Source organism: Leifsonia sp. KNZ13-11D, from assembly GCF_056754895.1.
On sequence record NZ_JBPGWU010000001.1, the window covers coordinates 2013302 to 2126128 of the forward strand.

At 70.2% G+C, this 112827-nt stretch carries 110 protein-coding genes, 1 tRNA gene and 3 pseudogenes (2 of these 114 only partly in view); 46 read left to right on the forward strand and 68 right to left on the reverse strand.

The genetic code is table 11. The features are described from left to right. Positions 1–120: the start of a DUF7882 family protein gene (locus ACR9Y5_RS10065; RefSeq protein ID WP_481297831.1), read on the reverse strand. It extends 252 nt beyond the left edge of the window; the window shows 120 of its 372 coding nt (coding positions 1–120); the start codon lies at positions 118–120; its stop codon lies beyond the left edge, outside the window. 27 nt (positions 121–147) lie between these two features. Next, positions 148–564 (reverse strand): hypothetical protein, encoded by a 417-nt coding sequence (locus ACR9Y5_RS10070; protein WP_481297832.1) that lies wholly within the window; start codon positions 562–564, stop codon positions 148–150. 153 nt (positions 565–717) lie between these two features. Between ACR9Y5_RS10070 and ACR9Y5_RS10075 the strand changes: the two genes are divergently transcribed. Beyond that, a complete protein-coding gene (locus tag ACR9Y5_RS10075; RefSeq protein WP_481297833.1) occupies positions 718–1047 on the forward strand; it encodes a YciI family protein in 330 nt (109 codons plus the stop codon). Continuing rightward, entirely contained in the window at positions 1044–2255 is a 1212-nt protein-coding gene (locus ACR9Y5_RS10080; protein ID WP_481297834.1) for an RNA polymerase sigma factor, read from the forward strand. Before ACR9Y5_RS10075 ends, ACR9Y5_RS10080 begins: the two co-directional genes overlap by 4 nt. Before the next feature lie 6 nt (positions 2256–2261). On the opposite strand, the gene ACR9Y5_RS10085 is transcribed toward ACR9Y5_RS10080, so the two are convergent. Together ACR9Y5_RS10085 and ACR9Y5_RS10090 are read right to left on the reverse strand one after the other, a co-directional pair. Next, positions 2262–2630, reverse strand: coding sequence for an META domain-containing protein (locus tag ACR9Y5_RS10085; protein WP_481297835.1), 369 nt, complete (start codon positions 2628–2630; stop codon positions 2262–2264). 54 nt (positions 2631–2684) lie between these two features. Continuing rightward, positions 2685–3113, reverse strand: a complete 429-nt coding sequence (locus ACR9Y5_RS10090; RefSeq protein WP_481297836.1) for a nucleotidyltransferase domain-containing protein — start codon at positions 3111–3113, stop codon at positions 2685–2687. Positions 3114–3371: 258 nt separating this feature from the next. Here ACR9Y5_RS10090 and ACR9Y5_RS10095 point away from each other — a divergent pair, with 258 nt between their 5' ends. The 3 genes from ACR9Y5_RS10095 to ACR9Y5_RS10105 all read left to right on the forward strand — a co-directional run bounded on the left by ACR9Y5_RS10095 (position 3372) and on the right by ACR9Y5_RS10105 (position 4852). Next, a complete protein-coding gene (locus ACR9Y5_RS10095; protein WP_481297837.1) occupies positions 3372–3719 on the forward strand; it encodes a VOC family protein in 348 nt (115 codons plus the stop codon). Further along, entirely contained in the window at positions 3716–4195 is a 480-nt protein-coding gene (locus ACR9Y5_RS10100; protein ID WP_481297838.1) for a MarR family winged helix-turn-helix transcriptional regulator, read from the forward strand. The genes ACR9Y5_RS10095 and ACR9Y5_RS10100 overlap by 4 nt, the downstream gene beginning before the upstream one ends. Before the next feature lie 213 nt (positions 4196–4408). Then, positions 4409–4852: a VOC family protein gene (locus tag ACR9Y5_RS10105; protein WP_481297839.1), complete on the forward strand. Its 444-nt coding sequence runs from the start codon at positions 4409–4411 to the stop codon at positions 4850–4852. Between the two features lie 8 nt (positions 4853–4860). Here the strand turns inward: ACR9Y5_RS10105 and ACR9Y5_RS10110 are convergent, their stop codons facing one another. The 3 genes from ACR9Y5_RS10110 to ACR9Y5_RS10120 all read right to left on the reverse strand — a co-directional run bounded on the left by ACR9Y5_RS10110 (position 4861) and on the right by ACR9Y5_RS10120 (position 6912). Further along, positions 4861–5271, reverse strand: a complete 411-nt coding sequence (locus tag ACR9Y5_RS10110) for a DUF6855 family protein (protein ID WP_481299551.1) — start codon at positions 5269–5271, stop codon at positions 4861–4863. 49 nt (positions 5272–5320) lie between these two features. Continuing rightward, the gene (locus ACR9Y5_RS10115; protein ID WP_481297840.1) at positions 5321–6139 is read right to left on the reverse strand and encodes a G1 family glutamic endopeptidase; all 819 of its coding nucleotides are present in this window, start codon (positions 6137–6139) and stop codon (positions 5321–5323) included. A gap of 104 nt (positions 6140–6243) precedes the next feature. Beyond that, complete coding sequence (locus ACR9Y5_RS10120) at positions 6244–6912, reverse strand: GAP family protein (RefSeq protein ID WP_481297841.1); 669 nt, start codon at positions 6910–6912, stop codon at positions 6244–6246. A 158-nt stretch (positions 6913–7070) separates the two neighbouring features. Between ACR9Y5_RS10120 and ACR9Y5_RS10125 the strand changes: the two genes are divergently transcribed. Continuing rightward, positions 7071–7706, forward strand: a complete 636-nt coding sequence (locus tag ACR9Y5_RS10125) for an MBL fold metallo-hydrolase (protein WP_481297842.1) — start codon at positions 7071–7073, stop codon at positions 7704–7706. 30 nt (positions 7707–7736) lie between these two features. On the opposite strand, the gene ACR9Y5_RS10130 is transcribed toward ACR9Y5_RS10125, so the two are convergent. Beyond that, a complete protein-coding gene (locus ACR9Y5_RS10130) occupies positions 7737–8672 on the reverse strand; it encodes a S1C family serine protease (protein ID WP_481297843.1) in 936 nt (311 codons plus the stop codon). A 127-nt stretch (positions 8673–8799) separates the two neighbouring features. Here ACR9Y5_RS10130 and ACR9Y5_RS10135 point away from each other — a divergent pair, with 127 nt between their 5' ends. The 5 genes from ACR9Y5_RS10135 (at position 8800) to ACR9Y5_RS10155 (ending at position 12065) form a co-directional block, all read left to right on the forward strand. Beyond that, positions 8800–9531 carry a flavodoxin family protein gene (locus ACR9Y5_RS10135; RefSeq protein ID WP_481297844.1) on the forward strand — a complete coding sequence of 244 codons (732 nt, stop codon included), beginning with the start codon at positions 8800–8802 and terminating at the stop codon, positions 9529–9531. Positions 9532–9665: 134 nt separating this feature from the next. Continuing rightward, entirely contained in the window at positions 9666–9977 is a 312-nt protein-coding gene (locus tag ACR9Y5_RS10140; RefSeq protein WP_481297845.1) for a putative quinol monooxygenase, read from the forward strand. 51 nt (positions 9978–10028) lie between these two features. After that, complete coding sequence (locus ACR9Y5_RS10145; RefSeq protein ID WP_481297846.1) at positions 10029–10562, forward strand: P-loop nucleotide/nucleoside kinase family protein; 534 nt, start codon at positions 10029–10031, stop codon at positions 10560–10562. A 261-nt stretch (positions 10563–10823) separates the two neighbouring features. After that, complete coding sequence (locus tag ACR9Y5_RS10150) at positions 10824–11732, forward strand: alpha/beta fold hydrolase (protein WP_481297847.1); 909 nt, start codon at positions 10824–10826, stop codon at positions 11730–11732. A gap of 63 nt (positions 11733–11795) precedes the next feature. Further along, positions 11796–12065 (forward strand): hypothetical protein, encoded by a 270-nt coding sequence (locus ACR9Y5_RS10155; protein WP_481297848.1) that lies wholly within the window; start codon positions 11796–11798, stop codon positions 12063–12065. Positions 12066–12134: 69 nt separating this feature from the next. On the opposite strand, the gene ACR9Y5_RS10160 is transcribed toward ACR9Y5_RS10155, so the two are convergent. The 3 genes from ACR9Y5_RS10160 to ACR9Y5_RS10170 all read right to left on the reverse strand — a co-directional run bounded on the left by ACR9Y5_RS10160 (position 12135) and on the right by ACR9Y5_RS10170 (position 14965). After that, a complete protein-coding gene (locus tag ACR9Y5_RS10160) occupies positions 12135–13028 on the reverse strand; it encodes an alpha/beta hydrolase family protein (protein WP_481297849.1) in 894 nt (297 codons plus the stop codon). A 253-nt stretch (positions 13029–13281) separates the two neighbouring features. Next, positions 13282–14094 (reverse strand): aldo/keto reductase, encoded by an 813-nt coding sequence (locus ACR9Y5_RS10165; protein WP_481297850.1) that lies wholly within the window; start codon positions 14092–14094, stop codon positions 13282–13284. A gap of 133 nt (positions 14095–14227) precedes the next feature. Further along, the gene (locus ACR9Y5_RS10170; RefSeq protein WP_481297851.1) at positions 14228–14965 is read right to left on the reverse strand and encodes an MBL fold metallo-hydrolase; all 738 of its coding nucleotides are present in this window, start codon (positions 14963–14965) and stop codon (positions 14228–14230) included. 39 nt (positions 14966–15004) lie between these two features. On the opposite strand from ACR9Y5_RS10170, the gene ACR9Y5_RS10175 reads away from it, so the two are divergent. Next, the gene (locus ACR9Y5_RS10175; RefSeq protein WP_481297852.1) at positions 15005–15559 is read left to right on the forward strand and encodes a TetR/AcrR family transcriptional regulator; all 555 of its coding nucleotides are present in this window, start codon (positions 15005–15007) and stop codon (positions 15557–15559) included. A 1-nt stretch (position 15560) separates the two neighbouring features. On the opposite strand, the gene ACR9Y5_RS10180 is transcribed toward ACR9Y5_RS10175, so the two are convergent. After that, positions 15561–15746 carry a hypothetical protein gene (locus ACR9Y5_RS10180; protein ID WP_481297853.1) on the reverse strand — a complete coding sequence of 62 codons (186 nt, stop codon included), beginning with the start codon at positions 15744–15746 and terminating at the stop codon, positions 15561–15563. Between the two features lie 165 nt (positions 15747–15911). On the opposite strand from ACR9Y5_RS10180, the gene ACR9Y5_RS10185 reads away from it, so the two are divergent. Next, complete coding sequence (locus tag ACR9Y5_RS10185; protein WP_481297854.1) at positions 15912–16553, forward strand: HdeD family acid-resistance protein; 642 nt, start codon at positions 15912–15914, stop codon at positions 16551–16553. 68 nt (positions 16554–16621) lie between these two features. Here the strand turns inward: ACR9Y5_RS10185 and ACR9Y5_RS10190 are convergent, their stop codons facing one another. After that, the gene (locus tag ACR9Y5_RS10190; protein ID WP_481297855.1) at positions 16622–18616 is read right to left on the reverse strand and encodes a S9 family peptidase; all 1995 of its coding nucleotides are present in this window, start codon (positions 18614–18616) and stop codon (positions 16622–16624) included. Then, positions 18613–19383: an SDR family oxidoreductase gene (locus ACR9Y5_RS10195; protein WP_481297856.1), complete on the reverse strand. Its 771-nt coding sequence runs from the start codon at positions 19381–19383 to the stop codon at positions 18613–18615. The genes ACR9Y5_RS10190 and ACR9Y5_RS10195 overlap by 4 nt, the downstream gene beginning before the upstream one ends. A 106-nt stretch (positions 19384–19489) precedes the next feature. Between ACR9Y5_RS10195 and ACR9Y5_RS10200 the strand changes: the two genes are divergently transcribed. From ACR9Y5_RS10200 to ACR9Y5_RS10215, 4 genes are all read left to right on the forward strand, one after another. Next, entirely contained in the window at positions 19490–19990 is a 501-nt protein-coding gene (locus tag ACR9Y5_RS10200) for an NfeD family protein (protein WP_481297857.1), read from the forward strand. Continuing rightward, positions 19987–20979: an SPFH domain-containing protein gene (locus tag ACR9Y5_RS10205; RefSeq protein WP_481297858.1), complete on the forward strand. Its 993-nt coding sequence runs from the start codon at positions 19987–19989 to the stop codon at positions 20977–20979. The genes ACR9Y5_RS10200 and ACR9Y5_RS10205 overlap by 4 nt, the downstream gene beginning before the upstream one ends. Further along, on the forward strand, positions 20976–21725 hold the full coding sequence (locus tag ACR9Y5_RS10210) for a glycerophosphodiester phosphodiesterase family protein (protein WP_481297859.1): 750 nt from the start codon (positions 20976–20978) through the stop codon (positions 21723–21725). The genes ACR9Y5_RS10205 and ACR9Y5_RS10210 overlap by 4 nt, the downstream gene beginning before the upstream one ends. Before the next feature lie 122 nt (positions 21726–21847). Continuing rightward, on the forward strand, positions 21848–22219 hold the full coding sequence (locus tag ACR9Y5_RS10215; protein ID WP_310129385.1) for an RNA polymerase-binding protein RbpA: 372 nt from the start codon (positions 21848–21850) through the stop codon (positions 22217–22219). Positions 22220–22241: 22 nt separating this feature from the next. On the opposite strand, the gene lnt is transcribed toward ACR9Y5_RS10215, so the two are convergent. The 11 genes and pseudogenes from lnt to ACR9Y5_RS10270 all read right to left on the reverse strand — a co-directional run bounded on the left by lnt (position 22242) and on the right by ACR9Y5_RS10270 (position 32705). Continuing rightward, the gene (lnt, locus tag ACR9Y5_RS10220) at positions 22242–23270 is read right to left on the reverse strand and encodes an apolipoprotein N-acyltransferase (RefSeq protein WP_481297860.1); all 1029 of its coding nucleotides are present in this window, start codon (positions 23268–23270) and stop codon (positions 22242–22244) included. 85 nt (positions 23271–23355) lie between these two features. After that, a pseudogene (locus ACR9Y5_RS10225) lies at positions 23356–23841 on the reverse strand (apolipoprotein N-acyltransferase); the annotation flags it as partial. A gap of 67 nt (positions 23842–23908) precedes the next feature. Further along, positions 23909–26341 (reverse strand): DEAD/DEAH box helicase, encoded by a 2433-nt coding sequence (locus ACR9Y5_RS10230; RefSeq protein ID WP_481297861.1) that lies wholly within the window; start codon positions 26339–26341, stop codon positions 23909–23911. 21 nt (positions 26342–26362) lie between these two features. Next, positions 26363–27115: a twin-arginine translocase subunit TatC gene (gene tatC, locus ACR9Y5_RS10235; RefSeq protein WP_481297862.1), complete on the reverse strand. Its 753-nt coding sequence runs from the start codon at positions 27113–27115 to the stop codon at positions 26363–26365. Between the two features lie 43 nt (positions 27116–27158). Next, complete coding sequence (gene tatA / locus ACR9Y5_RS10240; protein ID WP_481297863.1) at positions 27159–27482, reverse strand: Sec-independent protein translocase subunit TatA; 324 nt, start codon at positions 27480–27482, stop codon at positions 27159–27161. A 4-nt stretch (positions 27483–27486) separates the two neighbouring features. Further along, entirely contained in the window at positions 27487–27846 is a 360-nt protein-coding gene (locus ACR9Y5_RS10245; RefSeq protein WP_481297864.1) for a hypothetical protein, read from the reverse strand. Positions 27847–27855: 9 nt separating this feature from the next. After that, positions 27856–28851, reverse strand: coding sequence for a helix-turn-helix transcriptional regulator (locus ACR9Y5_RS10250; RefSeq protein WP_481297865.1), 996 nt, complete (start codon positions 28849–28851; stop codon positions 27856–27858). Beyond that, positions 28844–29948: pseudogene (locus tag ACR9Y5_RS10255) on the reverse strand (helix-turn-helix transcriptional regulator). Before ACR9Y5_RS10255 ends, ACR9Y5_RS10250 begins: the two are co-directional and overlap by 8 nt. Positions 29949–29969: 21 nt before the next feature. Then, positions 29970–30887 carry an FKBP-type peptidyl-prolyl cis-trans isomerase gene (locus ACR9Y5_RS10260; protein WP_481297866.1) on the reverse strand — a complete coding sequence of 306 codons (918 nt, stop codon included), beginning with the start codon at positions 30885–30887 and terminating at the stop codon, positions 29970–29972. A 40-nt stretch (positions 30888–30927) separates the two neighbouring features. Beyond that, entirely contained in the window at positions 30928–31968 is a 1041-nt protein-coding gene (locus ACR9Y5_RS10265) for a tRNA (adenine-N1)-methyltransferase (protein ID WP_481297867.1), read from the reverse strand. After that, positions 31965–32705, reverse strand: coding sequence for an HAD family hydrolase (locus ACR9Y5_RS10270; protein WP_481297868.1), 741 nt, complete (start codon positions 32703–32705; stop codon positions 31965–31967). Before ACR9Y5_RS10270 ends, ACR9Y5_RS10265 begins: the two co-directional genes overlap by 4 nt. Positions 32706–32792: 87 nt before the next feature. Here ACR9Y5_RS10270 and ACR9Y5_RS10275 point away from each other — a divergent pair, with 87 nt between their 5' ends. Continuing rightward, entirely contained in the window at positions 32793–33740 is a 948-nt protein-coding gene (locus ACR9Y5_RS10275) for a proteasome assembly chaperone family protein (RefSeq protein ID WP_310129402.1), read from the forward strand. A 60-nt stretch (positions 33741–33800) separates the two neighbouring features. Here the strand turns inward: ACR9Y5_RS10275 and ACR9Y5_RS10280 are convergent, their stop codons facing one another. Beyond that, positions 33801–34664 carry an undecaprenyl-diphosphate phosphatase gene (locus tag ACR9Y5_RS10280; RefSeq protein ID WP_481297869.1) on the reverse strand — a complete coding sequence of 288 codons (864 nt, stop codon included), beginning with the start codon at positions 34662–34664 and terminating at the stop codon, positions 33801–33803. A gap of 45 nt (positions 34665–34709) precedes the next feature. Next, positions 34710–36029 (reverse strand): M20/M25/M40 family metallo-hydrolase, encoded by a 1320-nt coding sequence (locus ACR9Y5_RS10285; protein WP_481297870.1) that lies wholly within the window; start codon positions 36027–36029, stop codon positions 34710–34712. Between the two features lie 131 nt (positions 36030–36160). Here ACR9Y5_RS10285 and ACR9Y5_RS10290 point away from each other — a divergent pair. From ACR9Y5_RS10290 to ACR9Y5_RS10320, 7 genes are all read left to right on the forward strand, one after another. Next, a tRNA-Leu gene (locus ACR9Y5_RS10290) sits at positions 36161–36245 on the forward strand. 92 nt (positions 36246–36337) lie between these two features. Next, entirely contained in the window at positions 36338–37303 is a 966-nt protein-coding gene (locus ACR9Y5_RS10295) for a cation diffusion facilitator family transporter (RefSeq protein ID WP_481297871.1), read from the forward strand. 57 nt (positions 37304–37360) lie between these two features. After that, entirely contained in the window at positions 37361–38362 is a 1002-nt protein-coding gene (locus tag ACR9Y5_RS10300) for a helix-turn-helix transcriptional regulator (RefSeq protein WP_481297872.1), read from the forward strand. A gap of 10 nt (positions 38363–38372) precedes the next feature. After that, positions 38373–39458 carry a VIT1/CCC1 transporter family protein gene (locus tag ACR9Y5_RS10305; RefSeq protein ID WP_481297873.1) on the forward strand — a complete coding sequence of 362 codons (1086 nt, stop codon included), beginning with the start codon at positions 38373–38375 and terminating at the stop codon, positions 39456–39458. A 127-nt stretch (positions 39459–39585) separates the two neighbouring features. After that, positions 39586–42570, forward strand: coding sequence for a DUF7927 domain-containing protein (locus tag ACR9Y5_RS10310; RefSeq protein WP_481297874.1), 2985 nt, complete (start codon positions 39586–39588; stop codon positions 42568–42570). Between the two features lie 96 nt (positions 42571–42666). Continuing rightward, positions 42667–42957, forward strand: coding sequence for a DUF6504 family protein (locus ACR9Y5_RS10315; protein WP_481297875.1), 291 nt, complete (start codon positions 42667–42669; stop codon positions 42955–42957). Between the two features lie 54 nt (positions 42958–43011). Further along, entirely contained in the window at positions 43012–43845 is an 834-nt protein-coding gene (locus ACR9Y5_RS10320) for a DUF3097 domain-containing protein (RefSeq protein ID WP_481299552.1), read from the forward strand. A 9-nt stretch (positions 43846–43854) separates the two neighbouring features. On the opposite strand, the gene ACR9Y5_RS10325 is transcribed toward ACR9Y5_RS10320, so the two are convergent. Beyond that, positions 43855–44286, reverse strand: coding sequence for an NUDIX hydrolase (locus tag ACR9Y5_RS10325; protein WP_481297876.1), 432 nt, complete (start codon positions 44284–44286; stop codon positions 43855–43857). Positions 44287–44435: 149 nt separating this feature from the next. Here ACR9Y5_RS10325 and ACR9Y5_RS10330 point away from each other — a divergent pair, with 149 nt between their 5' ends. Genes ACR9Y5_RS10330 through ACR9Y5_RS10340 form a run of 3 tightly spaced genes read left to right on the forward strand, consistent with a single transcriptional unit; the run spans position 44436 to position 50126 of the window. After that, positions 44436–45128, forward strand: a complete 693-nt coding sequence (locus ACR9Y5_RS10330) for a hypothetical protein (protein WP_481297877.1) — start codon at positions 44436–44438, stop codon at positions 45126–45128. Next, on the forward strand, positions 45128–46705 hold the full coding sequence (locus ACR9Y5_RS10335; protein WP_481297878.1) for a DNA polymerase Y family protein: 1578 nt from the start codon (positions 45128–45130) through the stop codon (positions 46703–46705). Before ACR9Y5_RS10330 ends, ACR9Y5_RS10335 begins: the two co-directional genes overlap by 1 nt. 34 nt (positions 46706–46739) lie before the next feature. Then, positions 46740–50126: an error-prone DNA polymerase gene (locus ACR9Y5_RS10340; protein ID WP_481297879.1), complete on the forward strand. Its 3387-nt coding sequence runs from the start codon at positions 46740–46742 to the stop codon at positions 50124–50126. A gap of 194 nt (positions 50127–50320) precedes the next feature. Here ACR9Y5_RS10340 and ACR9Y5_RS10345 read toward each other — a convergent pair whose 3' ends face one another. The 3 genes from ACR9Y5_RS10345 to ACR9Y5_RS10355 form a co-directional block, all read right to left on the reverse strand. Next, positions 50321–51157 (reverse strand): AMP nucleosidase, encoded by an 837-nt coding sequence (locus ACR9Y5_RS10345; RefSeq protein WP_481297880.1) that lies wholly within the window; start codon positions 51155–51157, stop codon positions 50321–50323. A gap of 45 nt (positions 51158–51202) precedes the next feature. Continuing rightward, the gene (locus tag ACR9Y5_RS10350) at positions 51203–51943 is read right to left on the reverse strand and encodes a VIT1/CCC1 transporter family protein (RefSeq protein WP_481297881.1); all 741 of its coding nucleotides are present in this window, start codon (positions 51941–51943) and stop codon (positions 51203–51205) included. A gap of 89 nt (positions 51944–52032) precedes the next feature. Continuing rightward, complete coding sequence (locus ACR9Y5_RS10355) at positions 52033–53808, reverse strand: DEAD/DEAH box helicase (protein ID WP_481299553.1); 1776 nt, start codon at positions 53806–53808, stop codon at positions 52033–52035. A gap of 190 nt (positions 53809–53998) precedes the next feature. Here ACR9Y5_RS10355 and ACR9Y5_RS10360 point away from each other — a divergent pair, with 190 nt between their 5' ends. Then, positions 53999–54787: an SGNH/GDSL hydrolase family protein gene (locus tag ACR9Y5_RS10360; RefSeq protein WP_481297882.1), complete on the forward strand. Its 789-nt coding sequence runs from the start codon at positions 53999–54001 to the stop codon at positions 54785–54787. A 49-nt stretch (positions 54788–54836) separates the two neighbouring features. On the opposite strand, the gene ACR9Y5_RS10365 is transcribed toward ACR9Y5_RS10360, so the two are convergent. Together ACR9Y5_RS10365 and ACR9Y5_RS10370 are read right to left on the reverse strand one after the other, a co-directional pair. Continuing rightward, positions 54837–56093, reverse strand: coding sequence for a D-alanyl-D-alanine carboxypeptidase family protein (locus ACR9Y5_RS10365; RefSeq protein WP_481297883.1), 1257 nt, complete (start codon positions 56091–56093; stop codon positions 54837–54839). A gap of 19 nt (positions 56094–56112) precedes the next feature. Next, the gene (locus ACR9Y5_RS10370) at positions 56113–56937 is read right to left on the reverse strand and encodes a TrmH family RNA methyltransferase (protein WP_481297884.1); all 825 of its coding nucleotides are present in this window, start codon (positions 56935–56937) and stop codon (positions 56113–56115) included. Between the two features lie 119 nt (positions 56938–57056). Between ACR9Y5_RS10370 and ACR9Y5_RS10375 the strand changes: the two genes are divergently transcribed. Further along, entirely contained in the window at positions 57057–57902 is an 846-nt protein-coding gene (locus tag ACR9Y5_RS10375) for a Sir2 family NAD-dependent protein deacetylase (RefSeq protein ID WP_481297885.1), read from the forward strand. Between the two features lie 75 nt (positions 57903–57977). Next, the gene (locus tag ACR9Y5_RS10380; protein WP_481297886.1) at positions 57978–58577 is read left to right on the forward strand and encodes a histidine phosphatase family protein; all 600 of its coding nucleotides are present in this window, start codon (positions 57978–57980) and stop codon (positions 58575–58577) included. A 39-nt stretch (positions 58578–58616) separates the two neighbouring features. Here ACR9Y5_RS10380 and ACR9Y5_RS10385 read toward each other — a convergent pair whose 3' ends face one another. Both ACR9Y5_RS10385 and ACR9Y5_RS10390 read right to left on the reverse strand, forming a co-directional pair. Next, positions 58617–59696: a glycosyltransferase family 4 protein gene (locus ACR9Y5_RS10385; protein ID WP_481297887.1), complete on the reverse strand. Its 1080-nt coding sequence runs from the start codon at positions 59694–59696 to the stop codon at positions 58617–58619. Beyond that, on the reverse strand, positions 59693–60619 hold the full coding sequence (locus ACR9Y5_RS10390) for an alpha/beta fold hydrolase (RefSeq protein WP_481297888.1): 927 nt from the start codon (positions 60617–60619) through the stop codon (positions 59693–59695). Before ACR9Y5_RS10390 ends, ACR9Y5_RS10385 begins: the two co-directional genes overlap by 4 nt. Before the next feature lie 165 nt (positions 60620–60784). Here ACR9Y5_RS10390 and treS point away from each other — a divergent pair, with 165 nt between their 5' ends. From treS to ACR9Y5_RS10405, 3 genes are all read left to right on the forward strand, one after another. Beyond that, positions 60785–62494: a maltose alpha-D-glucosyltransferase gene (gene treS, locus ACR9Y5_RS10395; protein WP_481297889.1), complete on the forward strand. Its 1710-nt coding sequence runs from the start codon at positions 60785–60787 to the stop codon at positions 62492–62494. A gap of 177 nt (positions 62495–62671) precedes the next feature. Then, complete coding sequence (locus ACR9Y5_RS10400; protein ID WP_481297890.1) at positions 62672–63358, forward strand: exonuclease domain-containing protein; 687 nt, start codon at positions 62672–62674, stop codon at positions 63356–63358. Positions 63359–63438: 80 nt separating this feature from the next. After that, positions 63439–63771: a DUF4190 domain-containing protein gene (locus ACR9Y5_RS10405; RefSeq protein ID WP_481297891.1), complete on the forward strand. Its 333-nt coding sequence runs from the start codon at positions 63439–63441 to the stop codon at positions 63769–63771. 637 nt (positions 63772–64408) lie between these two features. On the opposite strand, the gene ACR9Y5_RS10410 is transcribed toward ACR9Y5_RS10405, so the two are convergent. From ACR9Y5_RS10410 to glgA, 3 genes are all read right to left on the reverse strand, one after another. Beyond that, positions 64409–64660, reverse strand: a complete 252-nt coding sequence (locus ACR9Y5_RS10410; protein WP_115696813.1) for a type B 50S ribosomal protein L31 — start codon at positions 64658–64660, stop codon at positions 64409–64411. A 153-nt stretch (positions 64661–64813) separates the two neighbouring features. Further along, positions 64814–65614 carry an ABC transporter ATP-binding protein gene (locus tag ACR9Y5_RS10415; protein WP_481297892.1) on the reverse strand — a complete coding sequence of 267 codons (801 nt, stop codon included), beginning with the start codon at positions 65612–65614 and terminating at the stop codon, positions 64814–64816. 30 nt (positions 65615–65644) lie between these two features. Next, positions 65645–66835, reverse strand: coding sequence for a glycogen synthase (glgA, locus tag ACR9Y5_RS10420; RefSeq protein WP_481297893.1), 1191 nt, complete (start codon positions 66833–66835; stop codon positions 65645–65647). A gap of 47 nt (positions 66836–66882) precedes the next feature. Between glgA and ACR9Y5_RS10425 the strand changes: the two genes are divergently transcribed. Beyond that, a complete protein-coding gene (locus tag ACR9Y5_RS10425; RefSeq protein ID WP_481297894.1) occupies positions 66883–68127 on the forward strand; it encodes a glucose-1-phosphate adenylyltransferase in 1245 nt (414 codons plus the stop codon). Beyond that, positions 68124–68804 carry a phosphoserine phosphatase SerB gene (gene serB / locus ACR9Y5_RS10430; RefSeq protein WP_481297895.1) on the forward strand — a complete coding sequence of 227 codons (681 nt, stop codon included), beginning with the start codon at positions 68124–68126 and terminating at the stop codon, positions 68802–68804. The genes ACR9Y5_RS10425 and serB overlap by 4 nt, the downstream gene beginning before the upstream one ends. Before the next feature lie 44 nt (positions 68805–68848). On the opposite strand, the gene fabG is transcribed toward serB, so the two are convergent. Beyond that, on the reverse strand, positions 68849–69559 hold the full coding sequence (gene fabG / locus ACR9Y5_RS10435) for a 3-oxoacyl-ACP reductase FabG (protein ID WP_481297896.1): 711 nt from the start codon (positions 69557–69559) through the stop codon (positions 68849–68851). Between the two features lie 90 nt (positions 69560–69649). Here fabG and ACR9Y5_RS10440 point away from each other — a divergent pair, with 90 nt between their 5' ends. Genes ACR9Y5_RS10440 through ACR9Y5_RS10450 form a run of 3 tightly spaced genes read left to right on the forward strand, consistent with a single transcriptional unit; the run spans position 69650 to position 71042 of the window. Further along, complete coding sequence (locus ACR9Y5_RS10440; protein WP_481297897.1) at positions 69650–69961, forward strand: DUF3099 domain-containing protein; 312 nt, start codon at positions 69650–69652, stop codon at positions 69959–69961. Continuing rightward, positions 69958–70182, forward strand: a complete 225-nt coding sequence (locus ACR9Y5_RS10445) for a hypothetical protein (protein WP_481297898.1) — start codon at positions 69958–69960, stop codon at positions 70180–70182. The genes ACR9Y5_RS10440 and ACR9Y5_RS10445 overlap by 4 nt, the downstream gene beginning before the upstream one ends. Next, complete coding sequence (locus tag ACR9Y5_RS10450; RefSeq protein ID WP_481297899.1) at positions 70179–71042, forward strand: SURF1 family cytochrome oxidase biogenesis protein; 864 nt, start codon at positions 70179–70181, stop codon at positions 71040–71042. The genes ACR9Y5_RS10445 and ACR9Y5_RS10450 overlap by 4 nt, the downstream gene beginning before the upstream one ends. 99 nt (positions 71043–71141) lie before the next feature. Here ACR9Y5_RS10450 and ACR9Y5_RS10455 read toward each other — a convergent pair whose 3' ends face one another. The 6 genes from ACR9Y5_RS10455 to sufB all read right to left on the reverse strand — a co-directional run bounded on the left by ACR9Y5_RS10455 (position 71142) and on the right by sufB (position 76953). Continuing rightward, positions 71142–72740 (reverse strand): ABC-F family ATP-binding cassette domain-containing protein, encoded by a 1599-nt coding sequence (locus ACR9Y5_RS10455; RefSeq protein ID WP_481297900.1) that lies wholly within the window; start codon positions 72738–72740, stop codon positions 71142–71144. Between the two features lie 98 nt (positions 72741–72838). Further along, a complete protein-coding gene (locus tag ACR9Y5_RS10460) occupies positions 72839–73168 on the reverse strand; it encodes a metal-sulfur cluster assembly factor (protein ID WP_301208424.1) in 330 nt (109 codons plus the stop codon). A 23-nt stretch (positions 73169–73191) separates the two neighbouring features. Then, a complete protein-coding gene (gene sufC / locus ACR9Y5_RS10465) occupies positions 73192–73986 on the reverse strand; it encodes a Fe-S cluster assembly ATPase SufC (RefSeq protein WP_481297901.1) in 795 nt (264 codons plus the stop codon). A gap of 2 nt (positions 73987–73988) precedes the next feature. Next, entirely contained in the window at positions 73989–74318 is a 330-nt protein-coding gene (locus tag ACR9Y5_RS10470; protein WP_481297902.1) for a non-heme iron oxygenase ferredoxin subunit, read from the reverse strand. After that, on the reverse strand, positions 74318–75538 hold the full coding sequence (gene sufD, locus ACR9Y5_RS10475) for a Fe-S cluster assembly protein SufD (RefSeq protein ID WP_481297903.1): 1221 nt from the start codon (positions 75536–75538) through the stop codon (positions 74318–74320). The genes ACR9Y5_RS10470 and sufD overlap by 1 nt, the downstream gene beginning before the upstream one ends. Further along, a complete protein-coding gene (gene sufB, locus ACR9Y5_RS10480) occupies positions 75535–76953 on the reverse strand; it encodes a Fe-S cluster assembly protein SufB (protein ID WP_310129460.1) in 1419 nt (472 codons plus the stop codon). The genes sufD and sufB overlap by 4 nt, the downstream gene beginning before the upstream one ends. Before the next feature lie 328 nt (positions 76954–77281). Between sufB and ACR9Y5_RS10485 the strand changes: the two genes are divergently transcribed. After that, a complete protein-coding gene (locus tag ACR9Y5_RS10485; RefSeq protein WP_481297904.1) occupies positions 77282–78223 on the forward strand; it encodes a COX15/CtaA family protein in 942 nt (313 codons plus the stop codon). Here ACR9Y5_RS10485 and ACR9Y5_RS10490 read toward each other — a convergent pair. Together ACR9Y5_RS10490 and ACR9Y5_RS10495 are read right to left on the reverse strand one after the other, a co-directional pair. Continuing rightward, positions 78197–78757, reverse strand: coding sequence for a GNAT family N-acetyltransferase (locus tag ACR9Y5_RS10490; RefSeq protein WP_481297905.1), 561 nt, complete (start codon positions 78755–78757; stop codon positions 78197–78199). The genes ACR9Y5_RS10485 and ACR9Y5_RS10490 overlap by 27 nt on opposite strands. 56 nt (positions 78758–78813) lie before the next feature. Then, positions 78814–79734, reverse strand: a complete 921-nt coding sequence (locus ACR9Y5_RS10495; protein WP_481297906.1) for a heme o synthase — start codon at positions 79732–79734, stop codon at positions 78814–78816. Positions 79735–80043: 309 nt separating this feature from the next. Between ACR9Y5_RS10495 and tkt the strand changes: the two genes are divergently transcribed. From tkt to pgl, 6 genes and pseudogenes are all read left to right on the forward strand, one after another. Continuing rightward, on the forward strand, positions 80044–82137 hold the full coding sequence (gene tkt, locus ACR9Y5_RS10500) for a transketolase (protein WP_481297907.1): 2094 nt from the start codon (positions 80044–80046) through the stop codon (positions 82135–82137). A 29-nt stretch (positions 82138–82166) separates the two neighbouring features. Next, positions 82167–83298, forward strand: a pseudogene (gene tal, locus ACR9Y5_RS10505) (transaldolase). Next, positions 83295–84905, forward strand: a complete 1611-nt coding sequence (locus ACR9Y5_RS10510; protein ID WP_481297908.1) for a glucose-6-phosphate isomerase — start codon at positions 83295–83297, stop codon at positions 84903–84905. The pseudogene tal and the gene ACR9Y5_RS10510 overlap by 4 nt, the downstream one beginning before the upstream one ends. 24 nt (positions 84906–84929) lie before the next feature. After that, positions 84930–86471, forward strand: coding sequence for a glucose-6-phosphate dehydrogenase (gene zwf, locus ACR9Y5_RS10515; RefSeq protein WP_481297909.1), 1542 nt, complete (start codon positions 84930–84932; stop codon positions 86469–86471). Further along, a complete protein-coding gene (locus ACR9Y5_RS10520; RefSeq protein ID WP_481297910.1) occupies positions 86468–87433 on the forward strand; it encodes a glucose-6-phosphate dehydrogenase assembly protein OpcA in 966 nt (321 codons plus the stop codon). The genes zwf and ACR9Y5_RS10520 overlap by 4 nt, the downstream gene beginning before the upstream one ends. After that, the gene (pgl, locus tag ACR9Y5_RS10525) at positions 87430–88200 is read left to right on the forward strand and encodes a 6-phosphogluconolactonase (protein ID WP_481297911.1); all 771 of its coding nucleotides are present in this window, start codon (positions 87430–87432) and stop codon (positions 88198–88200) included. Before ACR9Y5_RS10520 ends, pgl begins: the two co-directional genes overlap by 4 nt. Positions 88201–88303: 103 nt before the next feature. On the opposite strand, the gene ACR9Y5_RS10530 is transcribed toward pgl, so the two are convergent. The 21 genes from ACR9Y5_RS10530 to ACR9Y5_RS10630 all read right to left on the reverse strand — a co-directional run. Continuing rightward, the gene (locus ACR9Y5_RS10530) at positions 88304–88741 is read right to left on the reverse strand and encodes a hypothetical protein (protein ID WP_481297912.1); all 438 of its coding nucleotides are present in this window, start codon (positions 88739–88741) and stop codon (positions 88304–88306) included. A gap of 168 nt (positions 88742–88909) precedes the next feature. After that, the gene (locus tag ACR9Y5_RS10535; protein ID WP_310129478.1) at positions 88910–89275 is read right to left on the reverse strand and encodes an RNA polymerase-binding protein RbpA; all 366 of its coding nucleotides are present in this window, start codon (positions 89273–89275) and stop codon (positions 88910–88912) included. 26 nt (positions 89276–89301) lie between these two features. After that, on the reverse strand, positions 89302–89547 hold the full coding sequence (secG, locus tag ACR9Y5_RS10540; RefSeq protein ID WP_018191139.1) for a preprotein translocase subunit SecG: 246 nt from the start codon (positions 89545–89547) through the stop codon (positions 89302–89304). A 71-nt stretch (positions 89548–89618) separates the two neighbouring features. Continuing rightward, the gene (gene tpiA / locus ACR9Y5_RS10545) at positions 89619–90422 is read right to left on the reverse strand and encodes a triose-phosphate isomerase (protein WP_481297913.1); all 804 of its coding nucleotides are present in this window, start codon (positions 90420–90422) and stop codon (positions 89619–89621) included. Beyond that, on the reverse strand, positions 90410–91627 hold the full coding sequence (locus ACR9Y5_RS10550; RefSeq protein ID WP_481297914.1) for a phosphoglycerate kinase: 1218 nt from the start codon (positions 91625–91627) through the stop codon (positions 90410–90412). The genes tpiA and ACR9Y5_RS10550 overlap by 13 nt, the downstream gene beginning before the upstream one ends. A 15-nt stretch (positions 91628–91642) precedes the next feature. Then, entirely contained in the window at positions 91643–92647 is a 1005-nt protein-coding gene (gap, locus tag ACR9Y5_RS10555) for a type I glyceraldehyde-3-phosphate dehydrogenase (RefSeq protein ID WP_309859882.1), read from the reverse strand. Positions 92648–92750: 103 nt separating this feature from the next. Further along, positions 92751–93377, reverse strand: coding sequence for a superoxide dismutase (locus tag ACR9Y5_RS10560; protein WP_431221343.1), 627 nt, complete (start codon positions 93375–93377; stop codon positions 92751–92753). Between the two features lie 104 nt (positions 93378–93481). After that, positions 93482–94462, reverse strand: a complete 981-nt coding sequence (gene whiA, locus ACR9Y5_RS10565; RefSeq protein WP_481297915.1) for a DNA-binding protein WhiA — start codon at positions 94460–94462, stop codon at positions 93482–93484. Positions 94463–94517: 55 nt separating this feature from the next. Next, the gene (rapZ, locus tag ACR9Y5_RS10570; RefSeq protein ID WP_481297916.1) at positions 94518–95411 is read right to left on the reverse strand and encodes an RNase adapter RapZ; all 894 of its coding nucleotides are present in this window, start codon (positions 95409–95411) and stop codon (positions 94518–94520) included. Between the two features lie 37 nt (positions 95412–95448). After that, complete coding sequence (uvrC, locus tag ACR9Y5_RS10575) at positions 95449–97491, reverse strand: excinuclease ABC subunit UvrC (RefSeq protein ID WP_481297917.1); 2043 nt, start codon at positions 97489–97491, stop codon at positions 95449–95451. Between the two features lie 4 nt (positions 97492–97495). After that, positions 97496–100513 carry an excinuclease ABC subunit UvrA gene (gene uvrA / locus ACR9Y5_RS10580; protein WP_481297918.1) on the reverse strand — a complete coding sequence of 1006 codons (3018 nt, stop codon included), beginning with the start codon at positions 100511–100513 and terminating at the stop codon, positions 97496–97498. Between the two features lie 76 nt (positions 100514–100589). Further along, the gene (locus tag ACR9Y5_RS10585) at positions 100590–101117 is read right to left on the reverse strand and encodes a hypothetical protein (RefSeq protein ID WP_481297919.1); all 528 of its coding nucleotides are present in this window, start codon (positions 101115–101117) and stop codon (positions 100590–100592) included. Then, positions 101114–102526, reverse strand: a complete 1413-nt coding sequence (locus tag ACR9Y5_RS10590) for a DUF58 domain-containing protein (protein WP_481297920.1) — start codon at positions 102524–102526, stop codon at positions 101114–101116. Before ACR9Y5_RS10590 ends, ACR9Y5_RS10585 begins: the two co-directional genes overlap by 4 nt. 22 nt (positions 102527–102548) lie before the next feature. After that, the gene (locus ACR9Y5_RS10595; protein ID WP_481299554.1) at positions 102549–103583 is read right to left on the reverse strand and encodes an AAA family ATPase; all 1035 of its coding nucleotides are present in this window, start codon (positions 103581–103583) and stop codon (positions 102549–102551) included. A gap of 680 nt (positions 103584–104263) precedes the next feature. Further along, positions 104264–104998 carry a DUF4129 domain-containing protein gene (locus ACR9Y5_RS10600; RefSeq protein WP_481297921.1) on the reverse strand — a complete coding sequence of 245 codons (735 nt, stop codon included), beginning with the start codon at positions 104996–104998 and terminating at the stop codon, positions 104264–104266. 219 nt (positions 104999–105217) lie between these two features. Continuing rightward, positions 105218–107284, reverse strand: coding sequence for an excinuclease ABC subunit UvrB (gene uvrB, locus ACR9Y5_RS10605; RefSeq protein ID WP_481297922.1), 2067 nt, complete (start codon positions 107282–107284; stop codon positions 105218–105220). Between the two features lie 62 nt (positions 107285–107346). Next, positions 107347–107952 carry a dephospho-CoA kinase gene (gene coaE, locus ACR9Y5_RS10610; RefSeq protein WP_481297923.1) on the reverse strand — a complete coding sequence of 202 codons (606 nt, stop codon included), beginning with the start codon at positions 107950–107952 and terminating at the stop codon, positions 107347–107349. Between the two features lie 215 nt (positions 107953–108167). Then, positions 108168–109610 (reverse strand): 30S ribosomal protein S1, encoded by a 1443-nt coding sequence (gene rpsA, locus ACR9Y5_RS10615; RefSeq protein ID WP_481297924.1) that lies wholly within the window; start codon positions 109608–109610, stop codon positions 108168–108170. A 107-nt stretch (positions 109611–109717) separates the two neighbouring features. Beyond that, positions 109718–110701 carry an epimerase gene (locus tag ACR9Y5_RS10620; protein WP_481297925.1) on the reverse strand — a complete coding sequence of 328 codons (984 nt, stop codon included), beginning with the start codon at positions 110699–110701 and terminating at the stop codon, positions 109718–109720. After that, entirely contained in the window at positions 110698–111342 is a 645-nt protein-coding gene (locus ACR9Y5_RS10625) for a DUF4166 domain-containing protein (protein WP_481297926.1), read from the reverse strand. Before ACR9Y5_RS10625 ends, ACR9Y5_RS10620 begins: the two co-directional genes overlap by 4 nt. A 19-nt stretch (positions 111343–111361) precedes the next feature. Next, positions 111362–112827 carry the 3' portion of a DUF885 domain-containing protein gene (locus tag ACR9Y5_RS10630; RefSeq protein WP_481297927.1) on the reverse strand. 208 nt of this gene lie beyond the right edge of the window, so 1466 of the gene's 1674 nt are visible here — the last part of the coding sequence; the start codon falls outside the window, past its right edge; its stop codon occupies positions 111362–111364.

Below are 112827 nucleotides of genomic sequence, written 5' to 3' on the forward strand. Positions count from 1 at the left end.
CCGCCACGCCATGAAGAAGCTCTCCCCGCGCCGGATCTTCTGCGCGACGACGACCTGCAGGTGGGCGAGCAGCCGGTCTTCGAACTCGATCATGACCCCGTCATAGCGCAGCGTGCCCATGGGGTGCTCCCTTCGATCCCCTCCAGGTCAACTGTGCTCGCGCGCCGCGGGAAAGTCCATATTCAGATCGGGCCAGTCGGCGGCCAGGTCGGCCAGCGAGAACGGTTCCCCGCGGGGCATGGCGAGGAGCGCGGAGCGGGTGCGCAGGTCGTCGAGCGTGGCAGGGTCCACCGGCTCGGCGCGATCCGCCATCGGGCCGTTTCCGTCGGGTTCGGTGGTCGCCGCATCCATCAGCCAGCCCACCATGAAGGCCGCCCGGCCGATGCCGCCGCCGGGGAGCGCGACGGGGATGTCGACCACATCGACCTGACCTCGGCGGGCAAGCGCGAGAGCGTACGACTGCACCGCTTCGGCGATCGCGGTGCTGGTGTGGAAGGACGCGGAGCGCGTCGCAACGGTTTTCATGTCCCCTCCTTCGTCGTGAGACGCCAGGGTCCAGGGCATGTCCTCATCGTGCACGTAACCAGCGTTCGTCGGAGCAGTCAAGCGGGTGCGATGCGATGAAATCGGGGCCGCTGTCGAAATCGCCGGTCCGTGTTCGTAGCAGCGGTGAGGCCGGCACTGCCGTATGCAACGCGATCCGGGGAGGATGTGACCATGCAGTATCTCGTCAACGTCATCGACGACCGCAGCGAGTCGGGGACCGAGGAGGAGGCCGTCGCCATCGACGCCTTCAACGACCGTCTGCGCGCGGGCGGTCATTGGGTGTTCGCCGCGGGTCTCGCCGATCCGACCGTCTCCACCGTCATCGACGGCCGCGGCGCGGAGCCGATCTTCACCGACGGACCGTTCGTGGAGACCAAGGAGTGGGCGGCAGGCTTCTGGATCATCGAGGCTCCCGACCTCGACGTCGCACTGTCGCTCATGGCGGACGGCTCCAGGGCCTGCAACCGCCGGCTCGAGGTGCGACCCCTGCTGGGCGCGTGAGCGACGCGCGCGACGCGCTCACCCGGGCACACCGCGAGGAGTGGTCCCGGGTGGTCGCGACGCTCGCGAAGCGGTTCGGCAGCCTCGACGTCGCCGAGGAGGCGGCCGCGGAGGCCTTCGCGATCGCCGCCGGACGCTGGTCTGCCGACGGCATCCCGCCGAATCCGGGGGCCTGGCTGACCACCACCGCCACCCGCAAGGCCATCGACCGGATTCGCCGCGAGAGGGTCGGGGAGGTCAGGCAGAGGGAGGCGCTGCTCGTGTACGACCCGGATCCGGCGCCGGTCGGCGTCATCGACGACGACCGGCTGCGGCTCATCTTCACCTGCTGCCACCCGGCCCTCTCGGTCGAGGCCCGCGTCGCCCTGACGCTGCGCCTCGTCGGCGGTCTGTCCCTGCCGGAGATCGCCCGCGCGTTTCTGGTGCAGGACACGACGATGGGCGCCCGCATCACCCGCGCGAAGGCGAAGATCGCCGCTGCGCGCATCCCGTACCGCGTGCCGGCCCGCGAGGACCTGCCGCGGCGGGTGGATGCGGTGCTCACCGTCCTCTTCCTCATCTTCAACGAGGGCTATCTGGCGTCGAGCGCGGACGCCGAGCCGGTGCGTGCGGAGCTCACCGGCGAGGCCGTCCGGATGGCGCGGCTGCTGCACGCCCTGCTCCCGGACGACGGCGAGGTCGCGGGCATCCTCGCCCTGATGCTGCTGATCGAGGCCAGACGCGCCGCACGGGTGTCGCCAGCGGGGGAGCTGGTGCCGCTGGGGGAGCAGGACCGGCGGCACTGGGATGCGCAGCTCATCGCGCAGGGCCACGCCCTGGTGCGCGAGCGCCTCGCGTCCGGCGTCGCGCCCGGGCGCTATCAGTTGCTCGCGGCGATCAACGCGGTGCACACCGACGGCGAGGCGACCGACTGGCGCCAAGTCGTCGCGCTCTACGACCAGCTGGTGCGGATCGACCCGTCGCCGATCGTCCGCCTCAACCGGGCGGTCGCCCTCGGCGAGCGCGACCGCCCGGAGTCCGCTCTCGCCGAGTTCGACGCACTCGAGCCAGAGCTGTCGGGCTACCACGCCTACCACGCGGCGCGAGCGGCACTGCTGGTCCGGCTGGGTCGCCGGGCGGAGGCGCGCGCCGCGTATGACGCCGCGATCGCGACCACGGGGAACCGGGCCGAGATCGCCTACCTCACCCGGCGCCGTGACGACCTCTGACCGTCGTCACTTCTTGGCCAGCGTTCCGACCTTCTCACCGCCGTTGGCGTAGACGACCAGGCCGTCGCCCGACACTTCCGCCGTGTGTGCACGGCTCAGCCAGGGGTTGACGCCCTCGCACGCCTTCAAGGTCGAGGCGAACGGCCCGAAGGTGAAGGTGTCGCCGCTCACGGTGCCGGTGCCGGAGAGGTCGTTGCAGCCGTCCGATCCGGAGAACGACCCGTCCGCGGTGATCGTGAGGTGCGGCTGTCCGGTCGCGGTCGAACCCCACGATCCGGTGAACGCGGAACCCGTGGACGAGCATCCGCCGAGCGCGAGCGCTCCGAAGGCGCCCAGAACGGCCAGGGTCACGGTCATGCTGCGCAGGCGGATCATGGGTTCACCGTAGAGCCGGAGCGACGTCCGCAGTAGACAGCCGTGAGCAACCGGTCACGGTGCGGGCACGCCGGTCCCGTCCATCCGGCGGTCCGGGTCGTACACGACCCGGTACCCGTCGCGGAGCACGCGCTCCGTCCCGGGGTCCAGGGGAACGGCGAGCCACTCGGTCGGGGCGAGGCCGAGCTCCACCTGGAGACCCGACCGCAGGCGGTACCGGCGCTCGCGCACGGGTCCCCAGCGGCCATCGCGAAGGTGCTCGGCCCCGTGGACGACCGTCTCGTATCCGTCGCGCCGTGCAAGCCCGTCCGGGTCGGCGGTGACGATCACGACATCCACATCGCTCGCCATCCGCTCGGCCCCCCGCGCGTACGACCCGACGAGGATGACGGCCTCGACGGCGGTGTCGGTCGCGGCCCAGTCCGCCAGACGGCGGAGCAGGCGCGCGACGTCGCGCCGGCGGCCTTTCAGTCGGGCGGTCATGCCGCCATGATGCCACGGGGCGGGGTCGCCGCACTCGCGCGCCGATCGCGCACGGATCGTCGGAGATCCGAGCTCCATCGACGGAGATCCGCGCTCCATCGTCGGAGATCCGCGGCGATTCGCCCGAGAACTCCATCCAGAGAGCCTTGCGTCGGAGATTTCGGCCCCGTTCTCCGACGATAGAACCACGTCGAAAAGTGGCCGACCCGTGCGAGGCACCCTATTGACAGGTCCCTGTCAAATCGAGACGATGGACGCGTGACCACCACCTCGTTGCACCGCATCGTCCTCTCGTCCTCGTCCCTTTCCGACGCCCTCGCCCTGTACGGGGGAGTGCTCGCACTGGAGGTCGAGCGCACGACCGACGGATTCGCCTGGTTGCGCAGCGCGGACGGCGTGGAGCTGATGGTCCACGAACGCCCCGCGACCGCCTCCGACGCGGCCGTGGCCCTCACTTTCGCGGTGACCGACCTCGATGAGGTCGTCGCGCGGTGGACGCAGACCGGGGGAGCGGTGGTCGATCCTCCGGCTCAGCAACCGTGGGGCGAGCGGATGGCCGTGGTGCGCGACAGCGACGGCCACCTCGTCTGCCTGGTCGAGAAGTGACGGAGCGGGCTCCGGCGGGTGATGGTTCAGCGCGACGGCTGACGGAGCTCGTCGACGAAGTGTTCCGTCTCACCGACGAGCTGACCCGTGCGGGCGACGAGATCGTGGCCGGGGAAGGGCTCACCGCCGCCCGCTGGCTCACCCTGGGCGCCGTCGCCCACGGACCGCTCAGCGTCGCCGCGATCGCGCGCCGTCGCGGACTGCGCCGCCAGTCGGCCGCCGAGAGCGTCGCCGCCCTCGAGCGCTCGGGTCTCGTCGTCCGCGCCCCCGACCCGGCGGACGCGCGTGCTCCCGTGGTCACCCTCACGGCGGAGGGGCGAGCGGCGCTCGACCGCATCCGCCCCGTCCGCCTGGCCTGGGCCGAACGCACCGCGGCGCCCTTCGACCCGGACGAGCTCGCCGCCGCCGCCGCGCTCGCGCGCCGGCTCCGCACGAACCTCGTTCACGCCCGCGGCAGCGCGCCCGACCGTGACTGACCACGCGCATCCGTCGTCGATCATCGGAGATCCGTGACCGATCGTCGGAGATTTCAGCAATTACGCGCGCGAACTCCATCCACAGCGCGCTGCGTCGGAGATTTCGGCACCATTCTCCGACGGTAGGGTGAGCGGACATCTCCGAGCGCCGGCCACCACGAGCCACCGACACACAGCCACCGACACACCGACACCCACCACCCGAGGAGCAGGATGCCCATCCGACTCGACAACGTCGGCATCGCCGTCAGCGACATCGACGCGACCATCGCCTTCTTCACCGACCTCGGCCTCACCCTCGTCGGCCGGGACACCGTGAGCGGCGAGTGGGCGGACACGGCGGTCGGGCTCGACGGCAACCACGCCAAGATCGCCGTGCTGCAGACGCCCGACGGCCACGGCCGGATCGAGCTGTTCGAGTACCTCCACCCGGATGCGATCGTGACGCCCCCGACGCTCGCCAACGAGATCGGGATGCACCGCGTCGCCTTCTCCGTGGACGACATCGATGAGTCGCTCGCGATCGCCGCGAGGCACGGTTTCGTTCCCGTGCGCGGCGTGGCGAACTACCAGGACGTGTACAAGCTCACCTACCTGCGCGGTCCTGACGGCTTCCTGCTGATGCTCGCCCAGGCGCTCGGGCCCGCGTCGGACTGACCGAGCCCTCACGGCCGGGGCAGCGCCCGCGCCTTGTTGTTGCGGGCGTCGTGCGTGAGCTCGATGAGGCCCAGCTGCTCCAGCAGCGGCGGAAGGTACATCCCGAAGCGTCCGCGGTAGCCTTTCCGGAGCCCGTACCATCCGCCCACCGGGTTGTCGGGATCGCGACCCCACGCCTCGATGGTGCCGGGCGCGGCCGGCTTGTTCTCGTCGGCCGCGCCGAGCGCCACCCAGTCGTCCTGCTCCCGCAGCCAAGCCGCCAGGTCGTCGATCGCGCTTGCCCGGTAGGTGAGCCGGGTGGAGCCGACCTGGCAGACGAGCACGGGCGGGTCTGTGGAGTCGTCGCGCCACATCGTGTACTCGGAAGTACCCGGTGCCGTCGTGAGCCTCCACGGATTCTCGCGGCCGGCCGCATCCATGTCGCTCACTTCCCGTCCGGGTCGTTCGCCGGTGAGCCGGGACGGGATGTCATCGCCCTCTCACGACCTTGAACGCGTAATCCGTCAGCGCATACGGCGTGGCCAGCACCGTCGCGCCGTCGGTCATCGTGATCGCCTGACCGGAGAGCAGCGACTGGTGGCCCGCCGAGTTGTAGGCGCTGATCTCGTCGAAGTAGACCGTCCCGAATCCGGCGAGCGTCTGCCCGGGCCGGAGGACTCCATCCCTCGTCACCCCCGCATCCACCGTGACGGCCGGAGGGAACCCCGTGTCCACGCTGACACTCATCGTCTGGCCGGTCGTCTCGTTCGTGAGGAAGTACGCCGCCGTGCCCGCCGCGTTCGTGTTCAGGCAGAGGGATGCGCTGATCACGTCGCCCGGGCGCACCCCGAGCCCGATCGTTCCCACGCCCTGCGCCCAGAGCGAGCAGGTCACCGTCTGCGCCGCGTTCACCGTCAGCTGCGTGTGCACGTCGAGGAAGCCGAGACCCGCGAAGACGTGGAGGCTGTTGATGCCGAACGGGTCCGGGTCGAACCGCAGGTCGGGCACCGTCCAGGTGACGAAGAGGGATGTGAAGGGACCGGCGCTGCTGGTGAGCGAGTAGCCGCAGGAGTCGACCGGATCCGGTCCGAGCGCCGGGGCTGAACCCGACGGCGGGGGAGCGGGCTCGATCACCAGCGGCTTCAGGTGCTCGAAGTCGCGGTAGCTCTCGGCTTTCCGCTCCCACAGTGCGGCCAGATCGGGCTCGGACCCGCGGTCCGGCCGGCGGGGCAGTCCGTGCCGGGCCAGCTCCTGCGGTGCCGCGTCGAAGGGGTCGAAGCCCGCCGGCGCCGGGTCGTGCAGGTGCACGCGCGCGGTCCTCGGTTCGCTGTGGTCGTCCATCTCTGCCCCGCTCTCTCGAACGGCCACAAGGTACTCCCCGGTGGTCGCCGGCGGGCAGACACCAGTCGGCGTCAGAACCGGGTGAGGCCGTTCCCGATGATGACGGTGCCGATCACGGCCGCGACGACGATCGCGATGGTGGTGTCGTTGCGGAGCAGCCAGCGCTGGCTGGCTGCCAGCGCCGGACGGGCTTTGTCCGGCCGGATCAGCGCGAACAGGGCGGGCGTGGCGACGGAGCTGGCGCCGATCACCACGTACACGGCGATGGCGATGACATCCTGCGACACCGGGAGCTGCGCCGGGCCGATGACCAGTCCCGCCGCGATGGCGAGCAGGACGGACTTCGGCCGGATGTTGAGCGCGAAGCCCAGCCCCAGTGCCGGCAGCGTGCGCATCCGGCCGAGGGCCACCATCCAGCGGGGGAGCGACTCGCGTTCCGCCGCCTGCGGGTGGCGGCGCACCTCGATGATCGCGTAGACGAGCAGGGCGACGCCGACCAGGATCTCCACGACGCCGACGATCGGTTGCGGTCCGCTCGGGGTGTTCGCCGGGAGGGCGTGCAGGAAGATCGCGAAGACCGACGTGATGACGACCAGCCCGACCACGAACCCGACGACGAAGAGGGTGGGCACCAGCGGCCGCGACGACTCCAGCAGCAGCACGAGAACGGCGAGGATCGGGACGGAGCTCAGCGCGACCGCGACAGCCAGCGGCAGAAGCTGTCCGATGACGCTCAGCATGCGACCCCTCCTCGCCGCTGAGGCTACGGCAGCCGCGCCGTCCGCCGACAGGCCCCTCCATCGAGTCCTCACTTAATGCACGGCGACGCGGCGTGTCGCGTGCACTCAGTGAGGACTCGATTTCTGGAGGGGAGGGGGTGGGTGGGTACAGTGAGCGCATGACCGCGATTGTGAGCGTCAGGGCCGTCGGCGTCGGCAGCCTGCTTGTGGGAGAGGATGAGCGGCTGCCGGTGCTCGTCCACCTCATCGATCACCCCGACGGGACCATCGTGGTCGACACCGGGCTGACCGCCCTGCATCCTGCCGTCGCCGACATGGACCCTCGGCTGGAGCCTCTGAACCGGCATTCGGACGTCGATCTCGACAGCATCACCGCCGTCGTCAACACGCACCTGCACTTCGACCACTGCGGCGGGAACCACCTCTTCTCAGGCCGCCCGATCTATGTGCAGCGGGCGGAACTCGAGGACGCGCGTACCCAGGACGACTACACGATCCGGGAGTGGGTGGATGCTCCCGGCGTCGACTACGTGCCGGTCGACGGCGAACGGGAGCTGCTTCCCGGCATCCGGCTCGTGCCGGCGCCCGGGCACACCCGGGGCTCGCAGATCGTGGTGGTGGAGGCGGGGGAGCGTCCCATCGTCATCGCCGGCGACACCGCCGTGTGGGGCGGCCAGCTCGACGACCCGGAGACCGAGGGCCAGCTCCTCATCCGCTCCCTCGACCCGCAGCAGGTCTGGCTCTCGCACGCCGAAGAGCCGTGGACCCCCCAGCCGGGCACCGCCCGGCATTAGTGCGGAAGCACCAGGCGAACGCCGGACCGGTCACGCCTCCGCGAGCTCAGTGGGCTCGACGACCGCGTCGACGAGGGCGCCGTTGCGCCAGACGGTCAGCTCCAGGCGGCGGCCGATGGTGCTGGCGATCATCAGGCGTTGCAGGTCCGCCACGGAGTGGATCGGCGTCCGGTCGAGGGAGATCAGCACGTCGCCGGGCCGGACGCCGGAGAGATCCGCGGGGCTGTCGGGCACGACCGTCATGACCTGGATGCCGGTGCGGGCGCCGGCCTTGCGCGCGACCGCCTCCTGGAGCGCGATCTCCGCGCCCGCGATGCCGAGCCAGCCGCGGCGCACGCGCCCCTCGCGCATGAGGGTGGCCAGGATCTGCCTGCTCGTCGCGTTGACGGGTACGGCGAGACCCAGGCCGGTTCCGGCGACGGCGGTGTTCACGCCGATCATGCGGGCCGAGCTGTCGGCCAGCGCGCCGCCGCTGTTGCCGGGGTTGAGGGCGGCATCCGTCTGGATCACCTCGTCGACCACCCGTCCTGCGCGGGTCGGCAGCGAGCGGCCGAGCGCGGACACGATCCCGGCCGTCACGCTTCCCGCCAGCCCGAACGGATTGCCGACCGCGACGACGAGCTGACCGACCTGGAGCGCGGCGGCATCACCCAGCTCCACCGGAGGCGGCGTGGATGCGTCGGCCTTCAGGATGGCGAGATCGGAGAGCGGGTCCCTGCCGACGACCTGCGCCCGGACCCGGGTTCCGTCCCCGAACGCCAGGTCGACGCTCGTCGCACCCTCCACCACGTGCGCGCTGGTCAGGAGGTGCCCCTCGGCGGAGACGACGGTCGCACTGCCGAGGCCCACACCTCGTGCCGTGCGCGCGGTGACAGCGGCGACGGCCGGGCTGACCGCGGCGGCGACACGCACGACGACCTCGGAGTACGCGTCCAGGGCGGCGCCATCGGCATCGGAATTCGACATGAGACGAGTGTGCGCGCCTGGAGCCGACGCCGGGGGAGCGTTCGCCAGCGGCTTACTGCGTCGGGCCGCCAGCGGCCCGATAGCGATCGGCCAGCCCGTCAGCGTGCATCCCGCGTTACCGTGAGCCATGGCATCCTCAGCGACCGACTTCGGCGATCTGCGCGCACTCTTCATCAATACGACCCTCACCCGGTCCCCGGGCCGCAGTCACACGCAGTCGCTGGTCGATGCGAGCGCGTCGATCATGGCTGGGCAGGGGGTGCACGTGGATCAGTTCCGATCCGTCGACCACCCGATCGCCACCGGCGTCTACCCGGACATGCGCGAGCACGGGTGGGAGGTGGATGCGTGGCCGGAGCTCTTCTCTCGCGTACTGTCGGCGGACATCCTGGTGATCGCGGGGCCGATCTGGCTCGGAGACAACAGCAGCGAGACGAAGAAGATCATCGAGCGCCTCTACGCGCATTCCGGCGAGCTGAACGAGAAGGGCCAGTGGCTCTTCTACGGCCGGACGGGTGGCTGCCTCATCACGGGCAACGAGGACGGCATCAAGCATTGCGCGTCCAACGTGCTGTACAGCCTGCAGCACATCGGCTTCGCGGTGCCGCCGCAGGCGGACGCAGGCTGGATCGGCGAGGCCGGCCCCGGCCCCAGCTACGGGGACGACCTCGGCGACGGCCGACGTGTGGGGTTCGACAACGAATTCACCAACCGGAACACGACCTTCCTCACCTGGAACCTCCTCCACCTGGCCCGTCTTCTGAAGGACGCCGGCGGCTTCCCCGACTACGGCAACCAGCGCCGCGAGTGGGACGCCGGAACGCGGTTCGACTTCCCGAATCCCGAATACCGGTCGTAAGGCCGACGCGACCGCGCGTGCGCCCGGCCAGGTGTCAGATAGGAATGGCAGACGCGCTGGGCGAGGGGTAGCGTCCGCCCTGACGCCTTCACCATTCGGATGACGGGACGTCCCGACCCGCTAGGGAGAATGACATGGAACTCAAGCTCGGCGTTCTGGCGCTGCTCGAAGCGAAGCCCGACAAAGCGGGGGAGCTGAAGGAATTCCTGATCGGAGGCAGAACCGTGGTCGACCAGGAGCCCGGAACCCGCACCTGGTACGCCTTCCAGATCGACGCCACGCATTTCGGCATCTTCGACACGTTCGGCGACGAGGATGCGCGGCAAGCGCACCTCAACGGAGAAATTCCGAAGGCGCTCGGGGAGGTCGGCCCGGACCTGCTGGCGAAGGACCCTGAGCTGGACACCGTCGATCTGCTCGCGGTCAAGCACGAGAATGGCGACTGAGCCGCGTCCGAGGCACCGCCCGTCGTCAGGCGCGTGGAGGTGACACTCGGGATGCCGAGCCCGATCTCCGATCCGGGCGATGCGGTTCACCCGCCGGATGTGATCGTCTTGTGCGGCCTGCCCGGCTCTGGCAAGACGACCTTCGCGCGTGAGTTGGAGCAGGAGACGGGCGCAGTGCGCTTCAGCACGGACGAGTGGATGGCAGATCTCGGTCTCGACTACTTCGACGCCGTCCGCGACGGGCTGCAGGCCCGTCTCGACAGGTTGTGGCGACAGCTGGTCGAACACCGAGTCAGCGTCATCCTCGAGGACGGAAGCTGGAAGCGTGTGGAACGCGACGAGATCCGCCGCTTCGCGAAGGCGCACCGGGCCAGAGTCGAGCTCCACTACTTCGATGTCCCACTGGACGTCCTGCGGAGCCGGCTCGACGCTCGCAATGCGTCCCCAGCCCATGGCGAGGTCCCGATCAGCAGGCAGGTCCTCGAGGGGAGCGTGCACCGGTTCGAAGCGCCCGAACCTGCTGAGATGGCTGTGTTCGACGCGTGCATCGTGCACGATGCATCCGGTGCTCGCAAGAGAACGTGAGTGTCCTCTTTGGGGCGGTGTCCTGCTCCCGGCACATCCTGCATCCATTGCTCTTCTCGCGCCCGGGAGATGTCTTCGGGGACCAGCTGTTCGATCGGCACGATCAGCGGAGCGTCCGTCGTGGTTCGGGATCGACGTCGTCTCGATCAATCCGGTGCCCGGGGGCTTCTCATCCGGTCGGGGTGAGGCGGCTCCGGCTCCGGACCCGTAGTTTGCAGGTCAGTGGTGGCGGGGGGAGCGGCCAGAGGACAGGAGCAGACCATGGCGAAGAATCCGGAGAAGGCCAGCTATCGGCATCGGGGTCGCCTGACGCCGACGCATCCCGCTTCGACGCTTTCCGAGAAGTGGACGATGGTCGACGGCGTCGACGTCTTCTATCGCGAGTCCCCGAACCCGCCACCCGATGCGCCTGTGATGACGCACGTGCATGGTTTCGGTCTCTCCGGTCGCTATCTCCTCCCGACCGCTGAACGGCTGGCGGAGGAATTCCACACGTACGTCCCCGACCTGCCGGGCTTCGGGCGCAGCGCCAAGCCGAAGAAGGCACTCGACGTGCCTGGCCTCGCCCATGCGGCGGCGCGGTTCCTGGACGACCGCGGTGTCGAGCGGACCAGCCTCGTCGGCAACTCGATGGGTTGTCCGGTCATCCTCGAGTTCGCACACCACTATCCCGACCGCGTCGACCGCGCAGTCCTCGTATCGCCCGCTGGGGGTCTGAACAACCAGCCCCTCCGCCGGGCGGTGAGCCAGCTCGCGGTGGACGGCCGGCGTGAGCCACGGAGGATGATCACGGTGGCGACACCGGACTACCTCCGGTTCGGTGTGCCCAGCACCATCAAGATGTTCAAAGCGCTCACTCAGTACCCTTCGCTCGAGCGCTTGTTCGCGCTGCGGATCCCGACGTTGGTGGTCATCGGGGAGAAGGATCCGCTGCTGCCCGGCCGGGACCGGGTGCAGGAGGTGGCGGATAAGACCGATAGCCACGTTCTGGTCGTCTTCATCGAGGGTGCCGCTCACGCGATCAACTTCAGTCATCCGGGGGAGCTGGCGAACGTCATCCGTCTCTTCATGGCGGACAAGCCGATCGTCGACGACCCCGACTCGCCGGGTCTCACCCGGGCTTTCGAGGTGCACCGGGGGATCCATCATCCCCGGGCAGCCGGCGGCTAGGGGACCGCACAAACCGGGGAGACGAGCTCTCGTAGACATTCGAACGTATGTTCTAATAGGGGAGTGACGCGCCCGAAGCCGATTCGCTATGACAGGGACACCTGGCTGGTGATGCGCGACGACGCCGTCGTGCCGAAGGCCGTGATCCGACGCTACACAGATAAACGCGGCCAGGATCAGTACCTGGTGATCCGATGGGACTTGGATCCGTCGAAGAGGCGACTTATGGCAGTCTGCCAATCGCTCGAACGCGCCGACGATCTCGTCCGGTACGAGAACAACGTCTCGCACGGATACTGGGACGGGCCGCCCAACCCGCATCCGAGCGGATGAACCGCGACGCGGGTGCGTTGGGGAGGGCTGCTGGCCTTCGCTTCTTCGTTGGTCTGCCCGGGGCCCCGGTCACCCGTGAAGCTGTTCCATGCTTGGAATCTGCTGGGTCAGCCAGTTTGCGAGGGTAGCGGAGTAGACCTCAGAGATCGCGTCGGGGGAGGCGATTCCACCGTTGGTGGGGAGGTGGTCGGTGCCGGGGATTTGTGCGATCGTGACGCTGGCGGCGTCCGCGAGGGACCAGGCGGCGATGCTCTCGGAAAGTGGGATCCATTCATCGGATTCGCCATAGGTCGCAAGAGTCGGGCACGTCAGACGACTGAGCACCGGTCGCGGATCATAATCCATATCAGGCCACGTGAACGGGTCTGCGAGCGCGGGGCGCAGCGACGCCCAGGGAAACCAGCGACGGTGGGTTGCCCGCTCGAGTGCGTCTCGTGTTTCGAGCAGCCCCGTGCCGGACCTCAACCAGTTCTCGACGAGCACCCGCACAGAGAGCATCTCCTGCACCTCGGCCGCGGAGAAGTTGCGGCGCCGTAGCTGTTCGGCGCTTCCGGCCCGCATTTGCTGGGCCGGTGAAACGCCTGCTGCGGACACCGCGATCAGGAACGCCACCTTGGTCGGAAGCGATGCGGCCAGGAGCTCCGCGACCCAGGCTCCTTGGCTGTATCCCCACAAGCCGACCGGTATTCCGGGTGCGCGGCTCTCAAGCGCTTGAATGGCAGCGACGGCATCATCGCGCTGTTGGGCGAGCGTGATATCACGCCCGTCCGGTGACAGGCGGCGGTCGTACCGGAGAACGGCAATGCCCAGTGGTGGAAGCAGTCGAGCCAGATGTTCGTAGAGGAAATACTCTCGCCCGCCAGCCGCTGAACCATGAAGCACCACCAAGCCGGCGCGAGCATGGCGAGGCATCGCCAAAGTAGCAGGCAGGTCCGCACCCTCGGCGGCGATGACTAGTTCCATCTGATCGTCCTACCACCGGGGTGGGCCGTCACGTGTGATTTCAGCTCCGAGCAGCACCAAGGCCAAGCGCAAGCACAGGAGAAGTGTGTTGTCTATACGCGAAATATGCGTATACCTACGTTATTATCTGACATAATGTGCATTATCAGCGACTAAGTCTCGGGAGTTGCATGAGATGCGGAAACGCCCGCGCAGAGGACGTGAGGCCGTTCCGCCACGACGGTCGGCGACACGTCGGATCGACGGCCGTTGCTCAGAGGACTTCCAGCGGCACCTTGCGAGGCGGTCGTGGGAACAGACGGTCGAGATCAGCCAGTTCGGTGGGCGTGAACTCCACGTCCAGGGCGGCTCGGTTCTCGAGGACGTGCTCACGCGTCGACGCCTTGGCCACGGCGAAGACGTCGGGATGGCGCAGCACCCAGGCGATAGCGATCTGGGCGGCGGTGAGGCCCTTCGCCTCCGCCAGCGAGGCGAGCGACGGGGTGCGGAGGAGGCTGCCGTGGCCGATCGGCGAGTACGACATCAGTGGGATGCCCGCGTCCGCGCACCACGGGAGCACGTCGATCTCGGGACCGCGGGTTTCGAGGTTGTAGAGCACCTGGTCCGTGGCGACATGGTCGCCGCCCGGGACGGCGACGAGCTCGTCCATGTCCTCGGTGTCGAAGTTGCTGACGCCCCACGAGCGGATGAGTCCCTCTCGGAGCAGATCCTCGAATGCCTCGACCGTCTCACTCAGCGGATGGCGCCCCCGCCAGTGCAGGAGGTAGAGGTCGAGGTGGTCGGTGCCCAGCCGGCGGAGACTCGCCCGGCACGACTCCCCCGTCCGTCGTCGGTCGGCGTTGGCCGGCAGCACCTTGCTGATCAGGTAGACGGCGTCGCGGCGCCCGGCGATGGCTTCGCCGACCAGAGCCTCGGATGCGCCGTCGCCGTACATCTCAGCGGTGTCGATGGTGGTCAGGCCCGCGTCGATGCCGGTGCGCAGCGCATCCAGTTCGCTGTCGTGGCGTGACGGATGCTCGCCCAGATACCACGTGCCCTGACCGAGGCGCGATCGGGTCGTTTCCATGGGCGTGCTCAGTTCCACGAGCTTCTCCCCACCGTGTGCGGACGCCGCGACGTCCGGATTCCCGGAAGCGTCGACACGGACCGTACGCCTGCCGGGGCGGCTCCGCCATCCACCCCCTGCGCCCGCCTCTCTATCAGCGCCGCGCCTCCGCAGCCCGCCGCGCCTCCGCCTCCCGGTACGCCGCGACCAGCGCCGGCGCGCCCTGTGCCCACACCGGCCCGTGCCCCGGGATCACGAAGTCGACAACCAGCCCGGCAACCTTCTCCAGCGACGCCGACGACCCCGCCTGGTCGTCCGTGAACGGCGCCGGCTGCGGCCCGGTCTCGCCGGTGAGCACGCTGCGGGTGGTCAGCTCGTCGCCGACGAACACCGCGCGGACGGCGGGGACGTGGATGGCGACACTCCCCGGTGAATGCCCGGGCATCGCGATGATCTCGGGCGCTCCCGGCAGCGGAAGCACGTCGCCGTCGTTCACCGGCACGACCTCCTTCACCGCCGGCATCTTCACGCCGCCCTTCCGGATCGCGTAGGCGAAGAAGCCGATCACCGGGCCGAGACGACGTCGGTCCTTCGGCGGCGACGGGGGCTTCTCCCCCATGGCACGCGCCGCGTCGCCGGCGCCGACGTAGACGGGGATGCCGAGCTCGGCTCGCAGGCGCTCCGCGAATCCGGTGTGGTCGCTGTCCCCGTGGGTGAGCACGATGCCCTTGATGTCGCTGAGCGGTCGTCCGAGTGCCTCCAGCTCACGGGTCAGGTCGCCGTAGTGCCCCGGCAGGCCGGTGTCGATGAGGGTCATCCCCTCGTCGGTGACGATGAGGTGCACGGCGATGATGTCGTTTCCGATGCGTCGGAGTCCGGGTGCGAGTTCCATGATGGCTATGATACTTAGCTATGAGTAGGAGATGCAAGCATGCCGACCCCCGATAAGACGTCTCGCGACGCGATCGTCGCCGCTGGACGCGAGCTCATCGAGAGCGCCGGCCTCGACGACCTCACCATGCAGGCCGTCGCCGTGCGCGTCGGCGTACGGGCTCCGTCCCTCTACAAGAGGGTCCGCGATCGGCGCGAACTTCTCGCGCTCGTCGTCGCCGCCACCCTGGACGACCTGACCGCCCGTCTCGAAGTCACACGGGACGAGGCCGCTCCCCCGCGCCGGCTCGCGGCTCAGGCGGATGCGCTCCGGAGTTTCGCGCACGAGCGTCCCGTCGCCTTCGCTCTGGTCTTCGCCGCGCACAACGCACCGCGACCCGACGCGGACGCGGTCGCACGCAGCGCCGCCCCGCTGCTCGGCACGGTGACCGAGCTCGCGGGCGCCGAGCACGCCCTGGACGCCGCCCGACTGGTCACCGCCTGGGCCAACGGCTTCATCACCATGGAGCTCGGCGGCCTGTTCGGACTGGGCGGGGACGTCGACGAAGCCTGGCGATGGGGCCTTGAACGGATCATCGCCGCCATCACCCGCTGACTCACCGAACCGCGGACGGCTGCTTCGGATGGACGACGTGGATGTGGAGCAACCTCTCGTCGGCGGCGAAACCGTGCCGCTCGTACACGGGCACCGCCCGCGGACCGGAGTGCACCGTCACGCGCTCCAGCCCGCCGACGGCCTCCCACTCCTCCGGGTTCGCCGCGCGGATCTCGATCTCTCCCATGCCGCCGCCCTACGAAGCCGCCGCTGCGACGCTCGGCGGCGCACCGGCATCGCCGAGCGGCCGCCCGAAACCCGCCGCAGAACACCTCCTGACACCGCGCCCCCGGAGCGCTAATGTCAGCACCAACCGCCACCTCGGCGGCCGCCACTGCGAAGGGATGAAGCAATGAGCGTGAACGACCCCATCGACCCGATGCTGCACGAGTTCTCCCTGGACGCCCGTCAGATGACGCGCTCCGCCATCAACGCCGTCCGCACGGCCCTGGGCATCAGCGGCGCCATCGGCGTGATCCTCGGCATCGTGCTGCTGTTCTGGCCCGAGAAGACCATCGCCGTGCTCGCGGTCTTCCTGGGCATCTACTTCCTGGTGGCCGGCATCCTGCGCCTCGGCGTCGGGATCTTCAGCCGCGGGATGCGCGGGGGCGCGCGTGCGCTCAACATCATCCTCGGCGTGCTGCTCATCTTCGTCGGCATCGTGGCGCTCAAGAACGTCTCCGCCGCTGCGATCACCCTGGTGATCTTCACCGTCGCGTTCATCGGCGTCGGCTGGATCATCGAGGGCGTCATGGCGCTGGCCGAGGCGGGGCGCTCGGCGTCTGCCGGCTGGTCGATCACCTTCGGCATCCTGAGCATCCTCGCGGGCATCGTGGTACTCGTCCTGCCGGTCTCGTCGGCCGCGTTCCTGCTGCTGTTCGCGGCGATCGCGCTGATCGTCCTCGGCATCATCGGGATCGTCCGCGCCTTCACCTTCGGCCGCGACGTCCTCAAGGCCACCGAGGCGACCCCGGGCGCGCCGCGCGTCGCCTGACCGCCCGCACGACACGGAACGGCCCCGCTCGGGATGCGAGCGGGGCCGTTCCGTGGTTCAACCCGACGTCACCGATGGTTGCTGCGGCTGGGCAGGTGCTCCGCCCACCAGTCGAGGATGATGTCGAAGCGCTCCCGGCGGTGCCGCGGTCGCCCGCCGCGGCTCAGCTCGTGGTCCTCCCCCGGGAAGACCACGAGCTCCGTCTCGACCCCGCGCCGCTTCAGCGCCGCGTAGTAGCGCTCGGCCTGGCTGAGCGGGCAGCGCAGGTCGCTCGACGAGTGCAGCACGAGCGTCGGCGTGCGCACCCGGTCGACGACCGCCTGCGGGCTCTGCGAGCGCATCAGCTCGGGGTCGGTGCCGGTGTACTCGTCGCCGAAGAAGCTGCCGATGTCGCTCGTCCCGACGAAGGCGTCCGGGTCGAGGAACCCGCGCTCGACGATCGCCGCCGCGAAGCGGTGGTCGTGCGCGATCGTCCACGCCGTCAGGTAGCCGCCGTACGAGCCGCCCATGATGCCGACGCGCTCACGGTCGAGGCCGGGAGTCTCGGCGATCGCGCCCTCGAGGAAGTCGAGCACGTCGGCCAGGTCGACGGTGCCCATCCGCTGGCGGATGACGCGACCGTGCTCCTGCCCGTACCCTGCGGCGCCGCGCGGGTTGCACATCACGACCGCGTAGCCCGCGGCGACGTAGACCTGCGCCTCGTCGAACAGGGCGCCGGTGTAGGCCGCGTACGGGCCGCCGTGGATGTTGAGCAGCACCGGATGCGGCCCCTCGCCCTCCGGCGTGAGCACCCACCCGTGCACCGGGTAGCCGTCGCGGCCGGTCACCGTGAGCTCTGTCGGCTCGACGACACCGGTCGCGCGGAGAGGCGCCGACAGGTCGGTGAGCCGGTGGAGGCCGTCCGTGTCGACCACGGCGACATCCCCGGAGGTCCGCGCGTCGGCGAAGGAGACCACCACGGTCTCCCCCGCGACCCCGGCGCCGCCGACGACGGTCCGTTCATCGGTCAGCCGACGGACCTGCCCTGTCGCGTCCACGTCGAGAAGCACGAGGGCTCCACGACGCCGGTCCTGCACCAGGACGGCATCGTCGCGGGACGGGACGATGGACGACTCGGTCAGGTCGATCGACTCCGCATCGGTGAGCGGCCTGGACACCGCACCGTCGGCATCGATGAGGTGCAGCGCCGCGTTCTTGGCGACGAAGTCGCGGCCGCTCTCCCCCACATCCTGAGCCGTGAAGAAGAGCGCGCCACCCGGGGCGAAGCGCGCATCCACCATGCTGAAGGAGCCGTGCGGCCCGGTGAGGTCACGCGCGTCCCCTCCCTCCACCGGAACGGTGAAGACGTTGGATCGCAGGTCGATGTCCCGGCTCGCGTGCCGTGCCGAGATGAAGGCGATCCGCCGGCCGTCCGGCGAGAACGAGATGGAGCCGTCATCCCACGGACCATCGGTCAGCTGCCGCGGCTCGGCGACACCCGGCGCCGGGTCCGACGACCCGTCCGGCCGCGGGGCCGGGGCGGGCGTCGGCGCCGCCCAGACGTCGGGCACTGGCACGGTGAAGACGTGCGCGCGCCGGTCGATCGTGTAACCGATGCCGTTCGCCTGATATTTCAGTGATCGGATGCGCCGGGAGGGCTCCCCGTTCGGATCGATGCCCTCCACGGTGCCGTACCGGCCCTGTTCGGGCTCGCGGCTCACGAACGCCAGGGTGCGGCCGTCCGGCGACCAGTCGAACTCGGTCACGCCGAGCTTGCGGTCGGTGACGGCGACCGGCTCCCCGCCGGCGGCGTCGACCACGAAGAGCTGCGGGGGGCGCTTCGGTTCGGCACGCAGGAAGGCGAGCAGCCGCCCGTCCGGGGAGAACCGCGGCGCCGTGTCGCGGAACCCGCGCGTCAGCAGCTTGGGCGCCGCGTGGCCGCCGAGCGGGATCGTCCACAACTGCCCGACGGTGGCATCGGCGCTGAGCGAGGGATGCGTGACGGCGACGACCGCTCGGCCGCCTCCGGGGTGCACGGTCGGGGTGGAGACGCCGACCAGCAGCTCGAGATCTGCGGCCTTCATTCGGCGACCGGGGTGAAGCTCGACACGTCGCCGACGAGGCGGGTGTGATCGGCGGGGACCGGGTCGACGACGGCCGCGGCCACCTCGGCCGCGAACTCGCTGACGTTGTACAGGCGTCCGGCCGCCTCCTTGCGGGCGTCGATCGCGCCCGGGTTGAGCCGGTTGAGGAGCGTCGCGGTGATGGTGCCCTCGATCATGTCGCCGGAGACGACCACGAACTCCACACCCTTCTCGTCGAGCTGCGGGAGCAGCGCACGCAGGGCATCCTCGCCCGCGCGCTTGCTGAGCGCGACGGCCTCGTACTCCGGCATGGTCGGCGTGGTCTGGATGAAGTGCGCCTGGTGGCTGGTCACGAACACGACCCTGGCGCCCTCCTCGAGCAGCGGGAGGGCCGCGGTCAACGTGTTGACCTGCGCGTCGCGGTTGAGCTGCATCGCGTAATCCTCGGCCATGCCGGACTCCATGCCCCCGGAGGCGTTGAGCACGAGCACGTCGAGGCCGCCCCAGGCGTCCGCGACGGACCGGAACATGGCCGCAACCGACTCCTGATCGGTCAGGTCGGCCCCGATCGCGATCGCCGTGCCGCCGTTCGCGACGATGGAGTCGACGAGCTTGACCGCCCGCGCCTCCTTGTTGCGGTAGTTGATGACGACACTGGCCCCCGCGTCGACGAGGTACTGCGCGGTGTCGGCGCCGATACCGCGCGACGAGCCGGTGACGAGGGCGCGCTTGCCCGTCAGCGAACCAGGGGGAAGGGGGTTTGCCACGAATACTCCTCGGCGTCGATGTCTGCATCCTGAGACTACCAAGTGGGTCCGATACGCCGTCGGTGCGTCCTGGTACGGTCATAGCAAGCAGTGAAAGGGGGACGCCATGGACATCACGTCCTTCGCCTGGATCGCGTGGCTGGTCCTCATCCTCGTGTTCGTCATCATCGAGATGCTGACGCTCGATTTCGTCTTCCTGATGATGGCGATCGGCAGTCTCGGCGGCCTCCTGTCGGGCCTGTTCGGGGCGCCCTGGTGGCTCCAGCTGATCATCGCCGCCGTGCTGTCCGTCGTGCTGATCTTCTTCATCCGGCCGCCCTTGCTGCACGCGCTGAAACGCGGCGGCGACCCGGCCAAGAGCAACGTCGACCGACTGATCGGGATGGGCGGCGTCGTCGTCTCCACGGTCACCCCCAGCACCGGTCTGGTGAAGCTGCAGGTCGGCGAGACGTGGACCGCCCGGCTCGCCTCCCCCGACAATGCGCGCACCGAGCTCGTGCCGGGCGAGCACGTCGTCGTCGTCTCGATCGAGGGGGCCACCGCCGTCGTCGCCCCCGCACCGGTCTCCGCAGGAACCGACGGCCTGACCGAGAGGATCGCTCCGTGAATGATGTGAGCCAGCTCGTCGTGACCATCGTCGTGAGCGTGATCGTCCTGATCATCGCGATCTTCGTGCTGGTCACACTGTTCCGGGCGATCCGCATCATCCCCCAGGCACGCGCCGGGGTGGTGGAGCGGCTCGGCCGCTACCACAAGACGCTCATGCCGGGTCTCAACGTCGTCGTGCCGTTCATCGACAAGGTCCGTCCACTCATCGACATGCGCGAGCAGGTGGTCTCCTTCCCGCCGCAGCCGGTCATCACCGAGGACAACCTGGTCGTCTCGATCGACACTGTCGTCTACTTCCAGGTGAACGACGCGCGCGCCGCGACCTACGAGATCGCCAACTACCTCGGCGCCGTCGAGCAGCTCACCACGACCACGCTCCGCAACGTGGTCGGCGGCCTCAACCTCGAAGAGGCGCTGACCAGCCGCGACAACATCAACGGGCAGCTGCGCGTCGTGCTCGACGAGGCCACCGGCAAGTGGGGCATCCGGGTGGCGCGCGTCGAGCTCAAGGCGATCGAGCCGCCCCTCTCCATCCAGGACTCGATGGAGAAGCAGATGCGCGCGGAGCGCGACCGCCGCGCGGTGATCCTCACGGCCGAGGGCACCAAGCAGTCCGAGATCCTGAACGCGGAGGGCCTGCGGCAGGCGGCCATCCTCAAGGCGGAGGGCGACGCGAAGGCCGCGGTGCTCCGCGCCGAGGGCGAGGCGCAGGCCATCACCACCGTGTTCGGGGCCATCCACAAGGGAAACCCGGACAACCTGCTGCTCGCCTACCAGTACCTCCAGACGCTGCCGAAGCTCGCCGACGGCCCCGCGAACAAGCTGTGGATCATCCCGAGCGAGCTCACAGAGGCCCTCAAGGGCATCGGCACCGCGTTCGCGCCCGGGGGCGCCGCCGCCGGCGGCACCGCCGCAGCCGCGGCGGCCACCGCGCCCGCCGAACCCGCCGCACCGACCGGATCGCCCGCTCCCCCGCCCGCACCGTGAACTTCCTGGACGGCAGGCCGCCGCGCGTCATCGCGCATCGCGGCCTGGCGCTCGACGCGCCGGAGAACACCCTCCTCGCGTTCCTGCGAGCGCTCAACGCGAGCGCGACGCACCTCGAGACGGACATCCACGCGTCGGCGGACGGCGTCGCGGTGATCGCCCACGACCCCGACCTGTCCCGTATCGCCGGGCGCGATGTGCAGGTGGCGCAGCTGACGCTGTCCGAGCTGCGCCGGATCGACCTCGGTCACGGCCAGAGCTTCTGCTCCCTCGCCGAAGCGCTCGACGCGTTCCCGGCCGCGCGCTTCAACATCGACGTGAAGGATGTGCGTGCGGCCGCATCCGCGGTCGAAGCCATCCGCACGGCGCGCGCGACCGACCGCGTGCTCATCACCAGCTTCGCCGCGGATCGGCGGAAGGCCGTCGCCGACCAGCTGCCCGGCGTAGCCTGCTCCCCCGCCGTCTCCGAGTTCCTGCCGGTCATCGCGGGCGCCACGCTCGGCAACTCGGCCCTCGTGCGCCGCGCGCTCGCCGGCTTCGTCGCCGTCCAGGTGCCCGAGCGGCGCGGACCCCTGCAGATCGTCACCCGTCGGACAGTGAAGCGCATCCACGCCGCCGGTGCAGAGGTCCACGTCTGGACGGTCAACGAGCCCGGCGACATGATCCGCCTGCTCGACGCCGGCGTCGACGGCATCGTGACCGACCGCTGCGATGTGCTGCGCCGGGTCGTCGATGCCCGGAGCTGAGCGCGCCGCCGCGCGCCCGGTGACTCTGTGAGGGCACTGGGAGAAACGGCGCCCCGGAAAGATAATCCCCAGCTTGACGGTTTATAACTGTGAGGATTCGCGCACAGAGGAGAGACCACACAATGGCAGATCGAAGCTTGCGCGGTATGAGACTCGGCGCCCAGAGCCTACAGAGTGAAGAAGGCGTCGTTTACTCCCCGCGTTCCCGTTACACCTACCTGTGTTCTGCCTGCGGCAAGGACACCGAGGTCGTGTTCTCGGCCGAGGCTGAGGCCCCCGACACCTGGGAGTGCAAGCACTGCGGGCATGAGGCCCTCCTGCTCGTCGGTGACACCCCCGTCGAGGTGGACCACTCGGACGTCAAGACGCCGCGCAGCCACTGGGACATGCTGCTGGAGCGCCGCACCCGCGCCGAGCTGGAGGAGCTCCTGGAGGAGCGCCTGCAGTACCTGCGGGCCCGCCGGGGAACCAGCGAGCACAAGCACAGCGCCTGATATCAGCAGGCGGAGGCCGTTCTCACCGTCGCGGTGAGGACGGCCTTTTCATGTCCGCGGGCTCGCGCAGGGGAACGACCGGGAGCAGCGCCGAGTTCCGCCGGCCCACGAACGCGGCGAACAACCCGAACAGGCCGAGCCCGGCGACCAGGAACTCGATCCCCCGGCTGAGCAGGATGGCCGGGGTCGTCGTCGTGCCGAGGGGCACGTTCGCGACCATGTGACCGGGCTTGAACGGCGCGATGGAGCTGATCGTGCGCCCGTCCGGGCCGATGATCTGGCTGCTGCCGACTGTCGAGATGTTCACCAGCGACCGCCCCGACTCGATCGCCCGCAGCCGGGCGATGGCGAGCTGCTGCTGGTTCTCGTCCGTCTCGCCGAAGTCGGCGTTGTTGGTCTGCGCCAGGATGACTTGCGCTCCCCCGCGCATCATGTCGGTCAGCAGCTGGTCGTCCACGATGTCGAAGCAGATCGAGATGCCCGCACGCACACCTCCCACGTCGAACACGTTGTCCCGGGTGCCGGGCGTGTAGTCGCGGCCGATCAGGTCGATCAGCGACGGCGCGAACGGCCGCCAGAACGCCCGGTCCGGCACGTACTCCCCGAACGGCACCGGATGCTTCTTGTCGTAGTAGTCGACGGCACCGCGGCCGGCCTCCCACTGCAGGGAGGTGTTGTAGAGCTTGTCGTCGCGCTGCGTGATCGTTCCGACGATGAACGGCGCTTTGTACAGCCGTCCGAGCGCGTCCAGAGCCTCCGCCGTCTCCGGGTCACGCGTCGGGTCCGGCAGCGCCGCACCCTCCGGCCAGACCACCATGTCGACCCGGTTCGCGCCGGTACGCTCCTTCGCCGGGATCTGCAGCGTCTCCGTGACCTGCGTGTCGAAGACGGCGCCTTCCGGCGCGTTGTCGAAGTAGCCGGCCGGCCCGTTGCCCTGCACCGCCGCGATGCGCGTGGTGCCGTGCGTCGTCGCCGGCCAGGCGGGCACCGCGAAGACCAGCGCGATCGCGATCCCGGCGAGCAGAGCGCGCGAGGACGTGCGCACCTCCACGGCGAACGGGAAGCTCGACGAGCAGGGCGACCAGCCACACCATCACGAAGCTGACACCCGAGATCCCCAGCCACGCGACCAACGGCGCGAGCGGGCTGGTCGACTGCGACTCGGCGACCCGCCCCCAGGAGAATCCGCCGTACGGCCAGGTGCCGGTCACGAACTCCCGCAGCACCCAGAGGCCGCCGATCACCACGGGCAGCAAGCCGAGCCGCCCGAGCAGCGTCGGGAACGCCCGCGGCACCCAGCGGTAGGCGAGACTCAGCAGGATGCCGCCCGCGCCCCAGAACAGCGCCTCGAAGATCGACAGGGCGACCCAGGGCACCGGACCGAGGTAGAGAGCCGTCCAGGCGACGTGCACGAGATAGAACGATGCGCCGCCGATGAACCCGACCAGGAAGGCCGGACCGGCCCGGCGTCCCCGCTGGGCCAGCAGCACCATGGCGATGCCGGCGAAGGTGAGCGGCCACACATCCTTGTCCGGGAAACCGGCGTCGAGCACCGGTCCGGCGGCCGCCGCCAGCAGCACCGCGAGCCACAGCGGAAGCGGGGCTCGGGAGGGGGTGCGCACGAAGGGAGAGCCTAAAGCATCCGCATGTGGCCGCGCCTCAGGAACCGCCGGGGCGTCGTCGCGCCGCTCAGGCGACGGACGAGTAGGCCACGATTCCGCGGCGGATCGACTCGAGCGCCTGGCGGGCGACGCGGCCGACGTTCCCCTGCGCCACCAGCGACAGCTGGTCGAGGAGGTCGATCGTCTGCTTGGCCCAGCGGACGAAGTCGCCGGCGGCCATGTCCGCCTCGGTCAGCACCGTGTCCAGTCCCGAGCCGCGGGACCACATCCACATCGCGAGCGAGATCGCGGTCGACGGCGGTTCGCTGCCGGGAAGCCGGTTCTCCTGCTCCAGGTCGTCGAGGCGGCTCCACAGCGTGGTGGTCTTCTCCAGCGCCGGACGGAAGGCGCCGCGCGGCAGGGTGCGCTCGCTCGCGAGCCCCTCGTCACGGCGCGGTTCGAAGACGAGCGCGCAGGCCATCGCGGCGAGGCCGGGCGCGTCGAGGTCCTTCCAGACGTTGCGGCGCAGGCACTCCGCGACGAGCAGGTCCCGCTCGCCGTAGATGCGCTTCAGCGTGCGCCCGTGCACGGTCAGCACGGTCTCGCCGTCCTCGTCGGCCAGGTAGCCGAGCTCGAGCAGGACGTCGGAGACGCGGTCGAAGACCTTCGCCACCGCTCCGGTGCGCGACTGGATCTGCGACCGCAGGCGATCGGTGTCGCGCTTCAGCTTCCACCAGCGCTCCGCCCAGCGGGCGTGCTGCTCGCGCTCGGTGCAGCGGTGGCACGGGTGGTCCTTCATCCGCTTGCGCAGGGCCGCGAGCTGCTGCTGCCGCTGCTCCCGCTCTCGGTTCGAGGCGTTCTCGATGCGCGACCCCTTGCGCTCCAGGTCGGTGAGCTCGCGGCGGATGCTGAAGTACTCGCGGAAGTCGCCCAGGTGACAGGCCATCGCCTCCTCGTACCCGGCCAGCGACTGCTCCTGCTGCATCGCCTTGCGCGCCAGGTCGACCACGGCACGGTCGGCCTGGAACTGGGCGAACGAGGACTCCAGGATCTCGCGCGTTCGCGGGCGACCGAACTGGTCGATCAGGTTCACCGCCATGTTGTACGTCGGCCGGAAGCTGGAGTTCAGCGGGTAGCTGCGACGGGAGGCCAGGGATGCGACCGACTGGGGGTCGAGGCCGTCCTCCCACTGGATCACCGAGTGCCCCTCGACGTCGATGCCGCGACGTCCGGCCCGGCCGGTCAGCTGTGTGTACTCCCCCGGCGTGATCGGCACGCGCGCCTCGCCGTTGAACTTCTCCAGCTTCTCCAGCACCACCGTGCGGGCCGGCATGTTGATGCCGAGCGCCAGGGTCTCGGTCGCGAAGACCACCTTCACGAGCTTCCGGCGGAACAGCTCCTCGACGACCTCCTTGAAGGCCGGGAGCAGCCCGGCGTGGTGGGCGGCGACGCCGCGCTCCAGCCCCTCCAGCCACTCCCAGTAGCCGAGCACGGCGAGGTCCTCGTCGAGCAGTGTCCGGCACCGCTCCTCCACGATCTCGCGGATCTCGTCCCGTTCGTGCTTCTCGGTGAGGCGGACGCCCGCCCGCAGCACCTGCTTCACCGCAGCGTCGCAGCCGTTACGGCTGAAGATGAAGAAGATGGCGGGGAGCAGATTGCGGTCGTCGAGCAGAGCGACGAGGTCCGCCCGGTTCATCCGGAAGCTGTCGGGGCGACCGCCCTTGGAGTGGTAGCGCCCCACGTCGCGCGTCTGCCGGCTGCTCAGCACCCGCCCGCCGTAGCGGGCCATCTGCACCAGTTCCGGGTTCACCCGGTTCGTCGCTGCGAGCCCCGATGAGTCGAACAGGTCGATGAGCTTCGAGCGCATCAGGATGTGCTGCTCCAGCGGCACCGGCCGCTCCTCGGACACGACGACGTCCGTGTCGCCGCGCACTGCCTGCAGCCAGTCGCCGAACTCCTCCGCGTTCGAGACCGTGGCGCTCAGCGACACCATCCGAACCTCGGAGGGCAGGTGGATGATGACCTCCTCCCACACGGCCCCCCGGAAGCGGTCGGCCAGGTAATGCACCTCGTCCATGACCACGTAGGCGAGGTCGGTGAGCAGGTCGGAGTCGGCGTACAGCATGTTGCGCAGCACCTCGGTCGTCATCACGACGATCCGGGCGCGCGAGTTGATGTTGGTGTCGCCGGTGAGGAGGCCGACGGACTCCGGACCGTACGCCTCGACGAACTCCTGGAACTTCTGGTTGCTCAGCGCCTTCATCGGCGTGGTGTAGAAGACCTTCGCGTTCGCCTCGCGCATGGCGAGGAACACCGCGAACTCCGCGACGATCGTCTTGCCCGCCCCGGTGGGCGCCGCGACGAGCACGCTGCGACCGCGTTCGAGCGACGCGCACGCCTCGCGCTGGAACGGGTCCAGATCGAACCGGAGGCCTTCGCGGAAGGTTTCGAGCAGCGGCTGGCGGGCCCGGTCGCGCGAGGCGGCGTACCGCTCCGCCGGCGAGAGCGTCTGGTCGGTCACATGACCAGCCTATTCCTCCGGTCAGGCAGCGAGTTCGGCCTCCAGCCGCAGCTGGTTCTTGGCGGCGCGCCTGTCGTGAAGCCAGGCGACGCCGTACGCGGCGAAGTACAGCGCCACCATCGGGATCGCCAGCAGGAACATCGACAGGACGTCCGCGGCCGGAGTCGCGATGGCGGTGAACAGTGCGATCAGGATGAGCGCCCAGCGCCAGGAGGCGATGATCGACTTCGCGCTGAGCACGCCGACGAAGTTGAGCAGCACCAGGAACACCGGCAGGACGAACGCGATCCCGACGGCGATGACGAGCTTCAGGATGAAGTCGAAGTACGTCTTCGCGCCGATGATCGCCGAATCCGCCTCCGGCGCGAAGCTCGTGAGCAGGCTGACGATGTGCGGCACGAGAAGCCAGCCGCACACGCCACCGGCCACGAACAGCGGCACGGCGGTGAAGAAGAAGCCGAAGCCGTACTTCTTCTCCTTCCGCGTCATCGCGGGGACGAAGAACGCCCAGATCTGGTACAGCCAGACCGGGCTCGAGATGATGGCGCCGATCGTGATGGCGACCTGCATCTTCAGGTCGAAGGCGCCGGTGATGCTGTCGTAGTTGAGCATCGCCTCGCGGCCCTGCTGGGTCGCGATCGCGGTGATCGGGCCGCGCATCGCATTCATCACGTAGTCGCTGAGGAACCAGCCGGCGACGGAGCCGACCAGGAGGGCCAGAGCTGAGCGGAAGAGGCGTTTGCGAAGCTCGATGAAGTGCTCGGCGAGCGTCATCCGTCCTTCGCGATTCGTGCCTCGCTTCGTGGAGGCCACCGGACTAGGACTTCGGGTGGGACTCGGTCGAGGGGTCGACCGGGGTGACCGTCGGCGCCACCGGAGCCTGCGCGACCGGAGCCTGCGCGACCGGAGCCTGCGCCACAGGGTCGGGCGCGACGGTGGTCGGGGCGGCCGTGTTCTGCGCGGCGCCGTCGGCCGGCTGGCCGGACTTGCCGTCCTTCTTCAGCTCGTCGACCTCGCCCTTGAAGATGCGCATCGACTGGCCGATGCTCTTGGCGAGCGCGGGGAGCTTCGGCGCACCGAAGAGCAGCAGGATCACGGCGAGGATGATGAGCAGATGCCATCCGGTCAGTCCTGCGAACATGAGATCAGGTCCTTCTCAAAAGGTGGGCGAAGCGATCCGGAACCGTTGCCGGATCCACATCGACCAGTAGTCTACCGCGTCGCACCCGGGCGTCCCTGCGAGCTTGCCGCGCATAAGCGCGCTGCGTGAGGTGCTCCTCGCGCTCCGCGCGCAGCACGTCGACGTCGGCGAGGACGGCCGGCTCGAAGCTGTCGTGGAGCTCCTCGGCCCGCTGCGACAGCACGTCGGCCTTGTGCATCAGCGCGGCCGCCTCGTGTCCGGCGGCGACCACCTTGCGGAACAGCGACCAGGCGAAGTACGCGAGCTCGCCCAGCAGACCGAGCACGAGCACGGTCCAGATCACCAGCCACGACCACCAGGGCATGCCGACAGCCTAGCGGCCGGGTTCCGCGGCGTCGCGGTAGCGCTCGACGCCGGCCCGCGCCCACCCCGCGACGACCTGACGCGCCTCCGGCGGGTCGAGCACGGTGAGCACGCCCGACAGCCCGGCGACCAGTCGCTTGAGGCCGTGGAAGTGGGCGACCCGGAGGCTGGTGCGGATGACGCCGCCGCGCTCCAGCCGCTCCGCGCCCTCGGGGATGTAGTCCTCGATCAGCGGGATGGCGGACGCAGAGACCTCCACCGTCACCAGCTGGTCCTCCGGCGTGCCGGTGAACAGCGTCTCCGGCAGCTTCACGTCGCCCGGACGATAGGTGATCGCCTCCGTCGTGGCGACCAGGTCGTCGATCCGGTCGAGGCGGAACGTGCGGATGGCCGTCCGCAGATGGTCCCATCCGCGGAGATACCAGTCCTGGTCGACGGACTCGATCCGCAGCGGGTCGACGCGCCGGCGCTCGCGCTCACCGCGGGAGCTCAGGTAGTCGAACTCGACCTGGACGCCGGCGAGGACCGCGTCCCGGATCGTCGCCAGCGCCTCGTCCGTCTCCGACCGGGCGACGGCGAGCTGGCTCGGAGCGGCCGACGCGCCGCGCGCGAGCTTGGCCATCAGCGAGCCGATCGCATCGCGGTCGGCGTTCTCGGGGAGCGCCGTGAGGTACTGCAGCCCGGCGATCAGCGCCGCCGCCTCCCGGGCGGAGAAACGCGGGGAGTCGTCGATGGCGACCTGGTGCGTGAGGACGATCTGGTCGTTCTCCTCGAAGTCGTCCCAGGCGATGTCGAAGAGATCGCCCGGCTGGTAGGCGTTCGTCTCGCCCGGGATGCCCGAGACGGCGATCAGGCGGACCGCGTCGCGCAGCTGGTCCTGCTCCACGCCGAAGTGCTCGGCCGCCTCGGCGACGCTGACGCGGTCGCGGTCCATCAGGTACGGCACCAGGGCGAGCAGGAAGGCGAGCTTGTCCTGCGCCTGCATCGGCTTCCGTCGTTCAGCCATCGGTCCGCTCCCCCGCCGCTTCCGCCTGGTCGGCGGTCCCGGCGACGGCGCCGACGCCGGCCCCAGCGCCGGAGTGCGCGGCGACCACCGCCTCCAACCGCTGCAGCACCTGCTCCCGGAGCCCCTGCGGCGCGAGCACCAGCACCTCGGGGCCGAAGGAGGCCAGCTGGTCGGCCAGGATGTTGCTGTCCGAGAAGTTCACGGTGAGCCGAACCGGCTGGCCGTCGGCCCCGACCGGGACCGCGTCGCCGTAGCGCTTGCCGAGGCGGGTCGCCGCGTCGGTGCCCGCCGTGACCTCGATCTCGGCGACGTTCGACTCCCAGATCCGCTCCAGCTCGAGCAGGGCGCGCTCGGCGAACGCCTCGCCGTCGACGCGGTACTGCTCGGGGTCGAAGACCCGCGAGGTGAGCTTCACGGGGCCGACGATCCGCGACAGCAGGAAGGTGCGCGACCCGCGCGCATCCTGATCGATGCCCTGCAGGTGCCAGCGGCCCTGGTGCTGCACCAGCGCGAGCGGCGCGACGGTGCGCTGCCGGGAGGCGCTCTCGCCGGGCTTCAAGTACGGGAACTGCACCATCGCGTGCCGCTCCAGCGCCTGGCTGAGCGGCTCGAACGCCGCTTCCCGCACGCGCAGCCGCGGTGCATAGCCGACCACCGGGTCGTCCGCTTCGACACCGAGGGAGCGGAGCTTCATCAGGGCGCGCCGGGACTCGCCCGACAGCGAACCCTCGCGCCACACCGCCGCGGCGAGTCCGAGGAGCGTCAGCTCCTCCGGCGAGAAGCTCACGTCGGACGGGAGGTCGTATGCCCCTTTGGGAATGCGATAGCGCAGCAGCTGGTTGTTGCCCGACGCTTCCGGCGCCTCCACTGTCTCGAGCGGTACGCCGAGCTCGCGGATGTCGTCTTTGTCGCGCTCGAAACTGACGCTCCAGGCTGCTGTTGTCGCCGTGCGGCTCATACCGCTGGCGGTAGCCCTGCACGGTCGAGAGGATCTCGCTCTTGGTCAGGCCGTTCTCCGTCGCGAGCAGCGCCAGCACGAGGCTGAACAGACGCTCCTCGACGGGGACGCGCGCGGGCGAGACGGGTGAACGGGACACCCGTCCATCCTAGTCCGCGGGTCAGCGCACCCCGAGGATGTCGACCACCCAGGCGGCGGCCGGGACCTGGCCCTCCGTGGGCGCGTTGATGACGATCTGCGAGCCCACCTGCTTGCCGATCAGCTGATCCAGCACGCCCTGCGGGAGCGCCTGGTTGAGCTGGCTCTGGCCGCTCTTGATCGACACCAGGTCGGGCGAGCCCGACTGCCAGCTCGAGAAGACGACGTTCTTGTTCTCCCAGCCGACGGCCGTGTACTGGAGGATGACGATCGAGTCCTTCTTGACGGTCGCGCCGTCGCCGGACTTCAGCTCCTCGGAGCGGACCGTCTTCGGAACCCCGCCCGACGACGGGATGGTGATGCCCGGCTGCCCGGTCGGGGCGAGCACGACGGTCGGGAAGCCGTTCTGCGACGGACGGACCGCGCCGTCCGCCTTCGGGAGGTACGCCTTCAGGATGTCGACCACGATGATGCCGGAGCTGGTGGCTCCGGTGCCGCCGGCGTCCTTCGGCGAGACGACGACCGCGACGCGCGAGCCGACGGGCGCGCACTGCAGGCCCTTGCTCAGCGCCTCGTTGCCCGAGCCGAGCGCCAGCGGGTAGGTGTCGCCGCTGCCGTACGACGTCTGCTGCACCTCGCCGGTCGCTCCATCGAGGATCGTGTACTGGATCTCGACGACCTGACCGCGCTGCACCTTCTCCCCCGTGCCCTCGGTGAGGATGCTGCGCTCCGACTTCGTGGTGTCGAGCGGCGTGGGAACCGTGATCTTCGGCTTCGAGCCGATCTTCCCGGTCGCCTCGACGAGCTTCGACGCGTTGCCGGAGGGCAGTGCGGAGCCGCAGTCGGCGTTCGGGTTCGTCGAGCATCCGGTCAGCGCGACGGCCACCAGAGCGGCGGCGGCCACGATCGCGGACGTTCTTCCGATGGTCACTCTGCGCACGGGTTCTCTTTCGGTCGAGGCTGGGAGGAGCGCATTCATGCTAGCCGACGCCCGGAGCGTCCTCGTCCGCGTCTGCTGAGGGTTTCCCCACGGTCTCCCCATCGCGCGACTTCGCGAGATCCGCGCTCGCGGCCGCTTCGCGCATCCGCTTCCGCAGGCTCTTGGGGCTCGACTCCCGCTCCCCCAGCGCGCCCGGCGTCCAGGCCTCGACGTCCGCGTCCGAATAGTCGGACTTGGACGGCCGGCGCTTCAGCTCGGGCAGCACCGTTCCCGGGGCGAGGCGACGCGCCGTGATCAGGAAGCCCGTGTGCGCGATCATGCGGTGGTCCGGGCGCACAGCCAGGCCCTCCACATGCCACCCGCGGACCATCGTCTCGTTCGACTGCGGATGCGTGTAGTCGCCGGAGGCGCGGATCGCCTCGGCGACGCGCGACAGCTGGGTCACGGTCGCGACGTAGCAGATCACGACGCCGCCTGGCTTCAGCGCGTCGGTGACCGCGTCCAGGGTCTCCCACGGAGCGAGCATGTCGAGGACCACGCGGTCGACGGTTCCCGGCTCGACCGCCGCGGGGAGCGCATCCTGCAGGTCGCCGACGGTGAGCGTCCAGTTCTCCGGGTCGCCGCCCAGAAACGTCGCGGCGTTGCCGCGTGCGACGTCGGCGAACTCCTCCCGGCGCTCGAACGAGAGCAGGCGGCCCTCGGGGCCGATGGCGCGCAGCAGCCACAGCGACAGGGCGCCGGAGCCGACCCCCGCCTCCACCACGGTGGCGCCGGGGAAGATGTCCGCCAGGGCCAGGATCTGCGCAGCATCCTTCGGGTAGACGATCGCTGCGCCGCGCGGCATGGACATCACGAAGTCGGTCAGCAGAGGCCGGAGCGCCAGGTGCTCGACCCCCGCGTTGTTCGCGACGACCGAGCCGTCCGGGAGGCCGATGATGGCGTCGTGCTCCAGCACGCCGCGGTGACTGTGGAAGAGCTTCCCCGGCTCGAGGGTGATCGTGTTCATGCGGCCCTTCGGGCCGGTCAGCTGCACGCGGTCGCCCGCGCGGAACGGCCCGGAGCTCCGTCGGCTCTCGTTCATCGGGTCCCCCCCTCACGGCGCGCGCGGGCGACGGCCACGACATCGTCCGCGGTGCGTCCCTCCAGCGACTCCCACAGGGTGTGCTCGTCGGATTCGGGCAGCGGCACGATGTGCGGCACCCCGATCGTGGCGGCGCCCGACGAGACCGCCGAGGCCAGACCGACCAGCGAATCCTCGATGGCGACGGTGTCGCGCGGCGCGACGCCGAGCAGACGGGCGGCGCGGAGGTACGGCTCGGGCGCCGGCTTCGGCTCGTCCACCTCGTCGCCGCTGACGATCACGTCGAAGGCGTCGAACGGGATGTGGCCGACGATCTGCTCCGCCATCCGGCGCACGGACATGGTGACCAGCGCCGTCGGGATGCCCCGCTCGCGGAGCGACTCGAGCAGCTCACGGGCGCCGGGCCGCCACGGGACGCCCTGCTCGTCGAGCTTCTGCTGCACCCGGTCGGTCAGCCAGTGGACGATCTCGTCCGCCTCCATCGCCACACCGCGCGAGCGGAGGATCTCCGCCGAGTTCCACAGACCGAGTCCGACGAGCAGCAGTCCGTCGTCGTGCGTCCAGGTGCCCCCGAACGAGCCGACGAGCTCCTGCTCGGAGGCCATCCAGTAGGGCTCGGTGTCGACGAGGGTGCCGTCCATGTCCCACAGCACGGCGGCGGGGACGACGGCGGCGGACGAACCGGCCGTCTCGTGCTCGAGAGGGGCCTGTTCGCTGCGGGGGGAAGACGCGGTCACAACGGGCAAGTCTATCCGGAGAGGGGCGGGCCTATTCTTGAGGGATGGCGCCCCGACCGGGCGCCGGGAAGGACGAGGGACGACTTCGTGACTGACGGACAGAACATCCTCGGAGGCCGCATCCTGGTGGTGGCGTTCGAAGGCTGGAACGACGCCGGCGAGGCGGCCAGCGGCGCGGTGAAGACGCTCAAGGAGCAGCTCGACGTGGTGCCGATCGCCGAGGTCGACCCCGAGCTCTACTTCGACTTCCAGTTCAACCGGCCCGTGGTGACCGACGACGACGGGCGCAGGCGCCTCATCTGGCCGTCCGCGGTCGTGTACGGCCCGTCCCTCCCCGGGCACATCGGCGAAGACCTGGCCGGCGACGCCGAGCTGACTGTCACCGGCGACAACGCGGGCAACATCTTCCTGCTGCTCGGCACCGAGCCCTCCCGCAGCTGGCGCAGCTTCACGGCCGAGATCATGGATGTGGCGCTCGCCGCCGACATCGGAGCGGTCGTCTTCCTCGGCGCGATGCTCGCCGACGTGCCGCACACGCGCCCGATCTCCGTCTTCGCGTCCAGCGAGAACGCGGCCGTGCGGGCCGAGCTCGGCGTCGAGCGCTCCAGCTACGAGGGCCCGGTCGGCATCCTGAGCGCGCTGGCCGAAGGCGCCGAGGACGTGGGCATCCCGACCATCATGATCTGGGCGTCCGTGCCCCACTACGTCCACAACGCGCCGAGCCCGAAGGCGGTGCTCGCCCTGATCGACAAGCTCGAAGAGCTGGTCGACGTGACCATCCCCCGCGGCACCCTCGTGGACGAGGCCGCCGCCTGGGAGTCCGGGATCGACGCGCTCGCCGCGGACGACGAGGAGATGGCCTCCTACATCCAGCAGCTCGAGCAGGCGCGCGACACCGTGGACTCGCCCGAGGCGAGCGGCGAGGCGATCGCGCAGGAGTTCGAGCGCTACCTGCGCCGCCGCGGGGATGGTCGTGACGGCGGCCGCGACGGCGGCACCGCCGGGCGCGGACCGGACGACCCGCGGCGCGGTTAACGCCCCGTCGCCCTGGGACTGTCGGCCCCTGGGCCCCTAGGTCCTTAGGCCCCTGAGCCCTTAGGCCTGCAGGACGCCCGTGGCGAGCAGGACCATCAGCAGCACGCCCAGCACGATGCGGTAGATGACGAAGGGCAGGAAGCTGCGGCGCGAGATGTAGCCCATGAAGAACGCGATCACCAGGAGTCCGACCACGAACGCGACGACGGTCGCCGCCGCCGTCTCGAGCGGCCCGAACACCTCGGGGGTGCACGTGCCGGCGCTCGCGAGGGCCTGGGTGCAGGGCTCCTTGACCGCCTTGTACAGCTGGTAGAACCCGCTTCCGAAGACCGCGGGCAGTGCCAGCAGGAACGAGTACCGCGCGGCGGCGCGCCGCTGGTATCCCATGAACAGCCCCGCCGTGATCGTGCCGCCGGACCGGGAGACGCCGGGGATCAGGGCGAGTGATTGAGCCAGACCGAAGATGATGCCGTCGACCCAGGTCAGCTCGCGCAGCCGCTTGGTCTTCGCCCCCACCCAGTCGGCGATGCCGAGCAGGATGCCGAAGACGATCAACGTCGTGGCGACCAGCCACAGCGAGCGGAACACCGTCTCGATCTGGTTCTGGAACAGCAGCCCGAGGACGACGATCGGGACGCTGCCGATGATGACGAGCCACCCCATCCGCGCGTCCGGGTCGTTGCGCGGGATGCGTCCGAACAGGGCGCGGAACCACTGCGCGATGATGCGCGTGATGTCCTTCCAGAAGTACAGCAGCACGGCCGCCTCCGTGCCGAGCTGGATGATGGCGGTGAACCGGGCGCCCGGGTCGGCCCCCGTGCCGAGGAGTTCTCCCACGATGCGGATGTGCGCCGACGACGAGATCGGCAGGAACTCGGTGAGGCCCTGAACGAAGCCGAGGATGAGCGCGTTGATGAATTCCAAGATTCGGTGTCCTGTCCGGAGGGGCGTTCTGGCGGGGAGCGCTGCTCAGTAGGACCGCAGCAGGTCGCGGAGCACGGTTCTCCCGAACACTAGCGCGTCGAGCGGCACGCGCTCGTCGACACCGTGGAACATGCCGGGGAAGTCGAGCTCGGCGGGCAGACGCAGCGGCGCGAAGCCGTAGCCGGTGATGCCCAGCGTGCTGAGCGCCTTGTTGTCCGTTCCGCCGGAGAGGAGGTATGGCAGCACGGGTGCTCCGGGGTCGTGACGCTGCAGCGTACCCGTGATCGCGTCCACCAGCCCGCCGCCGAACTCGGCCTCCAGGCCGATGTCGCGGTGCATGACCTCGATCTCCACGTCGTCGCCGATCAGCTCGCGCACCCGGGCGAGCACCGCATCCTCCTCGCCCGGCAGCGTGCGGATGTCGATCAGCGCCTCCGCCGTGTCGGGGATCACGTTGTGCTTGTATCCGGCCTCGAGCAGCGTCGGGTTCGTCGTCGTGCGCAGCGTGGCCAGGATGAAGCCAGCCGCTGTACCCGTGCGCAGAACGACCTCGTCGGGGCCGACACGCTCCGGGTCGGCCTCCAGCAGCCGCCCCAGTTCGTCGATCAGACGGGTGGTCGTCGCGGTGAGCTGGACCGGCCAGTCCTCGCGCCCGAGGGCGACGACCGCCTCGGCGAGCTTCGTGATCGCGTTGTCGCGGATCAGGCGGGAGCCGTGCGCCGCCCGTCCCCGCGCGATCAGCTTGATCCAGACCAGGGACTTCTCGCCGGTCTGCAGCAGGTAGGCGCGCCGGCCGGCCAGGTCGATCGAATACCCGCCGACCTCGCTGATCGCCTCGGTCGCACCCTCGAACAGCTCGGGATGCGTGTCGACCAGGTAGTGGGAGCCGCGGCGGCCGCCGTCCTCCTCGTCGGCGAAGAAGGCGACGACCAGGTCGCGTGCCGGTCGCTCGCCGGCCGCGAGGATGTCGCCCACCGCGGTCAGGATCATCGCATCCATGTTCTTCATGTCGACCGCACCCCGCCCCCAGAGCAGGCCGTCGCGGATCTCGCCGCCGAAGGGGTCGACCGTCCAGTTGCGCGGGTCGGCCGGCACGACGTCGAGATGGCCGTGCACGACCAGAGCGGGCTTCGACGGGTCCGCACCCGCGACGCGGGCGATCACACTCGCGCGACCCGGATCGGACTCGAAGACCTGCGGCGAGAGCCCCATGCCGGCGAGCTTCGCCTCGACGTACTCCGCGGCGTCGGCCTCGCCGTTCGAGCGCCCCTCGCCGAAGTTGGTGGTGTCGAAGCGGATGAGGTCACGGGCGATGATCGCGGTCTCGTCGAGGCCGGACCCGGAGGTGCGGAGTTCGTCGGTCATCCCCCAACGCTACCGGGCGATCACGGCCCCCGCCCCGCCACGCCCGGGGTGTGTGGACAAGTGCTGCCGCTGAGGAAAACCGTGCTATCGTCTTTCTTCGGCAGCCGGACGAGTCCGGAGGCCGTCCACCTGTCCGGGTGGCGGAAATGGCAGACGCGCTAGCTTGAGGTGCTAGTGCCCGTATAGGGCGTGGGGGTTCAAGTCCCCCCTCGGACACAGAACAGGCCCCGGTCGCGAGACCGGGGCCTTCTGCTTTTCCCGGCGCCCCTCCCGGGGCGCTGCTCCCTCTCCGGGACTATGGTGTCGCTGTGTCCCGCAGGAAACGGTCCTCCTCCAGCCTGTTCACGGTGCTGCTCGCCTTCGCGGCGAACATCCTGGTCGCGATCGCGAAGACCATCGCCGCCGCGCTCACCGGCTCCGCCTCGCTCGTGGCCGAGGCGGCGCACTCGTGGGCGGACGCCGGCAACGAGATCTTCCTCATCCAGGCCGAGCGCTCGGCCGCCAAGCCGCGCGACGCCGCCCACCCGGGCGGCTACGGCCGCGACTCGTACGTATGGAGCCTGTTCGCGGCCGTCGGACTCTTCACGGCGGGCGCGGTGGTCTCCATCATGCACGGCGTGCAGGCGCTGTCGTCGCACGAGGAGGACACCGACTACCTCGTCGGCTACCTGGTGCTCGCCGCGGCGTTCGTGTTCGAAGGCATCTCGTTCATCCAGTCGTACCGGCAGGCCCACGCGAAGGCGTCGTCCAGCGGCACCGGAACGTTCGAGCACGTGCTGCGCACTTCCAACCCGACCCTGCGCGCGGTGTTCGCCGAGGACTCGGCGGCCCTCGTCGGGCTCGTCATCGCCTTCCTCGGGCTCCTGCTGCACGAGCTCACCGGCAACGCCTTCTGGGATGCGCTCGGCTCCATCCTGATCGGCGCCCTGCTGGCCGTCGTCGCCGTGGTGCTGATCGAGCGCAACCGGCGGTTCCTCCTCGGTCAGCCGGGGTCCGACCGGGCCTGGCAGATCGCCCTCGGGATGCTGCTGGAGCATCCGGAGGTCGAGAAGGTCACCTACCTGCACCTGGAGTACGTCGGGCCCGAGCAGCTCTACCTCGTCGCAGCGGTCGACCTGGTCGGCAACGACCGGGAGTCGGATGTCGCCGCCGATCTTCAGCAGGTGGAGGCGGCACTCGAGGACTCGCCCTGGGTGACGGAGGCGGTGGTGACCCTGTCGCGCCCGGGGGCGCCCGCACTGCATCCGGCAGCCGTTGCCGAATCGGCGGACTGAACCGCTATTGCGGCCATAGCGGCCAGCTTCCGACCGCTTCTCGTGGAGAATCGAGGCATGGCAAGCACCGGCACCCGAGCCCTCCAGCTCCTCTCCCTGCTCCAGACCCACCGCTATTGGCCCGGCCAGGAGCTCGCCGACAAGCTCGGGATCTCCCCGCGCACGCTCCGGCGCGACGTGGAGAGGCTGCGCGACCTCGGCTATCCCGTCGACGCGACGCGCGGTGTCGCGGGCGGCTATCAGCTGGCCGCCGGCGCCTCGCTGCCGCCCCTGGTGGTCGACGACGACGAGGCGGTGGCGCTGGCGGTGGGTCTGCGCACCGCTGCCCAGAGCGGTATCGCCGGCGTCGACGAGGCATCCGTCCGCGCACTCGCCAAAGTCGTGCAGGTCATGCCGCCCAAGCTCCGCCGCCGAGTGGATGCGCTGCGCATGACGACCCTGTCGACCGCGCTCGGCCCCGCGCCCACCGCCGACGCCGCCATCCTCACCGCGCTCGCCCAGGCGTGCCGCGACGAGGAGAGGATCGAGTTCGCGTACGTCGCCCGCGACGGGCAGGCGTCCACGCGCGCCGTGGAGCCGCACCGTCTGGTCTCCATCGAGCGGCGCTGGTACCTCGTCGCCTACGACCTGACGCGCTTCGACTGGCGCAGCTTCCGGCTCGACCGGATCGCGGAGCCCCGTCCGACGGGCACGCGCTTCCGTCCGCGGGCGCTCCCCGCCGAGGACGCGGCGGAGTACGTCCGCGAATCGCTGCACAGCGTCGTGGAGCCCCTGGTCGTGGAGGCGGTCGTCGAGGCGCCGCACGATCGCGTCGTCGAGGTGCTCGGCCGCTGGTCGAGCGTCACCGACAACGGCGACGGGACGAGCGCCGTCCGCATCACGGCCGACAGTGCCGACTGGGCGCTGTTCGGCCTGGCCGCTGTCGACGCGCCGTTCCGCATCGTCGGGCCGGAGGAGGCGCTGCTCGCCGCTGCCGACTGGGGAGAGCGCTTCACGAGGTCTGTAGCGGCGCTGGGAATCGAGGCCGTCCCCGGAAGGCCCGCCGCCGACTCCCTCTAAACTGGAGGGGATGACGACCGCAGCGCGCACCCCGAGCCCCGCCGACATCAAGAGGTGGCGACGCTACCTCGCCGACGAACGCGCGGAGGCCGCGGTGTACCGCGATCTCGCCAGCCGGCGCGACGGCGAGGAGCGCGACATCCTGCTCTCCCTGGCGGAGGCGGAACGCCGGCACGAACAGCACTGGGTCGAGCTGCTCGGCGACCAGGCCGGCCGGCCGCTGCGCGGCGACGTGCGGACACGGATGCTCGGCTGGCTGGCGCGCCGCTTCGGCTCGGTCTTCGTTCTGGCCCTGGCCCAGCGTGCCGAGGCCCGTTCCCCCTACGCCTCCGACAGCGACGCGACGCCGCAGATGGCGGCCGACGAGCAGGTTCACGAGGAGGTCGTGCGCGCTCTGGCCGCCCGGGGCCGGCAACGACTGTCGGGCACGTTCCGGGCGGCGGTCTTCGGGGCCAACGACGGTCTCGTCAGCAACCTCGCGCTGGTCCTCGGAGTCAGCGCCAGCGGTGTGCCGACGCACGTCGTGCTGCTGACCGGAATCTCGGGTCTGCTCGCAGGAGCCCTGTCGATGGGCGCCGGCGAGTACGTCTCCGTGCGATCGCAGCGCGAGCTGCTGGAGGCATCCACCCCGAACCCGGCCACCGGCTCGGCGCTCCCCCACCTCGACGTGGATGCGAACGAGCTCACCCTGGTCTACCGGGCGCGCGGTATGACTCCCGACGAGGCCGCGGCGCACGCTCGCGAGGTGCTGTCCAGCCTCCAGGCGGTCACCTCCCCGATCCCCGTCGCTCCGCCGGCCGCCGATGATCACGAGGCGATCGGCACCGGCTGGAACGCCGCGCTCTCGAGCTTCTGCTTCTTCGCGTCCGGGGCGCTCATCCCCATCCTGCCGTTCCTGTTCGGGCTCACGGGCACGGCCGCGATCGTGGTCTCCGCCCTGCTGGTCGGCATCGTGCTGCTCGGCACGGGCGCCGTCGTCGGGCTGCTCTCCGGGGCGTCACCGCTCAAGCGCGCCGTGCGTCAGCTGCTCATCGGGTACGGGGCGGCTGCCGCCACGTACCTGCTCGGGCTGCTGTTCGGTGCGACCGTCGGCTGACGGCCCCACCTTTTTGCCTGCATAGAAGCGGCTCCCGCGTTACGAACCCGTGTGCACCCTCGTCCTCATTTATGGGGACGTGCCTGTCCCCTATCAACGATCCGCAGGCAGCGGGAGGGGACCACTCATGGCGCATCCGATCAGAACCCTCGTGCGACGTCGGGGCCGCTGGCGGTCGACCGTCTTCGTCGTCGCATGCGTGGCCGTGGGAGCGTCGGCCGGCGGGCTGATACTGCCTCAGCTCTTCTCCGATGCCACGACGACGACCCTCTCCACGATCGTCAAGACGGGGAAGAACGTCAGCACCGGCTCCGTCGCGACCTCTGCGGACACAGCGGGGGGACCGTCGGTCGGAACGGCGAAACCCGGAGACACCCTCTCCTGGGTGGTCGGATACGAGAACGACTCGGGAGAGACCGCTGCCGTTTCCGTCAAGGACGCCATCGACCGGGCCGGCACCTATGTGCCCGGCTCGCTCACACTGCCGCCAGCGGAAGACCCGACGAGCCCGCCTGTGCCCCAGTACTCCCTCGACGGAGGGAAGGCCTGGACCGCGGGAGCTCCTCCCGCGAATGCCAACGGCGTGGGGTTCAGTGCGGCGGCTCTCCCCTCGGGGACGCAGCAACTCTTCCCGCCGTTCGCTGCGCAGGCCCCCACCTCGATCACCCTCGCCGGAGGCGATGCCTACAACGCCGTCGTTCGCAATGGTCTCGTGTACGCGCTCTGGCACCACAACCCGGGCCCCTTCCTCTACTGCGCCCAATTGAGCGGAGCCACCTGTCCGGGCTGGCCGCCGAACAGCAACGTTCAAAGCTGGTCCCCCTTCGTGGGAGCCGACATCGGCACGGGCATACCGTTCACCGGCACCACCCCGCAGCAGAACGGCGCCTGGATCGACGGCTCGCGCCTCTACTGGTATCTCGGTCCGTCGACCAACACGAGTGTCGGCGTCGGCTGCCTCGACCTGTCCACCCTCACGCCCAGGAGTTGCGGGTACACCGCCGTCACCGGCGCGACCACCAGCAACACCCAGCTCGCCGCGATGATCGGCGGGACGGGCCTGCCGGCTTCGGACGGCTACCGCTGGGTGGCCGCCGTCGGAGACAACACGGCCTGGATGCTGTGCATCGCGACCGGGGGTGCCCAGTGCGGCGCCTTCCCGCTGATGACGGGGGTGACGACACCCAACGTCTATACATCCGCCGTGTTCGGCGACTATGCGTTCGCGAGCGTGCAGCAGACGACGGCGAGTTCCTGGCAGACGTTCTGCCTCAACGTGCGAACGCGCAGCGCCTGCACGGGCACGTGGCCGGTCGTCACCTCGACATCCGTGTCGAAAGCGGGCGCGGTGTTCGCGCCGACCCTCAGCACGTCCGGCGCGCTCACCGGAATCTGCACGCTCACGAACGGATCGGGAACCGCGTCCAACTGTTGGAGCCTGACGGGAGCGCCGGTGACGAACAACCCGTATTCCGGAACCGGGGCTCTCGTCAACGCCGGTGGCAACGGCTCGGGCGATGCCTTCGTCATCGGAGCCCGGGTGTACGTCCCCGCGGGCAACACCGTCACCTGTCGTGACTTCGCGCGCTATCTGCAGACCGGAACCGTGCCGGCCTGCACCGGATTCACCCCTCCAGCCAACAGCAGGAACTACACCACGCGCTCGGCCGCGGACATCAGCGGGACCTGCCTGGTGGCGACCGGCGACGGTGGGCAGATCACCTTCTTCGACAAGGACTCCGGCAGTGCGTGCATCCCCTCGGTCAGCCAGACGATCACCGTGACGCCGGGGTCCTTCTACTGCGGCACCGGCGCGGCGTCGTTCGCAGGGTGGTCGGAAGTGAGCATCCAGGGCCTCCCCGCGACCGCCTACCGCTCGATGACGATCACTCTCCGCGACCAGGAAGGCAACGTGGTGACCGGCTGGAATGGTCGGACGATCACTCCACCGAGCACGTCGATCTCCCTTTCCGACGTTTCCCGGAGCGTGACATCGCTGACGGCCAGCGTGACGATCGACGGCGTCTCCGATGTCGCGGCCGTCCGTGCTGCCAAGATCGGCATCCGCTGGACCGGCGACTCTCCCCAGATGTGCTTCCAGACGATCGCGCCGTCGGTCTCGTGCGATGCGCCCTCCGGGCTCGCGCTGACGAACACGGCCACGGCCGTCACCACCACCGGCACGCGGACGGACGGGCCGAGCGGCAACACGAGCGCGCCCGTCTCCTTCACAGAGACGGCCGACGACGGGCAGTGCTCGCTGTCGATAGCCAAGACGTCGCCCGCACAGGCCGTGCATCCGGGCGACAGGGTGCCGTACGAGATCACGATCCGCAACACCGGCACGCAACCGTACGCGTCCGCGACATTCTCGGACGACCTGACGGACGTCCTCGCGGATGCCGTGTTCGGCAACGATCTGTCCTCATCGTCGGGGACGGCGAGCTATCGACCGCCCGTCCTCACCTGGACGGGGGCGCTGGCCCCGGGCGCCTCCGCGACCATCCGCTATTCGGTCGTGATCGCGAACCCCGACCACGGCGATCATCGGCTGGTGAACTCCGTCGTGTCGCAATCCCGGGGCAACAACTGTCCCGCCGACTCGTCGGATCCGGCGTGCCGGTGGGTCACGGACGTCATCGTCGCCGGAGTCTCCTGGCACAAGGTCGACGCCACGCCCGCGAGGAACATCCTGGAGGGCGCCGAATGGACGCTTACCCGACTCGACGAGAACGGCAAGCCCACGGCACCGGCCCTGGTCGTGACGGACTGTGCCACGTCGTCCGGCACGACATGCCCCGGAGCGGATGTCGACCCGTTGGGCGGGGCGTTCCAGGTGACCGATCTGGGCCCGGGAACCTACCAACTCGTGGAGACGCGGGCGCCGGTGGGCTTCCAGCTCGACCCGACACCGATCACGGTGACCATCTCGACGTCCGATAGCAGCGTCACCCTCCCCGACGTCGTGAACAGGCAACTGCCCGTTCCGGCGATCCCGTTCACCGGCGGGGTGGGCGCTGATGCCCTGGCCCTCGGTGGCACGGGAGCACTGGCCGTCGCATGCCTGCTGAGCATCTGGCTGGCCGTGCGCCGTCGGGTCACGGCACGATGATCGGGGGTTCGCGCGGCGCCGATTCCGGGATGCGCTGTCAGCGGTCGGCGGCTACACTCGTCTTCGAACGTATGTTCGAGTGGCGAGGTGAGCATCATGACCGAGATCGACGAGGCGGTCGCCGTCTGGACGACCGACGAGGGAGTCCCCACGCGCCTGATGTGGCGGTCCACCCGATACCGCGTGTCGGACACGCCCACCGTGTGGGCGGAGGTGTGCGCCTGGTGGCGCCCGTTCGGCGAGCATCGTTACACCATCGGGAGTCTGCCGCGTGAGATCGGCGGGTGGAGGTTCCAGGGCACGAGCGAAGACGGGGTCGCGCACGTCTTCGACGTGCGGCACGACGCCGTCGACCGGTCCTGGCGGCTGGTGCGCGTGTTCGACTGAAGCGGGCGTGCCTCCCGTGCGTGCGGCATCCTGTCGAATAGCCTCCATCGGGTGATGGACGACCGCTACGGAACCGATGTGCTGGCCGGCGATTGGAAGAACGCCGGCCGCAAGACCGTGCCGACCGTCGAAGCCGCCCGGGACCTGGTGATCGAGGATGCCGCGAGCGGATTCTGCGGGGCGATCACCCGTCTCGAAGCGCAGACCGTCGAGCTGGAGGACTACTTCGGCAAGAAGCGGGTGTTCCCGCTCACCGGCTCGTTCCTGATCGACGGCCGGCCCGTGCGGCTCGTCGTCCCGTCGCGCGCGCCGGCACAGCCCACCCGCACCGCCTCCGGGTCGTTCTCGGTCGGCGAGCAGAAGGCGCGCGTCGCTCGCGCCAGCCGCATCTTCGTCGAGGGCAGGCACGACGCCGAGCTCGTCGAGCGTGTCTGGGGCGACGACCTGCGCGTCGAGGGCGTCGTCGTCGAGTACCTCGAGGGCGTGGACGACCTCGACGCGATCGTGAAGGAGTTCCGCCCGGACCGGCGCCGCCGGATCGGCGTGCTGGTGGACCATCTGGTCGCAGGTTCCAAGGAGAGCCGGATCGCCGAGCAGGTGGCACGCGGGCCCTACGGAGCCCACGTCCTGGTCGTCGGGCATCCCTTCGTGGACATCTGGCAGGCGGTCAAGCCCGAGCGGGTGGGCCTCGCCGCGTGGCCGGCCATCCCCCGCTCGGTGCCGTGGAAGCACGGCATCTGCGCGGCGCTCGGGCTGCCGCACGAGTCGCAGGCCGACATCGCGCGCGCGTGGAAGCGCATCCTCGGCCGGGTTCGGTCGTTCTCCGACCTGGAACCCGAACTCCTCGGCCGGGTCGAGCACCTCATCGATTTCGTCACCGAACCGTAGCGGTCGGCGCTACCAGCCGTACTCCGTGTAGGTCTCGCCGCGCAGCAGCGCCTCGATGCCGTTCCGGATGACGGGGATCAGGTCGCCGGGCAGTGCGTCCGCACGCGCCCACACCAGCTCGGAGGCCTTGTCGGGCTCGCCGATGGCGGGCTGCGTGCCGGACGGGAGGGCGGCGACGAAGAAGAAGTCGATGTAGGCGTCGCCGTCGGCGCGCCCGTGCTGGACCAGCGCGAGCCGCACGTCGCCCGGGTCGAGCTCCACCCGGATCTCCTCGCGCGTCTCGCGCAGCACGGCGGCGGTGGCCGACTCCCCCGGCTCGATGTGGCCGGCGGGGAGGGACAGCTCGCCGTCGCGGTACCCCGTTCCCGCACGACGCTGCAGCAGCAGACGATCGTCGTCGAAGAGGCAGAGGTAGACGGCCGCGGGATAGCTGGTGCGCACGCTCCATTGTGGGCGCTGTCGGTCGCCTGGCGTACAGTGACGGCACAGCTCTGCGCGGGGTCGGCTTCGGGATGGGCATCAGGTCGATACCCGGTCCATATCGCCAGATTTCATTTGCGAGATTCGAACATGTGTTCGAAAATGGGAGGGTGTCACTCGCAGCCTCCTCACTCAGCGAACCGGTCGTCGACCGGGCGCAGGTGCACGAGCTGCAGACCCGCATCCGGCAGATGCAGGCGACCAAGCTCGAGAGCCGGACGCTGCAGACGCATCCCGCGCTCTCCCCTCTCCTCCCCGGCGGCGCGCTCAAGGCGGGGGCGGCCTACTCGGTGCAGGGGTCGACCACGCTGCTGATGGCGATGCTCGCCGGTCCGAGCGCGGCCGGCGCCTGGTGCGGCGTGGTCGGAATGCCCGATTTCGGTGCGGAGGCCGCGGGCCGGTTCGGCATCGACCTCGAACGGCTGGTGCTGGTGCCGCATCCCGGCGACGACTGGCTGACCGTCACCGCGGCCGTCGTCGACGTGCTCAGCGTGGTCGTCGTCGCCCCGCCGTCCCGCGCAACGGGCGGCGACGTTGCCCGGCTCAGCGCACGGCTGCGGCAGCGCGAGGCGACGCTCATCGTCGCGGGCGACTGGCCGCAGGTGGAGGCGACGCTGCGGGTCGCTCGGAGCGGCTGGGACGGACTGGGCGCCGGGTACGGCTACCTCTCGTCCCGCCGGGTGACGGTGGAATCCGCGCCGCGCGGCGGGTCCGGCCCGCGCCGCACCGCCGACCTGTGGCTGCCGGCGGTCGACGAGAGCTTCCGCGCCACGGCCCCCACCCGGCTGGAGGCGGTGGGCTGATGGCCGCCACCGGAGGGTTCGACCCGGCCGTCACCCGCGCCATCGTGGTGTGGTGCCCCGACTGGCCGGTGATCGCGGCTCGGCAGGCGCTCGATCTGCCGGTAGAGCTGCCACTGGCCCTGGTCGAGAAGGGCGTCGTCTTCGCGTGCTCGGAGGCGGCACGCGCCGACGGCGTGAAGCGCGGGCTGCGGATGCGCGAGGCGCAGGCCCGCTGCCCCCAGCTGGAGGTGATCCCGTACGACCCGGTGCAGGATGCGCGCGCCTTCGACCCGGTGCTCGCCCGGGTGGAGGAGATCACGCCGGGCGTCCAGCCGGTCCGTCCCGGCACGTTCGTGCTGCGGGCGCGCGGTCCGGCCCGGTACTACGGCGGAGAGGAGGAGGCGGCCGCCGAGCTGCTGCGCTGCCTCGAAGAACTGGGGCTGCCGGATGCGCGGGTCGGCATCGCCGACGGGCCGTTCGCCGCCGAGCAGGCGGCCCGCTCCACCGGCGCCACCCGCAATCGCGTGCGGGTCATCCCGGCGGGCGGCTCCCCCGCGTTCCTCGCCCCCCAGCCGGTCGCACAGCTCGGTCTCGCCGACCTCACGCCGCTGCTGCGCCGGCTCGGGCTGCACACGCTGGGCGACATCGCCGCGCTCTCCCGTGTCGACATGCGTGAGCGGTTCGGCGAGCGGGGCGAGCAGGCGCACACCCTGGCCAGCGGGCTCGACGGCACAGCCGTGGTGCCGCGCACCCCGCCGAAGCAGCTCGACCGTGCGATCGAGTTCGAGCCTCCCCTCGACCGGGTCGACCAGGTGACCTTCGCGGTGCGCGGAGCGGCGGAGCAGTTCATCGCCGGCCTCACCAAGGCGGGGCTGGTGTGCACGACGCTGCGGGTGGAGGTGACCGACGAGTCCGGACGGATCAGCGATCGCACCTGGCTGCACCCCCGGCTGTTCTCGGCGCCGGATGTGGTCGACCGGGTGCGCTGGCAGCTGCAGGGCGCAGGCGCCATCGACTCCGGCCTGGCGTCGCCGATCTCCCGTGTCGCCCTCGCACCGGAGGCGGTCGACGACATCGGCCACCACGAGGACGGCCTGTGGGGCGGCGGCGCCGACGAGCGCATCCACCACGGCCTCACCCGGGTGCAGAGCATGCTCGGGCACGAGGCGGTGGTCACCGCGACGATCGCGGGCGGCCGCGCCCCCGCGGAGCGGCAGGTACTGGTGCCGTGGGGCGACCGTCCGGTCGGGGTCGCGCGCGCGGACCGGCCGTGGCCCGGGTCGCTCCCGGCCCCGGCGCCGTCGACGGTGTTCGAGGTGCCGCGTCCCGTCGCGGTGCTGACGGAGGAGGGCGCACCGGTCGAGGTGACGGACCGCGGCGACGTGACCGCGCCGATCGCCCTGTTCTCGCCGACCGGCAAGCCGAGGGATGCGCGCCCCGTCGACTCCTGGGCGGGCCCGTGGCCGGTGCGCGAACGGTGGTGGGATGCGTCGCTCGCGCGGGCGATGCATCGGTTCCAGCTGGTCGACGCCGACGGCACGGCGTGGCTGCTCTCCCTCGCCGGCTCCGGCTGGTTCGCGGAAGCGCGGTACGACTGATGGGCGGGGCGGGACTGATGGACGGGGCGGATTGATGGGGTTCGACAACCCGCCCATCCCGTGGGCCGAGTTCGAGCGGCGGCTCTCCGGCCGGCGCACCGGTCAGCAGACCGACGAGCGGCCGTCGTCGCGCAAACGGCAGAAGTACGTCCCGCAGCCCATCCCGGAGCCGCAGGAGGAGGCCGTCCGGTATGCGGAGCTGCACACGCACAGCAACTTCAGCTTCCTCGACGGAGCCTCCTCGCCGGAGGAGCTGCTGGAGGAGGCCACGCGGCTGAACCTGCACGCGCTCGCGCTCACCGACCACGACGGGCTCTACGGCGTCGTGCACCTGGCCGAGGCCGCCGAGGCGTACGACCGGGTGAAGACCGTGTTCGGCGCCGAGCTCTCGCTCTCGCTCTCCAAGCCGCAGAACGGCGAGCCCGACCCCGAGGGCAGCCATCTCGTGGTGCTCGCCCGGCAGCAGGAGGGCTACCACCGGCTCGCCGCCGCGATCACCGCCGGTCAGCTCGCCGGTGACGAGAAGGGCCGCCCGGTGTACCGCCTCGACGAGCTGGCCGAGCAGTCCGGCGGCCAGTGGATGGTGCTGACCGGCTGCCGGAAGGGCGACGTACGCCTAGCCCTCGCCGACGGGGGCGAACGCGCCGCCGAGCGCGAGGTCGCGCGCCTGACCGAGCTGTTCGGGCGCGACAACGTGCTCGTCGAGCTGATCGACCAGGGCGGCCCCCGCGACTCCACCGAGAACGACATCCTGGCGCGCATCGCCGAGCGGCTGGGCCTTCCCACGGTCGCGACCAACAACGTCCACTACGCGAGCCCCGCGCAGTACCCGCTCGCGACCGCCGTCTCCGCAGTGCGTGCCCGCCGCAGCCTCGACGAACTCGACGGCTGGCTTCCGGCCGCCGGGGCCGCGCACCTGCGCGGCGGCGCGGAGATGGCCCGCCGCTTCGCCCGCTACCCGGGCGCGGTCGAGCGGACGGTCGACATCGCCGACGACCTCGCGTTCCGCCTCCGCAGCGCCCGTCCGCGGCTGCCGAAGCAGGACGTGCCCGACGGCCACACCCCGATGAGCTGGCTGCGCGAGCTCACCTGGCGCGGGGCCGCGGAGCGCTACCCCGACCTCGACCGCGACCCGGCGAAGCGGGAGCGCATCGAGCGCGAGCTCGACGTGATCGAGGCGAAGGACTTCCCCGGCTACTTCCTCATCGTCCACGACATCGTGCGCTTCGCCCGCAGCCGTGGCATCCTCTGCCAGGGCCGGGGGTCGGCGGCGAACTCGGCCGTCGCCTACCTCCTGGGGATCACCGCCGTCGACTCGATCAAGTACGACCTCCCGTTCGAACGGTTCCTCTCCAGCATGCGGGAAGAGGAGCCCGACATCGACGTCGACTTCGACTCCGACCGGCGCGAGGAGGTCATCCAGTACGTCTACGCCAAATACGGCAGGCACAACGCGGCGCAGGTCGCCAACGTCATCACGTACCGCCCGAAGAACGCCGTCCGCGACATGGCGAAGGCGCTCGGCTACTCCACCGGCCAGCAGGACGCCTGGAGCAAGCAGATCGACGCCTGGGGAAGCGTCCAGACCAGCGACGACCACGACATCCCGGACGACGTGGTGGGGATGGCGCAGCAGGTGCTCAAGTTCCCGCGGCACCTCGGCATCCACTCGGGCGGGATGGTACTCACCGACCGTCCCGTCGGCGAGGTGTGCCCCATCGAGCACGCCCGCATGGAGGGCCGCACGGTGCTGCAGTGGGACAAGGACGACTGCGCGTGGATGGGCCTGGTCAAGTTCGACCTGCTGGGGCTCGGGATGCTCTCCGCGCTCGACTACTCGATGCGCACCATCGAGGCGTCGCTGGGCGAGAAGTGGACGCTCGAGACCATCCCCAAAGAAGAGGCGGGCGTCTACGACATGCTCTGCCGGGCCGACTCCATCGGCGTGTTCCAGGTGGAGAGCCGCGCCCAGATCGGCACGCTGCCGCGCCTCCAGCCGCGCAGCTTCTACGACCTGGTGATCGAGATCGCCCTGATCCGCCCGGGGCCCATCCAGGGCGGCGCGGTGCACCCGTACATCCGCCGCAAGCTCGGCAAGGAGCCTGTCACCTACCTGCACCCGTCGCTGGTGCCGGTGCTGGAACGGACGCTGGGGGTGCCCCTGTTCCAGGAGCAGCTGATGCAGATGGCGGTCGCGGTCGGCGACTGCACGGCGGAGGACGCCGACCAGCTGCGCCGCGCGATGGGATCGAAGCGCGGGGTCGAGAAGATCGACGCGCTCAGGGCGAAGCTGTACGCGGGGATGGCGCACAACGGCATCATCGGGGACGACGCCGACGCGATCTACGAGAAGATCGAGGCGTTCGCCAACTTCGGCTTCGCCGAGAGCCACGCGATCAGCTTCGCGCTGCTGGTCTACGTGAGCTCGTGGATGAAGCTGCACTACCCCGGCGCCTTCCTCGCCGGACTGCTGCGCGCGCAGCCGATGGGCTTCTACTCGCCGCGCACCCTCACCGCCGACGCCCGGCGCCACGGCGTGATCGTGCACCGGCCCGACATCCAGCGCTCCGGGGTGTTCCCGCTGCTCGAGCCGCTGGATGCGGTGCAGCCCGGCCCGACCGGCGCCGATCCGTGCCGGGAGCCCGACCAGCCCCCGATCGGGCGGTTCGACCCGGCCGTGCCCCTCGACTTCGCGGCCCACCGGCGGGATGCCGGTCACGCGGTCCGCCTCGGCCTCGCGGCCGTCACCTCCATCGGCGAGAAGGTCGCCGAGCGGATCGTCGCCGAGCGGGAGGCGGACGGCCCGTACCGCGACCTCGCCGACCTCGCCCGCCGCACCGGCCTCAACACCGGCCAGCTGGAGGCGCTCGCCGCGGCCGGAGCCTTCGAGGGCTTCGACCTGAGCCGGCGGCAGGCGATCTGGGAGGCCGGCAACGCCGCCCAGGAGCGTCCCGAGTTCCTGGCGGGCACCGCGATCACGGTCCAGCCGCCGCTCCTGCCGCTGCTCTCCCCCGCCGAGCAGCTCGCCAGCGACCTGTGGTCGACGGGCATCTCGACCGACGACCACCCCATCCGGTTCCTCCGCCCGGCGCTCGCTGCGCGCGGCGTGCGCCCCGCGGACACGCTCGCGTCGAGCGAGTCCGGCCGCCGCATCGAGATCGGCGGCGTGGTCACGCACCGGCAGCGCCCCGCGACCGCGGCGGGGGTGACGTTCCTCAACATCGAGGACGAGACCGGGATGATCAACGTCGTGTGCCCGGTCGGCGTGTGGAACCGCTACCGCCGCGTCGCCCGGCAGGCTCCCGCGATGATCGTCCGCGGCATCCTGGAACGCAGCGAGGAGGGCGTGGTCAACGTGGTCGCCGACCGCCTCGAGGCTCTCGACACCGGCATCCGCACCGTCTCCCGCGACTTCCGCTGACCCTCCACGTCGCACTCCGGCCGACATTCGTGCCGAATGTCGCCTTCCGTGCTCTCTATCCCGCCATTCGGCACGAATGTCCCGCGGACCACGTAGTGCAGCCAGGAGACATTCGGCACGAATGTCGACTCCCCGATGCCGCAGACCGACATTCGGCACGAATGTCGGGCAGCGCCGGCAACGGACCGCCCGCGTCAGTCGTCCTCGAAGCGGAGGTGCCGCACGCTGCGGCCGTTGCGGCGCACCAGCCGCAGCGCCTCCACGCCGATGCGGATGTGCCGCTCGACGTAGTCGCGGGTCACCCCGAGGTCGCTCTCCGCCGTCTTCACGCCCTCCGGCGTCATCGGCTGGTCGGAGACCAGCAGCAGCGCGCCGCTCGGGATGCGGTTGGCGAACCCCGCGGCGAACACCGTCGCGGTCTCCATGTCGACCGCCATGCAGCGCGTGCGCCGCAGGTACTCCTTGAATGTGTCGTCGTGCTCCCACACCCGCCGGTTCGTCGTGTAGACCGTGCCGGTCCAGTAGTCCTGCTTGACGTCGCGGATGCTCGACGAGACGGCCCGCTGCAGCTGGAACGCAGGGAGCGCCGGAACCTCCGGCGGCAGGTAGTCGTTCGAGGTGCCTTCGCCGCGGATCGCCGCGATCGGCAGCACCAGGTCGCCGACCCGGCTCTTGCTCTTCACTCCCCCGCACTTGCCGAGGAACAGCGCCGCCTTCGGGCACACCGCCGAGAGCAGGTCCATCACCGTGGCCGCGTTCGGGCTGCCCATCCCGAAGTCGATCATCGTGATGCCGTCGGCCGTGGCGTTGGGCATCGACCGGTCGCGGCCGCGGACCTCCGCGCCGTACCACTCGGCGAACCGCTCGACGTAGTCGCCGAAGTTGGTCAGCAGGACGTACTCGCCGAACTCCTCCAGCGGCGTCCCCGTGTAGCGCGGCAGCCAGTCACGGACGATGGCCGCTTTGTCCTTCATCGTCGACGCCGGCGGCACGACCGCCGCCGTGTCCACCGTGTTCTCCGCATCCACCATGTGTCGTCCCTCTCGTTCCTCGCCGCCGCACCGGAGCGGGCCGGGCTACCCGGCGACCGTCGTCCCCAGCAGCGAGCCGATCGCGAACGTCGCCGCCAGGGCGAGCGCGCCGCCGATGACCACGCGGATCATCGCACGTCCCCGCGAACTGCCGCCGATCCACGCCGCGACGTAGCCGGTCAGTGCCAGCGCGATGAGCACCGCCACGAAGGTCACCGGGATGCGCAGCTGCGGCGGGAGCAGGATGGTCAGCATCGGCAGGATCGCACCGCAGGTGAACGCGACGGCGGACGCGATCGCTGCGTGCCACGGGCTGACCACGTCGTCCTGGTCGATGCCGAGCTCCGCCGAGAGGTGCGCCGCGAGGGCGTCGTGCTCGGTGAGCTCGATCGCCACCTGCCGCGCGGTCTCGGACGAGAGCCCGCGCTGCTCGTACAGCCCGGTCAGCTCGTCGAGCTCCTCCTCGGGCATCTCCGCCAGCTCCCGCCGCTCTTTGGCGATCAGCGCGCGCTCGCTGTCGCGCTGGCTGCTGACCGACACGTACTCCCCCAGCGCCATCGAGATCGCACCTCCGACGAGCGCCGCGAGGCCGGCCGTGACGATCGCCGGGACGGACGTGGTCGCTCCCGCCACGCCGACCACCACCGCCGCCACCGAGACGATGCCGTCGTTCGCTCCGAGCACGCCCGCGCGCAGCCAGTTGAGCCGCTGCGCGAGTCCCCCGCGGTGCGGTTCGTCCGGGTGCTGCTCCGGGGCGGATGCTGCGCTTCCCATGCTGTCGGCCATGCGCCCAGCCTAGGAACCCGCGAGCACCACCGCCAGGAAGGTTCGGCGACCCTAAGGCGAGCCCGCCGCCCTGATGAGAGCCCGCCGCCCTAGTGCGAGCCGAGCCGCTTGCGCAGGTAGTCGATCCGCGCCTGCAGCTGGGTCACGCTCGCCTGCGCGACCGCCGGGCCGCCGCACACGCGCCGCAGCTCGGCGTGGATGAGCCCGTGCGCCTCGCCGGTGTTCTTCGCGTACAGGCCGACGAGGCTGTTGAGCAGTTGCCGCTGCTCCTTGAGCGTCCGGTGCAGCGGAGCCGGCGGATGCCCCTCCGCCGCGGGCGGACGCGACGAGTGCCGCCGGGCCTGCCGCTGCTGCCGCTGGAGCAGCAGCTCGTGCACGTGCTCCGGTTCGAGGATCCCGGGGAGACCGATGAAGTCGTGCTCCTCGTCGGTGCCGGGCACTGCGAAGCTGCCGAACTCCTTGCCGTCGTAGAGCACGCGGTCGAAGTTCGCCTCCGACCCCAGCGCCTCGAAGGCGAACTCCTCGGTCAGCGCCTCGGACGCCCGCTCCTCGCGGTTCGCCTCGGCGACCATGGCGTCCTCGGGGTTCCAGAGGTCGCCCTCGGAGTTCTCGTCGGTGATCTTGTCGAGCGCGTGGTCCCGCTCCAGCTCCATGGCGTTGGCCAGCGCCATGAGGGTCGGCACGTTGGGCAGGAACACCGAGGCCGTCTCGCCGCGACGGCGCGCGCGCACGAAGCGGCCGATCGCCTGCGCGAAGAACAGCGGGGTGGATGCGCTGGTCGCGTACACCCCGACCGCCAGCCGCGGCACGTCCACGCCCTCCGACACCATCCGCACGGCGACCATCCACCGCGAGTCGCCCTTCGCGAACTGCTCGATCCGGTCGCTCGCCTCCTTCTCGTCCGAGAGCACGACCGTCACCGGCTCGCCGCTGATCTGCTGCAGCAGGTCCGCGTAGGCGCGGGCGGCATAGTGGTCGGTCGCGATCACGAGCCCGCCCGCGTCCGGGATGGAGTTGCGCACCTCGGTCAGCCGGCGGTCGGCGGCCGACAGCACCGCCGGGATCCATTCGCCGCGCGGGTCGAGCGCCGTGCGCCACGCCTGCGAGGTGATGTCCTTCGTGTTGCCCTCCCCGAGCCGCGCCTCCATCTCGTCGCCGGTCTTGGTGCGCCAGCGCATGTGGCCGGCGTAGACCATGAAGATGACGGGACGGACCACGCCGTCCTCGAGCGCGCGCCCGTAGCCGTAGTTGTAGTCGGTGACGGACGTGCGGATGCCCTGGCGGTCGGGCAGGTAGGTGACGAACGGGATCGGCGCGGTGTCGGAGCGGAACGGCGTACCGGTCAGCGACAACCGCCGTGTGGCCCGCTCGAACGCATCCCGGATGCCGTCGCCCCAGCTGAGCGCGTCGCCGCCGTGGTGCACCTCGTCGAGGATGACCAGCGTCCTGTGCGCCTCCGTGATGTCCTTGTGCAGGGAGGGTCGCATCGCGACCTGCGCGTACGTCACGGCGACGCCGCGATAGTGGCGGGCGTACCGTCCGTCCGAGTTCTTGAACTCGGGGTCGAGGTGCAGCCCCACGCGCGCGGCCGCCTCCGCCCATTGCCGCTTCAGGTGCTCGGTGGGCGCCACCACGGTGACGCGCTCGACCACACGACGCGACAACAGCTCGGTGGCGAGGCGCAGCGCGAAGGTCGTCTTACCGGCGCCGGGCGTCGCCGCGGCGAGGAAGTCGCGCGGTTCGTGGACGAAGTAGGCGTCGAGCGCTTCGGCCTGCCAGGCGCGCAGCTTGTCCGCCGTGCCCCAAGCCGCACGCTCCGGGAAGGACGGCGACAGGTGCTCCGCGGCGAAGCTGCCGGCGTGCACACCGGGCCGCTCGCCACCGGGCCGCTCAGCGTCGGGCCGCTCGCCACCGGGCCGCTCAGCGTCGGGCCGCTCGCCACCGGGCCGCTCGCCACCTGCGGCGGACGTGATCGGCTCGGGCTGTTCTGTCGTCTCCACTTGGATCAAATCTACCCGAGAGCACCGACACCGCCGTCCGATGCAGAATGGAGCAATGGCCGAAGCACAGCATCCCTGGTCCCGCTACGTCGCCCTCGGCGACTCGTTCACCGAAGGCATCGGCGACCCGGAGCCGGGCAGCCCCGGCGGCCACCGCGGCTGGGCCGACCGGGTCGCCGAGGTGCTGAGCAGCAAGACCGACGACTTCGCCTACGCCAACCTCGCCGTGCGCGGCAAGCTGATCAAGCAGATCCTGCACGAGCAGGTGGATGCCGCGGTCGCGCTCCGGCCCGATCTCATCACGATCTCCGCGGGCGGCAACGACGTGATCCGCCCCGGCACCGACCCCGACCTCATCGCCGCCCTGTTCGACGAGGCGGTCGCCCGGCTGAGCGCGGACGGCGCCACGGTGGTCGTCTTCACCGGCGTCGACGTCGGCTTCTCGCCGGTGTTCCGCGGCATCCGCGGCAAGGTGGCCATCTACAACGAGAACGTCCGCGCGATCGCCGCCCGCTACGACTGCATCGTGGCCGACCAGTGGGCGCTGACCGAGATCCAGGACCAGCGGATGTGGGCGCCCGACCGCCTGCACCTCGCGCCGCTCGGCCACCACACCGTCGCCCGGATGGTGCTCGCGGCGCTCAACGTCGAGAACGATTTGCAGCCGCTGCAGCCGGAGCCGCTCCCCGCGCGGACCTGGCGACAGGCGCGCTCCGAGGACCTCTCGTGGGCGCGGGAGTATCTCGTGCCGTGGGTGCTCCGCCGCATCCGGCACCAGTCGTCCGGCGACCATGTGACGCCGAAGCGCCCGGACGCCGGACCGTTCCTGCTCACGCGCGACTGAGCGCGCGCCTGATCGCGCGACTGAGCGAGCGCGGGCCTGAGCCCGGAACTCAGGTCCCGAGCCCGCCCGGGTGCGCAAGGCGCCAGCCGAATCCGGGATCCGGCACATCCTTCGCGAGCGCGAGGGGCACGGTCGTCGTGGTGCCGTTGAGCGTGAAGGTCCCCTGCCCCAGGATGTCGCCGGTGAACCCGGACGAGAGCGGACGCGTCTGCAGGTCCACCTGGATGGGCGTGTCCGACCACACGACGAACGACTTCGACTCGGTGGCGATCAGCTTCGACGATGCGCCCCAGGCCGTCGTGTAGGTGCCGAACGCCTCCCCCTTCCGCACGGGCGTCACCTCGTGGAATCCGGCCTTCACGCTGGTCAGGAGCGCCTGAACGCCCGCCCAGAGGTCGTCGTGGGTGGGCGCTCCCAGCACCACGCCGAGCACCCGCACCTTCGTGGATCCGACCGGCACCTGCGCCGAGAACAGCAGGCAGTTGCCCGCCTCGTCGGTGTTGCCGGTCTTGATGCCGTCCATGCCCTCGAAACCGAGCAGGGTGTTGGTGTTGTCCTGCGACCCGGCGCCCGGCAGCGTCGCGTTCTTCTGGGAGACGATGGAGGCGAGGGCCGGCGACGCCAGCACCAGCTTTCCGATGCCGATCAGGTCCTTCGTGGTGCTCACATTGCCCGGGTCGAGCCCGTCGGGTGTCACGATCTTGGTGCCCGTGAAGCCCTTCTGCGCCAGCCAGGCATTCGCCGCCTTCACGAACGCGTCCGTGGAGCCGTAGGCCCAGTTCGCGAGCGAGATGGCGTAGTTGTTGGCGGAGGGCAGCAGCATCGCCTCGAGCGCCTGCTTCTCGGTCATCGAGGTGCCCGCGACCACCGGCGCCCACGATCCGCCGGCGCCGATCACCTGGTTCCAGATGTCGACATCGCGCTGGGTGAACGCGATGTCCGGACCCTGGTCGTCCCCGTTCAGCGGCTTCTTCTCCAGCACGAGCAGGGCGGTGATGGTCTTGGTGATGCTCGCGATCGGTACGCTCGCGTCGCTGCCGTGCGACGCCGACGCTCCGGGGTAGTCGGGTGCCACGATCGCGGACGACCCGTATCCGGGCCAGGCGAGCTGCGCCGCGGGCTGGGCGATCGTCGTGTCGTGGGCGGTCACCGCGGCGGTCGCCGGGACCGGCGCGACGAGCGAGCCGACGACGTACACGAAGGCGACGAGGATGGCGATCAGCAGCCCGAAGACGACGATGCGCCGACGGCGGTACACCTTCCGTGAGACACGGCGCGGCGGATCGACGAGGACTTGCTGGGGCACGGTGGGATTTTAGCGGTCGCTACCGATGCGACGCCTGAGAACGCGCGCGCAGCGCCCACAACGCCACGGCGGAGGCGGATGCGACGTTGAGCGAGTCGACCCCGTGCATCATCGGGATGGTGACCACCGTGTCCGCCGCCGCCAGCGCTCGCCTGCTCAGGCCGTCGCCCTCGGCGCCGAACACCATCGCGACGCGCTCCGGCGGTTCGGCGGCGTACGCGTCGAGCGTCACGGCGTCGTCGGCCAGCGCCAGCGCGGCGATGTCGAACCCGGCCCCGTGCAGGAGCGGCACGGCCGCATCCCACTCCGGCAGCCGCGTCCACGGCACCTGCAGCACGGTGCCCATGCTCACCCGCACGCTGCGGCGGTACAGCGGGTCGGCGCAGCGGGGGGTGACGAGCACGGCGTCCGCGCCGAGTCCCGCGACCGCGCGGAAGATCGCCCCGACGTTCGTGTGGTCGACGATGTCCTCCAGCACCACGACGCGGCGCGCGTCGCGCAGCAGTTCGGCGGGGTCCGGCAGCTCCGGCCGGTGCATCGCCGCCAGGGCGCCGCGGTGCAAGTGGTACCCGGTCAGCTGCTCGAGCAGCGCGGCGTCGCCGACGAAGACGGGCACGTCCGGGAAGCCGGCGAGCAGCGGCTCGATGTCGGGCAGCCACTGCTCCTGCAGCAGCACCGAGCGCGGGATGTGGCCGGCGGCGAGAGCGCGCGTGATCACCTTCGTCGACTCGGCGATGTAGAGGCCGCCGGCCGGCTCGCTGACGCGGCGCAGGGCGACGTCGGTGAGCCGCGAGTAGTCGGCGAGCCCGTCGGCGTCGAGGTCGTGGATGCGGTGCAGCTGCATGACTCCAGCCTGCCAGTCCGCGGAGGGCACCGAGGACGGTCGCGGGTCCCGATATCCAGCCGCCCGAAACAAAACGGAAAACTGGGGTGTTTAGACTCGGGGACAACCTGGAGGTGCCTGTGACCACCCTGACGACCGCGCTCCCGCCGGAGCTCGCGCGCGGCATCGACCAGGCCGTCGACCTGCTCGCCGGCCGTCGGATCGCGGTGCTCACGGGCGCCGGTGTGTCCACGGACTCGGGCATCCCGGATTACCGCGGCGAGGGCGCGCCCAAGCGCACGCCGATGACCTTCCAGCAGTTCCTCTCCGACGACCGCTACCGCAAGCGGTACTGGGCCGGCAGCCACCTCGGCTACCGCCGGTTCGCCGCGGCGCATCCGAACGCGGGGCACCGCGCGCTGGCGAGGCTCGAGGAGTCGGGCGCCGCGAACGGCGTCATCACGCAGAACGTGGACGGGCTGCACAAGCAGGCCGGGTCGCGCCGCGTCGTCGACCTGCACGGCGCGATGGACCGGGTGCTGTGCCTGGTCTGCGGCCAGATCTTCGCACGCGAGGCGATCACCGCGCGCATCGACGCCGCCAACCCGTGGCTCGACACCGACGGAGCCGTCGAGATCGCACCGGACGGCGATGCGATCGTCACCGACATCGACGCGTTCGTCGTGCCGGACTGCACGGTCTGCGGCGGGCACCTCAAGCCCGACGTCGTCTTCTTCGGCGAGTTCGTCCCGGCTGAGAAGTACCGTGAGGCGAGCGCACTCGTCCGCTCGGCCGATGCCCTGCTCATCGCCGGGTCGTCGCTCGTCGTCAACTCCGGCATCCGCCTTCTGGAGGAGGCACGGCGTCGTCGCCTCCCGATCGTCATCGTCAACCGCGGCCAGACCAAGGGCGACGGGCGCGCGACCATTAAGCTGGACGGCGGGACGACGGAGACGCTGGTCGAGCTGGCCAAGCGCCTCCCCTGAACCGGGTCCCGGTCCGGCGACCGAGGTCGGCGGCCGGGCACGGCGGGCACCGCGTCCCGCAGCGAAAGGACGCGTGTGACCTTCATCTCCCTCGTGCGGCACGGACAGACCGACTGGAATCTCGCCAAGCGCATCCAGGGCTCGAGCGACATCCCGCTCAACGAGACCGGTCGCGAGCAGGCGGAGACGACGGGGCGTGCGCTCGCGGGCGGCCGCTTCGACGCGATCTACGCCAGCCCGCTCTCGCGCGCGATGGAGACGGCGCGGATCATCTCGGGGCACGTCGGCCTCGGCCGGCCGGAGGCTCTCTCGGCGCTCGCGGAGCGCAACTACGGCGAGGCCGAGGGACTGACCGGCGAGCAGATCCTGGCGCGCTGGCCCGAGGGCACCCCGGTCCCTGGACGCGAGACGCGCGACGAGGTCGTTGCCCGCGCCCTGCCCGCGCTCCACGACCTCGGCGAGCGGCATCCCGACGAGAACGTCATCGTGGTCAGCCACGGCGGCGTCATCTCGTCCTTGGTGCGGCACGTCACCGACCACGCGCTCCCTGGACCCGGCGAGCTGATCCCCAACGGCTCCGTGCACCGGTTCATCTACGAGGACGGCGCTCTCACACTGGACCGCTTCAACCTCGGCCCGGAGGACCGCGATCTGTTCACCGCGTCCGTCATGTGACGTGAGGCAGGGCGCCGGTTCGCAGGTCGGCGCGCGGACTCAGCGCCCCTGCGCCACGGTGTCCGTCAGCACGGCGAGCAGCCGCCGCGCCGACTCGTCCCAGGTGTACCGCGCCGCCTGTGCGCGCCCGGCGGCCGAGCGCGCCGCCCACTCGTCGCCCTGCTCCAGCCGCCGCACGCTCGCAGCGACCTGCTCGGCCGAGTCCGGGTCGAAGTACAGGGCCGCATCCCCGCCGATCTCGCGGAAGATCGGGATGTCGCTGGCCAGCACCGGCGTCCCCACCGTCATCGCCTCCAGCAGCGGGATGCCGAATCCCTCGTCGTGGGACGCCGACGCGAACGCGGTCGCCGCGGCGAGCGTCTCGGCGTACTCCTCGTCGCTCGCGCCGTCGTGGAACACCAGCGAGGCGCCGGACGCCAGCTCGGTCAGACGCGCGCGTTCCGCCTCCGTCACCCGGCTCATCAGGTGGAGCGTGTAGTCCGGAAGCAGGGCTGCGGCGCGCACCAGCGTGTCCACGTTCTTGTACGGCATGAAGGAGCCCATGTAGACCAGGCTCTTCGACTCCGGCGCGGTGCGCTCCCGCCGTCCGGGAGCGAGCTCCGGCATCTGCGCGGCGTTCGAGACGACCGAGACCGGGCGCTTCGTCAGATGGTGCTCGGCGATGAGCGCCTTGGTCGTCTCCGAGACGGTGACCACGGCGTCCGACCGGTTCAGCAGCATCCGCTGCGGCCACCAGGCCAAGTGGTACAGCCGCCACAGGCCGCGCACGAAGGCCGGCAGGTCACGCGGAGGCGTCGGGTGCCGGTAGTAGATCAGGTCGTGCACGGTGAGCACGAGCTTGTACCGGCGGCCGAAGCCGCCCATGGTCTGCATCGGCGTGAACACGATGTCGGGGTTCAGCTTGTTGACGGTGCGCGCGACCCACGGCTCCCCGGCCGACGTCGGCGACGGGATGAGCTCCCACGGCAGGTCGGGCAGCAGCTCGAGCTGGCGATGGTCGTTGATCAGCATCGTGACCGGATGCAGCTTCGCCAGGGCCCCGACCAGCTCGGCCGTGTACCGGCTGATGCCGTCGTGCCGCCCGATCCGCGTGTAGCGGCAGTCGAACAGGATCCTCACGGCGTCGTCCCCCCGGCCAGGAACCGGCGGATGGCGTCGGCCGCGGCCGCCGGGGCCTCGTAGTGGATCAGGTGCCCGACCTCCGGGATCACGACCAGCTCGGCCGACGGGAACAGCTTCTGCAACCGGTGCTCGGCCGCGACAGGCGTGATGTCGTCCTTCTCGGCGGCGACCAGCAGCGTGCGCTCCGGAACGCGCGGCGCGTACTCGCTCACGTCATGCGAGACCGAGGCGCGGAACGCCTCCAGCACCACGCGACGGTCGCTGAAGGCGGAGAAGTAGCGGTCGTGCTGGTCGTGGATCCAGCGGCGCAGCGCCGCATCCTTCGTCTTCGCCATCGCCACGCTCATGACGCGCACGATCAGGCGGTTGCGCAGCAGGGCGAACCCGAGCCGCTCGGGCAGCACGGCGGCCAGCCAGTAGTAGAAGATCGCCAGCCGGGTCAGGATGCCGCGGGGGCCCGCCAGCGCAGGCTGACCGATCGGGTTCACCAGCACCACGTCGTCGGGGCGACGGCCGTGCGCCGAGCCGGCGCCGGACGCCGCGAGCGACCCCGACACGACGATCGACCCGAACGAGTGGCCCAGCAGCACCAGACGCGTGCCGGCGGGGATGCCGAGCGCGGCGACGAACTCGCTCAGCCAGCGGCCGTAGCCGTCGATGTCGTGAGCCGCCTCCGTCATCGGCGTGGACGCGCCGAAACCGGGCAGGTCGGGCGACACCATCCGCACGCCGTCGAGCTGCGCGACCACCGGCTCCAGGCCGTGGTGATCGCCGCGGAACCCGTGCACGAGGACGAGCGTGATGGCGGCATCCGGGTCGCCGTAGTCCCAGTACCGGGTCGACGAACCGAGGAGGCGGACCTCCCCCTCGCGGACGGGGACGCGCTCCAGAGCGGCTGCGTAAGGGGACGAGACGGACATCGCCAGACAGTCTAGGCGGCGTGGCGGGAAGAGGACTGGACAGGCCGGGGTCGCCACGCCCTAGACTTCACTGGGTGCAATCGCTTGCACCACCGCCGCAGTCCCCACATCCGCAGTCCCCATCCCCGCAGTCCCCCGCCGCCGCTCGGCCCCCCAAGGAGAACCGTGAGTTTCACCGCGCCCATCACGCTGCCCGGGCTCGCCCTCGACCCCCAGTGGTACCGCCGGTCGGTCTTCTACGAGGTCATGGTCCGCTCGTTCGTCGACAGCAACGGCGACGGCTCCGGGGACATCTCCGGGCTCACCTCCAAGCTCGACTACCTGCAGTGGCTCGGCATCGACGCGCTCTGGCTCCCGCCGTTCTTCCAGTCACCGCTGCGCGACGGCGGCTACGACGTCTCCGACTTCAAGGCGATCCTCCCCGAGTTCGGCACCATCGACGAGTTCCGCGAGCTGGTCACCAAGGCGCACGAGCGCAACATGCGCATCATCATCGACCTGCCGATCAACCACACCTCCGACCAGCACGACTGGTTCCAGCAGTCCCGCTCCGACCCGGAGGGTCCGTACGGCGACTTCTACGTGTGGAACGACACGGACGACAAGTGGCCGGACATCCGCATCATCTTCGTCGACACCGAGGACTCCAACTGGGCGTTCGACGAGGCTCGCAGGCAGTTCTACTTCCACCGCTTCTTCTCGCACCAGCCCGACCTCAACTTCGAGAACCCGGCGGTGCACGAGGCGATGTACGACATCGTCAAGTTCTGGCTCGACCTCGGCGTCGACGGTTTCCGGCTCGACGCCATCCCGTACCTCTACGAGTCCGACGAGGGCAACGGCGAGGGCGAGCCGAAGACCCACGAGTTCATCATCAAGCTGCGCGAGTGGGTCGACCGCGAGTACCCCGGACGCGTCATGATCGCCGAGGCCAACCAGTGGCCGCGTGAGGTCGCGGCGTTCTTCGGCACCGAGGAGGAGCCGGAGTGCCACATGGCGTTCGACTTCCCGGTCATGCCGCGCATCTTCTACGCGCTGCGGTCGCAGCAGGCGGGCGAGCTGGTCCGCGTGCTCTCGGAGACGACCGACGTTCCCGACGGTGCGGCCTGGGGCGTCTTCCTGCGCAACCACGACGAGCTCACCCTCGAGATGGTGAGCGAGGAGTACCGCCAGGCGATGTACGGCTGGTACGCCTACGACCCGCGGATGCGCGCCAACATCGGCATCCGCCGCCGCCTCGCGCCGCTGCTCGACAACTCCCGCGCGGAGCTCGAACTGGCGCACGCGCTGCTGTTCTCGCTGCCCGGCAGCCCGTTCCTCTACTACGGCGACGAGATCGGGATGGGCGACAACATCTGGCTGCCGGACCGCGACAGCTCCCGCACGCCGATGCAGTGGACGCCGGACCGCAACGCCGGCTTCTCCAGCGCCGACCCTGGCAAGCTCTACCTGCCCGTGGTGCAGTCGCTGGTCTACCACTACAACCAGGTGAATGTGGAGGCGCAGCTCGCGCAGTCCCGCTCGCTGCTGCACTGGATCCGCAACGTCATCCACGTGCGCAAGGCGCACCCCGTATTCGGCCTGGGCGACATCCGCGTGCTGCCCACCGACCACGAGTCGGTGCTGGCCTTCGTTCGCTCGTACGCCGGGAGCGGCACCCACTTCGGCGACCAGCCGGAGGACGTGCTGTGCGTGTTCTCGTTCGCGCACAATCCGGTCTCGGTCACGCTGGAGGCTCCTGACCTCGCCGGCCGGGCGCTGTACGACCTCTTCGGCGGCGCGGAGTTCCCGACCGTCGCCGAGGACGGCCGCTTCACCCTCACGCTCGGCACCCAGAACTTCTACTGGCTGCACATCGAGCCGCGCCGCGACTGAGGGCTCCGCCCCTCGCCTGTTCGCCCGTCCGCCCGTCCGCCTCATCGCCCGTCCGCCTCATCGCCCGTTCGCCGAGGTGCACCTTGTTGTGCACTTCTTCGGCGTGTCGGCCGCAAGTACGTGCACCTCAGCGTGGCGCTCCCCGGGGATGACGGCGGGTCCGCTTAGCGTGAAGGCATGAGCACGTGGCACCAGCGTCTCGGCGTCTTCGACCTCGAGACCACCGGAATCGACGTCGAATCGGCCCGGATCGTCACCGCCCACGTCGGGCTACTCGACGAGTCCGGCGAGGTGCTGCACCGCCGGGACTGGCTGCTCGACCCGCTGGTCGACATCCCGGCGGAGGCCACCGCGGTGCACGGCATCACCACCGAGCAGGCCCGCGAGCACGGCATGGATGCGGCCCGCGGCGTGGCCGCGATCGTCGCGCAGCTGCGCAGCCTGTTCGAGCGCGGCATCCCCGTGGTCGCCTACAACGCGCCCTACGACTTCACCCTGCTCGACCGGGAGGCCCGCCGCCACCAGGTCGAGCCCCTCGTCTCCCCCGGCCCGATCATCGACCCCCTCGTCATCGACAAAGCGGTCGACAAGTACCGCCGCGGCAAGCGGACGCTCACGGTCACCGCGACGCACTACGGCGTCGACCTGCTCGCCGCGCACGACGCGGGCGCCGACGCGATCGCCGCCGGCCGGGTCGCCCAGGCGCTGGCGCGCATCCACGCCGAAGCCCTGGCGTTCGAAGCCGCCGAGCTGCACCGCCGACAGGTGGACTGGTGCCGCGAACAGGCCGCCGACTTCCAGGAGTACATGCGTCGGGAGCGCGATCCGGAGTTCACCACGTCGGGGGCCTGGCCGATTCGCTGAGGAGCGGTTCGCCGCTCAGCCCGCTTCTCCTCGACCTGGGGTCTACTCCCGCGTCTGCTGCGACCGATAGTGTCTGCGGCATGAGCGACTCGAATCTGAACCCGCAGCCCCTCCCGCCGCAGCAGCCCCAGCAACCCCAGTACGGCCAGCAGCCCTACGGCGCCCCCGCCCAGCCGGGCTGGAACACGATGGCGATCGTCGCCTTCGTCGCCACCTTCTTCCTCAGCATCCTCGGCATCATCCTGGGCTTCGTCGCCCTGTCGCAGATCAAGCGCACCGGGGAGCAGGGCCGAGGCCTCGCGCTCGCGGCCATCATCATCGGCTTCGTGGCGCTCGCCCTCGGGATCATCTTCTCGATCATCATCGTGGCCGCCATCGCCTCCAACCCCCACGTCTACTACCAGGGCTCCTGACCGCTTGCTGACCGCCAAGGCCCTCGTCCGCTGGACGGGGGCCTTCGTGCGTCGTGGGCCCGGCGCGCGTGGATCCGGCGCGTCCTTCCGTCGGAGAATGAGCCCCGAATCTCCGACACAGCACTCTGCGGATGGAGATCTGGAGCCAACGCGGCCGGATCTCCGACATACGTGCGCGAATCTCCGACGCACGGTGATCGAGCGCCGCGACATGGGCGCCGCACCAGGAGCACCGCCGCTCTTACGTCGGAGAACAGGCCTCAAATCTCCGACACAACGCTCTGCGGATGGAGATCTGGAGCCAACGCGGCCGGATCTCCGACACACGTGCGCGAATCTCCGACGCACGGTGATCGAGCGCCGCGACATGGGCGCCGCACCACGAGCACCGCCGCTCTTACGTCGGAGAACAGGCCTCAAATCTCCGACACAGCACTCTGCGGATGGAGATCTGGGGCCAACGCGGCCGGATCTCCGATATGCGCTCACGAATCTCCGACACAGCACCCACCGCCACGCCCCTGCCCCGCACGCGTTCCGGCCCCGCGCAGCCGCACCCCGCACCGCGCACCCGGAAACGGCGAAGGCCCCCGTCCGCTGGACGGGGGCCTTCGAACGCGCCCGGGGGCGTCGCGGCTTACTTGCCGAAGTTCTTGTAGCGCGAGTTGAACTTCTCGACGCGACCGGCGGAGTCGAGGATGCGCTGCTTGCCGGTGTAGAACGGGTGCGACTCGGACGAGATCTCGACGTCGATCACCGGGTAGGTGTTGCCGTCCTCCCACTCGATCGTCTTGTCGCTCGAGACGGTGGAGCGGGTGAGGAACGTCGCACCCGAGGCCAGGTCGCGGAAAACCACCGGGGCGTAGTCGGGGTGGATGCCAGTCTTCATCAGGACTTCCTTGTTGCAGCTAGTAGTCGGTTCGGTCGTGTCCGCGCAGACCGCGTGGACGGGAAGCTTCAGACCCGGTGAATCGAACGGCGCCATGACGGCATGATCGGTTCGGGGGCCAGCTATCGAGTCTAGCAGATCGGGCCGCGTGGCTCAGTCCGCGACGGCCTGGCGCGCCCGGGCGGTGTAGCGGCCGTCCGACTCGGCGATCTCGACGTCGATGTCGAAGGTCGCGCTGAGGTTCTCGCTCGTCAGCACCTCGGCGATCGGGCCCTTGGCCATGATCTCGCCGTCCTTGAGCAGCAGCGCACGGTTGAACGCCTGCGGAATCTCCTCCACATGGTGGGTGACCATGACGATCGCCGGCGACTTCGGGTCGCTCGCGTAACCGCCGAGCAGCTGCAGCAGCTCCTCGCGGCCGCCGAGGTCGAGGCTCGCCGCGGGCTCGTCGAGCAGCAGGATCTCGGGGTCGGTCATCACCGAACGGGCGATCTGCACGCGCTTCTGCTCGCCGTCGGAGAGGCTGCCGAAGGCGCGTTCGGCCAGGTGGTCGAGGTGCCACTCCGCGAGCACGCGGTGGGCGCGCCGCTCGTCGATCTCCTCGTACAGCTCGTTCCAGCGTCCGGTGACCGCGTAGGCCGCGGTCATGACGACGTCGAGAACGCGCTCGGTGCGCGGGATGCGCCGGGCCAGCGCGCTGGAGGCGAAGCCGAGCAGCGGCCGCAGCTCCGCCAGGTCGGTGTGGCCGACCGTCTCGCCGAGCACGACCGCCTCGCCCGAGGACGGGTGCAGTGCGGCCGCGGCGATCTGCAGCAGCGTGGTCTTGCCGGCGCCGTTACGGCCCAGGATGACCCACCGTTCGTCCGGCTCGACCGCCCAGTCGATACCCTTCAGGACGGGGTTGCCGTCCCGTACAACGGACACGTCGGTAAGTCGGAGAACGCTGTCGGCCATAGGTTCCAGCCTACCTGCGCCGCGCGGCGATCAGTGACGACCGGCCAGCGAGCGGTACACGTCGCGGGTCTGCTCCGCGATGGTCGCCCAGCTGAACGACGTCTGCGCCCGCTCGCGCCCCGCGCGGCCCATCTCGGCGGCCCCGGCGGGGTCGCTGACGACCTCCGTGAGAGCCGCGGCGAGGTCGGCCACGAAGCGCTCCGGGTCGGTCGGCGTGCCCGTCCCGTCCTGCAGTTGCTGGATGGGCACCAGCCGTCCGGTGACGCCGTCCACGATGACCTCGGGGATGCCCCCGGTCGCCGTGCCGACCACCGGGAGCCCGCAGGCCATGGCCTCCAGGTTGACGATGCCGAGCGGCTCGTAGATCGACGGGCAGACGAAGACGGTGGATGCGGTGAGCGCGATCCGCAGTTCGTCGTTCGGCAGCAGGCGGTCGATCCACACCACCCCGTCGCGCTCGGCCTGCAGCTGCTCGACCAGTCCGGTCACCTCGGCGAGGATCTCGGGCGTGTCCGGCGCACCGGCACAGAGGATGACCTGCACGTCCTTCGGCAGCGCGCGCGCCGCGCGCAGCAGGTACGGAAGGCCCTTCTGGCGGGTGATGCGCCCGACGAAGATGACCGCCGGGCGCTCCGGGTCGATCCCGAGCGCGCGGGCACGGTCGTCGTCGCGGAGCGGCTGCCAGCGCTCCAGGTCGATGCCGTTGTAGATCGTGACGACCTTGGTCGGGTCGAGCGCGGGGTACGCGGTGAGGATGTCGCGGCGCATCCCGTCGCTCACCGCGATGACGGTGTCGGCCGCCTCGAAGGCGGTCTTCTCGATCCAGCTGGAGACGCGGTACCCGCCGCCCAGCTGCTCGGCCTTCCAGGGCCGCAGGGGCTCCAGGCTGTGCGCCGTGACGACGTGCGGGATGCCGTGCAGCAGCTTCGCCAGGTGACCCCCGGCGTTCGCATACCAGGTGTGCGAGTGGACGACATCCGCTCCCCCGCAGTCCTGCGCCATCTGCAGGTCGACGCCGAGGGTGGCGATCGCGCCGTTGGCGTCGGCGAGCTCCGCGGGCACGCGGTATGACGCGGTATCCGGCTGGTCGCGCGGGCCGCCGAAGGCGCGCACGATCACCTCGGTGTCGTTCCGGAGCGCCCGAACGAGCTCCGTCACGTGGACCCCGGCACCCCCGTAGATGTCCGGCGGGTACTCCTTGGTCAGAAGATCGACGCGCATGACCAAAACGCTAGTACAGCGAACACTTCGCCTCTACTGTGGAGGACATGGCAGCAGGCAAGAAGATCTTCGGCATCGTCCTCGCGGGCGGAGAGGGCAAGCGGCTGATGCCGTTGACCGCGGACCGGGCCAAGCCCGCCGTCCCGTTCGGCGGACAGTACCGTCTCATCGACTTCGCCCTGTCGAACCTGATCAACTCGCAGCTGCGCCAGATCGTCGTGCTCACCCAGTACAAGTCCCACAGCCTCGACCGCCACGTGTCGCAGACCTGGCGGCTCGACGGCATCACGAACTCCTACATCGCCTCCGTCCCCGCGCAGCAGCGCCTCGGGAAGCGCTGGTTCAGCGGGTCGGCGGACGCCATCCTGCAGAGCCTCAACCTGCTCCGCGACGAGAAGCCCGACATCGTCGCCGTCGTCGGCGCCGACCACGTGTACCGGATGGACTTCGGTCAGATGATCCAGGCGCACATCGACTCCGGCGCCCCGGCGACCGTCGCCGCCATCCGCCAGCCCATCGGGCTCGCCGACCAGTTCGGCGTCATCGAGGTCGAGCCCGAGCGGCCCACGCGCATCGGGGCGTTCCGCGAGAAGCCGCGCGATCCGGTCGGTCTGCCCGACTCGCCGAACGAAGTGCTCGCCTCGATGGGCAACTACGTCTTCGACGCCGATGCTCTGATCGACGCCGTGATCCGCGACGGCGACCGGCCCGACTCCAACCACGACATGGGCGGCGACATCATCCCCGACTTCGTGTCGCGCAACGAGGCGGCCGTCTACGACTTCAACAACAACGATGTCCCCGGCTCGACCGACCGCGACCGCTACTACTGGCGGGATGTGGGGACGATCGACTCGTTCTTCGAGGCGCACCAGGACCTCATCTCGGCGCTCCCGGTGTTCAACCTCTACAACAACAGCTGGCCGATCTTCAGCCAGGTGCTCAACTCCCCGCCGGCGAAGATCGTGCGGGACGGGCGCGGCGCGCTCGGCACGACCATCGACTCGATCGTGTCCCTGGGTTCCGTGATTTCGGGCGCCCACCTCGAGCGCAGCGTGCTGGGCCCGTGGGCGAAGGTGGACTCTGGTGCGAAGGTGATCGACTCGGTCGTCTTCGAGCGCGCGATCATCGAGCCGAACGCGTTCGTCGGCCGCGCCATCCTCGACAAGGATGTGGTGGTCGCCGAGGGCGCGCAGATCGGTGTCGACCCGGATCGGGACCGTGCACGCGGCTTCACCGTGACCGACTCGGGCATCACCGTCGTCGGCAAGGGAGTGCACGTCGTTCCATGACGCCCGCCACGCCATCGCCGACAACCGAACACCACCCGAGCGCCTCGCTGCTCGTCGTGCTCGACGCCGACTCCACGCTCCTCCAGGACGAGGTCATCGAACTGCTCGCCGAGGAGGCCGGATCCCGCACCGAGGTGGCCGACATCACCGAGCGCGCCATGCGGGGCGAGCTCGACTTCGAACGCAGCCTGCGTGAGCGCGTCCGCACCCTCAAAGGGCTTCCGGCTTCCGTCTTCCAGCACGTGGGCGAGCGCATCCGCGTCACCGATGGCGTGCCGGAGCTGATCTCGGGCGTGCAGCGGGCCGGCGGCGTCGTCGGGGTCGTCTCCGGCGGGTTCCACGAACTGCTCGACCCGATCGGCGAACGCCTCGGACTCGACCACTGGCGGGCGAACCGCCTGGTGGTGCGGAACGGCGTGCTCACCGGCGAGGTCGACGGTCCGGTGGTGGATGCGGCCGCGAAGGCGCAGGCGCTGCTCTTCTGGGCCGCCACCGCGGGCGTGCACCTGCGGCAGACGGTGGCGATCGGCGACGGTGCGAACGACCTCCGGATGATGGCGGAGGCGGGTCTCGCCGTCGCGTTCAACGCGAAGCCGCGGGTGCGGGCGGAGGCCGACGTCGTCGTCGACCGCACCGACCTGTCCCAGGTGTTGCCCCTCCTCGGCCTGCGCGGGTGACGCCAGGCCGCCCCACGGCTGCGGCGGGGCCCCGGTTCGTCGGGCTAGTGGCCCATCCCGAGTCCGCCGTCGACCGGGATGACCGCACCGGAGATGTAGCCGGCGTCGTCGCCCGCGATCCAGGTGACGACCTTCGCCACCTCGCCGGCCGACGCGAACCGGCCCGCGGGGATGCTCTTCTTGTATTCGGCCTGCTGCGCCTCGGGCAGCGCCGCGGTCATGTCCGTCTCGATGAAGCCGGGCGCCACGACGTTCGCCGTGATGCCGCGAGCCCCGAGCTCCCGGGTGATCGAGCGCGCCATGCCGACCAGCCCTGCCTTCGACGACGCGTAGTTGACCTGCCCGGCGCCCCCGAACAGCCCGACGACGCTCGAGATGAGCACGATGCGTCCGAAACGCGCCTTCAGCATGCCCTTGTTCGCGCGTTTGACGACGCGGAAGGCGCCGCCCAGGTTGGTCTCGACGACAGAGTCGAACTCCTCGTCCGTCATCCGCATCAGCAGCGTGTCCTTGGTGATGCCCGCGTTCGCGACCACGACCTCCACCGGACCCAGCTTCTCCTCCACCTCGGTGAAGGCAGCGTCGACGGATGCGGCGTCCGTCACATCCGCCCGCACGGTGAGCGCGCCCTGCGGCCCCTCGCCCGAACGCGCGGTGACCGCGACGCGGTGCCCCTGCGCGACGAACTCCTCGGCGATGGCAAAGCCGATCCCCCGGTTGCCTCCGGTGACGAGGACGGTGCGTGGCGTGGTCATGCGCTTCCCTTCTGGAAATGAAGCTTTCTGCGGATTCGTCCCGAGCGGGACCCAACCCCAGTTTATGGACGTACTCTGGAGGCAACGCACATGAAAAAACCCTCAGCACCGTCGATCACGAGTCTCCCCCTCTCTCCCGACGAGGAGCGACGGCACCGGATGATCAAGTATTCGGTCGCCATGGGCGTCCGCGTGCTCTGCCTGGTCGCGGCGGTCATCGTGCCGGGATGGTGGGCGGCCATCCCCCTGGTCCTTGCGATCTTCCTCCCCTACTTCGCGGTGGTCATCGCGAACGTGTCGGTGGAGCAGGGTCGAGTCGACGTTCAGCGTCCAGGCAGTATCGTTCCTGTGGCGCCACCGACACCCGGGGCGCCCGGAGAAGAGCCGCGGGAGGGCCAGTGATCGGGATCGGCGAGCCGGAGCCGCTGACCTGTTCGCGCGCCGGCTGCCGGGAGACCGCGGCGTGGCGCATCGAGTGGCGCAACCCGCGCATCCACTCGGAGGAGCGCGTCAAGGTGTGGCTCGCGTGCGCCGAGCACGTCGACTTCCTGCGCGAGTTCCTGGCCGCGCGGGACTTCCCGCTGCGGGTGGTCGCCGTCGACGACGCGAGGACGACGGCGTGAGCGAGCAGAAGACCGCCGGCTGGCGGTTCGCCTTCTCACGCCGTTGGCTGGGCTACCTGGCGTTCGCGATCGCGTTCGCCATCGCCTGCGGTTTCCTCTCCAATTGGCAGCTGTCACGCAGCAAGGAGGCTGCGGCGGCGAACGCGCTGATCGCGTCGAACTTCGACTCGCGGCCGGTGCCGCTCACGCAGGAGCTGCCGTCGCTCGGCGCGTACTCGCCGAAGCAGGAGTGGACCCGTGTCACGGTCACGGGGACGTACGAGCGCGACAAGCAGCTCCTGGTGCGCAACCGCCCGTTCAACGGCAGCCCCGGCTTCGAGGTGCTCACCCCGCTGCGGACGGCGGACGGCTCGCTGTTCATCGTCGACCGGGGATGGGTGCCGACCGGCGACCGCACCGACTCCCCCGACCACGTCCCCGCCGCGCCGTCCGGCACGGTGACCGTGATCGCACGTTTGAAGGCCAGCGAGCCGGCGATCGCGGGGCGCACTGCGGTCGGCGATCAGGTGGGAACCATCCAGCTCTCGGTGGTGAAGCAGAAGCTCGACGGCGCGGACATGTACACCGCCGCGTACGGGCTCCTCGACAGCGAGGATCCGGCGCCCGCGACCGCCCCGACACCGACGGTGACCGCTCCCCCGACACAGGACGAGGGGCTGCACTGGTCGTACATGATCCAGTGGATCATCTTCGCGCTGATCGGCTTCTTCGGCCTCGGCTACGCCCTCGTCACCGAGTACCGGCGCCGCAACTCCGACGACCCCGCCGAACAGGCTCGTGCCGCCGAGCGGGAGCGTCGTCGTCGCGCGAAGCGCACCGACGCCGACGTCGAGGACGAGCTCCTCGACGCCACCCGCTGACGCTCTCGTCCCTGCCCCCACCGTCGAGTACACGAAAAGTGCACGCCCCAAGCCTCTGGGGCGTGCACTTTTCGTGTACTCGACGGGGGCGGAGGAGGCTCAGGCGAGCGAGATCAGGTCGAGGTAGTCGGGCGACCAGTGGTCCTCGGTGCCGTCCGGGAGGATGAGAACGCGCTCCGGGTTGAGCGCCTCGACGGCCCCCTCGTCGTGGCTGACCAGCACGACCGCGCCCTCGTAGTGCGCAAGCGCATCAAGGATCTCCTCGCGGCTCGCCGGGTCGAGGTTGTTCGTCGGCTCGTCGAGCAGCAGCACATTGGCGCCAGACACGACGATCATCGCCAGCGCCAGACGCGTCTTCTCGCCGCCTGAGAGCACGCCCGCGGGCTTGTGCGCGTCGTCGCCGGTGAACAGGAACGAACCGAGCACCTTGCGCGCCTCGGTCTCGGTCAGCGATGGCGACGACGACACCATGTTCTGGAGGACCGATCGCTCCACGTCGATCGTCTCGTGCTCCTGGGCGTAGTACCCGATGCGGAGGCCGTGCCCGGGCTCCACCTGGCCGGTGTCCGGCGCGTCGACTCCGGCGAGCATGCGCAGCAGCGTCGTCTTCCCGGCGCCGTTCAGGCCCAGGACGACGACCTTCGATCCGCGGTCGATCGCGAGGTCGACGGCCGTGAAGATCTCGAGCGAGCCGTAGCTCTTCGACAGGTCGCTGGCCTGCAGCGGCGTGCGGCCGCACGGCGCCGGCGTCGGGAAGCGCAGCTTGGCCACGCGGTCGACCTGGCGCACATCTTCGAGCCCGGCCAGCAGCTTCTCGGCGCGCGCCACCATCTGGTGGGCTGCGGCGGCCTTGGTCGCCTTGGCGCCGAACTTCGCGGCCTGCAGCTGGAGCGCGCCGGCCTTCTTCTCGGCGTTGGCGCGCTCCTTCTTGCGGCGCTCCTCGTCAGCTGCGCGCTGGCGCTGGTAGTTCCTCCAGCCCATGTTGTAGATGTCGATGACCTGGCGGTTCGCATCCAGGTAGAAGACGCGGTTGACGGTCTCGCCCACGAGCTCGACGTCGTGCGAGATCACGATGAAGCCGCCGCTGTAGTTCTTGAGGAAGTCGCGGAGCCAGATGACCGAGTCCGCGTCCAGGTGGTTGGTCGGCTCGTCGAGGATCATGGTGCGGGCGTCCGAGAACAGGATGCGCGCCAGCTCGATACGCCGGCGCTGACCGCCCGAGAGGGTCATCAGCGGCTGGTCGAGGATGCGGTCGGGCAGGTTGAGGTTGGACGCGATGGACGCCGCCTCCGCCTCGGCCGCGTACCCGCCGAGCAGGTGGAAGCGCTCCTCCAGCCGGCCGTACTTCTTCATCGCGGCCTCGGACACCGCCGGGTCGCTGCTCGCCATGTCGAGCGTCGCCTGCTGCATCCCGAGCACGATGGACCCGAGGCCGCGGGCGTCCAGGATGCGCGTGCGCGCCAGGTCGTCGAGGTTGCCGGACCGCGGGTCCTGCGGCAGGTAGCCGAGTTCGCCGGAGCGGTCGACCTTTCCCGCGGTGGGCAGCAGGTCGCCCGCCAGCACCTTGGTCAGCGTGGTCTTGCCGGCGCCGTTGCGCCCGACGAGTCCGATCTTGTCGCCGTCGGCGACGCGGAAGCTCACATCCTCCATCAGGAGGCGTGCGCCTACGCGCAGTTCGAGGCCCTGCACGGCAAGCACAGTGATTCCATTCGTTCAGCAGCCATCCGTTCCTCGGTTAATCCGGCACACGCCGGGCGTGCACCGGATTAAGTGAGGAACGGATGGCTGGGGAGTCGTCAGATGGCGAAGCCGAGGGCGCGCATCATGTCGCGGCCGTCGTCGGTGATCCGCTCGGGGCCCCACGGCGGCATCCACACCCAGTTGATGCGGAACGCCTCGACGATGCCGTCGAGCGCCTCGGCGGTCTGCTCTTCCAGCACGTCGGTCAGCGGACAGCCGGCGCTGGTGAGCGTCATCGAGATGATGAGGGCGTTGTTCTCGTCGTCCCAGGCCAGGTCGTAGATGAGGCCCAGGTCGACGACATTGATCCCGAGCTCGGGATCCATGACGTTCTTCAGCGCCTCCTCGACCTGGTCGAAGAGCGCGGGGCTCAGCGTGGCGGGCATGTTCGCAGTCTACCTCTCGGGGCTCAGGAGCCGGCGAGCTCGGCCGCGGAGGCCGACGCGGGCTCGGGGGCGTCGACGTAGCGGTCGTAGCCCTCCTCCTCCAGGCGGTCGGCGAGCTCCGGGCCGCCCTGCTCGGCGACGCGGCCGGCGACGAAGACGTGCACGAAGTCCGGCTTGATGTAGCGCAGGATGCGCGTGTAGTGGGTGATCAGCAGGATGCCGAGCCCCGTGTTGGCCTTGGCGCGGTTGACGCCCTCGGAGACGATCTTCAGCGCATCCACGTCGAGACCCGAGTCGGTCTCGTCGAGCACCGCGAACCGGGGCTTCAGCAGTTCGAGCTGGAGGATCTCGTTGCGCTTCTTCTCGCCGCCCGAGAAGCCCTCGTTGACGTTGCGCTCGGCGAACGAGGAGTCCATGCGCAATGCGTTCATCGACTCGCGCACATCCTTGACCCAGGTGCGGATGGACGGCGCCTCACCCGCGATCGCGGTCTTGGCGGTGCGGAGGAAGTTCGTGTTCGTCACACCCGGGATCTCGACCGGGTACTGCATCGCGAGGAACAGCCCGGCGCGGGCGCGCTCGTCGACGGTCATCGCGAGGACGTCCTCGCCGTCGAGCGTGATGCTGCCCTGGGTGACGGTGTACTTGGGGTGGCCGGCGATCGTGTAGGCCAGGGTGGACTTGCCGGACCCGTTCGGGCCCATGATCGCGTGGATCTCACCCTCGTTGATGGTGAGGTCGACGCCGTTCAGGATGGGCTTGATGCCCTGGTCCGTCTCGACGGTGACGTGGAGGTCGCGGATCTCGAGGACTGACATGGTTACTTGTTCACTTTCGGGGCGCTGGGGTCGATGAAGACGTCTCCGTCGATGATCTCGACGGGAAACACGGGGACCGGCTCGTAGGCCGGGAGGTTGAGGGGCTTGCCGGTCACGAGCGAGAACTGGGAGCCGTGGGCCCAGCACTCCAGGGTCTCGTCCTCGACGAAACCCTCGGAGAGCGAGATCTCGCCGTGGGTGCAGGTGTCGCCGATGGCGTGCACCGCCCCGGACGAGTCCTTGACGACCGCGATCGGGACACCGTCGAGCACCACGCGCGTCGCCTGGTTCTCGACCAGCTCCGCGACGGCTGCGGCGCGCTGCGCCGCCATCAGTTCTCGGCCCCGGCGGTCGGCGCGGAAGGCGCGGACGCGGTGACCGTCGTGGACGCGAGCTCGTCCTCGATCTTCGCCTGCAGACGCTCCTGGAGCGCCGGCGAGCCGATCTGCTGGACGATCTCGGAGAGGAAGCCGCGCACGACCAGGCGGCGCGCCTCCTCCTCGGGGATGCCGCGTGACTGCAGGTAGAACAGCTGCTCGTCGTCGAAACGACCCGTGGCGCTCGCGTGACCGGCGCCGACGATGTCGCCGGTCTCGATCTCGAGGTTCGGCACCGAGTCGGCGCGGGCGCCGTCGGTGAGGACGAGGTTGCGGTTCTGCTCGTAGGTGTCGGTGCCGACGGCCTTCGGGCCGATGAGCACGTCGCCGATCCACACCGTGCGTGCGCCCTGGCCCTGCAGCGCGCCCTTGTAGGTGACGCGGCTGCGGGTCTCGGGACCGTCGTGGTAGACGTACACCTGCTGCTCGAGGTGCTGCGACGCGTCCGCGAAGTACGCGCCGAGCAGTTCGGCGTCGGCACGGGCGCCGGCGAGGTGCGCCGACGGGTTCAGCCGGACGACGCCGCCGCCGAGGGTGATCGCGACGTGCTTGAGGCGGGCGCCCTCGCCGAGCTCGGCGAAGTGCGCCGCCACGTGCAGCGCGTCGTCGTCCCACTCCTGGAGCGACACGACGGTGAGGTCGGCGTCCTTCCCGAGCAGGAACTCGACGTTCTCCGTCAGGTGCGCCGGGCCGGTGTTCTGCAGGATCAGGGTCGCGACCGCGCCGGGAGCGACCTCGACGACTGTGTGCGCCGCGCGGGGCGCGCCGCCGAGGGCGGAGCGGGCGACCGTCACCTCGCGCCGGTCGCCGCTGAGGTCGGCGCCGATGGTGATGAGAAGCGCCTGGTCGAAGGCGGTCCAGGCGTTGGCCGACGCGCGGTCCTCCGGCGTTCCGGCGGCGCCGACGCGGGCGTCGTCACGCGGGATCCAGGCCGTGGTCACTCCGGGTGCCGCGGTCGCGTCGTACACGTAGGGCGAGCCGTCGAGCTCGCCGGAGGTGAGCTCCTGGATGCGCGCGACCGGCGTGTACTTCCACATCGGCTCCCGGCCGGTGACGGCCGGGAAGTCCGAGACCTCCGTGGAGGTGAACCGCTCGGCGCGGCTCTGCACCGGAACCGGTGCTCGCATGTGGGTCGGGGCGGGCGCGGTGGTCTGCGTCGTCTCGATCTGCGTCATCCGACAGAGCCTTCCATGCCCATCTCGATGAGCTTGTTGAGTTCCAGTGCGTACTCCATGGGGAGCTCGCGGGCGATCGGCTCGATGAAGCCGCGGACGATCATCGCCATGGCCTCGTCCTCCGGGAGTCCGCGCGACATGAGGTAGAACAGCTGCTCCTCGCTCACCCGCGACACCGTCGCCTCGTGGCCGAGCTGCACGTCGTCGACGCGGATGTCGATGGCCGGGTACGTGTCCGACCGCGAGATCGTGTCGACGAGCAGGGCGTCGCAGCGCACGGTGTTGGCGGAGTGGTGCGCATTCGCATCCATCCGCACCTCGCCGCGGTAGCCGGCGCGACCGCCGCCGCGGGCGATCGACTTGGAGACGATCGACGACTGCGTGTACGGCGCCATGTGGATCATCTTGGCGCCGGCGTCCTGGTGCTGGCCGGGGCCGGCGAATGCGACGGACAGGGTCTCGCCCTTGGCGTGCTCGCCCATCAGGTAGATCGACGGGTACTTCATCGTCACCTTGGAGCCGATGTTGCCGTCGATCCACTCCATCGTCGCGCCCTCGCCGGCGGTGGCCCGCTTGGTGACGAGGTTGTAGACGTTGTTCGACCAGTTCTGGATCGTCGTGTAGCGCACGCGGGCGTTCTTCTTGACGATGATCTCGACGACCGCCGAGTGCAGGGAGTCGGACTTGTAGATCGGCGCCGTGCAGCCCTCGATGTAGTGGACGTAGCTGCCCTCGTCGGCGATGATGAGCGTGCGCTCGAACTGGCCCATGTTCTCCGTGTTGATGCGGAAATAGGCCTGCAGCGGGATCTCGACCTGCACGCCCTTGGGCACGTAGACGAACGAGCCTCCGGACCAGACGGCGGTGTTCAGCGCCGCGAACTTGTTGTCGCCGGCGGGGATCACCGTGCCGAAGTACTCCTCGAAGAACTCGGGGTGCTCGCGCAGCGCTGTGTCGGTGTCCATGAAGATGACGCCCTGCGCCTCGAGGTCCTCGCGGATCTGGTGGTAGACGACTTCCGACTCGTACTGGGCGGCGACGCCGGCGACGAGGCGCTGACGCTCCGCCTCCGGGATGCCGAGCTTCTCGTAGGTGTTCCGGATGTCCTCCGGCAGGTCTTCCCAGCTCTGCGCCTGCTTCTCGGTGGAGCGGACGAAGTACTTGATGTTGTCGAAGTCGATCTCCGACAGGTCGGCGCCCCAGGTGGGCATCGGCTTGCGCTCGAACAGCTGGAGGGCCTTGAGGCGGCGCTGCAGCATCCACTCGGGCTCGTTCTTGAGCGCCGAGATGTCCTTCACCACCTCGGGCGAGAGACCACGACGCGCGAGGGATCCCGCGGCGTCGGAATCGGCCCAGCCGAACTCGTACTGCCCCAAAGAGGCGAGCTCGGGCCGATCGATCAGGATGTCTGACATATCTACCTCGTTTCCTTCCACTCGTAACCGGATATCAGTCCGGCTCATTCCCCTCCGAGCGCACGGCTCACGCCGGTCGCTCCTGAGCGTCCTGATTGTGCGGGTGGCGGTGACTGCGTACCACGTGCGTACCTAGACTGTTCGGGGAGGCGGGCCACGATGCCCCGGCCACGACCGGAGAAACCGGCCGCGCGCACGCGCCGGATGACGCGTTCCTCGAACCCACCAATTCTACAGGTGCGGCACGGTATTAGTAGAGGCGCGCCTGCGCATTGCCCGAGTATCCGCATCCGCACCGCCGTCCGAGACCCGAGGAAGCCCCCGAACCATGAAGCGCATCATCGCCTGGCTGCCCGATCGTGTGGACACGCGGCTGAAGGTGATCGCGTGGGTCTACCTGGTGGGACAGGTCGTCCTGGTGGGAACCGGCGGGCTGGTGCGGCTCACGGCCAGCGGCCTCGGCTGCCCCACCTGGCCGAAGTGCACCAGCGACTCACTGGTCAACACGCCCGAGATGGGCATCCACGGCGTGATCGAATTCGGCAACCGCGTCCTCAGCGCACTGCTCGCCGTCCTGGCGATCGTCGCCTTCGTCGCCATCCTCCGGATGCGCAAGCAGCGCCCGGACCTGTTCTGCCTGACCCTCGTCGCCGGGCTCGCCATCCCCGCCCAGGCGGTCATCGGCGGCCTGAGCGTGCTCAGCGGGCTGAACCCGTACGTTGTCGGCCTTCACTTCGTCGTCTCGATCGCGCTCGTCGCGACCTGCACGGCGTTCGTCTTCCGTGTCTACTCCGTTCCCGGTCCGCGCGTCCGCGCGGTTCCCGGCTGGTTCGCCAGCGTCGCGCACATCACCAGCGCGGTCGTCGCCGTCACCATCGTGGTCGGCATCCTCACCACCGGCAGCGGGCCGCACGCGGGCGACGCGCACGCCCCGCGGAACGGCCTCAACCCCGAGATCCTGCAGCATGTCCATGCGATCCCGGCCTACGTCACGTTCGCGCTCACCCTGGTGCTGGTGGTCGGCTCCTGGCGCTACCGCACGACCCCGGTGCACCGCTTCACGCAATACCTGCTGGCCGTGGAGGTGCTCCAGATCGCCGTGGGACTCATCCAGGCGAACACCGGCCTGCCCGGCATCCTGGTCGGCGTGCACATGACCCTGGCGGCGCTGCTGGCCTCCGCGATGACCGCGGTGATCCTGTCGCTGAAGGCGCCCGTAACCGCGCTGGACGCCCGCGAGGGCTCAGCCGCGGACGTCGTCGCGGCGTAGCGTCCCCACCCGCGCCTCGCGCGGCTCGCCGTGCAGGCTGACGAGGGTGCGCATCCCGCCGGCGAAGTCGAAGCCCACAGCGTCCGCCAGCCGCCGGCTGGCGTCGTTGCCGGGCACGTACTCCCAGTTGAGGCTCTCGAAGCCGAGGCCGTCCGCATCCAGCGCGTGCCGCGCCACGGCGCTCAGCGCCTCGCGCATGAAACCACGGCCGCGCGCCCACGGGCCGGACCAGCAGCCGAGGGAGGCCGACCCGGAGCGCTCATCGCGCCGCACCTCCAGCGCCCCCAGCATCCGGCCGCCGGAGCGCTCGTGCACCGCCCAGACCGTGTAGCGGCGGCTAGCGAGCCCGTGCGGGCAGTAGCTGCGGACGAAGAACTCCGCACTCTCGCGGGTGTACGGCGACGGCAGCGGCACCCACCGTTGCGTCTCGGCGTCGAGGCACGCGGCCAGGACATCCGGGATGTCGTCCTCGGTCGGACCGTCGAGCACGAGGCGCGACGTGCGCAGACGCGTCGCAAGCAGCGGTGCCCTCATGCGCACATGCTAGAGCCGGGCGGCCCCGAATGGCACGTGAATCCGCTGACGAATCCTCAGAACGGGAGCAGCGGGTCGATCGCGACCGCGAGGAAGATCAGCGTCAGGTACGCGATCGAGCCGTGGAACACCCGCATCGGCGACACCGTCTCGTGCCGGATGGCCAGGTTGTAGAGGCGGTGCGACTCGTACAGGAACCAGCCGCCGGTCACCAGCGCGATGGCCGTGTAGAGCAGCCCCATGTGGGCGACCGGGATGAGCAGCAGCGAGCACGCGACCATCGCCCACGCGTACAGGATCACCTGCAGGCCGACCACGGCGCGTCCGCGGACCACCGCTAGCATCGGCACCCCTGCCTCCTGGTAGTCGGAGCGGTACTTCATCGACAGCGGCCAGTAGTGCGGCGGCGTCCAGAGGAAGATGATGCCGAACAGGATGAACGGGGCCCAGTCGAGCGAACCGGTCACCGCTGCCCAGCCGATCAGCACCGGCATGCAGCCCGCGACGCCGCCCCACACGATGTTCTGCGGGGTGCGGCGCTTCAGGATGAGCGTGTAGAAGACGACGTACAGCAGGATGGCCGCGACCGAGAGCCCTGCGGCGAGCCAGTTGGTGAAGAAGCCGAGCACCAGCACCGAGGCGATTCCCAGCGCCCACGCGAACACGAGGGCCTCGCGGTCGGAGAGCTCGCCGGTCACCAGCGGGCGGTTCTTCGTCCGGCGCATCACCCGGTCGATGTCGCGGTCGATGTAGCAGTTGAACGCGCCGGCGGAGCCCGCGCTCATGTAGCCGCCGACCACCGTCGCCAGCACGAGCCACAGGTTCGGGATGCCGTTCGCGGCGAGGATCATCGTGGGGACGGTCGTCACCAGCAGCAGTTCGACGACGCGCGGCTTGGTGAGCGCGAAGTACGCCTTCGCCTTGCGAGCGACGCCGATGCGGCCCGGTTCGACACGGCTCTCTACAGCGACGTCCATTGCTCCTCGTGATGTGTCGGCGGATGGGCGCGACGGCCCTCGGCAAGTCTACGGCACGTAGAGGTCGCGCACCCCGGGCCATCCCCTGTACGCCTCTGGCACAACCGGCTGGGGGAACACCCCACGTTTCGTGCGTGTTACCTATACTTGGAGATGCTCGCCAGCCGGACCCCTTTTCCACAGGCCCTTTTTGTAGGACCGTGACGGATACGGGCAGCCCGGCGCCGATGACGTCCACGGCGCGCACTACCTCAACCGGTGCGGGTTCCACGACGACCCTCACCACATCTACGAAGGGTCAGTTTTCACGTGGCAGCACTGCAGTGGGATCCCATTGACAACAAGGCAGTAGACACGGCTCGCGTCCTCGCGGCCGACGCGGTGGAGAAGGTGGGCAACGGGCATCCCGGCACCGCCATGAGCCTCGCCCCCGCCGCCTACCTGCTCTTCCAGAAGGTGATGCGCCGCGACCCGCGCGACCAGCACTGGCTCGGTCGCGACCGCTTCATCCTCTCGGCGGGCCACTCCTCGCTGACGCAGTACATCCAGCTCTATCTGGGCGGGTACGGCCTCGAGCTCGACGACCTCAAGAAGCTGCGCACCTGGGGCTCCCTCACCCCGGGCCACCCCGAGTACGGACACACCGACGGCGTGGAGATCACCACCGGACCTCTCGGTCAGGGCATCTCCTCCGCCGTCGGTTTCGCTTATGCCCAGCGCTTCGAGCGCGGCCTGTTCGATCCCGAAGCCGCCCCCGGCACCAGCCCGTTCGACCACCACATCTACGTGATCGCGTCCGACGGCGACCTCGAGGAGGGCGTCAGCTCCGAGGCCTCGTCGCTCGCCGGCCACCAGGAGCTCGGCAACCTGATCGCGATCTACGACAGCAACCAGATCTCGATCGAGGACGACACCGACATCGCCTTCACCGAGGACGTCAAGGCGCGCTACGAGGCGTACCACTGGGACGTCCAGGTGGTCGACTGGAAGAAGACCGGCGTCTACCAGGAGGACGTCGAGGAGCTGTACCAGGCGATCGAGAACGCGAAGGCCGTCACCGACAAGCCGTCGCTCATCATCCTCAAGACCATCATCGGCTGGCCGGCCCCGAAGAAGCAGAACACCGGCAAGATCCACGGCTCCGCCCTGGGTGCCGACGAGCTGCGCGCCGTCAAGGAGGTGCTCGGCTTCGACCCCGAGCAGACCTTCGAGGTGGCCGACGAGGTCATCGAGCACACCCGCAAGGCCATCGAGCGCGGCGCCGAGGAGCGCGCCGAGTGGCAGAAGGGCTTCGACGCCTGGGCCGAGGCGAACCCCGAGCGCAAGCAGCTGCTCGACCGCCTGCTGAGCGGCGCCGCCCCGGACGAGCTGGAGAGCGCGCTCCCCGTTTTCGAGCCGGGCAAGGACGTCTCGACCCGCGCAGCAAGCGGCAAGGTGCTCAACGCCATCGCGCCGGTCATGCCGGAGCTGTGGGGCGGCTCGGCGGACCTCGCGGAGTCGAACAACACGACCATCGAGAGCGCGGCATCCTTCGTGCCGAGCGAGCGCTCGACCCACGAGTGGACCGGCAACCCGTACGGGCGCGTGCTGCACTTCGGCATCCGCGAGCACGCCATGGCGGCCATCCTGAACGGCATCGTGCTGCACGGCCCGACCCGTCCGTTCGGCGGCACGTTCCTGATCTTCAGCGACTACCAGCGCCCGTCCCTCCGCCTGTCTGCGCTCATGAACATCCCGTCGATCTTCGTCTGGACGCACGACTCCGTGGCGCTGGGCGAGGACGGCCCCACCCACCAGCCGATCGAGCAGCTGTCGACGCTGCGCGCCATCCCCAACTTCACTGTGGTCCGCCCCGGCGACGCCAACGAAGTCGCCTGGGCCTGGAAGACCATCCTGGAGCGCCGCAACGGCCCCGCCGGCATCGCGCTGACCCGCCAGAACATCCCGGTGTTCGAGCGCGGCGACGGCGACGCCGAGGGCGACACCCTGGCCTCGGCCGAGAACGTCGCCAAGGGCGCGTACATCCTCGCGGAAGCGCCGGGCGGCACGCCGGACGTGATCTTCATCGCGACCGGCTCCGAGGTGCAGATCGGCCTCGAGGCGCGCGAGGTGCTCCGCGGCGAGGGCATCAACGCCCGCGTCGTCTCGGCCCCCAGCCTGGAGTGGTTCGCCGAGCAGCCCGCCGAGTACCAGGAGAAGGTGCTCCCCGCCGCGATCAAGGCCCGCGTCTCCATCGAGGCCGGCCTGGCCCTCGCCTGGGACAAGATCGTCGGCGACCACGGACGCAGCGTCTCGATCGAGCACTTCGGTGCCTCGGCCGACTACAAGACGCTGTTCCGCGAGTTCGGTATGACCACCGAGCACGCCGTGTCCGCCGCGAAGGAATCGCTCGCGTCGCTCTGAGCGCGGGCAGAAGAGAAGAGAAGAAGAAGATGACCGACACCACCTCCACCACCCAGTCCCCCACGGCGGCCCTGTCCGCTGCGGGCGTCAGCATCTGGCTGGACGACCTGTCGCGCGAGCGCATCAACAGCGGCGGCCTGCAGAAGCTGATCGCCGAGAAGAACGTGGTCGGCGTGACCACCAACCCGACGATCTTCGCCGCCGCGCTCTCCAAGGGCGAGGCCTACGACGAGCAGGTCCGTCAGCTGGCGGCTTCCGGCGCCTCCGTCGACGAGGCGATCTTCGAGATCACCACCGACGACGTCGCCAACGCGAGCGACATCTTCCACGAGGTGTTCGAGCGCTCGAACGGCGTCGACGGCCGCGTCTCCATCGAGGTCGAGCCGGGTCTCGCGCACGACGCGAAGGCCACGATCGAGGCCGCGAAGAAGCTCTTCGGGCAAGATCCAGAAGCCGAACGTGATGATCAAGATCCCGGCAACGGTCGAGGGCCTCGAGGCCATCACAGAGACCATCGCCGCGGGCATCAGCGTCAACGTGACCCTGATCTTCAGCCTCGAGCGCTACCGCGAGGTCATCAACGCCTACCTCACCGGCCTCGAGAAGGCCAAGGAGGCGGGCATCGACCTGTCCGGCATCCACTCGGTCGCCTCGTTCTTCGTCTCGCGCGTCGACACCGAGGTGGACAAGCGCCTCAGCGCGATCGGCACCGACGAGGCCGAGGGCCTCAAGAGCAAGGCCGGCATCGCCAACGCGCGCCTCGCGTACGAGGTGTACGAGCAGGCGTTCGCGACCGAGCGCGCGAAGCTCCTCGTCGAGGCCGGCGCCAACGAGCAGCGTCCGCTGTGGGCGTCCACCGGCGTCAAGGACCCGAGCCTCCCCGACACGCTGTACGTCGAGGCGCTCGTCGCCCCGAACGTGGTCAACACGATGCCGGAGAAGACGCTCGACGCGACCTTCGACCACGGCAACATCACCGGTGACACCGTCACCGGCACCTACGCCGAGTCGAACGACGTGCTCAACAAGCTGGCCGCGCTCGGCATCAGCTACGACGACGTCACCGAGACCCTCGAGCGCGAGGGCGTCGAGAAGTTCGTCGTCTCGTGGGGCGAGCTCGTCGAGACCGTGAAGAACGCTCTCGAGGGGGCCGCCAAGTGACGTTCCGCATCCACGTCACCGGTGCGGCGGCCGAGGCCGTCCGCGCCGTGGTGCCGCAGCTCGTCGCCGACAAGGTGGCGTCGGGCATCACGGCCCAGGACCCGGCCCTCTGGGGCCCGGCCGCCGAGGCCGAGGCGAGCAAGCGCCTCGGCTGGACCGAGGCGGTCGCCGTCTCGCGCCCACTGGTCCCGGAGATCGTCGCGCTGCGCGACGAGCTCCACGCCAAGGGCGTGAACCACATCGTCCTCGGCGGCATGGGCGGCTCCTCCCTCGCGCCGGAGGTCATCACCCGGACGGCCGAGGCCGAGCTCACCGTGCTCGACTCGACCGACCCGGGCCAGGTGCTCTCCGCACTGCGCGACCGGCTGGAGGCGACCGCGGTCGTCATCTCGTCGAAGTCCGGCTCCACGCTCGAGACGGACAGCCAGAAGCGCGTCTACGAGAAGTGGTTCCGGGATGCGGGCATCGACCCGCGTGAGCGCATCGTGGTCGTCACCGACCCCGGCTCGCCCCTCGACCAGTCCGCCCGCGAGGCCGGCTACCGCGTCTTCAACGCGGACCCGAACGTCGGCGGCCGCTACTCGGCGCTGACCGCGTTCGGCCTGGTGCCGTCCGGTCTCGCCGGCGTGGACATCCAGGAGCTGCTCGACGAGGCCGACGCCACGTCCATCGAGCTCGCCGTCGACAACGAGCAGAACCCGGGCCTCGTCCTGGGGGCCGCGATCGCGGGCACCAACCCGCTCAAGGACAAGCTGGGCATCGTCGCGGACGGCACCCACATCGTCGGGTTCGCCGACTGGGCGGAGCAGCTGATCGCCGAGTCCACCGGCAAGGAAGGCACCGGCCTGCTGCCGGTCGTCCTCGACAAGCTCGCCCCCGAGCTGGAGTTCAAGCCGGCCGACCTGCAGGTCGTCCGTCTCGTCGCGAACGCGGAAGCGCACCACCTGTTCCCGGCCGACCGCCACCAGGGCGAGATCCTCGTCTCGGGCAGCCTGGGCGCGCAGCTCCTGGTCTGGGAGTACGCGGTCGCGGTCGCCGGACGCCTCCTCGGCATCAACCCGTTCGACCAGCCGGACGTGGAGGCCGCCAAGGTGGCCGCCCGCTCGCTGCTCGACAACCGGCCGGAGCCCGTCTCCCCCGCCTTCACCGCCGGCGGCATCGAGGTGCGCACCACCGGGTCGTTCCTCGGCGACGCCAGCACCCTCGACGGCGCCGTGGACGCGCTGCTCGCGCAGCTCGGCCCGGACGGCTACGTCGCGGTGCAGGCCTACGTCGACCGTCTCGCATTCCCTCAGCTCGCGGGTCTCCGAGACCTGCTGGCAGCCAAAGCGGGACGGCCGGTCACCTTCGGCTGGGGCCCGCGCTTCCTGCACTCCACGGGTCAGTTCCACAAGGGCGGACCGGCGGTCGGCGTGTTCCTGCAGATCACGGCGACCCCGACCGAGGACCTCGAGATCCCGGGCCGTCCCTTCACCTTCGGGCAGCTCATCCAGGCTCAGGCCGCCGGCGACGCGAGCGTCCTCGGCGAGCACGGGCGCCCGGTGCTGACTCTGACGCTCACGAACCCCGAGGCGGATGTCGTCTCGCTGTTCGAGGCCGTCAACTGAGCCATCGATAAAGGAGACCAACACTTGTCACCGGTGGAGATCACCCCGGAGTTCAACCCGCTGCGGTTGCCCTCCGACCGCCGCCTCAATCGCATCGCGGGGCCTAGCAGCCTCATCATCTTCGGCGTGACGGGCGACCTGTCCCGCAAGAAGCTGATGCCCGCGGTGTACGACCTCGCGAACCGCGGCCTGCTGCCGCCCGGGTTCTCCCTCGTCGGCTTCGCCCGGCGCGACTGGGAGGACCAGGACTTCGAGAAGGTCGTCCATGACGCGGTCAAGCAGTACGCACGCACGCCGTTCGACGACGATGTGTGGCAGCAGCTCGCCCAGGGCATCCGGTTCGTCCCGGGAGAGTTCGACGACGACCAGGCGTTCCAGCGCCTCAAGCGCACCGTCGAGGACCTGGACAAGGAACGCGGCACCATGGGCAACCACGCGTTCTACCTGTCCATCCCGCCCAAGGCGTTCCCGATCGTCACCGAGCAGCTGAAGCGCTCGGGGCTCGCCGACCAGTCCGGAAACGGCTGGCGGCGCGTCGTGATCGAGAAGCCGTTCGGGCACGACCTGCAGTCCGCACGCGAGCTGAACGCGGTCGTGGAGACGGTGTTCCCGCCGGACTCGGTCTTCCGCATCGACCACTACCTCGGCAAGGAGACGGTCCAGAACATCCTGGCGCTGCGCTTCGCGAACGAGCTGTACGAGCCGATCTGGAACGCCAACTACGTCGACCACGTGCAGATCACGATGGCCGAGGACATCGGCGTGGGCGGCCGGGCCGGGTACTACGACGGCATCGGTGCTGCGCGCGACGTCATCCAGAACCACCTGCTGCAGCTTCTCGCGCTCACCGCGATGGAGGAGCCCATCTCGTTCAACGCCGCGGACCTCCGCGCCGAAAAGGAGAAGGTGCTCGCCGCCGTGCGTCTGCCGAAGGACCTGGCGACCTCGACGGCCCGCGGCCAGTACAGCAGCGGCTGGCAGGGCGGCGAGAAAGTCGTCGGCTTCCTCGAGGAGGACGGGATGAACCCGCACTCCACCACGGAGACCTACGCGGCCATCAAGCTGGAGATCGGTACCCGCCGCTGGGCGGGCGTGCCGTTCTACCTGCGGGCCGGCAAGCGCCTGGGCCGCCGCGTCACCGAGATCGCGGTGGTGTTCAAGCGGGCGCCGCAGCAGCTCTTCGCGGAGTCGCAGACCAGTGCGCTCGGACAGAACGCGCTCGTCATCCGCGTGCAGCCGGACGAGGGTGTGACCATCCGCTTCGGCTCGAAGGTCCCCGGCGCCGGCATGCAGGTGCGCGACGTCAGCATGGACTTCGGCTACGGCCACGCCTTCACCGAGGCCAGCCCCGAGGCGTACGAGCGGCTCATCCTGGATGTGCTCCTCGGCGACCCGCCGCTGTTCCCCCGGCACGAGGAGGTCGAGCTGTCTTGGAAGATCCTCGACCCGATCGAGGACTTCTGGGCCGCGCAGGGCCAGCCCGAGCAGTACCGCCCCGGAACCTGGGGCCCGAAGTCGGCCGACGAGCTTCTCGCCCGCGACGGCCGCGTTTGGAGGCGTCCATGATCGTCGATCTTCCCGCGACGACCGTCAGCAACATCTCGAAGGCGCTGGTCAAGATCCGCGAAGAGGGCGGCGCCGTCGCCCTCGGCCGGGTGCTGACCCTGATCATCGCCACCCACCTCGGGCAGGAGGAGGAGGCCATCGAGGCCGCCAACGACGCCTCCCGCGAGCACCCGATGCGCGTCATCGTGGTCTCGACCGAGGAGCAGCGCGACCACAAGGCGAGCGACGCGCGCCTCGACGCGCAGATCCGCGTCGGCGGTGACGCCGGCGCCAGCGAGGTCATCGTGCTGCGCGCCTACGGCGAGACCGCGAGCGACGAGGAGGGGCTCGTCACCGGACTGCTGCTCCCTGACGCACCTGTCGTGGTCTGGTGGCCCGGCATCGCGCCCGAGAAGGCCTCCACTTCGCCGCTCGGCCGCATCGCCACCCGGCGGATCACGGACGCGTCGGCGCAGCTGAACCCGCAGGAGTTCCTGTTCCACCTCGGTGACACCTACGCGCCGGGCGACACGGACTTCGCCTGGACGCGCCTCACGTTGTGGCGTGCTCAGCTCGCCGCAGTGCTCGACCAGCCGCCGTACGAGCCCATCACAGGCGTCGAGGTGGCCGGTGCCGCCGACTCCCCGTCCACCCTCCTTCTCGCCGCCTGGCTGCGCCTGCAGCTGCAGGTGCCGGTGCAGTACGACCTCGCGTCGCGTGCGATCGGCTCCGGCGGCATCCACGGCGTCAAGATGGCGCGCTCCACCGGTGTCATCGAGCTGGAGCGCGAGATCCCGAACGTCGCCCGCCTGTCGCAGCCGGGCCAGCCCACGCACGACCTCTCCCTGCCACGCCGCAATCTGCGTGACTGCCTGGCGGAGGAACTGCGTAGGCTGGACCCGGACGACCTCTACGGCGAGGTGATCACGAAGGGTCTCGCACTGCTGGAGACCTCCGACGAAGGAGCAGGCGCCAGGGCATGACGAACGAACGGCGGGTGCTCGTCCACCCGGACAAGGAGGCCCTGACGGCGTCAGTGGCCGCGCGTTTCCTCACCAAGACGATCGACATCCTCGACGACCTCGGTCGCGCGAACATCGCGCTCACCGGCGGCACGATGGGCATCGCGGTGCTGGAGGCGGTCAACGCCTCCCCCGCCCGAGACACCATCGACTGGTCGAAGGTGCACTTCTGGTGGGGCGACGAGCGGTTCGTGCCGCGGGACAGCCCCGACCGGAACGAGCGCCAAGCCCGCGAGGCCCTGCTGGACCACATCGCGGTGCCGCCGGAGAACGTCCACCCCTTCCCGTCCTCGGACGAGATCCCGGACATCGACGAGGCCGCACGCGTGTACGCGGCCGAGCTGGAGGCGTTCGGGACCGAGGGCTGGCCGGTGCCGAAGTTCGACATCACCTTCCTCGGCGTGGGCCCGGATGGGCACATCGCGTCGCTCTTCCCGGACCGGCCGGGCATCCGCGAGGACAAGCTGTCGGTGATCGCCGAGCGCGACTCCCCGAAGCCCCCGCCGCAGCGGCTCAGCCTCACGCGCCCGGTGATCAACTCCTCCGACCGCATCTGGCTGGTGCTGGCCGGCAGCGACAAGGCGAGCGCCCTCGGTCTCGCCCTCGCCGGCGCCAGCTACACCGAGGTGCCGGTCGCGGGCGCCAAGGGCCGCAAGCGCACCGTGTTCTTCGTGGACAAGGAAGCGGCGGTCGACGTGCCCGAGACCCTCATCGCACCCAGCTACTGACCATCCGATCCCGTGCGGTCCGACTGCGGTCGTTCGTCACGTCTGCGCCTGCGCGCCGCGCAGCAGTCGTGACGGGCGACCGCAGTCGCGTATCCGGTGCGGGTCAGCCGGCGTCGAGGGAGCGGAGGCGGTCGCGCAGCAGCGCCAGCCGGGCGCACGGCGCGCCCGTCAGCGGGCCGCGGCTGCGGATCGCCCGGCGGTCGTGCCCGGCGGCGGCGATCCGGCGGTCGAACGCGTGCGTCAGCAGGTGCAGGTAGAAGGCGCAGAGCCGCCCCGCCTCGTCGCGCAGCTCGGCCTCCCGCCCGTCGAGGTCGAGATCGTCGACCCAGCGCTGAAGGTCCGCGAAGGAGACGCGGAGCCGCAGCGCGAGCCGCGCGTCCGCTGCGGTCGTCACGTCGATGTCGTCGCAGCGGGCCAAGAGCAGGTCGGCCTTCTCGGCGGCGGTGACGGACTCCTCCAGCAGCGCCAGCAGGCTCAGCCGGCTCACCTCGTCACCCAGGGCGCGCGGCGCGTCCGCCCGGTCGTCCCGTGCTCCGCGCATCCCCCACCTCCTGCTTGACTCGCAGTGTAGCCGCCCGCCGGGTCGACGATTTGTGCCGAATCGTGGTCATGGGCGCGCAATAACCACGATTCGGCACAAATCGCGCACACGGCGGGCGCAACGACGAAGGCCGCCCACCTCGCGGTGAGCGGCCTTCGGGCGTGAACGTCAGTTGCTGGTGGGGCGACCCCGGCGGGCGCGCAACTGGTTGAGGGCGTCTTCGAGCAGCTGCTCGGCCTCCTCCTCGCTGCGGCGCTCCTTCACGTACGCGAGGTGCGTCTTGTACGGCTCGGTCTTCGCCACCGACGGCGGGTTCTCCTTGTCGCGCCCGGCCGGCAGACCCGTCGACGGCGAGTCGATGACGTCGGGGATCTCCTCCTCGGGCAGATTCGCCGCGAAGTAGCGGACGGTCTCGTTGCCGAGCGCGTCCCAGTAGGACACGGCGATGCGGTCCGCGTGGAAGCCACGGTCCTGCTCGCCCATGGGACCCGCGCCGACGCGCGAGCCGCGGATTGCACTGCCTCCGGAAGCCATGCTGTTCTCCTTCTACAGTGACGCGCTTACGCGCTGAACTTGGTGATCAGGCCCAGCACGACGATGCAGGTGATCCAGATGAGCCCGAGGATGACGGTGATCCGGTTGAGGTTGCGCTCGGCGACACCGGACGCACCGAGGTTGGACGTGACGCCGCCGCCGAACATGTCGGACAGTCCGCCACCGCGACCCTTGTGCAGGAGGATGAGCAGCGTCAGCAGCAGGCTGGTGATGCCCAGCAGCACCTGCAGGACGACCTGGAGAATGAGCACGGGGAACCTTTCGGGAAGCGACCGGGCCGAGCCCGGGGAAAGCCAACGTTCAGTATAACCTGCGGCGCCGGTCAGAGACCGACGTGCTTCTGATACCGGACGATGGCCGCGAACTCGTTCACGTCGAGGCTGGCGCCGCCCACCAGTGCTCCATCGACGTTCGGCTCGCGCATGAAGCCCGCGATGTTGCCGGATTTCACCGATCCGCCGTACAGGATGCGCGTCTTGGCCGCGACGTCCTGGCCGAGCACCTCGGCGATCACACCGCGCAGCGCCGCGGCGACCTGCTCCGCCTGCTCGGGCGTGGCGGCCTGGCCGGAGCCGATGGCCCAGACCGGCTCGTACGCGACCACGATGTCGGCCGCGGAGTCCACCCGCGCCAGCGCAGCACGGAGCTGAGCCACCGGGACGGCGCTCGCGCCGTGCACCTCGAGGTCTTCCGCCGTCTCGCCCACGCAGATGATCGGCGCGATGTTGTGCTTCACCGCTGCCGCCACCTTGCCGGCGACCTGCTCGTCGGTCTCGCCGTGCAGCGTGCGCCGCTCGGAGTGGCCGATGATCACGTACCGTGTCTCGAGCGCCTCCAGGAAGGCGGCCGAGATCTCGCCGGTGTAGGCGCCGGACTCGTACTCCGACACATCCTGGCCGCCGAAGGCCAGCGGCAGCTTGTCGGCCGAGATCAGCGTCTGCACGCTGCGCAGGTCGGTGAACGGCGGGAAGACCGCCACCTCCACCGCGGAGAAGTCGTGGTTCGCGTCCTTCAGCGTCCACGCCAGCTTCTGCACGAAGGCGATCGCCTGGAGGTGGTCGAGGTTCATCTTCCAGTTGCCGGCGATGAGCGGGACGCGCCGCACCGTGGGGCTCACTGCTGCCATCCGAGGACCTCCAGTCCGGGGAGTCGCTTGCCTTCGAGGAACTCGAGGCTCGCGCCTCCGCCCGTCGAGATGTGACCGAACTGGTCGTCGCGGAAGCCGAGCGCACGCACGGCCGCGGCCGAGTCGCCGCCGCCGACGACGCTCAGGCCGTCGACCTCGGTGAGCGCCTGGGCGACCGCCTTGGTGCCCGCAGCGAACGGTGCGAGCTCGAACACGCCCATCGGGCCGTTCCAGAACACCGTCTTGGCGCCGCGCACGTACTCGGAGAACAGCTCCGCGGTCTCCGGGCCGATGTCGAGCCCCAGGCCCTTCTCGCCCCAGTCGGTGTCCTCGATCGCGTCGACCGGGCGCACCACGTGCTCCGCGTCGGCGCCGAACTTCGAGGCCACGACGACGTCGCGCGGAAGCACGAGCTCGACGCCGAGCTCCTCCGCCTTCGCCAGGTAGCCCTTCACGGTCTCGATCTGGTCGGCTTCGAGGAGGCTCGAGCCGACGGCGAGGCCCTTGGCCGCGAGGAAGGTGAACAGCATCCCGCCGCCGATCAGCAGCGAGTTCACCTTCGGCAGCAGATGGCCGATCACGCCGAGCTTGTCGGAGACCTTCGAGCCGCCGAGGACGACCGCGTACGGCCGCTCCGGGTTCTCGGTCAGCCGGTCGAGCACCTCGAGCTCGGCCTGGATCAGCGTCCCGGCCGCGCTCGGCAGTAGCTGGGCGAGCTCGTAGACGCTCGCCTGCTTGCGGTGCACGACACCGAAACCGTCCGAGACGAAGGCGTCGCCGAAAGCGGCCAGCTTCTCGGCGAAGGCACGGCGCACCCCCTCATCCTTCGAGGTCTCCCCCGGGTTGAACCGGAGGTTCTCGAGCAGGGCGACGTCGCCGTTCTTCAACCCGTCGACGGCCGACTGCGCACCGCCGCCGACCGTGTCCTGGGCGAAGGTCACCGGCTGGCCCAGCAGCTCGGAGAGCCGCTGGGCCACCGGCGCCAGGCTGTATTTCGCGTCGGGCGCGCCGTCGGGGCGGCCCAGGTGGGAGATGACGACCACCTTGGCGCCCTGGTTGATCAGGGCGTTGAGGGTGGGAATCGACGCTCGCACGCGGCCGTCGTCCGTGATCTTCGAGCCCTCCAGGGGCACGTTGAGATCGCAGCGGACGACGACCCGCTTGCCGGCGAGCGAACCGAGTGCGTCGAGTGTGCGGAGCGTCACGTCGGTTCCCCGTGCTTAGAGGCGCTCGGCCACGTACTCGGTCAGGTCGACCAGACGGTTGGAGTAGCCCCACTCGTTGTCGTACCAGCTCGACAGCTTGACCTGGTCGCCGATGACACGCAGCAGACCGGAGTCGAAGATCGAGGAGTGCGGGTCGGAGACGATGTCGCTGGAGACGATCTCGTCCTCGGTGTACTTCAGGATGCCCTTCAGCGGACCCTCGGCGGCCTTCTTGTAGGCGGCCTTCACCTCGTCGACCGTGACCGGGCGCGAAGCCGTGACTGTCAGGTCCGTGATGGAGCCGGTGGGGACCGGGACGCGGAGCGCGAAGCCGTCGAGCTTGCCCTTCAGCTCCGGGAGCACCAGGCCGATGGCCTTCGCGGCGCCGGTCGAGGTCGGGACGATGTTGATCGCGGCGGCGCGGGCGCGGCGCAGGTCGGAGTGCGGGCCGTCCTGCAGGTTCTGGTCGGCGGTGTACGCGTGGACCGTGGTCATGAGGCCGCGCTCGATGCCGAATTCGTCGTTGAAGACCTTGGCGAGCGGCGCCAGGCAGTTCGTGGTGCAGGACGCGTTGGAGATGATGTTGTGCGACGCCGGGTCGTACAGGTGCTCGTTCACGCCCATGACGAAGGTGGCGTCCTCGCCGGTGGCGGGTGCCGAGATGATGACCTTCTTGGCGCCGGCCTCGATGTGCTTGCGCGCGTCGTCGGCCTTGGTGAAGCGGCCGGTCGACTCGATGACGATGTCGACGCCCAGGTCGCCCCACCCGAGGTTGGCCGGGTCGCGCTCGGCGAGGACCTTGATCGGGTTGCCGTTGACGACGATGTTGTCGCCGTCGAGCTCCACGGTGGCGTCCAGCCGGCCCGTGATGGAGTCGTACTTCAGCAGGTGCGCCAGCGTCTTGTTGTCGGTGAGGTCGTTCACAGCGACGACCTCGAGGTCGCTGCCCTTGGCGAGGGCCGCGCGCAGGTAGTTCCGACCAATGCGACCGAACCCGTTGATTCCGATCTTTACGGACACAGATGTCTCCAGTTACTCGATGGGCGCCGCACGGCGCACTGTGGTGGGTGGTTGTTGCGGACGACGGCGTCCCGGGAGGCATCCTCCCGGGACGCCGGCCTGGTTACGACAGTAGCAGCAGACCCGCGGTCTTCTCGCGCGCGCGGAGGAAGCGGTCATTGACGTCGGACCAGTTGGTGATGTTCCAGAACGCCTTGACGTAGTCGGCCTTCACGTTGACGTAGTCGAGGTAGAAGGCGTGCTCCCACATGTCGAGCATGAGCAGCGGGACGGTGGCTGCCGCGAGGTTGCCCTGGTGGTCGTACAGCTGCTCGATGATGAGCTTCTGGCCCAGCGAGTCCCATGCGAGGATCGACCATCCGGAGCCCTGGATGCCGAGCGCCGACGCCGTGAAGTGCGCGCGGAACTTGTCGAACGAGCCGAAGAACTCGTCGATCGCAGCGGCCAGCTCGCCGACCGGCTTGTCGCCGCCGTCCGGGGAGAGGTTGTTCCAGAACACGGTGTGGTTGACGTGGCCGGCGAGGTTGAACGCCAGGTCTTTCTGGAGCTTGTTGACGTAGGTCAGGTCGTCGGCGTCACGGGCCTCCGCGAGCTTCGCGATTGCCGTGTTGGCACCGTCCACGTACGTCTTGTGGTGCTTGTCGTGGTGCAGCTCCATGATCCGGCCGCTGATGTTCGGCTCGAGGGCCGAGTAGTCGTACGGAAGGTCCGGCAGCGTGTAGTCAGCCATTACTCATCTCCACTGTTGTTGTGATTCGAGCGACTCGTCGAGTCGTTTACAGCAACCCGAGCGGCCCGCGGATGCTTCCGGCGGCCCCAAGTCCCCTCCCGAAGTTACACCTCGTCGAGATCGGCCGGGAGGCTCGCTTCCGTGCCGGGGATGCCCAGGTCGCTCGCGCGCTTGTCGGCCATGGCCAGCAGACGGCGGATGCGGCCGGCGACCGCGTCCTTGGTCATCGGCGGGTCGGCGTGGTGGCCGAGCTCGTCGAGGCTGGCGTCGCGGTGGGAGAGGCGCAGCTCGCCCGCGTAGCGCAGGTGCTCGGGCACCTCCGGGCCGAGGATCTCGAGGGCCCGCTCGACCCGGGCGCACGCGGCGACGGCGGCCTGCGCGGAGCGGCGCAGGTTGGCGTCGTCGAAGTTCACGAGCCGGTTGGCGTTGGCACGGACCTCGCGGCGCTGCCGCAGCTCCTCCCAGTTCGCGACCGTCTGGGCGGCGCCCATGGCGACGAGCATCGCGCTGATCGCCTCGCCGTCGCGGATGACCACGCGGTGCACGCCGCGCACCTCGCGGGCCTTCGCCGCGATGCCGAGGCGGCCGGCGGCGCCGACGAGCGCCATGGCGGCCTCGTTGCCCGGGCAGGTCACTTCGAGCGCGGCGGAGCGGCCGGGGTCCGTCAGCGAGCCGTTCGCGAGGAACGCGCCGCGCCACACGGCGGCGAGCTCGTCCCGGGAGCCCGTGGTCAGCCGGTTCGGGAGGCCGCGGATGGGCCGGCGGCGCGCATCCAGCAGCCCGGTCTGGCGCGCGAGCGTCTCGCCGCCGTCGAGCACGCGCACGAGGTACTGGCTGGCGCGGCGGACCCCGGACGCGGAGATCACCGACACTTCGCTGCGGACCCCGTAGAGCTCGGCCAGGTCTTTGCGCACCCGGCGGGCGAGCTCGGGCGTGTCCAGCTCGCTCTCCACCGCGATCCGGCCGCCGATCAGGTGGAGTCCGCCCGAGAACCGGAGGATGGTGGCCAGTTCTGCAGCGCGGACCGTGGTCTTGCTGACCTCGACCTTCGTGAGCTCGTCCTTGACGTCGGAGGTGAGAGCCAATCGGATTCCTTACTGTCTCAAGGCGGGGATGGTGCCGTGGATGGATGGGCCGGGATCATTCACGGCCGAGGTCTCGGTGTTTGGTGTTCACCGCGAGACCGGGGAAACTGCGCAACCGTGCCGCGAGCTCTTCCGCAATCGCGACGGACCGGTGTTTTCCGCCAGTGCAGCCTATCGCGATCAGCGCGTGCCGTTTGTTCTCGCGCTGGTAGCCCGCCATGATCGGGCGCAGCGCGGAGACGTAGCCCGAGATGAACTCCTCGGCGCCGTCGCGGGTCAGCACGTAGTCGCGGACGACCTCTTCGAGGCCCGTGTGCGGCCGCAGTTCGGGATTCCAGAACGGGTTCGGGAGGAACCGGGCGTCGGCGACGAGGTCGGCGTCGGCGGGCAGGCCGTACTTGAATCCGAAGCTCATCACCGTCACCTGCACGTCGGCCGCGTCCTCGGCGGCGAAGGTGTCGGTGATGTTCGTCGCCAGCTGGTGGATGTTGAGGTCGGAGGTGTCGACGATGATGTCGCTCGCCTCGCGGATCTCGCGGAGCCGCGTCCGCTCGGCCGAGATGCCGTCCAGGATCGTGCCGTCGCCCTGCAGCGGATGCGGGCGGCGCACCTGCTCGAAGCGGCGCACCAGCACGGCGTCGGACGCCTCCAGGAACAGCACACGCACCTTCGTGCCCTCGCGCAGGCTCTGGATCATCTCGCGCAGGTCGACGAAGAAGTTGCGCCCGCGCACGTCGACCACCGCCGCGATGCGCGGCAGCCCGGACTCCGCCCGGTTGGCGAGTTCGATCAGCGGGCGCAGCATCTGCGGCGGGAGGTTGTCCACGACGTACCAGTCGAGGTCCTCCAGCGCATTCGCGACGGTCGAGCGCCCGGCGCCCGACATCCCGGTGACGATGAGCACTTCCTGCTGCTCGGCGCTTGCGACTGTGTCGCCGTCGGTGGCCATCGACCGGTCTCCTCCGCTGCTCCTGTGTGCACCCAGCCTAGCGACTGACGCCGGCCTCCCGCCCGCCTTCCGGTTGCGCCTCCGCCGCCTGATCGTCGCTGCGCGCAGAGTCGGTCAATCGCTCGTACACGGCGGCCGCCAGCCGCGGGCCCACCCCGCGGACCTCCGCGATCTGCTCGGGTGTCGCCTTCCGGAGCTGGGCGACCGAGCCGAAGTGCTTCAGCAGCTCCTTCACCCGCGACGGGCCGAGCCCGGGGATCTCCCCCAGCACCGTCCCGATGTCGCGCTTGCGACGTGCCCGCTGGTAGGTGATCGCGAAACGGTGCGCCTCGTCGCGCAGGCGCTGGATGAGGAACAGCGCATCGCTGTTTCGCGGCAGGATGACCGGGAAGTCGGAGTCGGGCAGCCAGATCTCCTCCAGCCGCTTCGCGATCCCGGCCAGCTGGATGCCGGTCACGCCCGACTCGTCGAGTGCGCGCTTGGCCGCCGCGACCTGCGGCTGGCCTCCGTCGACGATGAGCAGGTTGGGCGGGTACGAGAACTTGCGACGACGGCGCTCGGCGGCGTCCACCACCTCGTCGGCGCCCGCCGCACCCTCGGCGTCGAGCGCGGTCTCCTCGTCGAGGGCGGTGTCGGCCGACCCGTCGGCGGCCGCCGGCGTCTCCTTGAGATACGCGAGGCGGCGCGAGATCACCTGGTAGATCGACTCCGTGTCGTCGGTCGACTCGGGGATGCTGAAGCGCCGGTACTGGTCCTTCCGCGGCAGCCCGTCCTCGAAGACCACCATGGAGGCGACGATGTTCGTGCCGCTCAGGTGCGAGACGTCGTAGCACTCCATCCGGAGCGGGGCGTCGGCCATGCCGAGGGCGTCCTGGATGTCGTTGAGCGCTTGCGAGCGGGCCACGAAGTCGGAGCTGCGCCGGGTCTTGTAGAGCACGAGGGCGTTCTTCGCGTTCATCTCGACGGTCTGCGCCAGGGCCGCCTTCTCGCCGCGCTGCGCGGTGCGCAGCTCGACGCGGCCGGTCAGCCGCCCGCGGGGCGCGGACGGGTCGGGCGTCTCGCGACGGCGCTGGGTGAGCCACTGCTCCAGCTCGGCCGTGTCCTCCGGCAGCTCGGGGACGAGGATCTCGCGGGGCGGCGCGTCCGGCCCGTCGTACGCGTTCTGCACGACCGTCTCGACCAGCTCGCCCAGGCCGACGTCGAGCTCCTTGTCGACCACCCAGCTGCGGACACCGCGCACGCGGCCGCCGCGGACGATGAACTGGGTGACCGCCGCGGCGAGCTCGTCGTGGGCGATCCCGAACACGTCCGCGTCCACGCTCTCGGTGAGCACGACCGCGCTCTTTCCGAGCACGCCCTCCAGCGCCTGGATGGCGTCCCGGTGCCGGGCGGCGGCCTCGTAGTCCATCGTGCTCGCGGCCCGCTTCATCTTGTCGGTCAGGTCGCGCAGGTAGCCGCTGTCGTTGCCGGCCATGAAGGAGGCGAAGTCGATGGCCAGCGACTTGTGGTCCTCCGGGGTGATGCGGCCGACGCACGGCGCCGCGCACTTGCCGATGTCGCCGAGCAGGCACGGCCGGCCCGTCTGCTCGGCACGGCGGTAGACGCCGTCCGAGCAGCTGCGCATCGGGAACGCCTTGAGCATCAGGTCGACCGTCTCGCGGATGGCCCAGACCTTGGTGTACGGCCCGAAGTAGCGCGCATCCTTGATGTTGCGGTTGCGCGTGATCATCACCCGCGGGACCCTGTCGCCCAGTGTGACGGCGAGATACGGGTAAGTCTTGTCGTCGCGGAACTTGACGTTGAAGGGCGGGTTGAACTCCTTGATCCAGGTGTACTCGAGCTGGAGCGCCTCGTACTCGGTGCCGACGACCGTCCACTCGACGCTGGACGCCGTGGTGACCATGCGGCGGGTGCGCTCGTGGAGGCTGCGGAGCGGCTGGAAATAGTTGCTCAGCCGCGCCCGCAGGTTCTTCGCCTTGCCCACGTAGAGCACGCGCCGGTTCTTGTCGCGGAACCGGTACACCCCCGGCTGGGTCGGGATCTCGCCGGCCTTCGGCCGGTAGCTGACGGTGTCTGCCACGGTGCTACGCGGCGCCCCGCGCCGACTCGCCCTGCAGGATCTCCTTCAGGAAGAAGCCCGTGTGGCTGCCCGGCGCCTCGGCCACCTGCTCCGGCGTGCCGGTCGCGATGACCTCGCCGCCGCCCGCGCCGCCCTCGGGGCCCATGTCGATGATCCAGTCGGCCGACTTGATCACGTCGAGGTTGTGCTCGATGACGACGACGGTGTTGCCCTTGTCGAGGAGGCCGTTCAGCACCAGCAGCAGCTTGCGCACGTCCTCGAAGTGGAGGCCCGTGGTCGGCTCGTCGAGTACGTACACGCTGCGGCCGTTGGAGCGGCGCTGCAGCTCGGTGGCCAGCTTGACGCGCTGCGCCTCGCCGCCGGACAGCGTGGTCGCGCTCTGGCCGAGGCGGACATAGCCCAGGCCGACGTCGACGAGCGTTTGCAGGTAGCGGTGGATGGCCGAGATGGGCTTGAAGAACTCGGCGGCCTCACTGATCGGCATGTCGAGCACCTCGGCGATGTTCTTGCCTTTGTAGTGCACGGAGAGGGTGTCGCGGTTGTACCGCGCTCCCCCGCACACCTCGCACGCGACGTAGACGTCGGGCAGGAAGTTCATCTCGATCTTGATCGTGCCGTCGCCCGAGCAGGCCTCGCAGCGGCCGCCCTTGACGTTGAAGCTGAACCGGCCGGGCTGGTAGCCGCGGGTCTTCGCCTCCGGCGTCTCGGCGAACAGGGTCCGGATGCGGTCGAAGACGCCCGTGTAGGTGGCCGGGTTGGACCGCGGGGTGCGGCCGATCGGCGCCTGGTCGACGTGCACGACCTTGTCGAGGTTCTCGAGCCCGGTCACCGAGCGGTGCTTGCCCGGCACCTTCCTCGCGCCGTTGAGCTTGTTGGCCATCACCCGGTACAGGATGTCGTTGACCAGCGACGACTTGCCGGAGCCGGAGACGCCGGTGACCGCCACGAACGCGCCGAGCGGGAAGTCGACCGTCACCTTCTTCAGGTTGTTGGCCTCCGCGTCCACGACCCGGATCATCCGCTTCTTGTCGATCTTGCGGCGTTTCGCCGGGATCGCGATCTCGCGGCGGCCGGCGAGGTAGTCGCCGGTCAGCGAGTCGGTGTTGTTGAGCAGGTCGTCGTACGAGCCCGAGTGGACCACGTGGCCGCCGTTGACGCCGGCGCCCGGGCCGATGTCGACGATCCAGTCCGCGGTCCGGATGGTGTCCTCGTCGTGCTCGACGACGATCAGGGTGTTGCCGAGGTCGCGCAGGGCGACCAGCGTGTCGATGAGACGGCGGTTGTCGCGCTGGTGCAGACCGATGCTCGGCTCGTCGAGCACGTAGAGCACGCCCGTGAGCCCGGAGCCGATCTGAGTCGCCAGCCGGATGCGCTGGGCCTCTCCACCGGAGAGCGTTCCCGCCGCACGTGCCAGGTCGAGGTAGCTCAGGCCCACCTGGATGAGGAAGTCGAGGCGGATCTTGATCTCGCGCAGCACCTGCGCGCCGATCTTCTGCTCGCGCTCGGTGAGGTGCAGCTTCTCCATGAAGTTGCGGGCGTCGCTCAGACTGAGCAGGGACGCGTCGGCGATGCTCTTGCCGTGCACGAGGACCGCGAGCACCTCGGGCTTGAGGCGCTTGCCGCCGCAGACCGGACAGGGCACCTCGCGCAGGTACTCCGCCCAGCGGGCGCGCTGCGTGTCGGTCTCGGCCTGCAGGTACTGGCGCTCGATGTAGGGCACGACGCCCTCGAAGCCTGAGGTGTACGACATCTCGCGGCCGTAGCGGTTCTTCCACCGCACCTTGACTTCGAAGTTGTCGCCGTGCAGCACCGCGTCGCGGACGTCGGCCGGGAGCTTCTTCCACGGCGTCTTGAGCGAGAACTTCAGGTCGCGGGCGAGGCCGTCGAGCAGCTTCTCGTAATAGTTGAAGAGGCCCTTGCCCTGCGTGGTCCACGGCACGATGACGCCCTCGGCGATGCTGAGCTCGTCGTCGCCGAGCAGCAGCTCCTCATCCACCGACATGCGCGTGCCGAGACCCGAGCACTCGGGGCAGGCGCCGAACGGCGCGTTGAAGGAGAACGTCCGCGGCTCGATCTCAGTGAGCTGGATCGGGTGGCCGTTCGGGCACGACAGCTTCTCGCTGAAATTCTGCCACGCGGCGGAGCCCTCGCGGTCGACGTAGTTGACCTGCACGAGACCGTCGGTGAGCCGGAGCGCGGTCTCGAGCGAATCGGTGAGGCGGCCCAGGATGTCGGGGCCGGCCACGAGCCGGTCGACCACGACCGAGATGTCGTGCTTGTACTGCTTCTTCAGCGTCGGCGGGTCGGAGAGCTGCACCTGCTCGCCGTCGACCAGCGCACGCGAGTAGCCGCTCGCGGCGAGCTCCTTGAAGAGGTCGACGAACTCGCCCTTCTTCTGCGACACCACAGGGCTGACGACCATGTAGCGCGTGCCCGGCTCGAGCTCCATGAGCTGGTCCGCGATCTGCTGGACGGTCTGGCGCTGGATGCGCTCGCCGCAGATCGGGCAGTGCGGCACGCCGATGCGCGCCCAGAGCAGACGCATGTAGTCGTAGATCTCGGTGATCGTCCCGACCGTCGACCGCGGGTTGCGGTTCGTGGACTTCTGGTCGATCGACACCGCGGGGCTGAGGCCCTCGATGAAGTCGACGTCCGGCCGGTCGACCTGGCCGAGGAACTGCCGTGCGTAGGCGGACAACGACTCGACATAGCGGCGCTGGCCCTCCGCGAAGATCGTGTCGAACGCCAGCGACGACTTGCCCGACCCCGAGAGTCCGGTGAAGACGACCATGGAGTCGCGCGGGATCTCCAAGTCGACGTTGTGCAGGTTGTGCACCCGCGCTCCGCGCACGCTGAGGTGCGAGCCCGTCGTCACTCTGCTGATGGATCCCACCTCGCCCCTGGTGCGGTCGTCCCCGACTCGTTCGCTGTTCACTCGCCCGCTGCTCACTCGCTCTATTCTCCGCCATCCATGCTGGGATTCCGGGGGCTGTTCGCCCACCGCGCACCACGCCCGAGCCATCGAACGTCTGTTCGATTCTAACCTGCCCGGGTGCGGCTCTCCCCGCACGCCGGAGTCTAAGCGCGACCTCCGACATTCATCGCTGGTCCGTCCTCCGCGGACGCCGGAGGAGCGGCGGGACGAACATCCCGACCAGTCCCGCCAGCGCGATCCCGGAGAGGATCGCCAGAGCGGGGATGGACGCTCGGGCGCCCGGCAGCAGGAGCAGCACCGCCGCCGCCTGCACCGGGAGCTGGACGAGGACGAACCGTCTCAGGGACGGCAGCAGCACGGCGGGCTGCAGCCGGGCGGCGGGCGCCACGACGAGCATCCAGGCGGCGACGAGGTGCAGGGCGTGCACGCCCGCGATGAGGCCGAGCAGCCGCGGGGTGAACGTCCCCGGCTCCACCAGTGCGGAGAGCATCAGCACCCCGATGACCACCCACGCCGTCAGCCAGCGCGGACGCCACACCGCGACGCCGATGAGCAGCGCGGCGATCGCGGTCCAGGGCCCGCCCGGCACCCCGACCAGGACGAGCACCAGCCCGACGGCCGCGAACAGGGCGCGCAGCGACCAGCCGGGGACGGTGCCCGACAGAGCGTCGTGGTCGCGTGCTGCGCTCATCGGCGCCGCCGTCCCGCGGTCAGCGCGCTGAGGCCCGCCTCGCGCGCCGCCGGGTCCTGCCAGCGCAGCAGCTCGACGCCGCCGCCCTGCAGCTGGTCGAGCCGCAGCCGGCGCTCGAGCTCGAGGGTCCGCAGCGCCAGCACATCACGCGGGGTCAGGTCGCCCGGATCGCGGGCCGGGAGCACATCCACCGCGATCACCCGGTGCCCGGCCGCACGCCAGGTCAGGGCCAGCGTCGACGGCTGGTCGTCGAGGAACGTCGACAGGACGTAGACCAGCGAGCCCGGCGACAGCCGGGGCGATCGGACGCGCTGGAACGCCGTGCCGGTCGGCCGGGTCAGGTCGATGGCGCGCAGCACCCGCTCCCGGTGCCGGACGCCCGCGCGCGGCGGGAGCACGCGTCCCGACTCCCCCAGGTCGTCGAAGCCGACCCGGTCGCCGGCCGCGGCGTACGCCGCGGCCAGCGACGCGGCCGCCTCGCGGGCCAGGTCGAGCGACGAGACGGCGGGCCGCGGATAGGCGCGCGACCAGTCCGCGACCACACCCGTCAGGTCGTCGCGGGCGTCGACCACGAGATGGACGGCAGCGTCGGAGGTGGCGGTCGTCCGGCGCACGTACAGGTCGCCGTCGCGGCCGGCGCGCGCGGTCGCCCGCCAGTCGATGCGGCGGAGCCGGTCGCCCGGATGGAAGAGGTCGATATCGCGGAATTCGCCGCCGTCCCCGGGCCGGGTCGAGATGTGCTGACCGGTCAGGCCGAGCAGTCGGGCGGGCAGCGGCAATGCCCGGACGGGGGCGCGCCGCGGGCGGATCACCCGCTCGACCGCCGCCTCCTCCCCCGGGTCGCTCACCCACGCGGCGTCGGGGCCGATCGCGCGGACGCCCACGGCGCCCAGCCGCTGCGGGCCGGAGTGCACGAGCGGCACCGTGCCCGAGGCGTCGGCGGCGGCGGACGGGGTGACGATCGCATCCACCGGCGCGGTCCCGCCCAGCGAGAGGCGGAGCTGCAGGGCGTCGGGGCGTTGGGTGGCGTCCGTGTGGATGCGGAGGGTCGCCTGCGGCGGGGCGGCGGCAGGAGCGGCGGGAGCGGCGGCCTCGAGGATGGGGCGACCGGGACCGGCGCCGGGGTCGCCGGCGCCGGGGACGCGGCCCGCCGCGTCGTCGACCGTGATGTCAGCGCTCACGGCCACCTCGCCCGGTTGTCCCTTCGCGGACGGCGACGGGCGCCGGTCCCAGCCGAGAGCGGCGGTCAGCAGCAGCGGGGCGCCCACCAGAGCGGGCTCGACGCGGGACATGACGAACGACGCCACGACAGCAAGCACGCCGACGATCACGGCACCGGCGAGGGCGGGGCTCAGCGTCCATCCGGTCGTCGTCCGGGTGGTGCCACGCGTCGGGCCGCGGTCGGTCATCGGCGCGGCTCCCGGGTGCCGGTCATCCGCGCGCCGCCTCCGCACGTTGCGCGGCGCCCACCGCGGGCGGTCCGGCCACGCTGTTGACGACCTCGATGACCACCTGCTCCGCGCCCACGCCGCTGGTCCACGCCTGGACCGTCAGCGTGAGCCGGTGCGCGAGGACGGGCACGGCAACGGCCTTCACATCGTCCGGGAGCACGAAGTCCCGGCCGTCGAGCACGGCCAGGGCGCGGGCGACGAGAAGGAGGCCCTGCGAGCCGCGGGGGGACGCGCCGACCTCCACCGAGCGGTGGCGGCGGGTCGCGGCGGCGAGCCGGACGCAATAGTCGGCGATGTCCGGGTCCACATCCACCGCCTCCACCCCGGCCTGCATCCCGGACAGCGTGGCCGCGTCGATCACCGGGTCCACCGTCGCCACCTCGTGCCGCCGCGCGACGCGCGCCAGCAGGACGCGCGACTCGCCCGCCTCGTCGGGGTAGCCGACGCTGAGCCGGACCATGAACCGGTCGAGCTGCGCCTCCGGCAGTGCGTACGTGCCCTCCGACTCGATCGGGTTGGCCGTCGCCACCACGTGGAAGGGCGTCGGGAGGGGGAAGCTGCGGCCCTCCACCGAGACCTGGCCCTCCGCCATCGCCTCCAGCAGGGCGGACTGCGTCTTCGGCGAGGTGCGGTTGATCTCGTCGGCGAGGAACAGACCCGTGAAGACGGGACCCGGGCGGAACTCGAACTCCGCGGTGCGCGGCACGTAGACGAACGAGCCGGTGATGTCGGACGGCAGCAGGTCGGGGGTGCATTGCAGCCGGCGGAAGTCGAGGCCGACAGCGGCGGCGATGCTGCGCGCGGCGAGCGTCTTGCCGAGGCCCGGGACGTCCTCGAAGAGCACATGCCCGCCCGCGAGGATGGTCGCGAAGGCGATCCTGAGCGGGTCGCGCATCCCCACCACCACCGTGGACACCCGCTCGAGGACGTCGGAGCCGAGCCGGGCCACCTCGGGGACGGGGAGAGCCGCGACACGGGCCGCGTCGGCGGGCGGGGTGGAGTTCGGGTCGGGGATGCTCGGGTCAGCGGGCACGGTGCGGCTCCTTGTGGGTGGGTGCGGGTGTCGTGGAGGCGCCGCGCGGGTGGGGGTTCGACGGGTCGGCGTTCGGCGGGGCGGCGGACAGTGGGGCGGCGGACAGTGGGGCGGCGTGCGGCGGCTCGGCGGTCGGCTGGTCGGTGGAGGCGGCCAGCGCCTCCAGGCGAGCGAGCACCGCTGCCACCTCGGTGGTGCGCGGGGGTGTGACCCCGGTCCCCGTCGCAGCAGCCGGAGGCCGTCGGCGCCGAGCAGACCCTCGAGCCGCTCGTCCGCGGTGCGGTCCTCGAGGTCGAGGCCCTGGAGGGACAGCGCACGCTCGGCGATGGAGCGCACCCGGCGCACACCCTCCGGTGACGCGCGGCCACCACGGGAGCCGAGGGACCAGCCCAGCTGCACCAGGTCCCGTCGGGCGCCGGGTCGAGGCTCGGGGGCCGGGACGGCCCAGACCACGTCGGCGGCCTCGCCGAGCGCGGAGAGGCAGGCGCACAGGGCGAACGCGGAGGCGCCCAGGCCGATGGCGTGCGGCGCATCCATGCCGAGATACCAGGCGGCGGCGCCGAGCGCGATGCCGAGGACGGTGGACAGGATCAGGCGGCGGAGCATGCGCGGTGGAAGGCGGCGCCGGGTCGGCCTCACCCGCCCTCCGCCGCTACGCGCGCTCAACGGAGCTTCCCCGCCGTGGTGCCCGGGGAGGTGGTGCTCCAGGATGCGCGGAGCGCCTCGACCGCCTCCCGGGCTGCGAGCACGTCGGCCTCGGTCACCGGTGCCGTACTGAACCGGGCGCGGACGTAGAGTCCGAGGAACCGCTGGGCCGCGTCCCGATCGGCCGCCACCCGTGCGACGACCCGGGAGGCGAACTCGGCGGGCGTCTCGGCGGGCAGGCGCTGGACGCCCGAGTCGGCGGCGCCCTCCTCCAGTCCCAGCCAGGCGCGTTCGATGGCGTCGCGGGGCTCGCGCGGCGCAGCCAGCTCGGCACTCGCGCGGTCGAGGCCGCGACGGACGTGCTCGGGCTCCGGTTCGGCCGTGGGCTCGGGCGCGGGCGCCGACGGCTCCGTCTCGGCCAGCCCGGACAGCGAGGGTAGTTCGGGCGCCGGGCGGCTTCGCCGGCGGTACCGCCACAGGAGGGCCAGCGCCACGATCACAGCGAGCACGATCAGGGCGACCAGCAGCCAGGAGAGGTCGATGCGCAGCTGCTGCTGGGGCCGCTGCGGTTCGGGTGTCCCGGTGAGGTTCTGCTCCGGCCGGTCTGTCACCACCGGTCCCGGCGGAAGGAGCACCCGCGGCCCGGTGAAGGCGGGAACCCCCTGGAACGCGACGGCCACCACGGCGACCCCGACCAGCACGGCGCACACGGCGAGGGTCCACCGCCGCTGTCCCGTCCCCGTCGAAGCCACCCTGCCACCGTAGCGCGCGCTCGGCACCGGTCGTACGAATCCGAGGAAGTGCCCGGCGCCAGCTCCTGACGGGCGGCCATCACGGCGGCCGCCGAGGTGCACGTCGTTGTGGTCGACACGCCGCTCGGGTACACAACAACGTGCACCTCAGCGAGAAGGGATGCGCCGCGTGGCCGCGTGCGGCCGGCGCCGCGAGGTGCACGCTATCCGAACGGGCGCTCAGCCCAGGTGGCCGGCCTTCTCCATCTGGCGGAGGTCGCGCTTCAGGTCGGAGAGCTCGTCGCGCAGTCGCGCGGCGAGCTCGAACTTCAGCTCACCGGCGGCCGCCAGCATCTGCTGGTTGAGGTCGGCGATCAGCCCCTCGAGCTCTGCGGCGCCCTGTGCGGCGATGCCGCCGTTGCGCAGGTTGGGCGTCGGACTCTTGCGCTTCTGCTCCCGGCCGGCCAGCATGCGCGCCGTGTCGGCCTCCTCGCGCGCGAGCACGTCCGTGATGTCGGCGATGCGCTTCCGCAGGGGCTGCGGGTCGATGCCGTTGACACGGTTGTACTCGATCTGCTTCTCGCGGCGACGCTCGGTCTCTTCGATCGCGCTCTTCATGGAGTCGGTGAGCACGTCGGCGTACATGTGGACCTGGCCGGAGACGTTTCGTGCGGCACGGCCGATGGTCTGCACGAGCGAGGTCGACGAACGGAGGAAGCCCTCCTTGTCGGCGTCGAGGATGGCGACCAGCGACACCTCCGGGAGGTCGAGTCCCTCGCGCAGCAGGTTGATGCCGACGAGGACGTCGTAGACACCGGCCCGCAACTCGGTGAGGAGCTCGACCCGGCGCAGCGTATCGACGTCGGAGTGCAGGTAGCGCACCCGGACGCCCGCCTCCGCCAGGAAGTCGGTGAGCTCCTCCGCCATCTTCTTGGTCAGCGTGGTGACGAGCACGCGCTCGTCGCGCTCCACCCGCAGCCGGATCTCCTCGAGCAGGTCGTCGATCTGCCCCTTCGTCGGCTTGACGACGATCTCCGGATCGATCAGGCCGGTCGGGCGGATGATCTGCTCCACCACGCCGTCGGCGATGCCCATCTCGTACTTGCCGGGCGTCGCGGAGAGGTAGACGGTCTGGCCGACGCGATCCTTGAACTCGTTCCACTTGAGCGGTCGGTTGTCGAGCGCGCTCGGGAGGCGGAAACCGTGCTCCACCAGCGTGCGCTTGCGCGACGCGTCGCCCTCGTACATGGCGCCGATCTGCGGGACGGTCACGTGCGACTCGTCGATCACCACGAGGAAATCGTCCGGGAAGTAGTCGAGCAGGCAGTGCGGCGCCTCTCCCGGCGCGCGGCCGTCGATGTGGCGCGAATAGTTCTCGATGCCGGAGCAGAAGCCGATCTGCTCCATCATCTCCAAGTCGAACTGGGTGCGCATCCGCAGCCGCTGCGCTTCGAGCAGCTTGCCCTCGCGCTCCAGCTCCTGCAGACGCTCGTGGAGCTCCTCCTGGATGGTGCCGATCGCGCGCTGCATGGTGGCCGGGCTCGCAGCGTAGTGCGTCGCCGGGAAGACCGACACCGCATCCATCTTCGAGATCACGTTGCCCGTCAGCGGGTGCAGCGAGTAGAGCGCCTCGATCTCGTCGCCGAACAGCTCGATCCGGATCGCGTGCTCCTCGTAGACCGGGATGATCTCGATCGTGTCGCCGCGCACGCGGAACTTGCCGCGCGAGAAGTCCACGTCGTTGCGCTCGTACTGCATGTTGACGAAGCGGCGGATCAGCGCATCGCGCCCCACGTTCTGGCCCACCTGGAGCGCGACCATGGCCTCCAGGTACTCCTCCGCGGCACCGAGGCCGTAGATGCAGGACACGGTCGACACGACGACCACGTCGCGCCGGCTGAGCAGCGAGTTCGTGGTCGAGTGACGGAGGCGCTCGACCTCGGCATTGATCGAGCTGTCCTTCTCGATGAAGGTGTCCGTCTGCGGCACATACGCCTCGGGCTGGTAGTAGTCGTAGTACGAGACGAAGTACTCGACGGCGTTGTTGGGCAGCAGCTCGCGGAACTCGTTGGCCAGCTGTGCCGCCAGGGTCTTGTTGTGGGCCAGCACCAGCGTCGGGCGCTGCACCTGCTCGATCAGCCAGGCGGTGGTCGCCGACTTCCCGGTACCCGTGGCTCCGAGCAGCACCACATCCGTCTCGCCGGCGTTGATGCGCCCGGCGAGTTCGGCGATCGCCTGCGGCTGGTCACCGCTCGGGCTGTACTCGCTGACGACCTCGAACGGACGGACGGAGCGTGTGGGGAGCATGAGACCAGTCTAGGAAGGACCACCGACACTTCTGCCGGCTCTCGCTCACAGCGGAACGGGCGTCACCGTGCGGGGCCGCGCAGCTGCTCCCAGAGCGCGTCCACCTGCGCCAGTGTGTGCTCCAGCGTGCCGCCGGTGTCGATCACGGCGTCGGCGACCGCGAGCCGTTCGGCGTCGGATGCCTGCGAGCGGATGCGGCGCTCCGCCTCCGCCTCGTCCATCCCGCGCAGGGTCACGAGGCGGTGGATGCGCGTCGCGGCGTCGGCGTGCGCGACCACGATGCGGTCGAACGGGTACTCGTTCGCCGACTCGACCAGGAGCGGGACGTCGTAGACGACGATCGCCTCCGGGTCCGCCTCGGCGGCGGCCTGGAAGCGCGCGGTCGACGCCGTGAGGACGGCGGGGTGGGTGATCGCGTTCAGGTCCTGGAGTGCGGCGGGGTCGCCGAACACGATCGCGCCGAGCGCCGGACGGTCGAGGCTGCCGTCCGCGGCGATCACGGAGTCGCCGAACCGGCGTGCGATCTCCGCCAGCGCAGGTGTGCCGGGCTCGACCACTTCGCGCGCGATGCGGTCGGCGTCGACGACGACGGCGCCGTGCGATGCGAGACGGGAGGCGATGGTCGATTTGCCGGAGGCGATCCCCCCGGTGAGTCCGATCAGCTGCACGCGCCCAGCCTATCCGCACCCCCGGGCGTCGCCGTCGCCCGCGGGAGCGACTGCGGTGCCGCGTCACGTCTGCGGCTGCGCGCCGGGCCGCCGTCGTCGCGAACCGCCGCAGTCGCCGTCGTGCCCGCTCGTGCCACTCCTCCCGCTCCTGCCGCTCTTCCCGGAACGCCGAAGCGGCCGGCCCCGAAGGACCGGCCGCTTCTGAGAGAGGATGCTCAGGAGTTGGAGCTGAGCTTCTCGCGCAGAGCCGCGAGCGACTCGTCGTCGGCGAGCGTTCCGCCGGCGCCGGTGTCGGAAGAGTACGAGGACGAACCGCTGTCGGCGGCAGCCTCCTCGAGGCCCTTGGCGACCTGGCGCTTGTGCGCCTCCCAGCGCGCCTGGGCCGCAGCGTACTGCTGCTCCCACTCGTCGCGCTGCGCCTCGAAGCCTTCCTTCCACTCGTTGGTCTCCGGGTCGAAGCCCTCCGGGTACTTGTAGTTGCCCTGCTCGTCGTACTCGGTGACCATGCCGTAGAGCGCCGGGTCGAACTCGGTGCCCTCCGGGTCGACGCCCTCGTTCGCCTGCTTGAGCGACAGCGAGATGCGGCGGCGCTCCAGGTCGATGTCGATGACCTTGACGAACACCTCGTCGCCCACCGAGACGACCTGCTCGGCCAGCTCGACATGCTTGCCGGACAGCTCCGAGATGTGCACGAGGCCCTCGATGCCGTCCGCGACGCGGACGAACGCACCGAACGGGACGAGCTTGGTGACCTTGCCCGGCGCGACCTGACCGATCGCGTGGGTGCGGGCGAAGACCTGCCACGGGTCCTCCTGCGTCGCCTTGAGCGACAGGGAGACGCGCTCGCGGTCGAGGTCGACCTCGAGGATCTCGACGGTGACCTCCTGGCCCACCTCGACGACCTCGGAGGCGTGCTCGATGTGCTTCCAGGAGAGCTCCGACACGTGGACGAGACCGTCGACGCCGCCGAGGTCGACGAACGCACCGAAGTTGACGATCGACGAGACGACGCCCTTGCGGACCTGGCCCTTGTGCAGGTTGTTGAGGAACGTGGTGCGGGACTCCGACTGGGTCTGCTCCAGCAGCGCGCGGCGCGAGAGCACCACGTTGTTGCGGTTCTTGTCGAGCTCGAGGATCTTGGCCTCGATCTCCTGGCCCAGGTACGGGGTGAGGTCGCGGACGCGGCGCAGCTCGATGAGCGACGCGGGCAGGAAGCCGCGCAGGCCGATGTCGACGATCAGGCCGCCCTTGACGACCTCGATCACCGTACCGGTGACGACGCCGTCGGCCTCCTTGATCTTCTCCACATCGCCCCAGGCGCGCTCGTACTGCGCACGCTTCTTGGACAGGATGAGGCGACCCTCCTTGTCCTCCTTCTGGAGAACGAGAGCCTCGACGGTGTCGCCGACCTCGACGACCTCGGTGGGGTCGACGTCGTGCTTGATGGAGAGTTCGCGCGAGGGGATGACGCCCTCGGTCTTGTAACCGACGTCGAGGAGGACCTCGTCGCGGTCGATCTTGACGACGGTGCCTTCGATCAGGTCTCCGTCGTTGAAGAACTTCAGCGTCTTTTCGACCGCGGCAAGAAAGTCCTCAGCAGATCCGATGTCGTTGACGGCGACCTGCTTGGGTGCCTTGTCGGTCGTTGCGGTTGTCATGTAGTGGGTGCTCCGTTATGGACAGGAATCAGGCCGGTCGCGTCGTTGTTTCTGGATGTTCCGCGAACGGCAGGCGGATAGAGGTGTCACACAAGTGACGTTCTAGTCTACCGGGCTGCGGAGGCGTGCAGCAACCTGCGGTCGGCGAGGATGTCGCGCAGCGCCGGCTCCAGTTCCGGGTAGGCGAACACGTAGCCCGCGCCGAGAAGGCGCTCGGGCACCACCCAGCGGCTCTTCAGCACGAGTTCGGTCTCGGTGCGGATCGCGACGGAGCCCAGTTCGAGCATCCACCGGTAGGCCGGGAGGCCGGCCCGTGCGCCGAGCAGCCGGCGCAGCGTCGCCATGAGCGTGCGGTTGTCGGTCGGATGGGGCGAGGAGACGTTGACGGGTCCGTCGAGTTCGGGATGCGCGCGAAGGAACTCGATCGCGCCGAGGACGTCGGCGATGTGCACCCAGCTGAAGCGCTGGCGGCCGCCGCGGGCGCGGAACTCGTGGAACGTGCCGGCGTTGCGCCGGGCGGCCGTGGCGAACCAGCGCCCGTCGACCTGCGGACCGCCCAGCCCGAAGCGCGCCAGCGCGACCAGAGGGCCGAGCGCGCTTCCGTCGCCCAGGACGATGGCCATGCGGAGCGCGACGCGCCGCGTGGCGGGAAGATCGCCGTCGAAGAGCTCGCGCTCCCAGGCTTTCGCGACCTCGACGGAGAAGCCGGTGCCCAGCTGGCCGGTGGACTCCGTCATCGGCCGGTCCTCCGCATGCCGGTAGATCGTCGCGGTGGAGGCGTTGAACCAGGCCGGCGGCGGCGCGTCGCTCGTCGCGATCGCCTCCCGCAGCGCTCGGGTGGTGGCGAGACGCGACCGGAAGATCTCAGCCCGGTTGGCGTCGCCGTAGCGGCAGTTCACGCTCTTGCCCGCGAGGTTGATCACGGCCGCCGCGCCGCTCACGGCTGCGCGGAGCCCGGCTGTGTCGTCCCAGCGCACCTGCGGGCCGTCCCGGCCGACGAGGACCACGTCGGAGCCGGTCTCCCGGTAGTGCTGAGCCAGGTAGCGGCCGATGAAACCGGACGCCCCCGCGATGACGATGCGCTCACTCACTGCTGCTGCTCCCCCTCGGGTGCCACGTCGTACCGGAACAGTCCGCCGTACTGATAGATCCTGCCGATGGCCGGCAGTGTCACGGTGATGGAGACGCGCTGACGCTCGGCCTGCTCATCCCACCGCTCGATCAGCACCACGACGGGAGCGATGGGCCACGGGATGGGAATGCGCCGACCCGCGAGGACGACGTGGACCCGCGTCGAGCGGAGACGGAGAGCTCCGTCGCGGACGCTCGCCCGGAACCGCGCCTCGGCGCGGACCGGGTCGCCGAGCCGGTCGACGAGGTGGCCGCTAGCGCCGCCGAAGTCGGCGACGCCGATCTCGTCCACCATGACCGCCGAGCGCCCCGGGAACGCGAACGCACGTTCCGCCGCGACCGCCGGCGATCCGTCGGGCCGGACGATCGGACGATTGGTCACTGTGAACGGAACGTTGCGCTGCCAGACCGGGAACAGCACCCGGGAACGCGCGAAGAGCGCGAGCACGGGCCACAGCCAGCGTCTCGGCGTGCCGACCGTGTCGAACACGCCGGCGCCTCGCCCTGCCGAGCCGGAAGGGATGGCGTCGAAGTACGCCTGCAGCCGTGGATGCAGGTCGTCGAACGCCGCGCCGAGCACGGCGCGGTAGGGCGAGGTCACCGGGCGCGGAGGTCGCCGCTCAGTCGAGCAGCGCCGCCTTGAGCGTGTCGAGGCCCACACCGCCGATGTCGAGCGCCTTCTTGTGGAACGCCTTGATGTCGAACGACGCTCCCTCGCGGCGCGCGTATTCGTCGCGCAGCTGCTCCCAGATGCGCTGACCGATCTTGTACGACGGCGCCTGCCCCGGCCAGCCCAGGTAGCGGTTGACCTCGAACCGGACGAAGCCGTCGTTCATGTTGACATTCTCGCGGAGGAAGGGGAACGCGTCCTCGCCCGTCCACGGACGCGAGCCGTCGGGCAGCGGCTTCTCGAGGTGCACGCCGATGTCGAGGACGACGCGGGCCGCGCGCATCCGCTGGCCGTCGAGCATCCCGAGCCGGTCGGCCGGGTCGTCGAGGTAGCCGAGCTGCTCCATCAGCCGCTCGGCGTAGAGCGCCCAGCCCTCCGCGTGCCCGGACGTTCCGGCGATGCGGCGCCACGAGTTGAGCTGCGCCTTGTTGTAGGTGGCCTGGGCGATCTGCAGGTGGTGACCCGGGACACCCTCGTGGTACACGGTCGTCAGTTCGCGCCAGGTGTCGAACTCGGTGACGCCCTCGGGGACGCTCCACCACATGCGGCCCGCGCGGGCGAAGTCGTCGCTCGGACCGGTGTAGTAGATGCCGCCCTCCTGGGTCGGCGCGATCATGCACTCGAGCCGGCGGATCTCGGCCGGGATGTCGAAGTGCGACCTGCCGAGCTCTTCGATGGCACGGTCGCTGGTCTCCTGCATCCAGCGCTGCAGCGCGTCGGTGCCGTGAAGCTTGCGGCTCGGGTCGCCGTCCAGGAACTCGATCGCTTCGAGGACGCTGGCGCCCGGCTTGATCTCACGCGCGATCGACTCCTGCTCGGAGCGCATGCGGGCGAGCTCCTCGATGCCCCACTCGTAGGTCTCGTCGAGGTCGACCGTCGCGCCGAGGAAGCCGCGCGACGCGAGGGCGTACAGCTCGCGGCCGACGGCGTCTCTCTCGGGCGCGTGCGGCGCCAGCTCGTTCTCGAGGAAGTCGGCGAGCGTCGCGTAGGCCTGCGCCGACTCCTGAGCACCGGCCGCCAGGTCGGACTTCAGCGACTCGGGCAGCACGCCGTTGAGCGGTCGAGCCTCACCGGTGAACTCGAAGAAGAAGCCGGTGTCGGCGACCTGCTTGCGTGCCTGCGCCAGCACCTCGCGCACCTGGCGGATGGCGGGGACGTTGCCGTTCGCGATGCCGCTGCGCAGCGTCTCGATGTAGCCGTTCATCGCAGCGGGCAGGTTGTGCAGGCGCTTCGCGACGTTCGCCCAGTCGTCCTCGGTGTCGGTCGGCACGAGGTCGAAGATGTCGCGCAGCTCTTGCGCGGGCGAGGCGATGACGTTGAGGTCGCGCTGCGCGAACCCGGCGTCGTGCTTCTCGACGGTGAGCTGCAGCTCCCGGGCGAGGTCCATCTTCGTGATGCGGTCGATGTCGTCGACGG

Coding starts and splice junctions, on each gene's coding strand:
- tpiA (WP_481297913.1), bottom strand. CDS start 90,422: ATGGCAGCAGTGAGCCCCACGGTGCGGCGCGTCCCGCTCATCGCCGGC.
- ACR9Y5_RS10320 (WP_481299552.1), top strand. CDS start 43,012: ATGGACGACCGCTACGGAACCGATGTGCTGGCCGGCGATTGGAAGAAC.
- ACR9Y5_RS10215 (WP_310129385.1), top strand. CDS start 21,848: ATGGCAGATCGAAGCTTGCGCGGTATGAGACTCGGCGCCCAGAGCCTA.
- ACR9Y5_RS10520 (WP_481297910.1), top strand. CDS start 86,468: ATGATCGTCGATCTTCCCGCGACGACCGTCAGCAACATCTCGAAGGCG.
- sufB (WP_310129460.1), bottom strand. CDS start 76,953: ATGTCAGACATCCTGATCGATCGGCCCGAGCTCGCCTCTTTGGGGCAG.
- ACR9Y5_RS10125 (WP_481297842.1), top strand. CDS start 7,071: ATGACCGCGATTGTGAGCGTCAGGGCCGTCGGCGTCGGCAGCCTGCTT.
- serB (WP_481297895.1), top strand. CDS start 68,124: ATGACGCCCGCCACGCCATCGCCGACAACCGAACACCACCCGAGCGCC.
- ACR9Y5_RS10345 (WP_481297880.1), bottom strand. CDS start 51,157: ATGGTGGATGCGGAGAACACGGTGGACACGGCGGCGGTCGTGCCGCCG.
- ACR9Y5_RS10340 (WP_481297879.1), top strand. CDS start 46,740: ATGGGGTTCGACAACCCGCCCATCCCGTGGGCCGAGTTCGAGCGGCGG.
- ACR9Y5_RS10410 (WP_115696813.1), bottom strand. CDS start 64,660: ATGAAGACTGGCATCCACCCCGACTACGCCCCGGTGGTTTTCCGCGAC.
- ACR9Y5_RS10145 (WP_481297846.1), top strand. CDS start 10,029: ATGCCGAGCCCGATCTCCGATCCGGGCGATGCGGTTCACCCGCCGGAT.
- ACR9Y5_RS10250 (WP_481297865.1), bottom strand. CDS start 28,851: ATGGCTGAACGACGGAAGCCGATGCAGGCGCAGGACAAGCTCGCCTTC.
- rapZ (WP_481297916.1), bottom strand. CDS start 95,411: ATGGCCACCGACGGCGACACAGTCGCAAGCGCCGAGCAGCAGGAAGTG.
- ACR9Y5_RS10070 (WP_481297832.1), bottom strand. CDS start 564: ATGCCCTGGACCCTGGCGTCTCACGACGAAGGAGGGGACATGAAAACC.
- ACR9Y5_RS10200 (WP_481297857.1), top strand. CDS start 19,490: ATGGACATCACGTCCTTCGCCTGGATCGCGTGGCTGGTCCTCATCCTC.
- ACR9Y5_RS10190 (WP_481297855.1), bottom strand. CDS start 18,616: ATGAAGGCCGCAGATCTCGAGCTGCTGGTCGGCGTCTCCACCCCGACC.
- ACR9Y5_RS10165 (WP_481297850.1), bottom strand. CDS start 14,094: ATGGAAACGACCCGATCGCGCCTCGGTCAGGGCACGTGGTATCTGGGC.
- ACR9Y5_RS10585 (WP_481297919.1), bottom strand. CDS start 101,117: ATGAGCGCAGCACGCGACCACGACGCTCTGTCGGGCACCGTCCCCGGC.
- pgl (WP_481297911.1), top strand. CDS start 87,430: ATGACGAACGAACGGCGGGTGCTCGTCCACCCGGACAAGGAGGCCCTG.
- ACR9Y5_RS10180 (WP_481297853.1), bottom strand. CDS start 15,746: ATGGGAGAGATCGAGATCCGCGCGGCGAACCCGGAGGAGTGGGAGGCC.
- ACR9Y5_RS10315 (WP_481297875.1), top strand. CDS start 42,667: ATGACCGAGATCGACGAGGCGGTCGCCGTCTGGACGACCGACGAGGGA.
- ACR9Y5_RS10120 (WP_481297841.1), bottom strand. CDS start 6,912: ATGCTGAGCGTCATCGGACAGCTTCTGCCGCTGGCTGTCGCGGTCGCG.
- ACR9Y5_RS10470 (WP_481297902.1), bottom strand. CDS start 74,318: ATGGCGGCGCAGCGCGCCGCAGCCGTCGCGGAGCTGGTCGAGAACCAG.
- ACR9Y5_RS10350 (WP_481297881.1), bottom strand. CDS start 51,943: ATGGCCGACAGCATGGGAAGCGCAGCATCCGCCCCGGAGCAGCACCCG.
- ACR9Y5_RS10105 (WP_481297839.1), top strand. CDS start 4,409: ATGCCCATCCGACTCGACAACGTCGGCATCGCCGTCAGCGACATCGAC.
- glgA (WP_481297893.1), bottom strand. CDS start 66,835: ATGCGCGTCGATCTTCTGACCAAGGAGTACCCGCCGGACATCTACGGG.
- uvrB (WP_481297922.1), bottom strand. CDS start 107,284: ATGCTCCCCACACGCTCCGTCCGTCCGTTCGAGGTCGTCAGCGAGTAC.
- sufC (WP_481297901.1), bottom strand. CDS start 73,986: ATGTCAGTCCTCGAGATCCGCGACCTCCACGTCACCGTCGAGACGGAC.
- ACR9Y5_RS10075 (WP_481297833.1), top strand. CDS start 718: ATGCAGTATCTCGTCAACGTCATCGACGACCGCAGCGAGTCGGGGACC.
- ACR9Y5_RS10405 (WP_481297891.1), top strand. CDS start 63,439: ATGAGCGACTCGAATCTGAACCCGCAGCCCCTCCCGCCGCAGCAGCCC.
- ACR9Y5_RS10310 (WP_481297874.1), top strand. CDS start 39,586: ATGGCGCATCCGATCAGAACCCTCGTGCGACGTCGGGGCCGCTGGCGG.
- ACR9Y5_RS10335 (WP_481297878.1), top strand. CDS start 45,128: ATGGCCGCCACCGGAGGGTTCGACCCGGCCGTCACCCGCGCCATCGTG.
- ACR9Y5_RS10490 (WP_481297905.1), bottom strand. CDS start 78,757: ATGAGGGCACCGCTGCTTGCGACGCGTCTGCGCACGTCGCGCCTCGTG.
- ACR9Y5_RS10265 (WP_481297867.1), bottom strand. CDS start 31,968: ATGAACGAGAGCCGACGGAGCTCCGGGCCGTTCCGCGCGGGCGACCGC.
- ACR9Y5_RS10390 (WP_481297888.1), bottom strand. CDS start 60,619: ATGTCCGTCTCGTCCCCTTACGCAGCCGCTCTGGAGCGCGTCCCCGTC.
- ACR9Y5_RS10170 (WP_481297851.1), bottom strand. CDS start 14,965: ATGGAACTCGCACCCGGACTCCGACGCATCGGAAACGACATCATCGCC.
- ACR9Y5_RS10305 (WP_481297873.1), top strand. CDS start 38,373: ATGACGACCGCAGCGCGCACCCCGAGCCCCGCCGACATCAAGAGGTGG.
- ACR9Y5_RS10140 (WP_481297845.1), top strand. CDS start 9,666: ATGGAACTCAAGCTCGGCGTTCTGGCGCTGCTCGAAGCGAAGCCCGAC.
- tatA (WP_481297863.1), bottom strand. CDS start 27,482: ATGTTCGCAGGACTGACCGGATGGCATCTGCTCATCATCCTCGCCGTG.
- ACR9Y5_RS10300 (WP_481297872.1), top strand. CDS start 37,361: ATGGCAAGCACCGGCACCCGAGCCCTCCAGCTCCTCTCCCTGCTCCAG.
- uvrA (WP_481297918.1), bottom strand. CDS start 100,513: ATGGCTCGGGCGTGGTGCGCGGTGGGCGAACAGCCCCCGGAATCCCAG.
- sufD (WP_481297903.1), bottom strand. CDS start 75,538: ATGACGCAGATCGAGACGACGCAGACCACCGCGCCCGCCCCGACCCAC.
- ACR9Y5_RS10440 (WP_481297897.1), top strand. CDS start 69,650: ATGAAAAAACCCTCAGCACCGTCGATCACGAGTCTCCCCCTCTCTCCC.
- ACR9Y5_RS10460 (WP_301208424.1), bottom strand. CDS start 73,168: ATGCCCGCCACGCTGAGCCCCGCGCTCTTCGACCAGGTCGAGGAGGCG.
- ACR9Y5_RS10590 (WP_481297920.1), bottom strand. CDS start 102,526: ATGACCGACCGCGGCCCGACGCGTGGCACCACCCGGACGACGACCGGA.
- ACR9Y5_RS10090 (WP_481297836.1), bottom strand. CDS start 3,113: ATGACCGCCCGACTGAAAGGCCGCCGGCGCGACGTCGCGCGCCTGCTC.
- ACR9Y5_RS10485 (WP_481297904.1), top strand. CDS start 77,282: ATGAAGCGCATCATCGCCTGGCTGCCCGATCGTGTGGACACGCGGCTG.
- ACR9Y5_RS10285 (WP_481297870.1), bottom strand. CDS start 36,029: ATGACCGACGAACTCCGCACCTCCGGGTCCGGCCTCGACGAGACCGCG.
- ACR9Y5_RS10560 (WP_431221343.1), bottom strand. CDS start 93,377: ATGGCTGACTACACGCTGCCGGACCTTCCGTACGACTACTCGGCCCTC.
- ACR9Y5_RS10185 (WP_481297854.1), top strand. CDS start 15,912: ATGAGCGTGAACGACCCCATCGACCCGATGCTGCACGAGTTCTCCCTG.
- ACR9Y5_RS10130 (WP_481297843.1), bottom strand. CDS start 8,672: ATGTCGAATTCCGATGCCGATGGCGCCGCCCTGGACGCGTACTCCGAG.
- ACR9Y5_RS10360 (WP_481297882.1), top strand. CDS start 53,999: ATGGCCGAAGCACAGCATCCCTGGTCCCGCTACGTCGCCCTCGGCGAC.
- ACR9Y5_RS10150 (WP_481297847.1), top strand. CDS start 10,824: ATGGCGAAGAATCCGGAGAAGGCCAGCTATCGGCATCGGGGTCGCCTG.
- ACR9Y5_RS10135 (WP_481297844.1), top strand. CDS start 8,800: ATGGCATCCTCAGCGACCGACTTCGGCGATCTGCGCGCACTCTTCATC.
- ACR9Y5_RS10400 (WP_481297890.1), top strand. CDS start 62,672: ATGAGCACGTGGCACCAGCGTCTCGGCGTCTTCGACCTCGAGACCACC.
- ACR9Y5_RS10535 (WP_310129478.1), bottom strand. CDS start 89,275: ATGGCTTCCGGAGGCAGTGCAATCCGCGGCTCGCGCGTCGGCGCGGGT.
- ACR9Y5_RS10175 (WP_481297852.1), top strand. CDS start 15,005: ATGCCGACCCCCGATAAGACGTCTCGCGACGCGATCGTCGCCGCTGGA.
- rpsA (WP_481297924.1), bottom strand. CDS start 109,610: ATGACAACCGCAACGACCGACAAGGCACCCAAGCAGGTCGCCGTCAAC.
- tatC (WP_481297862.1), bottom strand. CDS start 27,115: ATGACGCTCGCCGAGCACTTCATCGAGCTTCGCAAACGCCTCTTCCGC.
- fabG (WP_481297896.1), bottom strand. CDS start 69,559: ATGACCACGCCACGCACCGTCCTCGTCACCGGAGGCAACCGGGGGATC.
- ACR9Y5_RS10245 (WP_481297864.1), bottom strand. CDS start 27,846: ATGCCCTGGTGGTCGTGGCTGGTGATCTGGACCGTGCTCGTGCTCGGT.
- ACR9Y5_RS10425 (WP_481297894.1), top strand. CDS start 66,883: ATGGCAGCAGGCAAGAAGATCTTCGGCATCGTCCTCGCGGGCGGAGAG.
- ACR9Y5_RS10530 (WP_481297912.1), bottom strand. CDS start 88,741: ATGCGCGGAGCACGGGACGACCGGGCGGACGCGCCGCGCGCCCTGGGT.
- ACR9Y5_RS10495 (WP_481297906.1), bottom strand. CDS start 79,734: ATGGACGTCGCTGTAGAGAGCCGTGTCGAACCGGGCCGCATCGGCGTC.
- ACR9Y5_RS10370 (WP_481297884.1), bottom strand. CDS start 56,937: ATGCAGCTGCACCGCATCCACGACCTCGACGCCGACGGGCTCGCCGAC.
- ACR9Y5_RS10085 (WP_481297835.1), bottom strand. CDS start 2,630: ATGATCCGCCTGCGCAGCATGACCGTGACCCTGGCCGTTCTGGGCGCC.
- ACR9Y5_RS10160 (WP_481297849.1), bottom strand. CDS start 13,028: ATGGAACTAGTCATCGCCGCCGAGGGTGCGGACCTGCCTGCTACTTTG.
- ACR9Y5_RS10110 (WP_481299551.1), bottom strand. CDS start 5,271: ATGGATGCGGCCGGCCGCGAGAATCCGTGGAGGCTCACGACGGCACCG.
- ACR9Y5_RS10415 (WP_481297892.1), bottom strand. CDS start 65,614: ATGGCCGACAGCGTTCTCCGACTTACCGACGTGTCCGTTGTACGGGAC.